This window comes from Variovorax boronicumulans (assembly GCF_040544675.1).
Taxonomy (GTDB): Bacteria; Pseudomonadota; Gammaproteobacteria; order Burkholderiales; family Burkholderiaceae_C; genus Variovorax; species Variovorax boronicumulans_D.
Genome location: NZ_JBEPKK010000011.1, coordinates 1 through 109,048 on the forward strand (window position 1 = coordinate 1; position 109,048 = coordinate 109,048).

The window sequence follows — 109,048 nt, forward strand, 5'->3', positions numbered from 1 at the left end:
AAGGTGGGGCGGGAGAAATCTCAAAACTGTCGGTCCGCTGCCGCGGCCGAATGCGAAACGAGTCCCTCCACCCCAGCGCCTCAACCATACAAGCGAAGCGAGTTCTGCGAGACCCCGCCCGTCGTGAGCAGCGCAGGGAAGCCGCGAAGCGGCCGGTGACGTCGGCCGCCCGAAGCCACAACCCCCATCACCGCCCCCGAACAACAAACAAAACACAACGAGTGCACGCAAAACAACAACGAATTGCAAAGCACATCCATCCACAAGATTCCTACGAATTTGAACGGGACCATGCGTCCAGCTGCTCGATGAAGGGCCGCTGAAAACCCGGAGAAAACTGAATGAAGAAAACCCTCACGGCACTCGCCGCGCTGGCCGTCGCCGGCCTGGCCTCTGCCCAATCGTCCGTCACCCTGTTCGGCGTCATCGATGCCGGCGTGAGCTACCAGAGCGCCACCTCGCGTGACCCGGTCACCGGCGCCACCAGCAAGCAGAGCCAATGGAGCCTTGCCAATTCCGGCTACAACTCCAGCCGCATCGGCTTTCGCGGTACCGAAGACCTGGGCGGCGGCCTGGCTGCCAGCTTCTGGCTCGAAGCGCCGATCACCAACGACGACGGTGCCACCGGCATTGCGAACTTCAATCGCCGCTCCACCGTCAGCCTCTCCGGCGGCTTCGGTGAACTGCGCTTGGGACGCGACTACACGGCCACCTTCTGGAACGACACCGTGTTCGATCCGTTCGGCACCAACGGCTCGGGCTCCAGCGTGATCAACACGGTGAGCGGCAGCTCCGCCATCGGCAACTCGAACTACGCGCGCGCCAGCAACATGGTCGGCTACTTCCTGCCGCCGAACCTCGGCGGTTTCTACGGCCAGGTGCAGTACAGCCTGAACGAGAACACCAAGACCAGCGCCACCGACACCACCGCTGCAACCAGCAGCAGTGCCGGACGCTATGTGGGCGGCCGTTTCGGCTACGCGAACGGACCGCTCGACGTGGCGCTGTCGATGGGCCAGAGCGTCGCCGTCGACACCACCACGCTCACGCGCAAGGTGCAGACCATCAACCTCGGTGCGTCGTACGACTTCGGTCCGGTCAAGCTGTTCGGCGAACTCTCGAACGTGCAGAACAAGTTTGCCCTCGACGTGGGCAACAGCCACGACAGCTACAACGGCTACCTCTTCGGCGCCAGCATGCCGGTGGGCGCGGGCGTGATCCGCGCGTCCTACTCCACCGTTCGCTACAACGAGGGCGCGGTCGGCATCACCGGCGAAGACCCGCGCGCGAACAAGCTGGCCATCGGCTATGTGCACAACCTGTCCAAGCGCACCGCGCTCTACGCCACCGTCGCGCGCGTGAACAACCGCAACGACGCGGCCTATACCGGCGGCCTCACCGCCGCGAGCACCACGGGCTACGGCAGCACCGGCGCGGGCTACACCAGCCTGCCGCGTTCGTCGACCGGCTACGACTTCGGCATCCGTCACGCGTTCTGACGCGGGACACGGGCGGTGCGGCAGGGCACAGGCTTTGCCGCATCGCGCGCGTGGCTTCTCAAGGAAAAAAATGATCCGAAAAACCCATCTACTCGCAGGCGTGCTGGCAGCCACGGGCCTGTCGGGTTGCATCGTGCTGCCGCCGCCCATCTTCGTAGGCCTGCCCCCGGGTTCCAGCGGGGGACCGCCACCTTCGGCCATGCCCTTCGAACATCGCAGCCCGTCGATGGCGGCGTGGGACTTGTGCGACGGGCAGGCGGAAGGTGCCCATCCCTCGCTCCCCGGTCCGCGTGCGGATGCCTTGTCGGGCACCTGCGAGCGCGGCGACTCGGGTGCCCTGGAGTTTCGTGCGCCCAAGCGGCGGTAAGCACGGAGGCACTGCATGTATTCCAATCATCTGGGCCTGGTCATCGCAGTCGCCATCGGGTTCGGGCTGGCCGGTGTGCTCGCGATGATGGGCAGCCTGCTCGTCCACAACATCAAAGCCGGCGCTCGGGCGCGCGGCATCGCGGCGCTGGTCATGAACGAGGCGCGGCAGAAGGCGCTGGCCAGCGATGTTCACGACCTGCGGCCGCTGCTGGGCGCCACCCCCGGTTCGGCCGGCATCCGGTTGGACATCCAGCTTCCGCAGGAAGCGGTGCCCGTCTTTGCCGTCAAGGCAGAGCTGTGCGAGTTGCTGTCCCAGGTCGCCGCGCATGCGGCGAGCGTGATGTCCGCCGGTGCGACGCTGCAGGTGCGCGCGCATGTGGAAGGCACGCAGGCGGTGGTCCATTGGCGCGACCTCGATGCCGTGGATGTGCGGCCGCCGCTGGCCCGGCTTTTCGATGCGCTCGATGCCGCCTCGCTGGCCAGCGCGCGGGTGTGCGAGCGCATTGCCGGCCGGCATGGCGGGCGCATCTATTCCGCGCCGGACAACGGCGGCGTGCTGGGCCTCACGTTGCGCCTGCCGCTGTGCGATAGCCACGCAGGGGCCTGATGAACGAAGGCGGGGATGGGCGAATGGGGGCGGCTGGACGGGCGGAACTCCACGGCATACTCGCGGTCCCACGCTGCCGCCGTTCTCTTCTCCAGGCCTTCTTTCCCGATGCCCCTCGTGCGATTCCTTGCCCTCCCGATCCTTCTTCGTGCGCTTGCCGCAGGCGCCGTCTTCGCCACCGGCGCAGTCCATGCGCAGGCCTTGCCGCCCGGTGTGCGGCTGGGCATGACGGTCGATGAACTGCAGGCCGCTTTGCCGGCGGCGCAGCGCGTGCAGCGGCCGCAACGGCTGGCGGGCGGCCTGCTGGGCAGCTGGCGCGCGGCGCCGGTCGAGATGGCGGGGCTGGTGTTCGAGCCCACTTTCTTCTTCGCGGCTGCACAGCTGCGGCGCGTCGAGTACCTGGCGGCCGCAGAGGCCTCGCCCGACAGCGGCGCTTCGGCCTTCGGACAGCTGGTGCAATGGGGCCGCGGCGCGTTCGGCAACGAGATCGCATCGCGCGATCTGGGCAGCGCCTATGCCGCATGGACCAGCGGCGATGCCGATGTCTATGTGCAGCAGGTCAGCGATCCGCACCGCGCAAGCGTGCGGCTGGTCTACAAGGCGCGGCAGCTGCGGGACGGCAGCGAACTCTGAGCGTGGTGCCGATCGGCCCTGTCAGGCCTCGGTGAGCATGCCGCGCTGCTCGATGAAGGCCACCACCTCGGCCACGCCGGTGTGGGTCTTGAGGTTCGTCATCACATAGGGGCGCTGGCGGCGCATGCGCTGCGTGTCCTGTTCCATCACCTCGAGGCTGGCGCCCACGTACGGCGCGAGGTCGATCTTGTTGATCACGAACAGGTCGCTCTTGGTGATGCCGGGGCCGCCCTTGCGCGGGATCTTCTCGCCGGCGGCCACGTCGATCACGTAGATCGTCAGGTCCGACAGCTCGGGGCTGAAGGTGGCCGCGAGGTTGTCGCCGCCCGATTCGACGAACACGATGTCGGCATCCGGAAAGTCTTCGAGCATGCGGTCGATGGCTTCGAGGTTGATCGACGCGTCTTCGCGGATCGCGGTGTGCGGGCAGCCGCCTGTTTCCACGCCCATGATGCGTTCGGCCGGCAGCGCGCCGGCCACCGTGAGCAGGCGCTGGTCTTCCTTGGTGTAGATGTCGTTGGTGATGGCGACCAGGTCGTACTTGTCGCGCATTGCCTTGCAGAGCATTTCGAGCAGCGTGGTCTTGCCGGAGCCTACCGGGCCGCCGATGCCCACGCGCAGCGGGGGCAGTCTCTTGGTGCGGTGGGGGATGTGGTGCAGGGCGGAGGTCATGGGCGTTGTCCGGTTCGGTCAGCTTCGAAAGAGGCGGGAATATTGTGTTTCATGGCGGGCCGACAGCACGGCCAGCAGGGGCGCGAAAGCCTGGCGCTCGTCGTCGCCCAGCTTCATCGCACGGTCGACGGCCGCGGGGATTTCGTTCGCGAGCCGCGCAAGGATGCGCTGGCCCGCGCTCTGGCCCAGCGGCACGGCCTTGACGGCAGCGGCCACCATGTTCTCGGCCCAGCCGAAGGCGAAGGCGAGGCACCCGTCGTGCACCGAGGCGCCGCTGCGGCTGAGCGCAAAGGCGAATGCCACGGGGTAGCTCGCGGGCAGGTCCGCGAAGACCTCGGCCGTGTCCGCGTGGTGCAGCTTGAGCCACTCGACGAAGGAGCGGCCCATCTGTTCGGTCTGCAAGAAGAACTCGGCCGATTCGCGGGTGGCCATGACCCATCGATTGAGTTCGCGGATGCGCGCGGCATCGTTTGCGCGCCATGCGGGGATGGCTTGTGCGACCAGTGCAAGGTCGCCTCGCGCGAAGCTCAGGTGCAACTGGTCGGCGAGCCACTCGGCGGCCTTGGGCTCGGAATCGATGCCGGCCCATTCGACCGCCGCCTCGACGCCTTCGGAGTACGAGAAGCCGCCCACGGGCAAGGCCGGGGAGGCGAGCCAGATGAGCTGCAGCAAGCTGTGGGCGCTGACAGGTTCGGGCATGTCAGCTTTCCGCCGTCCGCGCCGAATCAGGCATGGCCATGGTCGTCGAGCAATTCGGGGGCGAGCACGAGCGGCTTCGGGCCCTTCGCGTGCGAATGGCCGTGGTCGTGGTCATGACTGTGATGGTCATGGCTGCCGTGGCTGTGCTCGTGCGATCCGTACGCGCCGCCCTCGGGCTCGAAGGCTTGCTCGACCGCGACGACGATCAGGTGCATCGAACGCAGCATGTCGGCCAGCACATGGTCGGGCTCGATCTTCAGATGGTCGGGCTTCAGTTCGATCGGCACATGCCGGTTGCCCAGGTGGTAGGCCGCGCGCGTCAGGTCGAAGGCCGTGCCGTGGGCCGTGCAGTGCGTGATGCGCAGCACCGGCTGCGGCGCCGCGATGACGCGGATCAGCGAGCCGTCTTCAGCCACCAGCACGTCGCCGCCGCGCACGGCGGTGCCGCGGGGCAGGAAGATGCCGATCTGACGGCCTTGCGAATCGGTGGCGTCGAAGCGGCTTTTCTGGCGGACGTCCCAGTCGAGTTCGATGGTGGCGGCGCGCTTGAGCAGAACGGGCGCGAGGCCGCGGCCCTGGGGCATGAGTTTGTTGGCGGTGAGCATGGTGGCTTGCGTTCAGCGGGAAGACGTCGATAATATAACGTCTGTTATAACTTTGGAGCCCTTCATGGCAGCACTCAAATTGACCCAGATCGGAAACTCCGTCGGGGTGATTCTTCCCAAGGAAGTGCTGGCGCGGCTCAAGGTGGAAAAGGGCGACACGCTGTTCCTGTCCGAAGCCGCCAACGGCGTCACCCTGACGCCATACGACCCCGAGATCGAAGAACAGCTGAAGCTGGGCCGCGAATTCATGCGCGAATTCCGCGACACCTTCCACCAGCTCGCCAAATGAGCACCTGGCGCTGGATCGACAGGCGCACCTTGATCCTGTTGCATGACGAAAGCCTCGCCGAGCATGGCGGCGCCTCGGGACTGCGCGACGAAACAATGCTGCAGTCCGCGCTGGCGCGTCCGCTCAACCTCGTGAGCTATGGGTCGCCCGACGTGGCCGACCTTGCGGCCGCCTACGGGTTGGGGCTGGCCAAGAATCATCCCTTCATCGACGGCAACAAGCGCGCGGCATTCCTGTCCGTCGGCCTGTTCCTTGCGCTGAACGGCCAGCGGTTGGTGGCAACCCAAGCCGAGGCCACGCTGGTGATGCTCGATGTGGCCGCCAGTGCCATGGACGAGAGCAGTTTCGCCAGCTGGATCCGCGGCCACATGGCGCCGCGTTCGCCCTGAGGCACGCAGCATCTAGAACAGAAAATACCGCTGCGCCATCGGCAGCAGCTTCGCCGGCTCGCAGGTCAGCAGGTGCCCGTCGGCGCGCACCGCGTAGGTCTGCGCATCGATCTCCATCTTCGGCGCGTAGCCGTTGTGGATCAGGTCTTTCTTGCGCACATTGCGGATGTTCTTCACCGCGCTGAGGTTCTTGGCCAAACCGTAGCGCTCCTTGATGCCCGAAGCGAGACCCGCTTGCGACACGAAGGTCAGCGAGCTCCTCGCGAGCGAGCCGCCATACGCACCGAACATCGGGCGAAAGTGCACCGGCTGCGGCGTGGGAATCGATGCGCTCGGGTCGCCCATCGCCGCCATCGCGATGGTGCCGCCCTTGAGGATGGTGAAGGGCTTCACGCCGAAGAAGGCGGGCTTCCAGATCACGATGTCGGCCCACTTGCCGATTTCGAGCGAACCCACTTCGTGCGCGATGCCGTGCGCGATCGCCGGGTTGATCGTGTACTTGGCGATGTAGCGTTTCGCGCGGAAGTTGTCGTTGCGTTCGCTGTCTTCGGGGAGCGTGCCGCGCTGCACCTTCATCTTGTGCGCGGTCTGCCAGGTGCGGATGATCACCTCGCCGACACGGCCCATGGCCTGGCTGTCGGAGCTGAACATGCTGATCGCGCCCAGGTCGTGCAGCACGTCTTCGGCGGCGATGGTTTCCTTGCGGATGCGCGACTCGGCAAAGGCCAGGTCTTCGGCGATGCCGGCATCGAGGTGATGGCACACCATGAGCATGTCGACGTGTTCGTCGAGCGTGTTCACGGTGTAGGGCATCGTGGGGTTGGTGGAAGAGGGCAGAAAGTTGGCCTCGCCCACCACGCGCAGGATGTCGGGCGCATGGCCGCCGCCCGCACCTTCGGTGTGGAAGGCGCAGATCGCGCGGCCGCCCACGGCCGCGATGGTGTTCTCTACAAAGCCCGATTCGTTGAGCGTGTCGCTGTGAATGGCCACCTGCGTGTCGGTGGCGTCGGCGACGTCCAGGCAGTTGCTGATGGCCGCCGGCGTTGTGCCCCAGTCTTCATGCAGCTTGAGGCCGATGACGCCGGCGTCGATCTGTTCGTGCAGCGCATCGGGCAGGCTTGCGTTGCCCTTGCCGAGGAAGCCCAGGTTCATCGGGAACGCGTCGGCCGCCTGCAGCATGCGCTCGATGTGCCAGGGGCCGGGCGTGGCCGTGGTCGCGAAGGTGCCGGTCGCGGGACCGGTGCCGCCGCCGAGCATGGTGGTCACGCCCGAAGACAGCGCCTCCTCGATCTGCTGCGGGCAGATGAAGTGGATGTGGCTGTCGATGCCGCCCGCGGTGACGATGTTGCCCTCGCAGCTGATGATCTCGGTACCGGGGCCGATGACGATGTCCACGCCCGGTTGCACGTCGGGGTTGCCGGCCTTGCCGATGGCGGCGATGCGGCCGTCCTTCAGGCCGATGTCGGCCTTGACGATGCCCCAGTGGTCGAGGATGAGCGCGTTGGTGAGCACGGTGTCGACCGCGCCACCGGCCGCAGGGCCGCTGCCTTTGCCATCGCGGGTGCGCTGCGATTGCGCCATGCCGTCGCGGATGGTCTTGCCGCCGCCGAACTTCACCTCTTCGCCGTAGCCGCCGGCACGCAGCGTGTAGTCGGCCTCGACCTCGATCAGCAGTTCGGTGTCTGCCAGGCGGACCCGGTCACCGACGGTGGGGCCGAAGATTTCTGCGTAGGCGCGTCGCCCGATGGTGGCCATGCTTAGAGCTTTCCTTGAACGAGGCCGCGAAAGCCGTAGACGATGCGATCGCCCGAGTAATCGACCAGTTCGACCGTGCGCTGCTGCCCCGGCTCGAAGCGCACCGCGGCGCCCGAAGCGATGTTCAGCCGCATGCCGCGCGCGGCTTCGCGGTCGAAACCGAGGGCGCCGTTGGTCTCGGCGAAGTGATAGTGCGAGCCGACCTGGATCGGCCGGTCGGCGGTGTTCTGCACCACCAGCGTGAGGGTGCGGCGACCGGGGTTGAGCGTGTGGTCGCCGTCGTCGATGAGGAGTTCGCCGGGGGTCATGGCGGGCTCAGATCGCCTGTGCAAGCAGCGTTGCGCCCAGTGCGACAACCGCGGCACCGGCCACGCGCGGCAGCCAGGCGTTGGCGTGGCGCAAGGCCCAGCCCATTGCGATGCCCGCCAGATGCAGCAGCACGGTCGCGCTGACCATGCCGGCCAGCGTGAGCGCGGCGCCTTGCTCGCTTGCGAGTTCGTAGCCATGGGCCACGCCATGGAAGACGGCGAACACGCCGACAACAGCCATTGCCACAACAGCCGGCAGCTGAACGCGCGTGACCACCAGCAGCCCCAGCACCAGCAGCGAGGCCGCGATCATCGGTTCGACGGCCGGCAGCTGCACGCCGACCAGGCCCATCAGCGCACCCACGAGCAGCATGCCGGCGAAGGCCAGCGGCGCCCACAGCAGGTCGGGCCAGGCGCGGCGCGCGGCCAGGGCGCTCCAGAGGCCGACCGCGACCATGGCCGCGAGGTGATCGGCACCGGTCAACGGGTGCAGGAAGCCGGTGGTGAAACCGTGGTGCAGGCCGCCGTCGACGCCGGTATGGGCGCTCGCCGCAAGCGGCAGCAGAAAGGCGAACAAGGCAAGGGTCTTGGAAATGGTGTGGCGCATGACGGTTCTTGTGTGTGGCGGGTCAGACGATGGGCTGGTGGACGGTGACCAGCTTGGTCCCGTCCGGGAAGGTGGCTTCGACCTGGATGTCCGGGATCATCTCGGCGATGCCGTCCATCACGTCGGCGCGGGTGAGCACCGAGCGGCCCTCGCTCATGAGTTCGGCGACGCTCTTGCCGTCGCGGGCGCCTTCCATCACGGCGGCGGAGATCAGGGCGATGGCTTCGGGGTAGTTGAGCTTCAGGCCGCGGGCCTTGCGCCGTTCGGCGAGCAGCGCCGCGGTGAAGATCAGCAGCTTGTCTTTTTCGCGCGGGGTCAGTTCCATGGGAGCGGCATCGGGTGGCTGGGAGAAGAGTCGGCCATTATGGGCAAGCCTTCTTCTTTGCAACAGTCGTGCCCTGTTCGCCAAAAGTCGTACGGATGGCATGAAAGATGCACCGAAACGGTGTGAATTCAGACGCCACGACCACGACCCCCGACGACGCCCCCCAGCGCATCGTCAAGGTCCGGCGCGACTACAACAGCTGGGTCGCGAGCGAAACGCTTGAAGACTACGCCCTGCGCTACACGCCGCAGCGCTTTCGCAAATGGTCCGAATGGCGCGTCGCCAACACGGCCTTCGGGGCGGCGTCGTTCCTCATCCTGGAGGCGGTAGGCGCCACGCTGCTGGTGCAGTACGGCTTTGCCAACGCCTTCTGGGCAATCCTGGTCACAGGACTCATCATTTTCCTGGCGGGGCTGCCGATCAGCGTGTACGCGGCGCGCTACGCCATCGACATGGACCTGCTCACCCGCGGCGCGGGCTTCGGCTACATCGGCTCGACCCTCACCTCGCTGATTTACGCCTCCTTCACTTTCATCTTCTTTGCGCTCGAAGCGGCGGTGATGGCCTATGCGCTGGAGCTGGCGCTGGGCATTCCGCCGGTCTGGGGCTATCTGGTGTGCGCGCTGGTGGTGATCCCGCTGGTCACGCACGGGGTGTCGGCCATCAGCCGGCTGCAGCTGTGGACGCAGCCGCTCTGGCTGGTGATGCTGGTGGTGCCATTCGTCTTCGTGATCGTGCGCGATCCTGGTGCATTTGCGGGGATCACGCACTACAACGGGGTCAAGACCGGCACCAAGGGTTTTGATCTGCACCTCTTTGGCGCTGCGCTCACGGTCGGCATCGCGTTGATCACCCAGATGGGCGAGCAGGCCGACTACCTGCGCTTCATGCCCGCGCGCACCGCCACCACGCGCGGGCGCTGGTGGGCCGGCGTGCTGGCCGGCGGGCCGGGCTGGGTGGTGCTGGGCGTGCTGAAGATGCTGGGCGGGGCGCTGCTGGCCTATCTGGCGATCACGCACATGGTGCCGGTGGAGCGCGCGGTCGATCCGAACCAGATGTACCTCGCGGCCTACGAGTACGTGTTTCCCAACTACGGCTGGGCGGTGGCGGCGACGGCGCTGTTCGTGGTGATCTCGCAGCTCAAGATCAACGTCACCAACGCCTATGCGGGCTCGCTGGCCTGGAGCAATTTCTTCTCGCGCGTGGCGCACAGCCATCCGGGGCGGGTGGTGTGGGTGGTTTTCAACGCGCTCATCGCCTTCATGCTGATGGAGATGAATGTGTTCGAGGCGCTGGGCGACGTGCTCGGGCTGTTCGCCAACATCGCCATCGCCTGGATGATGACGGTGGTGGCCGACCTGGTCATCAACAAGCCGCTGGGCCTCTCGCCGCCCGGCATCGAGTTCAAGCGCGCGCACCTGTGGGACATCAACCCCGTGGGCGTGGGCGCGATGGCGCTGGCCTCGGTGCTGTCGATCACCGCGCACCTGGGCGTGTTCGGGCCGCTGGCGCAGGCGTTCTCGGCGCTGATCGCGCTGGGCACCGCGCTCATCGCCTCGCCGCTGCTGGCGTGGGCGACCGGCGGCAAGTACTACCTGGCGCGCGCGTCCGATGCGACCGGCGCCGTGCCGTTTTCGCCAGCGGCGGGCGGGCGCGCGGTGCGCTGGGCGAAGGTCGAATCGGACGAAAGCGGCAGCTACCAACGCCTGAAGGTGCAGCACTGCGTGATCTGCGAGCGCGAATACGAAGGGCCCGACATGGCGCATTGCCCCGCCTACCAGGGCGCGATCTGCTCGCTGTGCTGCACGCTGGACGCGCGCTGCGGCGACCTGTGCAAACCGCATGCGAGCCTGTCTGCGCAATGGTCGGGCGTGCTGCGCTGGCTGCTGCCGCGCCGCAGCTGGCGCTACCTGGACACGGGCCTGGGGCACTTCCTGCTGCTGATGCTGATCATCGTGCCGCTGCTGGCCGTGGTGTTCGGCGTGCTCTACCAGCAGGAGCTGCGCGCGCTCGCCGAAAGCGCAGTCGCGTTCGCGGCGCAGGCCGACGTGGCGCAAGCCTGGTCCGGCGTGCAGCAGTCGGCGCTGCGCTCGGGTTTTCTCAAGGCCTACATGGCGCTGCTGGTCATCGCGGGCATCGTGGCCTGGTGGCTGGTGCTCGCACACCAGAGCCGCAAGGTTGCGCAGGAAGAATCGAACCGCCAAACGCACCTGCTGGTGCGCGAAATCGAGCTGCACCGCGAGACCGACCGCGCCCTGCAGGCCGCCAAGCAGACCGCCGAAGAGGCCAGGGAGGTCGCCGAGCAGGCCAAGCTCGCGGCCGAGCAGGCCCAGCGCGCCGCCGACCAGGCCAACCAGGCCAAGAGCCGCTACATCAGCGCCATCAGCCACGAACTGCGCACGCCGCTCAACAGCATCCTGGGCTACGCGCAGCTCATGGGCGAAGACAACTCGGTGCCGCCGCACCGCCAGCAGGCGGTGGCGGTGATCAAGCGCGGCGGCGAGCATCTGCTCTCGCTCATCGAAGGCACGCTGGCCATTGCGCACATCGAGGCCGGCAAGCTCACGCTGCATGCGCGGCCGATGCGCTTTGCCGACACCGTGCGAGAGCTGGCCGACATGTTCGAGCTGCAGGCGGCCGAGAAGGGCCTGCAGTTCCGCTTCGAGGCGGCAGGCGCCTTGCCCGAGGTGGTGCGTGCCGACGAGAAGCGCGTGGGCCAGATCCTCATCAACCTGCTGGGCAACGCCATCAAGTTCACAGCGGCGGGACAGGTCACGCTGCGGCTGGCCTATGCGCGCGAGTTCGCGGCCATCGAGATCGAGGACACCGGCCCAGGCATGACGGCCGAGGACATCGAACGCATCTTCGAGCCCTTTGCGCGCGGCAACGCGGTCGCGTCGTCGGCACCGGGCGCGGGCCTGGGGTTGACCATCGCCAAGATGCTCACCGACCTGATGGGCGGCGAGATGAAGGTGCAGAGCACGCCGGGCGTGGGGTCGCTGTTCTGCGTGCGGCTCTTCCTGCCGCGCGTGCACGACGCCGCGGCGGGCGTGAGCCGCACGGCGCCGGTGGCGCGCACGCGGCGCGGCTACGAAGGCCCGCGCCGGCGCCTGCTGGTGGTCGACAACGAGGAGGCCGACCGCGACCTGCTCGACCATGTGCTCGCGCCGCTGGGTTTCGAGCTGCGCACCGCGGCCAGCGGGCACGATGCGCTGGACCTGATCGCCGCCGGCTACAGGCCCGATGCGATGTTCGTCGACCTCGCGATGCCCGGCATCGACGGCTGGGAGACGATCCGCCGCGCGCGCAGGCTCGGCCTCGTCGATGCGTCCGTTGCCATCGTTTCGGCCAACGCCTTCGACAAGGGACTGGACAACGACGTGGGCGTCGCGCCCGAAGATTTCTTCGTGAAGCCCGTGCGCCACACCGAACTGCTCGACTGGCTGGAGCGCCGGCTCGGCCTGAAATGGACCGACACCGCCGCCGCCTTGCCGGCAGCCGTCGCGCCCAAGCTCATGCAGGCCCCTTCGCGCGACCGCCTGCGTGCGCTCGACGAAGCCGTGAGCCTGGGCTACTTTCGCGGCATCATGAACCAGCTCGACGACATCGACACCGAACAGCCCGAGTGCATGGCCTGGACCGAGGCGCAGCGCGTGCTGGCGCGCCAGTTCCAGTTCGAGGCCATGAGCCGGGCGCTGGCCGAAGCAGCGAGCGCACCATGACCTCGAACCCATCTCCCCCCATGCAGCCGTCGCCCCTCGCCCGGGCGCTGCGCGACGAAGGCGTCAACAGCGACCTGGTGCTGATCGTGGACGACGTGCCCGACAACCTCGCGGTGCTGCACGACGCGCTCGACGAATCGGGCTACACCGTGCTCATCGCCACCAACGGCGAGCAGGCGCTGCAGCGCGCCGCGCAGGCCCGGCCCGACATCGTGCTGCTCGACGCGATGATGCCGGGCATCGACGGCTTCGAGGTGGCGCGCCGGCTCAAGGCCGATGCCGCCACAGCGCACATTCCCATCGTGTTCATGACCGGCCTGACCGAAACCGAGCACCTGGTGGCCGCGCTCGAGGCAGGCGGCGTCGACTACGTCACCAAACCCATCAAGCCCAAGGAAGTGCTGGCGCGCATGAACGTGCATCTGCAGGGCGCGCGCCGCGCCCGGCAGGACGCGCGGCAGGCCGGGCAGGCGCGCAACGCGCTGGACGCCTTCGGCTACGCGAGCATCACCGTGCGGCTGCCCGAAGGCCGGCTGATCTGGCAGACGGCGCTGGCGCGCGACCTGCTGCATCGTTACTGCGAAACACGCGCGCCTGAAACCCCGCCCGCGGTGCTCGAATGGCTGCTGCGCCACACGCCCGATGCGCGGCAGCGCGGCATCGAGCCGCCCGCGCTTTCCATCGCCCGGGGCGCCAACAGCCTCACGCTGCGGCTGCACCAGCAGACCGGGCAGGACGACGACGGCGACGAGTGGATGATCATCATGCGCGAGGTGTCTGACACCGGCGTGATCGAGGCGATGAGCCTGAGCCTGAAGCTCACCGCGCGCGAGGCCGAGGTGCTGTATTGGGTGGTCAAGGGCAAGACCAACAAGGACATCGGCGAAATCCTCGGCAGCAGCCCGGCCACGGCCAAGAAACACCTGGAGCGGGTGTACGTGAAGCTGGGCGTCGAGACGCGAACCGCGGCCGCGGGCGTGGCGATCAAGCGCATCCGCGAGCTGCAGCCGCAGTTCGAGATCTGAACTCGCCCACGGCCGCCATCGCGCAGGGCGTGGCGGGTCACCGCCCCGACTTTCCGCCTTCCTAGAATCGCTCGACGACCCTGGATGCGCGCGATGAAGAACAGACAACACACAACGATCCGGCCACCGCGCTTCGGCTGGCTGCTGGCGGGTTCCTGCATGCTGGCCGGCACGGCCGCGCAGGCCGCGGGCCACTTCGACGTGGACGACGCCGGCACGCTGGACCCCGGCCAGTGCCAGTACGAAACCTGGTGGGGCCGCACAGGCGTGGAGCCGGTCACCGGGTTTCACATCGGGCCGTCGTGCCGGGTGGGGCCCGTCGAGGTGGGCCTGAACCTCGACCGGCTCTCGGCGCAGGGTCTGCACGGGGTCACCGGCGGGTTGCAGCTCAAGTGGAATTTCTTCGGGCAGGCGGGCGATGCGCCATGGAGCGCGGCCGTGGCGATGGGCACGGTGTCCGACCTGAAGCACGGCGGCCGCACGGGCGGGCAACTGGTGGTGCCGCTGACCTGGCGCCCGACCGACAGCCTGCAGCTTCACGCCAACCTGGGCGCCGACTGGGCACCCGGCACCGGCGTGCGCACACCGCGCGGCGGCGCCGCCGTCGAATGGGCGCTGAACGACACCGTCTCGCTGATCGCCGAACGCCATCGCGCCGCGGGCGTCTGGACCTCGCGCGTGGGCGGCCGTTTCAGCCTCACGCCGCTGATCAGCGTGGACCTGAGCACATCCCGCACCCGGCCACCGGGCGAGCGGCGCGTGAAGGGCTTCGTGGTCGGGCTGAACCACGAATTCAGCTGGAAGTGAAGCTCGCGCGAGGCCAGCAAGGCCCGGAGCCTGCTCAACGCAGGTGGCGCTGCATCAGCTTCTCGTCCTCCGCCAGCTGAAGGCGCATGAGCGAGAGAAAGTCGCGCGCCGTCGCCGAGAGCACCTTGCCGGCCGGCAGCGCCAGGATGCAGGTGAAGTGCACGTCGATGGAGAACCGGCGCACCACCAGCCCGCGTTCGGCGTAGTCGAGCGCGGTGATCGGGTTGACCAGCCCCACGCCCAGGCCGCGCAGCGCCATCTCGCACACGCTGGCCGCATAGGAGGTCTGCACCAGCGTGCGCAGCGCCACGCCGTAGGGCGCGAGCGCGGCCTCCAGCCGCTGGTGCGTGGGGTCTTCGGGGTTGAGCGAGAGAAAGGGCGCCTCCGCCAGCTGCTCCGGCTTGATGGTCTTGAAGCGCGCGAGCGCATGGCCTTCGGGCATCACGACCACGCCGGGAAAGCGCGCAAACGTCGAGTGGTCGATGCCTTCGAGCGAGAGTTCGTCGGCCATCAGGCCGAAGTCGGAAATGCCCATGGCCACCCGGTCGCGCACATCCTTGGAGCTGAGCACCTGCAGCGACACCTGCGGCCAGGGGCTCGCACCGCGGTGCGCCTTCAGCCGGGCGAGGGCGCGCGGCATGAAGCCCAAGCCGTAGGCCGGAAAGCAGCTGAGCTCCAGCTGGGTGACGCCGAAGTCGCGCAGGCTCTTCACCCGGTGCTCGATGGCGTCCATGCCGATGAAGACGCGTTCCACCTCGACCCACAGCGCGCGTGCTTCGGGCGTGGGCACCAGCCGGCCGCCGGTGCGCTGGAACAGCAGCATGCCCGCCTGCGCCTCCAGCCGCTTGAGCGACTGGCTGATGGCGGGCTGCGTCACATGCAGCAGGGCCGCAGCCTTGCGGGTGGAGCTGCCGCGCATGAGCGCGCGGAAGGTCTCGATTTCGGCGAATCGCATTGTGGCGGGCTGATAAGTTTGCTTATCGCTTGAGTACTTTCAGGGGTGTAATTTTATTTCCGAATGCATAAGATTTAGGCAACAACATAAAGACAACCCAAGGGACAACACGTGACGCCATCGCCAGTTCTGGACTTCAAGTTCGCCGACATGCCGGCGCCCGCCCCGGCCGCTCCCTCCGCAAGTCCGCTCCCCAGCACGCTGGCCCGAACGTTCAAGCCGGTGCGCAATCCCCGCCTTCGCGGCCTGCAGTGCCTGCGCTGCGATGCGCTCTACCCGGTCACGTTGACGCACGACGGCTGCCCCGCCTGCAAGCGCGCGGGCTTTCATGTCGCCTTGCGCGCGAGCTACATGCAGGACGCAGGCGAAGGCCCCGATGCGGTGCCGATGCCTTATGCGCCCGGTTTCACGCTCGGCGAAGGCCGCACGCCGATGCAGGACATGCCGGCGCTGGCGCATCACCTGGGCGTCGCGCGGCTGGGCCTGAAGGACGAGTCGAGCAACCCTACCGGCTCGCACAAGGACCGGATGACGGCGGTGGGCGTGGCCCAGGCGCTGGATTTCGGCGCTCACACGCTGGTGCTCGCTTCGTCGGGCAATGCCGCGGTGTCGGCGGCGCACTATGCGTGGGCGGCCGGGCTGCGATGCGAGATCGCCACCTACGAAGGCATGCCGGCCACCTACACGCGGCAGCTCGATGCGCTGGGCGCGCGGCGCTATGTGTTCGCCGACAACGCCGGCCGCTGGGCCTTCGTGCGGGAGCGCGCGCAGTACCCCGGCTACTTCGCGCTGACCAACTACCGCCTGCCCGCGCTCGGCAGCGCGCCGCTGGCGATCGAGGGCTACAAGCCCATCGCGATCGAATGCGTGGCCGACGGCGGCGTGCCGGACCACATCGTGATTCCCACCGCGCGGGGCGACCTGGCCTGGGGCATCTACGCGGGCTTTCGCGATCTGCTCGCGGCGGGGCGCATCGCGCGCCTGCCCAAGCTGTGGCTGGTGGAGCCTTTTCCGCGTCTATCGCGTGTGCTCGCGGGCGGGGCGCTCAACGGCAGCTACCCCGGCCACACGGCACAGTTCTCGACGGCGGGCGCGACGGTGACCTACCTGCAGTGGCAGGCCGCCACCGCCACCGGCGGCGGTGCGGTGGTGGTGAGCGACGACGAAGCGCGCGCGGCGCGGCGTCTTCTCACCGCGGCCGGCGTGAGCGCCGAGCTGTGCGCGGCCAGCGGCCTGGCCGCGCTGCGGCAACTGCGCGAGAGCCATGCCGTCGCCTGCGATGCGCATGTGGTGCTGATGCTCACGGCCAATGCATCGGGCGATCCGAGCTGGCCCGACCCGGCCGTCTGACACGGGCAGGCGGCCATCATCTGCCGCGCGGCTACTTCGCGTCGCTGTACACGGTGGCGCGCGACACACCCATGTGCGCCGCGGCGATTTCCGCCCCGCGGCGGATTTCCAGGAAGCCTGCCTTCTTGAGTTCCTGCACGAGCAGCTTGCGGTCCGCCGGCTTCAGCGAACGCGAGGTGGTGGCGCGCGCGGCCGCGAATTCGTCGATGCGCGAATGGATGCGCACCGCGTGGTTGGCGCCGGTGTCCAGGTGCTCGTGCACCTCCTTGTCGTCGATGCGCGTGAATTGCGAGATCGCGCCCTGGAAGCTCTGGAACAGCGTCAGGTCGACGTTGAGGCACAGCGCCGCCACGTACTCGCCGCTCTCGTCCTTCACGCCGATGGAGGTGCTCTTGACCTTGCGCCCGTCGGAAAAGGTGTTGGCGTAGTTGGAGATCACCGCCGGGTACTCGGGGTCGCGGATGCGCGCCAGCCCGAGCTCGGTGACCGACTGCCCCACCTGCCGGCCGCTCAGGTTGTTCTCGATCGCGTAGATCGCGTTCTTCGGATTGCTCAGGTCGTGCACCACGACTTCGCAGAAGGGCGAGAAGGTTTCGCCCAGCCCTTCGGCCATGTTGCGCAGCATCTCCAGGAGCTGTTTGTTCGACTTCTTTTTCATGCCCGGAATGTATCCAGGTCTGGACGAACAATCCAAATTGTACAAAAAGTACATTATTGGATATATCATCCAGAATAGAAAAAACCGGAGAACCGCGCATGCCAACCAACGAACCTGCCCGCTACATTGACCCCCGCACCGGCAAGTACCACGCGCTGTCCGAACGCCGCTGGCGCTCCGACGACGGCAACCCGATGCTGGTGACGCCCTTGCCCGGCATCACGCGAGACGACATCGATGCGCGCGAGCGCTCGGTGTGGCGCTACCGCGCGGCGTTGCCGGTGGCGATCGAAAAACCGGTGAGCCTGGGCGAAGGCTGCACGCCGCTGCTGCAAAAGCGCTGGGGCGGGCTCGATCCGTATTTCAAGCTCGAGTGGTTCAACCCGACCTGCAGCTTCAAGGACCGCGGCGCGGCCGTGATGATCTCCTTCCTGCGGCAATTGGGCGTCGACGCGGTGCTGGAAGACAGCTCGGGCAACGGCGGCGCGGCCATCGCGGCATCGGGCGCGGCGGCGGGCATGCGGGTGAAGGTGCTCGCGCCCAGCTACACGCCGGCGCCCAAGGTGGCGCAGATCCGGGCCTTCGGTGCGGAGGTTCAACTGGTGCCCGGGCCGCGAGAGGCGTCCGAGCACGAGGCGGTTCGCCAGTCTGAATCGATCTTCTATGCAAGCCACAACTGGCATCCGTTCTTCCTGCAGGGCACGAAGACGCTGGCCTATGAACTGTGGGAAGACCTGGGCTTCGCCGTGCCCGACAACGTGGTGATTCCGGCCGGGGCGGGCAGCAATGTGCTCGGGTGCTGGATCGGCTTCAAGGAGTTGATGGCCGCTGGGCAGATCGCGAAGCTGCCGCGTCTTTTCGTCGCGCAACCGCTCAATTGCTCGCCGGTCGATGCGAGCTTTGCCGCCGGTGCAGACACGCCGGTGGACCGCGTCGTGAAGCCGACCATCGCCGAAGGCACGGCCATCAAGCGGCCGGTGCGCTTGCAGGAAATTCTTCAGGCGCTGCGGGAGACGAACGGCAGGACGGTGGCGCTGACGGAAGAGCAGATCATGGCGGCGGTGCGCCGGCTGGCTTCCACCGGCCTCTATGCCGAACCCACATCCGCAACGGCCGCTGCGGCCATCGAGGTGTTGGCGCAGCGGGGCGACATCAAGGCCGGCGAAACCACGGTCGTGCTGCTGACCGGCACGGGACTGAAGTCGACGCAGTTCATGACCGAACTGTTCGGCGGCACCGCAGCCGCCTGAACGGCTACCAGGGCCAGGCGATGCGCGTGCCTGTGCCCGTGGCGTTCGCGCGCGCGTGGAGCAGGCGCGCCACGGTCAGGTCCTGCAGGGCGAGGCCGGTCATGTCGAAGACGGTGATGTCGCCAGGCGCGCGGACGAACGAGGTCTTGCCGCTCAGCAGATCGCCCAGTTCGGTGGCCGGCGCGTCGGGCGCCCATTGGGTTTCGCCGATCTGCTGCGCCTGCGCGCCGTCGTCCACGAAAAGGCGGACGCGTGTCAGCAGGCCTGGCGGAAGTTCGCGCTTGCCGCGCGTGTCGGCGCCTACGCAGGTCAGATGCGTGCCGGGTTGCACCGCCTCCAGATCGAACAGCGCGCCGGCGCCCGGCGTTGCGGTGATCACCACATCGCTGTGGGCGACGGCCGCGTTGCGGTCGGCGGCGGGTGCGATGTCGCAGCGGCCGGCGAAGTGCGCCTCGAAGGCCGCGTTGCGCTGGGTGCCGGTGCCCACGTAGCGCACCTCGTGCAGGGAAGGCAGCAGGCGCAGCGCAAAGTCGAGCTGGACGCGCGCCTGCACGCCGGTGCCGAAGAGGCACAGCCGCGTGCTGTCGGGCCGCGCGAGTTGCTGCAGGCCGAGCGCGCCCGCGGCGCCGGTTCGCATGGTCGTGACCGCGTTGCCGTCGATGAGGCACAGCGGCCGGCCGGTGCCGGGATCGATCAGCACGATGGTCGCCTGATGCGGCTCGCCGCCGCGCTGCCGGTTGGCGGGCCAGAAGCCGGCCGCCTTGAAGCCGAGCAGGCCCTGCGCCTGCACGTCACCCGACTTGATGCCGAACACACCGCCCGTGGCGAGGGGCTCGCGCACGACCGGGAACACGCGCCCCTCGCGGTCGCTGTGAAGAACGAAGGCCTCGCGCGTGGCTTCGAGGGCGTCGCCGGGGGTGAGGAGGGTGTCGACCTGGTGCTTGTCGAGCAGCAGGAGAAGGGCGTCGGCCGGGGCCGTGGAAGGTGTCATCTGGAAATATTATCCAGTACAAGACAAAAAATCAAACCAACGTGTCAGCGCCCGGTGTGCACCTTGATCCGGATCGTCGCCACGTCCCAGCCCCGGTTCTTCAGGCGGGTCACCAGCATCGGCGACAGCTGGCGCAGCTTGGCGGCCGCGGCGCTGCCCTTGACCAGCAGGCACCAGACGTCGCCCTCGGCCGGCCCGGCCTGCACCGCACCGCGCATGGCCGGCGGGATCAGGCCTTCCACGGCCTTGAGCCGCTCGGAGGCATCGCGCGCGCGCGCCATCAGGCTGCCCAGCGTGGGCGAGCCTTCTGCAGCCTGGTGCAGGCTGATGGCGGGGGCGAGGCGGCGATGCATGGGTAATCCGGTAGGTGGAACAAGACAGCTAAAATGCCCGGTTTGCCGGCGTTCGCGCTGGAAAAAAGGCCGCTGGCTTCTTGACTCGTCTGGAACTCGTTCCCGAACTTGATTTCGAAGAGAGCGCGCCCCAACTGCTTTCACCATATCTTAGGGAATCCGGTCGCAGTGCCTGTCGTTCGTGTCAGGCGCACGCCCATCTCCACCCAATGGCAACCAACTTCCTGACCCAGATCTTCGGCAGTCGCAACGACCGGCTCCTCAAGCAGTATCGCAAGACGGTGGAACGCATCAATGCGCTCGAACCCGAGTTCGAGAAGCTCAGCGACGACGCGCTGCGCGCCAAGACGCAGGAGTTCAAGGACCGCGTGGCCAAGGGCGAATCGCTCGACGCCCTGCTGCCCGAGGCTTTTGCCACGGTGCGCGAGGGCTCCAAGCGTTCGATGAAGATGCGCCACTTTGACGTCCAGCTGCTCGGCGGCATGGCGCTGCACAACGGCAAGATCTCCGAAATGCGCACCGGCGAAGGCAAGACGCTGACCGCCACGCTGCCGGTGTACCTGAATGCGCTGTCGGGCAAGGGTGTGCACGTGGTCACGGTGAACGACTACCTCGCCAGCCGCGACGCCAAGTGGATGGGCCGGCTCTACAACTTCCTGGGGCTGTCGGTGGGCATCAACCTGCCCCAGATGCCGCGCGAAGAGAAGCAGGAAGCCTACCGAAGCGACATCACCTACGGCACCAACAACGAGTACGGCTTCGACTACCTGCGCGACAACATGGTGTACGAGCCGGGCGACCGGGTGCAGCGCCAGCTGAACTTCGCGATCGTCGACGAAGTCGACTCGATCCTGATCGACGAGGCCCGCACGCCGCTGATCATCAGCGGCCAGGCCGAAGACCATACCGACCTCTACCTGGCCATCAACAAGGTGGTGCCGCTGCTCAAGAAGCAGGAAGGCGAAGCCGACCCGCGCACCGGCGAAGGCGTCACGGTGCCGGGCGACTTCACGGTCGACGAGAAGACCCACCAGGTGTTCCTGACCGAAGACGGCCACGAGAACGCCGAGCGCATCCTGGGCGAGTTCAAGCTGCTGCCCGAAGGCGCATCGCTCTACGACCCGGCCAACATCACGCTGATGCACCACCTGACGGCGGCGCTGCGCGCCCGCCACCTGTACCACCGCGACCAGCACTACGTGGTCCAGGAGGGCGAAGTGGTCATCGTCGACGAGTTCACCGGCCGCCTCATGACAGGCCGCCGCTGGAGCGACGGCCTGCACCAGGCGGTGGAAGCCAAGGAAGGCGTCGAGATCCAGGCCGAGAACCAGACGATGGCCTCGATCACCTTCCAGAACTACTTCCGCCTCTACAACAAGCTGGCCGGCATGACCGGCACGGCCGACACCGAAGCCTACGAGTTCCAGGAGATCTACGGTCTGGAGACCATGATCATTCCGCCGAACCGCATCAGCAAGCGCGAAGACCAGCTGGACCGCGTCTACAAGACGACGCGCGAGAAGTACCAGGCGGCCATCCAGGACATCCGCGAGTGCTACGAGCGCGGCCAGCCGGTGCTGGTGGGCACCTCGTCCATCGAGAACTCCGAAATCATCGACGGCCTGCTCACCGAGGCCGGCCTGCCGCACCAGGTGCTCAACGCCAAGCAGCACGCCCGCGAAGCCGACATCGTGGCGCAGGCCGGCCGCACGAAGATGATCACCATCGCGACCAACATGGCTGGCCGCGGCACCGACATCGTGCTGGGCGGCAACATCGAGAAGATGATCGAGGCCATCGAGAACGACGAGGGCCGCGACGAAGCGACCAAGCAGGCCGACATCGCGCATGTGCGCGCCGAATGGACCAAGGACCACGAATTCGTCAAGTCGCTGGGCGGCCTGCGCATCATTGCCACCGAGCGCCATGAATCGCGCCGCATCGACAACCAGCTGCGCGGCCGTTCGGGCCGCCAGGGCGACCCGGGCTCCTCGCGCTTCTACCTGAGCCTGGACGATCCGCTGATGCGCATCTTCGCGGGCGACCGCGTCAAGGCGATCATGGACCGCCTGAAGATGCCCGACGGCGAAGCCATCGAGGCGGGCATCGTCACCCGCAGCATCGAGAGCGCGCAGCGCAAGGTCGAGGCGCGCAACTTCGACATCCGCAAGCAGTTGCTCGAGTACGACGACGTGTCGAACGACCAGCGCAAGGTGATCTACCAGCAGCGCAACGACATCCTCGATGCGACCGATCTCAACGCGCAGATCGCCGCGCTGCGCGAAGGCTGCTTCATGGACCTGGTGCGCCAGTACGTGCCCGCCGAATCGGTCGAGGAGCAGTGGGACCTGGAAGGCCTGGAGAAAACGCTCTTCACCGAGTGGGGCCTGGACATGCCGCTCAAGAAGGAGGTCGAGGCCTCCGACGCCATCTCCGACGAGGACGTGCTCGAGAAGGTGGTCAAGGCCGCCAACGAAACCTTCGACGCCAAGCTGGCGCTGATCGGCCAGGAGAACTTCACCCAGTTCGAACGCATGGTGCTGCTGCAGAGCATCGACACCCACTGGCGCGAACACCTGGCCTCGCTCGACTACCTGCGCCAGGGCATCCATCTGCGCGGCTACGCGCAAAAGCAGCCCAAGCAGGAGTACAAGCGCGAAGCCTTCGAGCTCTTCGGCCAGTTGCTCGACTCGGTGAAGAACGAAGTCACGCGCCAGCTGATGACGGTGCGCGTGCAGTCCGGCGAGCAGCTCGAGCAAGCCGCCGAAGCCATGGAAAGCCGCGGCGAGAACGTTGCCAACATCACCTACACCGCGCCCACGGAAACGGGCGAGGTCGAAGTGCGCGTGGACGAGGAAAGCCAGCGCCGGATCGCGGCTGCCGGTCTGGGTGCCCTGAGCGCCGAGGCTGCCGCCTTTGCCCGCGTCGGCCGCAACGACCCGTGCCCGTGCGGCAGCGGCAAGAAGTACAAGCAATGCCACGGCAAGCTGAGCTGAAGTCCCGAACTTTTCATTGAGAGCAATTCCATGCCCGTGAACCTGTCCGCCCCTGATCCCGCCGCCTTGTTCGCGGTGCCCGGCGTCCGCATCGGCGTGGCCGAAGCGGGCGTGCGCAAGGCCAACCGCAAGGACCTGACCGTCGTGCTGATCGACGAAGGCTCGGCGGTCGGCGGCGTGTTCACCCAGAACCGTTTCTGCGCGGCGCCGGTGCAGGTCTGCCGCGACCACCTGGCGGCCAACTACGGCATCCGCGCGATGGTGATCAACACCGGCAACGCCAACGCCGGCACCGGCGAAGACGGCCTGATGCGTACGCGCTCCACCTGCATCGCGCTTGCGCGCAAGCTGGAGATTGCGCCCGAGCAGATCCTGCCGTTTTCGACCGGCGTGATCATGGAGCCGCTGCCCGTGGACCGCATCGAAGCCGGCCTGCCCGCCGCGCTGGCCGACGCTTCGGAAAACCACTGGGCCCGTGCCGCCGAAGGCATCATGACCACCGACACGATCCCCAAGGCGTTCAGCCAGAAGGTCCAGATCGGCGGCGCCACTGTCACCATCACCGGCATCAGCAAGGGCGCCGGCATGATCCGCCCGAACATGGCCACCATGCTGGGCTTCATGGCGACCGACGCGAAGATCGATCCGTCGCTGATCCAGCCGCTGGCCAGGCTGCTGGCCGACGCCTCGTTCAACCGCGTGACCATCGATGGCGACACCTCGACCAACGATTCGTTCGTGGTCATCGCCACGCAAAAGGCGGCGCACGCCACGATCACCTCGCTGGAATCGGCCGACGGCCAGGCGCTGGTGGCCGCGATGCAGAACGTGGCGCGCCTGCTGGCGCAGGCCATCGTGCGCGACGGCGAAGGCGCGACCAAGTTCATCACCATCCAGGTCGAAGGCGGGCGCGATGCCGCCGAGTGCAAGCAGGTGGCTTACGCCATCGCGCATTCGCCGCTGGTCAAGACCGCGTTCTACGCCAGCGACCCGAACCTGGGCCGCATCCTGGCGGCCGTCGGCTATGCAGGCATTGCCGACCTCGACCAGACCGGCATCGACCTGTTCCTGGACGACGTGCATGTGGCGGTCAAGGGCGGGCGCAACCCGGCGTACCGCGAGGAAGACGGCCAGCGCGTGATGAAGCAGAGCGAGATCACGGTGCGCGTCGGCCTCGGCCGCGGCAATGCCAGCGAAACCGTCTGGACCTGCGACTTCAGCCATGAATACGTGACCATCAACGCCGACTACAGGTCATGAACGAGCAGTTCCAGAAGCTGATCGAGCGCGCCGAACAGCTGATTGGCCGCATCGAATCGATCCTGCCGCAGCCGCTGTCCGCACCCGCCGACTGGAACGCCTCCATCGCCTGGCGCTACCGCCGCCGCAACTCCGGCCACGGCGTGCTGGAGCCGGTGAAGCACGTGGCCACGATGGCGCTCGATTCGCTCAAGGAAATCGACGTCCAGAAGGAAAAGATCGAGCGCAACACGCGCCAGTTCGTCGAAGGCAAGCCGGCCAACAACGTGCTGCTGACGGGCGCGCGCGGCACGGGCAAGTCCTCGCTGATTCGGGCCTGCCTGCAGGCCTATGCGCCGCAGGGGCTGCGCCTCATCGAGGTCGACAAGGCCGAGCTGGTCGACCTGCCCGACATCGTCGAGGTGGTGTCGCAGCGCCCCGAGAAGTTCATCGTCTTCAGCGACGACTTGAGCTTCGATGAAGGCGAGCCGGGGTACAAGGCGCTCAAGTCGATCCTGGACGGGTCGATTGCGGCATCGACGCCCAATGTGCTGATCTACGCGACCAGCAACCGGCGCCACCTGCTGCCCGAGTACATGAAGGACAACCTCAGCTACACCCACACCGAGGACGGCGAAGTCCATCCGGGCGAGGTGATCGAGGAAAAGATTTCGCTGTCCGAGCGTTTCGGCCTCTGGGTGAGCTTCTATCCCTTCAGCCAGAACGAGTACCTGACGATCGTGGGGCAGTGGCTCTCGTCGTTCGGCGTCGATGCGGCCGCCATCGCGGCGGCGCGGCCCGAGGCGCTGGTCTGGGCGCTGGAGCGAGGTTCGCGCAGCGGCCGTGTGGCCTACCAGTTCGCCCGCGACTATGCGGGGCGGAGCAACGCATGAGCGCGCAAGAGCAAGACAGCGGCGCGCGCAAGCACACCGAGGTGGCGGTCGGCGTGCTGATCCGCCTGACCGACGACGCGCTGCTGCTCTCGACCCGGCCTGAAGGCAAGGCCTATGCGGGCTACTGGGAGTTTCCGGGCGGCAAGATCGAAGCCGGCGAAACGGTCGAAGAAGCCCTGCGCCGCGAACTGCACGAAGAGCTGGGCATCACCATCGAAGGTGCTTCGGTCTGGAAGGTCACGGAGCACGACTATCCGCATGCGCTGGTGCGCCTGCACTGGTGCAAGGTGACGGCTTGGACCGGCGAGTTCGAGATGCGCGAAGGCCAGGCCATGGCGTGGCAACAACTGCCGCTGGACGTGGCGCCGGTGCTGCCGGGCGCGCTGCCGGTGCTCGAATGGCTGGTGCAGGAGCGGGGCCTGCCTGCTTCGGCGGCACTGGCCGTCTCGACCCTGGCCTGATGGAGACGGCGGGCCGGTACATCGGCCGCGCAGCGTCGCAGGCCTGAACCCGAAGAATGCACCCGAAGTACCGCCCCGACATCGACGGCCTGCGCGCCGTCGCCGTGGCATCGGTGCTGGCCTTTCATGCGTTTCCCGATGCGCTGCCGGGCGGCTTCATCGGGGTCGACATCTTCTTCGTGATCTCGGGCTTCCTGATCACGACGATCATCATGCAGAGCCACGCGGCGGGCGACTTCAGCTACCGCGACTTCTATGCGCGGCGCATCCGGCGGATCTTTCCGGCGCTGATGCTGGTGCTGGCGGCCACGCTGGCCTTCGGCTGGTATGCGCTGTTGCCCAGGGAGTTTGCCGAGCTCGGCAAGCAGGCGGCGGGCGGCGCGGCCTTCGTGGCCAACTTCATCTTCTGGGGCGAATCGGGCTACTTCGATACCGCGGCCGAGACCAAGCCGTTGCTGCACCTGTGGTCGCTCGGGATCGAGGAGCAGTTCTATATTTTCTGGCCGATCCTGCTGGGCGTGGCATGGCGCCGGCGCTGGCCGGTGGTGCGGGTGCTGTGGGCGTTGGCGGTGGTGTCGTTCCTGGTCAACGTGACGACGGTGCATCCGTTTCGCGAGGCGGCTTTCTATTCGCCGCTGTCGCGCTTCTGGGAACTGATGGTGGGCGGCATCCTGGCGTGCATGCGCCTCAAGCCGGTGGCGCCGAGCGTGTGGCGAAGCCACATCCAGTCGGTGCTGGGCGTGGGGCTGATCGTGCTGGGGCTCGTGATGACGCGCAGCGACAAGGCGTTTCCGGGCTGGTGGGCGCTGCTGCCGACGCTGGGCGCGGTGAGCTGCATCGCGGCCGGGCCGGGCGGGGTGCTGAACAGGTACCTGTTGTCGAACCGGGTCATGGTGTGGATCGGGCTCATCAGCTACCCGCTCTACCTCTGGCACTGGCCGCTGCTGGTCTACGCGCGGATCGTGGAAGAGGGCACGCCTTCTGCCTGGGTGCGCGCCGGCGCCGTAGCGGCGACCGTGGTGCTGGCGTGGGGCACGTACCGCTTTCTGGAGCGGGCTACGCGGGCGCGCACCGGCGTCGGCATGCTGCGCGCGCTCGCGGGTTCCGGCGTGGCTGTGGCCCTGGTCGGCGTGGTGGCGCTGGGCGGCATGCCGCCGCGCAACGGCAGCGACCTGTTGCGCAAGGTGACCGACGCGACGGTGGACGACAACTACTACGACGGCTTCAAGCAGGAAAAGCTGGGGCAGCACAAGGTCGAGCGCATCGGCGACGGGGTGCGCAAGGTGCTGCTGATCGGGGACAGCCACGTCCAGCAATACGCCCCGCGTGCGCGTGAGCTGGCGCGCAGTTCGCCCGAGCGGATGGCCACGGCCTACTTCGCCACCTATGGCGCCTGCCCGCCGGTGCCCGGCGTGCTGTCCGATGGCAACCCCGGCTGCGACAAGGCGCGCACCGGCATGCTCGAGCTGGCGCTGGATCCGCAGATCGACACGGTCGTGGTCGGCGGATGCTGGAACTGCTACTTCACCGGAAATTTCCCGCTGGCCTTTTACTTCCAGGACGGCACCGGGGCCTATCCGGTCAACAACGGCGGACCCGGTCTCGCGCGCTCGCTCGATGCGCTCGAAAAGCTGCTGGCCGAACTGGTCCGGCACAAGAAGAAGGTGTACCTGCTGCTGGACAACGCGCGCAGCGTGGAGTTCGAACCCCGTCGCCTGATCGAGGGCAGCCGCATGGGAGAGATGCGGGCACTGACCAGCACCCCCACCGGCCCGCTGCCGGACGAGCAGGCGCAGCTCAATGTGCGGCTTCAGCGCATCGCCGCGGCCAGCGGGGCGGAAGCCATCGACGTGCTGGCTCAGCTTTGCAAGGCCGGTGAATGCGTGCGGGCCATGCCAGACGGCACGCCGGTCTACAAGGACCGGGAGCACCTGCGGCCCTTCTACGTGCGGGAGCACGCGGGCTATCTCGACCCGGTGTTTCTGGGTTCAGGCGGTCGCTAGAAAGCGCCGCTTCGGTTACTGGATCTTGGGGTCGCCGAAGGGGTCGTCGTCAGGCGGGGCTTCGGCCGGCATCCGGAATTCTTCGCTGGCCCAGGCGCCCAGGTCGATGCCTTTGCAACGGGCGCTGCAGAAAGGGCGGTAAGGGTTGGAGGGCGCGTAGATGCTGTCGCCGCCGCACGCCGGGCAACGGACGATCCGCTCGCCTTGGTCGTTCACCTTGCCTGTCATTCGATGGCCTCCGAGTTGCGCGCTGCGGTATTCGCCTTGGGAGTGGCCCGGCGGCTCATGCGCAGAGCGTCAGTTCGAAGGGCGCGTCTTCCGTGCTCTGGTGCAGGCGGTCGTCGGCCTCGTGCCGCATGAGCCTCACCGACACCATGAGGCGGTTGCCGCTGATCTCAGGGATCAGCCCCAGCCGGGGATCGATGCGCAGACGCAGCAGCTGGAAGCTGCGGCCCTGCGGCAGGTTCTGCTGGAACTGGCCGTGCGTGGCGATGACCTTGTAGGGCACATCGGCGTCGCGCAGCAGCTTGAGCAGCAGATAGATGGAAGAGGCCAGCGGCGAGAGCGTGTTCGACCAGCGCTCCAGATCGGCGCGTCGGCTGGCCGGCGGTCGGTGCTGCCAGGCGTAGTAGGCGGGCAGGTCGAATTCGCAGGTGCCGCCCGGGATGCCGGCGCGGCTGCGGATGCTCATGAGCCACTCGTTCTCGGTCAGCGACTGGCCGGCCTTGCCCGCCACGCCGTTGAGGGCGGCGAAGTTGCCTTCGAGCTGGCCGACCACTTGGTCCAGCACGGTTTCAGCAATCGCCGGATTGCCCCGGTAGCTGTTGAAGACGTTCTTGTGCTTGTCCAGGTCGCGCAGCACGTCGGCCTTGAGGTCGGCGCGCGCCGCCACATCCATGATCTCGAAGATCGTGATGAGGGCGTAGTGATGGGACAGCGGCGATTCCGAAGGCACCAGTTCTCCGAGGCGACGGAACAGGTGTTCCAGCCTCAGGTAGGTGCGGATGCGCTCGTTGAAGGGGTACTCGTAAAGGATCACGCGTGTTTATCGGTTTCCTGTCGCGGGATCATAACTTCAGGGTGATTTGGAAGGGGGCGTCGGAAGCACCTCGCGCACGGCCGCAAGCATGCGGTCGCCGAGCAGGAGCTGTCCGTGCATCGACATGTGAGTGTCGTTCGAGAAATAGAAGTCGCGCACCTGGGTGTGCTTTTCGCGTGCAAAGGCAAAAAGGTCGGGACCTGTCAATCCGGATTCGCGGAAGCCGGCTTCGAAATCCTTCGAGTAGTCGGGCTTCAGGTAAACGGTCGTCTTGTTGGGGATCACCATCCACATGATCGGGATGGCGCTGTGCGTCTTGGTGAAATCCTTCATCCACTGGAGGTGGGCGACGGTCAGCGGGCCATTGTCTTCGTCTTCCGCGAAGAAGGGCATCTTCTCGCACAAGCGATGGGAGAAGAACTTGCAGCCGTCCGGCACCGGGCGCACCCAGGTGTTCCAGTCGAAGTAGGTGTCGGTTGCAGACTTTTTCGCTTTCCAGGTGTTGTAGTAGGTGGTCACGCCGGTCATGAACTGGACGTTCCAGTTGGGCGACGAACTGGGCACGGTCTCGTCGGGCTTGACCAGCGGATGCGGCATGGCGTCGTAGGGCATGCGCATCTTCTGGCACTTGGCGCTGTCCTTGGTGCGGTCGCCCAGCAGGCGCTCGACGCTCTCGATGATGATCAGCTTGCCCTTGAAGCCCGAGCGCTGGATCCATTGGTCGAAGTCGCCGCACATCGCATTTTCGTACTGGCCCCAGTAGGTGGTCGAGACGCGGTAGCCGGCCGCAACGAGCTTGGACTGCCAGCGGAAGGTCATGGAGAAGCTGTCGCCGATGACCATGATGTCGGCCTGATCGACCGGCGTGCCCTTCAGCAATGCCGGGTCGACCTTCGGCGGCGGCGCCGTCCAGCCGAATTCACGCTCGGACAGCCGGCCGATCCGCGTGAGGTCGCCATAGGGAATGGGGCTGGTCAGCGAAACGATCCACAGCCCCATCAGCACGATGTAGCCGATGAGGAAGAACCGCAGCCAGACTTTCGCGGGCATCGTCATGTCGAATCAGAATTGGAAGTAGAGGAACGGGCTGTAGTTGCCCAGCTTCGAGACGCACCAGGCGAACAGCGCGAAGGTGCCGACGGCCAGCACCGCCGTGGAGAGCCAGGCCATGACAGGCCGGCCGGCAACGGCCTTCGGATGCGGAATCCAGCGCTCGAGCGTGATGGTGGGCGGCAGCGCCAGGCAGATGATGATGCCGACCAGCATGGTCTGGAAGAACTCCGGCTTGCGATAGGGCACCGGGCCCAGTTCGCTGAACGCCGAGGCCGGCGCGCCGTGCAGGCCGAGCATGCCCTTGTAGACGGCCATGGCCGCTTGCATGCTTTCGGCGCGGAAGACGACCCAGGCCACCACCACGCACAGGAAGGTCAGCAGCCAGCCCAGCACATGGGCGATGCGGCCGGGCGTGACGTTGCGCCGCACCTTGGAATTCCACAGGTGGTTGATCATGAGGAAGGCGCCGTGCAGTGCACCCCAGATCACGAAGGTCCAGGCGGCGCCATGCCACAGGCCACCCAGCAGCATCGTGAGGAACAGGTTCAGGTAGCGCCGCGCCGGCCCCTTGCGGTTGCCGCCCAGCGGCACGTACAGATAGTCGCGCAGGAAGGTCGACAGCGAGATGTGCCAGCGGCGCCAGAACTCGATGATGTTGGTCGACTTGTAGGGCGAGCGGAAGTTGAGCGGCAGCCGCACGCCCAGGCACAGCGAGAGGCCCACGGCCATGTCCGAGTAGCCCGAGAAGTCGAAATAGATCTGCAGCGTGTAGGCCAGCGCACCGAACCATGCGGTGTAGAGCGTGGGCTCGATGCCCTTGTGCACGCCGTTGAACATCATGTCGGCGTACTGGCCCATGGGGTCGGCGATGAGCAGTTTCTTGGCCAGGCCGAAGGTGAAGATCGCGATGCCGATCGCCACCTTGTTGGCATCGACACGGTAAGTCGCTGCATTGGCGAACTGCGGCATCATCTGCGCGTGATGCAGCACGGGGCCCGCGATCAGGTGCGGGAAGTAGGTCACGAACAGCAGGTAATGGACGAAGCTGCGCTCATGTACCTTGCCCTGCCAGCAGTCGACCAGGAAGGCGATCTGCGTGAAGGTATAGAACGAGATGCCGATCGGCAGCACGATGTGCACCAGTTCGATGGGCGTGAGGCCCGCCGCGATCAGTCCGGCGTCGACGTTCTGCAGGAAGAAGTTGGCGTACTTGAAGACGGCAAGCACGCCCAGGTTGACCACCAGCGCGGCGATCAGCAGCGTCTTGCGCTTGCGATCGTCGCGGCCCGGCGCGGGCGACAGGTGCAGTCCGAACCAATAGTTGACGCAGATCGAGCCCAGCAGCAGCGGCAGGGCCTCGATGCTCCACCAGGCGTAGAAGAAGAGCGAGGCCAGTGCGAGAAAGCCGGCGGCGGCGCGTGTGTTGCGCTTGCCGATCAGGAAGAACCCGATCAGGACCAACGGGAAAAAGACAAAAATGAAAGGATACGAGTTGAAAAGCATCTCGGGGAGGGCACTGCGGCGAGCGCCTTTTTGTCGTAATCGTTATGCCGCCGCGGGAGCGGCCGGTCTCGGATTATCGCGTGGTGGCCGCGGCCCACAGCTTCCAGAGACCCTGCACTTCGGTTTCGAGTTCCAGGAGGGTGAGCGACTCGTTGAAAACCACCGCATCGGCGGCGGCCCGGCGCACGGCGCGAGGGGCTTGTTGCGCAATGACGGCGCGGACGGCATCGGGCGTCCAGCCCGAGCGCGCGACCACGCGCTTCAACTGCGTGGCCTCCGTGGCATCGACCACCAGCACCCGGTCCACGAGGGCCCGCCAGCGTCCGGATTCCACGAGCAGCGGCACGTCGAACACCACGACGGCGTCCTCGCCCGCGGCCGCAGCCTGCCGCTGGGTCTCGGTGCCGATCAGGGGATGCAGGATGGATTCGAGCCGGCGCTTGGCGCCCGCGTCGGCGAACACGATCTGCCGCATGGCGGCCCGGTCGAGGCCGCCGTCCGGCGCAATGACGCCGCGGCCGAATTCGGCCTCGAGGGCGGGCATGGCGATGCCGCCGGGCTGGGCGATGCTGCGGGCGATGGCGTCGGTGTCGACCAGCACGGCGCCACGGGCCACCAGCATCGTGGCAACGGTGCTCTTGCCGCTGCCGATGCCCCCCGTCAGTCCGATGCGCCGCACCATGGCGTGCGTCAGCGCAGCAACGTGCCGAGCGGGAACGCGAAGGGAACCCACTGCCTCACCAGTTCAGGACCGATGACGAGGCACACAAGCCCTGCGCCGGCCAGGAAGGGGCCGAACGCGATGGGAATGTCCTTGTGGGCGAGCTTGCCGGCAAAACGCAGCGTCAGGCCGATCACGGCGCCCACCAGCGAAGAGACAAGGATGATGGCGATGAGGTAGTCGGCCCCGAGCCATGCGCCCAGCGCAGCGAGCAGTTTGAAGTCGCCATAGCCCATGCCTTCCTTGCCCGTGATCAGGCGGTAGCCATGGTACACAAGCCAGAGGCTCAGATAGCCGAACACGGCGCCCCAGACGGCCGAGCTCAACGTCACGCCAGTCCAGCCCATGGCCGCGCCGACCAGGCCCAGCCAGAGCAGCATGTAGTTCAGCGGATCGGGCAGGAACTGGGTGTCGAAATCGATGAGGAACTGGCAGATCAGCAACGCGGCGAAGGCAGCCCACAACGCGCCGGTGGGGGTGAGGCCGAAACGCCAGCCGCAAAGGGCAAACAGGGCGCCGGTGATCGCCTCGACCAGCGGGTAGCGCGGGCTGATCGACGTCTTGCACGACGCGCAGCGGCCGCGCAGGAAGATGTAGCTCAACACGGGGATGTTCTCGTGCAGGCGGATCTTGTGTCCGCAGGCGCCGCAGCGCGATGCCGGGAGGGCCAGGTCGAAGCGGGGCAGGTTCTCGATGGCCGGGGCGGCCTTGTCGGCCGCGGCCTCGAGTTCCTTCGGTGCCTTCGACTTCGGGCCGAAAACCAGCGACCAGAGCGAAGGCTGGTCCTTGGACGACATCAGGTTGGCGACGGCGTCGGTCAGCCAGTCCCGGTACATCATCACCGGCATGCGGTAGATCACCACGTTCAGGAAGCTGCCGACCAATAGCCCCAGCACGCCGGCCAGCGCGGCGTCGAACCCTTGCGAAACCGACATCAAACGACTTGGCCGAGCTTGAAGATGGGCAGGTACATGGCCACCACGATGCCGCCGATGATGGTGCCCAGGAACACGATGATGATGGGCTCCATCAGGCTGGAGAGGCCCGCGACCATGTCGTCCACTTCGGATTCGTAGAAGTCGGCCGCCTTGCCCAGCATGTGGTCGATGGAGCCGGATTCTTCGCCGATGGAAGTCATCTGGATCACCATCGAGGGGAACAGGTTGGCGTTGGTCATGGCCGTGGTGAGGCTGGTGCCGGTCGAGACTTCCTGCTGGATCTTGGCGGTGGCATCGCCATAGACGGTGTTGCCTGAGGCTCCTCCAACGGAATCGAGCGCTTCGACGAGGGGAACGCCGGCTGCGAACATGGTCGCCAAAGTCCGGGTCCAGCGCGCAATGCAGGATTTCTCGATCAGCGTGCCGAAGATGGGAATGCGCAGCAAAAGGCGGTCCATGACCTTCTGCACGCGCTCGTTGCGCTTCCAGGCCTGCAGGAAGAAGTAGATGCCGCCGCCGAGCCCGCCGAAGATGAGCCACCAGTACGCGACGAAGAATTCACTCATACCGATCACGATGAGCGTCGGCGCCGGCAGGTCGGCGCCGAAAGAACTGAACACCTGCTTGAACGCCGGAATCACGAAGATCATGATGATCGCGATCACCACGAAGGCAACGACGACCACCGAGATCGGATACATCAGCGCCGACTTGATCTTGGACTTGATCGCCTCCGTCTTTTCCATGTAGGTGGCAAGACGGTCCAGCAGTTCTTCCAGGATACCGGCGGCCTCCCCGGCCTCGACCAGGTTGCAGTACAGGTTGTCGAAGTACTTCGGAAACTTGCGAAAGGCCGCCGACAGCGAGGTACCGGTTTCCACATCGCTTCGAATGTCATTGAGAAGCTTCGACACGCTCGCATTCGCGTTGCCGCGGCCGACGATGTCGAAGGACTGCATCAACGGCACGCCGGCCTTCATCATCGTCGCCAGTTGCCGCGTGAAGATGGCGATGTCCTTGGGCTTGATGGCCTTGCCCGAGCGCATGCGCCGCTTCTTGATCTTGGAGGCCAGCACGCCCTGGCGGCGCAACGCCGCCTGCACCTGGTTTTCGCCGGCGGCCCGGAGTTCGCCGCGCACCAGCTTGCCGTTGCGGTCCTTGCCTTCCCATTCGAAGACAAATTCCTTGTGCGTGACTTGGGCGCGGGAGGATGCCACTGTTGCCATTCGATCTCCGGTATTCAGTGTTCGTTATTCATTGGTGCAGGCCACCACTTCTTCGAGCGAAGTGAGGCCCTGCTTGACTTTTCCGAGGCCCGACTGGCGCAATGAGCGCACGCCTTCGCGCTCGGATTGCTGGGCGATGTCCAGTGCGCTGCCATCGCGCAGGATGATTTCCTGGATCGCTTCGGTGATCGGCATCACCTGGTAGATACCGACCCGGCCCTTGTAGCCGCCGCTGCATGCCGAACAGCCTACGGGGCGATAAGGCTTCCAAGAGCCGTCCAGGTCTTCTTCCTTGAAGCCTGCTTCGAGCAATGCCTCGCGCGGAATGTCGGCCGGCACGCGGCATACCGTGCAAAGCCTGCGTGTCAGGCGCTGCGCGGTGATGAGAATCACGCTGGACGCTATGTTGAAGGGCGCAATGCCCATGTTGCGCATCCGCGTGAGAGTGGTCGGCGCGTCGTTGGTGTGCAGCGTCGAGAGCACCAGGTGGCCCGTTTGCGCCGCCTTGATCGAAATATCGGCGGTTTCGAGGTCGCGGATTTCGCCGACCATGATGATGTCCGGATCCTGGCGCAGGAACGCGCGCAACGCGGTGGCGAAGGTCAGGCCGGCTCGCTCGTTGACATTGACCTGGTTGACGCCCGGCAGGTTGATTTCGGACGGATCTTCCGCCGTCGCGATGTTCACGCCCGGCTGGTTCAAGAGATTCAGGCAGGTGTAGAGCGACACCGTCTTGCCCGAGCCCGTGGGGCCGGTGACGAGCACCATGCCGTAGGGACGGCCAATTGCCTGGAGGAGTCGTTCCTTTTCGACGGCGTCGTAGCCGAGCGCATCGATGCCCAGGCGGGCGCTGCTCGGGTCAAGAATACGTACGACGATCTTTTCGCCGAACAGCGTGGGCAGCGTGCTCACGCGAAAGTCGATCACGCGGTCGGGCCCGATCTTGAGCTTCATCCGGCCGTCCTGCGGCACGCGCTTCTCGGAGATGTCCAGCCGTGAGATGACCTTGATGCGGGAGGCGAGCTTGTCCTTGATCACGGTCGGCGGGCTGGCGATCTCGCGCAGTTCGCCGTCGACCCGAAAGCGCACGCGGTAGTGGTGCTCGTAGGGCTCGAAGTGGATGTCCGAGGCGCGCATGCTGACCGCGTCGAGCAGCATCTTGTGAAGAAAGCGCACGACCGGCGCATCTTCGACCTCGGCGACGGCCTGCTCGCTGGCTTCGTTCGAGGCCTCGCTCGATGCGTCGTCGAACTCGAACTCGGAGCCGACGATGCTGTTGATCGTTTCTGCCGCGCTCACGGCGGCGGCTTCGATCATTCGCGAGAGCTTGTCGTACTCGGCGATGACCCAGTCGACGCCCAACTGGGAGGCAAACTTGATCTTTTCCGCTGCCTGCTGGTCCGAAGGGTCGGCTGTTGCAACAATGAGACGATTGTTGCGCTTGCTGAGGACGACGATGCGGTATGCGTGGCACAGCTTCGGGTCGAGCAGATCCTTGGGAAGGCGCTGGTGATCGATCGCATCGAGGTCGAGCAGCGGCGCGCCGAAGGCCGTGGAAAGGGTGTGTGCCAGGTCGGCGGCCGACACGGCGCCGGTCCCGGTCAGCTCCGCAATGAAGCTGGTACGGCCGCTCAAGGACTTCTGATAGATGTCCTCCGCAATTTTCGCGGGCAGCTTGCCGGCCGAAACCAGGGCACGCGCCAAGCCCGGGAGGGCTACTTGCGTAGGTTCTTTAACTGGAAGTTCGGCAGCGGCCATTCAGCGAATGCAAAAGATGTGAGAAAGTGCTTCACGATCATCGCTCATCGCTCCTGTGCTGTAAATCGCTACACAGCAACAGGCATGGCCATTATTTATGCCAGCCAAAGGCTGGTCGGGGTGAGAGGATTCGAACCTCCGGCCTCTACGTCCCGAACGTAGCGCTCTACCAGGCTAAGCTACACCCCGATTGGTTGCAAAAAAGTCGTCCTAGATGCCAACTCTTGTGAGGTGTTCAGGCACGTCGCTCAAGCAACTGAGCCGCCAATTGTAGCAAACCAGACGCGTGCGAATTGGAAGGAAAGTCGCGCAATGCATCGATTGCGCGTCTCGCTTCGGCGGCTGCAGCAGCGCGCGATGCGTCCAGTGCGCCGGTTTCGCGAACAATTTCGACGATCGTGCCCAATTGGGCGGTGTCGCCGGCTTCGATGGCGGCCCGCACCAGCGCGCTTTGCTCGGAAGTGCCGCGCTGCATGGCAAAAATCAAAGGCAGGGTAGTTTTGCCTTCGCGAAGGTCGTCTCCGATGTTCTTGCCGGTTTCGTGGGCATCGCCCGCATAGTCCAGAACGTCGTCGATGACCTGAAAGGCGGTGCCCAGGGCCTGTCCGTAGGTGGCGCAGGCTTCTTCGACTTCCGGTGTCGTGCCGGCGAGTACCGCCGCCAGCCGGGTGCTCGCCTCGAAGAGCTTGGCCGTCTTGGAACGGATCACGCGCAGGTAAGCCGCCTCGTCGAGTGAAGCGTCGTGCATGTTCATGAGCTGAAGCACCTCGCCTTCAGCGATGACGTTGGTTGCTTCGGCCAGGATCTGCATGATGCGCATGTTGTTGGCGTCCAACATCATCTGGAATGCGCGCGAATAGAGAAAGTCGCCCACCAGCACGCTGGCCGGATTCCCGAACGATTCGTTGGCCGTCGCGCGTCCGCGTCGTAAAGTCGATTCGTCGACCACGTCGTCATGCAGCAAAGTGGCTGTGTGGATGAATTCGACGACGGCAGCCAGATTGAAGCGCTGCTCGCCCGTGTAGCCCAATGCGCCGGACATCAGCAGCAGCAGCGCGGGCCGCAGGCGTTTGCCGCCGGCGGAGATGATGTATTTGGAGACTTGGCTCACCAGCGGCACGCCCGTGTCGAGGCGGCGGGCGATGACGCGATCGACTTCGACCATGTCGCCGGCAATCAGGTCCAGCACGGTGGCGGTGGGGGAGGTGTCGGCGGCGGGGACTGGCAAGGCGGATGCGCAAGGCGCTGCTGAAGGGAGGGCGGCCTGGAAGAGGCCGGGAGGCGCAAATTATAGGGAGCGGCGCCTGCGTGCAGGGGCGTTGCCGACGGAGGGCGTGTTAGCGGGCGCAAACCGCGCTATAATCTTGGGCTCTGCGGAATTCGCTGCGGAGACTCATTTCTAAGAGGTTTACATGTACGCGGTCATAAAAACCGGCGGCAAGCAGTATCGCGTTGCTTCCGGCGAAAAAATTAAAGTAGAACAGATTGCTGCGGACGTAGGCCAGGAAATCGTGATCGACCAGGTTCTGGCCGTCGGAAACGGCGCTGAAATCAAGGTTGGCACGCCCCTGGTGTCCGGCGCAACTGTGACAGTCACGGTACTGTCGCACGGCAAGCACGACAAGGTCGGCATCTTCAAGATGCGCCGTCGCAAGCACTATCAGAAACGTCAAGGCCATCGCCAGCAGTTCACCGAACTGCAAATCGGCGCGATCGCCGGCTAAGGAGCACATTCCATGGCACAGAAAAAAGGCGGCGGCTCAACGCGAAACGGGCGCGATTCCAAGCCCAAGATGCTCGGCGTGAAAGCGTTCGGCGGCGAACTGATCAGCGCAGGCTCGATCATCGTGCGTCAGCGCGGCACCCAGTTCCACCCCGGCGTGAATGTCGGCGTGGGCAAGGACCACACGTTGTTCGCCCTGGTCGACGGCCACGTGTCGTTCGGTCACAAGGGTGCGCTCAACAAGCACATGGTCAACGTGACCCCCGCGGTCTAAAAAACCCGGTCACCGAGTCACCACTCGACCTGCTCGGAGCCCCGCTTTGCCGGGGCTTCTTCATTTGTAAACTGGACATCCCATGAAGTTCGTAGACGAAGCCTTCATCGACATCGCTGCCGGCGATGGCGGCAACGGCTGCGTGTCGTTCCGTCATGAGAAGTACAAGGAATTCGGCGGCCCCAACGGCGGCGACGGCGGCCGCGGCGGCCACGTCTTCGCGGTGGCCGATTCCAACCTCAACACACTCGTCGATTTCCGCTATGCGCGCCGGCACGAAGCCAAGCGCGGCGAGCACGGCATGGGCTCCGACATGTTCGGCGCTGCGGGCGACGACATCACGCTCAAGGTGCCGGTCGGCACCATCATCAGTGATGCCGAAACGGGCGAAGTGCTCTACGAATTGCTGACCGAAGGCGAGGTCATCACCATCGCCAAGGGCGGCGACGGCGGCTTCGGCAACATGCGCTTCAAGAGCGCCATCAACCGCGCCCCCCGCCAGAAAACGCCTGGCTGGCCGGGCGAAAAGAAGAGCCTGAAGCTCGAACTCAAGGTGCTGGCCGATGTGGGCCTGCTGGGCATGCCGAACGCGGGCAAGTCGACCTTGATCAGCGCCGTCTCGAACGCGCGGCCTCGCATCGCCGACTATCCCTTCACCACGCTGCACCCGAATCTGGGTGTGGTGCGCGTCGGTCCCGAACAGAGCTTCGTGGTGGCCGACCTGCCCGGACTGATCGAAGGCGCCTCCGAAGGCGCGGGCCTGGGCCATCTGTTCCTGCGCCACCTGCAGCGCACCCGTCTGTTGCTGCATGTGATCGACATGGCCCCGTTCGACGATGCCGTCGATCCGGTCGCTCAGGCCAAGGCCATCGTGGGCGAGTTGAAGAAGTACGACGCCGCGCTCTACGAGAAGCCGCGCTGGCTGGTGCTGAACAAGCTCGACATGGTGCCCGTGGATGAGCGTGCGGCCCTCGTCAAGGACGTCGTCAAGCGTCTGCGTTTCAAGGGCCCGGTGTTCGAGATCTCCGCTCTCACGCGCGAAGGCTGTGAACACCTGGTGCAGGCCGTCTACCAGCAGGTGAAGGCGCAACAGGTTGCAGAGCAGGAGCCGGTCGAGATCGATCCGCGATTTGTTCCGCTGCCGCCCGATCCGGCCTGAGCGGGGCGTGGCATCGACCGCCGGTGCCGACATTGACAGACAGCCAAACACGCAGCATTCACGACCGCAACAGCCGCCAATGACCTCGAATTCCGGATCCACTGCCTTGCGGGATGCCCGCCGTATCGTCGTCAAGGTGGGCTCCAGCCTCGTGACCAACGAGGGGCGCGGCCTCGACGAGGCGGCCATCGGCGAATGGTGCCGGCAGCTCGCGGCGTTGGTGCGCGAAGGGCGCGAGGTCGTGATGGTGTCCAGCGGCGCCATTGCCGAAGGCATGAAGCGCCTCGGCTGGCGCACCCGGCCGCACGAAATCCACGAGCTCCAGGCCGCCGCGGCCGTCGGGCAGATGGGCCTGGCCCAGATGTACGAGACCAAGCTGCGTGAGAACGAAATCGGCAGCGCCCAGGTGCTGCTGACCCACGCCGACCTTGCCGACCGCGAGCGCTATCTCAATGCGCGCTCGACGCTGGTCACCTTGTTGCGCCTGGGCGTGGTGCCTGTCATCAACGAGAACGACACGGTCGTCAACGACGAGATCAAGTTCGGCGACAACGACACGCTCGGCGCGCTCGTGGCCAACCTGGTCGAAGCCGACGCGCTGATCATCCTGACGGACCAGAAGGGCCTCTACACGGCCGACCCGCGCAAGGACCCGGGCGCAACCTTCGTGCACGAAGCCGCCGCCGGCGACCCGGCGCTGGAAGCGATGGCGGGCGGCGCGGGCTCCAGCATCGGCCGCGGCGGGATGATCACCAAGATCCTGGCGGCCAAGCGCGCGGCGGGATCCGGCGCGTCCACGGTCATCGCCTGGGGCCGCGAGGCCGACGCCCTGTTGCGCCTCACGCAAGGCGAATCCATCGGCACGCTGCTGGTGGCGCAGACGGCCAAGCACCAGGCGCGCAAGCGCTGGATGGCCGACCACCTGCAACTGCGAGGCGCCGTCATCGTCGACGCGGGTGCCGCCGCCAAGGTGCGCACCGAGGGAAAGAGCCTGCTGCCGATCGGCATGACGAGCGTGTCGGGAGAGTTCTCGCGGGGCGACGTGATCGCGGTGCGCGATACCGAAGGCCTCGAACTCGCGCGCGGCCTTGCCAACTATTCGAGCGTGGAGGCTCGCCTGCTGTGCCGCAAACCGTCGGCGGAGTTCGAGCGTTTGCTGGGCTATGTCGCGGAACCCGAGATGGTCCACCGCGACAACATGGTGCTGATGCCCGGCTGACACCAAAAAAAACGGGGCGCAGGCCCCGTTGTTTCGTCTACTGCACTTCCCGTATCGGGTTGCGGATGTTCTGGACCATTTCCCCGACCGAGCGGCGCGGCGCGTTGCCGCGGCAGATGCCCTGGGCCGAGAGCGCCTTCGTGTAGCGCGAGTTCAGGTCGTCGATGCGCTTCCACTCCTGTTTCTTCGTCTCTTCCCAGGTGCCGTTGTTGTAGCGCGCATAGCTCTTCACTTCGTTGGTCGAACAGCGCACGCCTTCGTAGAAGGCATTGCTGGCGCCGCCGCTGCGGTTGTTGGCCACCACCACATAGCGCACGATGCCGTCGGGCGTGATCGTGATCGTTCCCGGGTCCACGCCGAACTTCAGGCTCATGTACGGAGGCATCTCGATCGGCAGCAAGCGGCTTTCGCTGAATGCCGGCGGGGGCGGGGCGGCGGTTTCTTCCCACTCCTTGTCCGTTTCCGCGCGCTTGGGCGGCGGCGGCATTCCGGCTTGCGCCCAGTCGGGGTTGTCGGTGTCGTACTTGCCCGTGCCGCAACCGGCGAGGATGCCGAAGCAGGCCAGGAGCAGGACGCGCTCAGCGTGGCGTCGGAAGGAAGGTCGCGTTGTCGTTGGAAGGAGGTTCATCGCTCGCAGAAGGAATGTCGGGATGCGGATCGAAACTGCCGCCGGGCGGCAGGTCGAGGCCCGCGGGGGCTCCGGCGTCCAGCGGATGGCGCTCGAATTCTCGGGCGCGCACGTTGCTGCGCAGGAAGCGGTTGCGGAAATCCTGCCGGGGCAGGTAGCGAGCAAGCTCGGTGAGCGCCATCTCGTAGACGCCGCGCTTGAACTCGACGACCACGTCGAGCGGCACCCAGTAGTCGTGCCAGCGCCAGGCGTCGAATTCAGGATGGTCGGTGGCACGCAGGTTCAGATCCCAGTCGTGGCCGGTGAGTTGCAGCAAATACCAGATTTGCTTCTGGCCCTTGTAGTGGCCCCGTGCGTCACGGCGGATGAACCGATCCGGCACCTCGTAGCGCAACCAGTCACGGGTACGGGCCACGATGCGCACATGCTCCGGGTGGAGCCCCACCTCCTCATGCAGTTCCCGAAACATGGCTTGCTCGGGACTTTCGCCGCGGTCTATGCCGCCTTGCGGAAACTGCCAGGAGTGCGTGCGTATGCGCTTGCCCCAGAAAACCTGGTTTCTCTGGTTGAGCAGGATGATGCCGACGTTGGGCCTGAAGCCGTCCCGGTCGAGCATAATCAAACCCCAATTTTTGAACTGAGTCGATTATGCATGCCGGGTTGACCTCGGCAAGCGAGCGATGCCAGGCTCTCAGGGTCTCCCCGGGGGAGTTGTCCCCCACATCCCATTCCGAATCCAGCATGCGATCCCGATGAAAGCTTCCCGATTTTTTGTCTCCACCCTCAAGGAAGCGCCCGCTGACGCCGAGGTCGCAAGCCATCGGCTGATGATGCGGGCCGGCATGATCAAGAAGCTCGGTACGGGCATCTACACCTACATGCCGATGGGACTGCGCGTGATCCGCAAGGTCGAGGCGATCGTGCGGGAAGAAATGAACCGCGCCGGTGCCGTCGAGCTCGCCATGCCGGTGGTCCAGCCGGCCGAGTTCTGGCAGGAGACCGGCCGCTTCGAGAAGATGGGCCCCGAGCTGCTGCGCATCAGGGACCGGCACGACCGCGACTTCGTGATCCAGCCGACCAGCGAAGAAGTTGTCACCGACATCGCACGCCAGGAAATCCGCAGCTACAAGCAGTTGCCGAAGAATTTTTACCAGATCCAGACCAAGTTCCGTGACGAGCGCCGTCCGCGCTTCGGCCTGATGCGCGGGCGCGAATTCATCATGAAGGACGCCTACAGCTTCGACCGCGACCTGGATGCGGCCAAGGCCAGCTACCAGGTCATGGCACAGGCGTACCGCAACATCTTCGATCGCTTCGGCCTGCGCTACCGCGCCGTCGCAGCCGACAGCGGCGCCATCGGCGGCGACCTGAGCGAAGAGTTCCAGGTGATCGCCGCGACTGGTGAAGACGCCATCGTCTACTGCCCCGAGAGCGATTACGCCGCCAACATGGAAAAGGCCGAGGCACTGGCTCCAGCCGGACCGCGCCCCGCGGCTGCCAAGTCGCTCGAGAAGACGCCGACCCCCGGCAAGAGCACCTGCGCCGATGTGGCCGAGCTGCTCGGTGTGCCGCTCTCGACCACGATCAAATCGCTGGTGCTGGCCACCGACATCCTCGACGAAGCCGGCAACCCCAAGGGCTCGCAGGTCTGGCTGCTGCTGCTGCGCGGCGACCATGACATGAACGAGATCAAGGTCAGCAAGGTGCCCGGCCTGGACAAGGGTTTCCGCTTTGCCACGCTCGCCGAAATCGACGAGCACTTCGGTTGCAAGCCCGGCTACCTCGGCCCGCTGAACCTGAAGAAGCCCGTCAGGCTCGTGGCGGACCGCGAAGCGGCGGTGCTGGCCGACTGGATCACCGGCGCCAACGAAGTCGATTTCCACATGACCGGCGTCAACTGGGGCCGCGACTTGCCCGAACCGGAAATCGTGGCCGACCTGCGCAACGTCGTGGCCGGCGACCCCTCGCCCGACGGCAAGGGCCTGCTGGCCATCGAACGCGGCATCGAGGTCGGGCACGTCTTCGTGCTCGGCACCAAGTACAGCAAGGACATGAACGCGACCTACCTCGACGAGAGCGGCAAGCCGCAATTCCTCGAGATGGGCTGCTACGGCATCGGCATCACGCGCCTGCCCGCCGCTGCCATCGAACAGAACCACGACGAGCGCGGCATCATCTGGCCCGACGCCCTGGCGCCCTTCACGGTGGTGGTCTGCCCGATCGGCATGGACCGCAGCCCCGAGGTCAAGGTCGCAGCCGAGGCGCTCTACGAACAGCTGCTTGCAGCCGGCGTCGACGTGCTGCTCGACGACCGCGGCGAGCGCCCCGGCGCAATGTTCGCCGACTGGGAACTCATCGGCGTGCCGCACCGCGTGGTCATCTCCGACCGCGGCCTCAAAGAGGGCCAGCTCGAATACCAGCACCGCCGCGACACGGCCGCCACCAAGGTGCCGTCGGCCGGCATCGCCGACTTCATCGCCGGCAAGCTCGCTGCATGAATATCCCCGGCCGTTTCGACGACCCGGCTCCAAAGGCCACGGAGGCCGGCATTTCCCGGCGCCAATGCCTTGCGGGCGCCGCGACCGCCGGTGTGCTGTCGATGCTCGCGATACCGCGAGCGGCCTTTGCCGGTGCCCAGATCGAAGAGCCCTTGATCGACTCGGTGCGCACCGCGCTGAGTTCGGCCATCAGCAACAGGGCGCCGCCGGTGCCCGAGTTCACGAGCACCGAAGCGCGCCTGGCTTACTTGCGCTGGCTCGGCGAAATGAGCCAGCGGCTCAAGAAAAAAATTGCCGATTGGCCGTCGCGCAAGGAGTTCTTGCAGACCGTCTGGTACGAGTCCAAGCGATCCGGGCTCGACGTGAGCCTGGTGCTGGGGCTGGTGCAGGTCGAGAGCAATTTCCGCAAGTTCGCGGTTTCCAGCGCGGGTGCGCGCGGCTACATGCAGGTCATGCCGTTCTGGACCCGTGTGATCGGCGACAGCGACTCCGCCAAGCTGTTCCACATGCAGACCAACCTGCGTTTCGGCTGCGTGATCCTGCGCCACTACCTCGACCGTGAAAAAGGCGACCTGTACATGACGCTCGGCCGCTACAACGGCAGCCGGGGCAAGTCGCCGTACCCCAACGCGGTGTTCGCCAACCAGCGGCTCTGGGCCTACGACGACAAGGCCCGCGAGCGAGAACGGGATCGCGCTGCAGCGGCCTGAAAAGCCTTCACAAGGGGCTGCCGCCGATCAACCGACCGGCGCCTTGGCCGTTGCCGAGCCCTTGGTCACCATCACCTGGTCGATGCGGTAGCTGTCGACGTCCATCACCTCGAAGGTGTAGCCGCCCCAGGTCACGCTGTCCGTGCGCTTGGGCACGCGGCGCAGCATCACCATCAGGAAGCCCGCCAGGGTTTCGTACTCCTCCGAATGCGGCAGCTCGTCGATGTGCAGCGCGCGCTGCACGTCCTGGATGGGCGTGACACCGTCGATCAGCCATGAGTTCTCGTCGCGCTTGACGATCTGCTCTTCGTCGGGCATCGACACCAGGTCGCCCATCACCGTGCTCATCACGTCGTTGAGCGTGATCACGCCCACCACCAGGCTGTACTCGTTGACGATGATCGCGAAGTCTTCATGCGCCTGCTGGAACTGCTCCAGCACCTCGGTGAGCGAGAGCCGGTCGGGAATCACCAGCGCCTTGTGCAAGGGCAGGCCCTGGTCGAAGGCCAGCGGCTGGCCGCTGAGCACGCGCTGGAACATGTCCTTGGCATCGACATAGCCCAGCACATGGTCGATGTCGCCGTCGCACACCGGGTAGGCCGAGAACGGCTCGGCCACGATGCGCGCGCGCAGCACCGACTCGGGGTCGTCGTGCAGGAACCAGGCGATGCTTTCGCGCGCCGTCATCACACTGCTCACCAGGCGCGTCTCCAACTCGAACACATTGGCGATCACCTGTTGCTCCCGCACCGCGAGCACGCCCGCGCGGGCGCCGGCCTCGGTCATGGCCAGGATGTCGGCCGAGGTGATCTTGTCGTCGCGCGCCATCGGCATGCCCAGCACCTTGAACAGCAGGTCGGTACAGCGCGTGAAGAACCACACCAGCGGCTTGAAGGTGGTGATCAGCAGCAGCATCGGCCCGACCATGCGCACCGCGATGCGCTCGGGGTCGCTCATGCCCAGGCGCTTGGGGAACAGGTCGGCGAACACCAGGAACACCGCGATCACGATCACGAACGAGCACAGGAAGGCCACGTTCGCCGAGGCGTCCACGCTCAGCCAGTTCTCGAAGAAGCGCGCGAAGTACGGGCTGAGCGAGCCCTCGCCGACGACACCGCCGAGGATCGCCACGGCATTGAGGCCGATCTGCACCACGGTGAAGTAATGGCCGGGCTGCTCCTGCACGCGCAGCACGCGCTCGGCGCGGGGATCGCCCTCGTCGGCCATCTGGCGCAGGCGCAGGCGGCGCGAAGCGGCCAGGGTGATTTCGGCAAGGGAGAAAAATGCGCTCATCGCGATCAGCGCGACGATGATGAGCAGGCTTTGGGTGAGGTTCATGGTGGCACGGCGAAGGGTGCCATGGTGCCATGACTGGCCCGGCGAAAAAACCCAACCTCAGACGCCGCCGTGCGGATGGGTCGGGTCGACCCAGAGAACGGATTCGGGTTTTTCCACGGGCTCGATGTCCAGGTTGACGGCCACGGCCTCGCCGTCGCTGCGGCACAGCACGCATTCGAGCGGCTCGGTCGCGCTGGCGTTGATTTCCTGGTGCGGCACAAATGGCGGCACGTAGATGAAGTCGCCCGGTCCGGCCTCGGCCGTGAACTCGAGCTTTTCACCCCATCGCATGCGGGCCCGGCCGCGCACCACGTAGATCACCGATTCGAGGTGCCCGTGGTGATGGGCGCCGGTCTTGGCATCGGCATGGATGGTCACCGTGCCGGCCCAAAGCTTTTGCGCCCCCACGCGGGCGAAGTTGATGGCAGCCGCCCGGTTCATGCCGGGCGTCTGCGCCGTGTTGGCGTCGAGCTGGTTCGCCGCGACCACGCGCACGCCGTCGTGCTTCCAGGCGGGGCCTTCCTCACCGTCATGCGAGTGGCCGTGGTCCGCGTGATCGTGGCTCATGCCAAGCCGTGTGGAATCAGGCCGGATTGCCGTTGAGTACCTGCTGCAATTCGCCCGACTCGTACATCTCCATCATGATGTCCGAGCCGCCGACGAATTCGCCCTTCACGTAGAGCTGGGGAATCGTGGGCCAGTTGCTGTATTCCTTGATGCCCTGGCGGATGCCGTCGTCTTCGAGCACGTTGACGGTCTTGAGCGTCTTGGTGTCGACGCCGACGGCCTTGAGGATCTGGATCGCGCGGCCGGAGAAGCCGCACATCGGGAAGCTGGCGTTGCCCTTCATGAAGAGCACGAGTTCGTTGGTTTTGACGAGGTCGTCGATGCGTTGTTGGGCGTCGGACATGGGAACTCCTGAAAAGTGGGCTGAGGGGATTATTTCACCGCACGCCAGATTCCGCCCGAGCAGCGCTGGATGCCTGCCAGGTCGTCCCGGCTTTGGACTTCGGCGAAGCCGCGGGTTTCGAGCAGCTGGCGCACGGCGGCGGCCTGGTCATGGCCGTGTTCGAGCAGCAGCCAGCCGCCCTGTGCGAGGTGATCGGGGGCGTCCTGGACGATCTGACGGATGTCGGCCAGGCCGTCCGCGCCCGCGACCAGCGCGGCGGAGGGCTCGTGCTGCAGCGCGGGCAGATGCGGGTCGCCGGCGGCGATGTACGGCGGATTGCTCGCGATCACCGCGTAGCCGTCGGCGGCGCCGTCGAGCCAGTGGGCCAGGGCAAAGCGCACCGGCAGCCCGAGGCGCCGGGCGTTGGATCGGGCGACCTCGAGCGCGTCGGCGCTGGCATCGACGGCATCGACCTGTGCATCGGGGCGCGCATGCTGCAGCGCCAGGGCGATCGCGCCGCTGCCCGTGCCCAAGTCGAGCACGCGCGGGGCGTTGCGGCCTTCGAGGCACTGCAGGGCCCAGTCGACCAGCGTTTCGGTGTCGGCGCGCGGCACCAGCACGCGGGCGTCGACCTGCAGGCTGAGGCCGTGAAACTCCTTCTCGCCCAGCAGATACGCCACCGGTTCGCCCGCCAGCCGGCGCGACAGCTGCGAAGCGAGCGCCGTCCAGGCGGCATCGGACAGCGCATCGGTGTCGTGCGCGAGCAGCCAGGCCCGGTCATGCGGCGCGCGTCCCAGCGCATGAAGCATGAGCAACTGGGCATCGAGGCGGTCGATGCCCAGCGCGGCGGCGGCTGCGAGCGCCTGTGCAACGGTGGACGGCGTGGTGACTCCGGTCATCGCTTTCAAGCCGGCAGGCTGGCTTCCAGCTCGGCCAGCTGCTCGGCCTCGCGGGCTGCGCGCAGGGCTTCCAGCACGTCGCCCAGGTCGCCTTCCATGATCGCCAGCAGCTTGTAGAGCGTGAGGTTGATCCGGTGGTCGGTGAGCCGCCCCTGCGGGAAGTTGTAGGTGCGGATGCGGTCCGAGCGGTCGCCGCTGCCGATCAGGCCCTTGCGCATGGCCGCGTCCTTGGCGGCACGCTCGCTGCGGTCCTTTTCCTGGATGCGCGCCGACAACACCTGCAGCGCCTTGGCCTTGTTCCGGTGCTGGCTGCGGTCGTCCTGGCACTCGGCCACGATGCCGGTCGGGATGTGCGTGATGCGCACGGCCGAGTCGGTCTTGTTGATGTGCTGCCCGCCGGCGCCGCTCGCGCGGTAGGTGTCGATGCGCAGGTCCGCCGGGTTGATCTGCACCGCCACGGTTTCGTCGGGCTCGGCCAGCACGGCGACCGTGCAGGCGCTGGTGTGGATGCGTCCCTGCGTTTCGGTGGCCGGCACGCGCTGCACGCGGTGGCCGCCCGATTCGAAGCGCAGCTTGCCGAAGACGTCGTCGCCGACGATGCGGATCACCACTTCCTTGTAGCCGCCGAGCTCGCTCGCGCTCTCGCTCACGATCTCGCAGCGCAGGCCGGCGCGCTCGCAATAGCGCGTGTACATGCGCAGCAGGTCGCCGGCGAACAGGGCCGATTCGTCGCCGCCGGTGCCGGCGCGGATTTCCATGAAGGCGTTGCGCGCGTCGTCGGGGTCCTTGGGCAGCAGCAGGCGCTGCAGTTCTTCCTCGATCTGGACCAGCTCGGCCTCGGCGCCCGCGATTTCGTCGCGCGCCATCTCGGCCATGTCCGGGTCGTCGAGCATCTCCTGCGCGTCGGCGATGTCGGCCTCGCGCTGCCTGTAGCGCTCGTAGCGGCCGGCGATCTGCGTGACTTCGGCGTGCTCGCGCGAAATGGTGCGGTACTGCGCCATGTCGCTCATGATGTCTTCGCGCGAGAGCAGGAAGTCGAGTTCGCCCAGGCGCTGGACGTAGCGTTCGAGTTGATGGCGCAGAAAGGATTTCACGGCGGAAAGGGCTCGACAAGATGGGGGAGGGCGCCGCCCTGAAGCGGCATGGCGCATGGAAACCGCGGCCCGCGAGGGCCATGGCGACGACGGGCGCCGCTAACGCTCTTTGCGCAGGAACAGCCGCGAGATCGCCTGCGCGGTCTGCTCGCGCGATGCGGCATCGCCGGCATGCAGCTCGGCCATGGCGCCGTGCATCATCTTCTGCGTGAGCCCGCGCGACATCGCCTCGAGCACCGCATCCACCGATTCCCCCTTGGCCAGCAGCTTGCGCGCCCGCGCCATCTCGGCGGCGCGCCACTCGTCGGCCTGCGCATTGAGTTGCTGGATCAGCGGCACCGTGCCGCGCTGGCCCAGCCAGTGCATGAAGCTTTGCACGCCGGCATCGATGATCACTTCGGCCTGCGCCACGGCGGCCTGCCGGTTGGCCTGGCCTTGCTGCACCACCTGCGCGAGGTCGTCCACGGTGTAGAGGTAGATGTCTTCCAGCGCCTTCACTTCAGGCTCGATGTCGCGCGGCACCGCCAGGTCGACCATGAACATCGGGCGGTGCTTGCGCGCCTTGAGCGCGCGCTCCACGGCGCCCAGGCCGATGATCGGCAGCGTGCTGGCGGTGCAACTCACGACGATGTCGAACTCGGCCAGCCGTGCCGGGAGGTCGGCCAGCCGCATGGCTTCGCCGCCGAAGCGCGAGGCCAGCTTTTCGCCGCGTTCGAGGGTGCGGTTCGCAATGGCGATGGACTTGGGCTCCTTGGCCGCGAAGTGCGTGGCCGCGAGGTCGATCATTTCGCCGGCGCCCACGAACAGCACGCGCGTCGTGCGCAGGTCTTCGAAGAGTTGCCCGGCCAGACGCACCGCGGCGGCCGCCATGCTGATGGAATGCGCGCCGATCTCCGTGGCGGTGCGCACTTCCTTGGCGACCGCGAACGATCGCTGGAACAACTGGTTGAGCGTGCTGCCGAGTGCGCCCACCGTTTCGGCCGCGCGCACCGCGTCTTTCATCTGCCCGAGGATCTGGGCTTCGCCAAGCACCATCGAGTCGAGCCCGCTGGCCACGCGGAAGGCATGGCGCGCGACTTCGTCGTTGTGCAGGGTGTAGGCATGCGAGCGCAGCAGGGCAGGAGCCACGCCGCCGCTTTCGGCCAGCCAGCCGACCGTGTGGTCCAGGGCGATGTTCTCGGAGGCGCAGTAGATCTCGGTGCGGTTGCAGGTCGAGATGATCGCGGCCTCGACCTGGGGGTGGCGGCCGGTGGCGAAAGAGCTGCGCAGGCTCTGCAAGGTGGGGGCCAATTGATCGAGCGCGAACGCGAAACGACCGCGCAGATCGAGGGGCGCGGTCGTGTGGTTCAACCCAAGGGCCCAGACAGACATGGGCGTGATTATAAAATCAGCAGCCGCACAAGGCTTGCGCTGGGACAAATTGCTTTCCCTATGGCAGCCATAACCTTCGCCGCATACCGGCATTCCCCCTGATGGACCTGCTGGCCCTCTTCAATCACCTGCTTAATTTTGTGGCACCCGCGGCCTTCATCGCCCTGATCCTGGTGCTGGCGGGGCGTTTCCTGGGCGGCAAGCGCGCGGGTGTCCAGCGCTGGTGGGTGCAGTGGGCCGTCACCTTCGGGGCGGGCGTTCTGGTCCTGGTCGCCGGGCTGGTGGTGTCGGGGCGCGACGGGACGATGGTCACCTATGCCGCGCTCGTCGTGGTGTGCGGCACCGTGCAATGGCTGGCGATGCGCGGCTGGCGCCGCTGACGCCAGTACTGCTGTTCCAGGCTTTCCGGCCCACGCTGCCGCCGGCAGCGCCGGGCTCACGTGGGCATGCCGGGGATCGGCGAGTTGGCCGTGGCGGGTGCCGGCGCGACCGCGGCCGGCTCATTGGGCGCCATCATGAAGGTGGTCGGCGTTGCCATCGGCAGTGAAGCCTTCTTGAGTTCATCCAGGATCGCGAACAGCAGGTCGCTGCGCACGCCGCCCGCCAGGCGCGGGCTCGCCACATAGGCAATGGCCTGGAAGATCAGCAGCCCGTTCTCGATGCCCTCCAGCGTGAGCGAAGGCGCGGGCGTCTCCAGCACTCCTTCGTGCGCACGGCAGGCGTCCAGAATCAGGTCGCGCACACGCTGTGCGTCGGTCGTCAGCGGCATCGGCAGGCGGATCAGCACGCGGCCCTCGGCGTTGGACAGCGTCATGTTGCGCACGGTCTTGGTGATGAACTCCGAGTTCGGCACGATCAGCGTCGAGCGGTCGCCCAGCACGATCTCGGTGGCGCGCACGTTGATGCGCCGCACGTCGCCCTCGGCCGTGCCCAGCACCACCCAGTCGCCCACCTTCACCGGCTGCTCGGCCAACAGGATCAGCCCCGAGATGAAGTTCTGCACGATCGCCTGCAGGCCGAAACCGATGCCCACCGACAGCGCGCTCGCCACCCACGCGATGCGCTCGATGCCGATGCCCATGGCCGAGAGGGCGAACGCGACCACCATGATGCCGCCCACATAGCCCAGCAGCGTGGTGAGCGAGCTCTGCATGCCCGGCTCCAGCTTCGTGTTGGGCAGGTAGCTGCGCTCCAGCCAGCGCTTGAACACCCGCAGCACGATGAAGCCGACCACCGCCACCGCGATGGCGCTGAAGATCGCGCCCGGCACCAGCTGGAACTCGCCCACCTTCACGCCCGAGCCGAACTTGCCGCTGCGCTGGAACACCTCGCCCGGGCCGGTGCCCAGCGGCGCGGCCAGCGCGATCAGCATGTAGAAGAAGAGCGCGACCCGGCTGATGCCCGAGAGCACCGTGGCCGTCTGGTCCAGCGTCTGTGGCGCGAGGCCGAAGCTTTTCTGCAACTGCTGGCCGAGGGTGCTGCGCGACGACAGCAGCGCCATGAACACGTCGTCGGCGAACTTGAACAGCACATAGAAGGCCGCGGCCACGATGCCGCTCCAGGTGAGCTGCGAGGCCAGGAAGCTCCCAAGCGCCACATAGCCCACCGCCACCAGCACCCAGATGCCGATCATCAGCACGCCGATCAGCGCGACCAGCAGCCCGACCCACATCGGCCGCTCGGGCAGGCCTGCGTCGGGCGCGTCGGCGCGCAGCGGCTTCACCAGGTAGAGCACCGCGCCCACCAGCGCGGTGAGCACCAGCGCCGTGAGCACGTGGGTGGCGACCACGGCCGCGAAGCTGGCGTCGATCAGCGCGTTGACTTCGGCCGGGGTCCAGGCGAGCGCCGCGACCAGCGCGACCAGCCAGGGCAGGGCCGCCAGGCGCGTGGCCATCGCATCGGGAATGGGCGGCAGGCGCCACGAAGGCCGGCGGGTGGCGAGCAGGCCGCGTCCGAGCCCGATCACGAAGGCAATGAACACCAGCGACTGCGCCCCCGACTGCAGCGCCTTGCGTGCCTGCGGCTCCCAGGTGGCGTATTCCTTGAGCACCGCGACAAACCCGTGCGCCGCCAGCGCGACCAGCAGCACATGGCTTCCCACGATGCCGATCACCAGCACCGAGCGCCGCAGGCGCCCGGTCGGCAGCCAGCGCGCGGCCAGGCGGGTGAGCACATGTTCGGCGACCCAGACGCCGAACACCGCGAGCAGCAGCGCGGCGACCAGGGCCGCGACGACCGGCGTGCGGGAGGGAGGGGCGAGCGCGGTCAGCAGGCCGTCGTTCAGGCCGGCCACCATCGTCTTCAGGCGCTCCACGTCGTCGGGCCAGGCCTCGCGCAGGTCCTTCCAGAACTCGCCGCTCAACGGCGAGGCCGCGCGCTCGGTGAGCTGCGCCTCGAACAGGGCGCGGCGCTGGGTGACCAGGTCGGTGCCGCGCTGGCGCACGTCCACGGACAGCAGGCGAGCGAGCCGGATGTCGGCGTCGAGTGTGTTGCGCTCCTTGGTCAGGCGCGCGCGCTGGCGGGTGATGTCGGGGTCTTCGGTGGCGCCGGCGGCCGGCGCGTTGCCCAGTTCCCCGAGCCGAGCGTTCAGGTCGGCCAGCTCGCCGGTGCGGTCGGCGACGAACTTGTCTGCTTGCGCGCCGATGTCGTTGATCTGCGTGAGCAGCTTGCGCGCGTCTTCATCGGTGCTCGCGGTCTCGGTGATCTTGGTGAACCGGTCGCGCAGCTCGGACACCGTCGGGGCCGGCACAGGCAGCGACGTGGCGCTGCCGCCGAGGTCGGGCTGCGCCATCGCGCTGCCGCACATCAGCAGGGCGGCAAGCAAAAAGGTCGCCAGGCGAGGGATCCAGGTCATGGCTGCATCATAGAAGCGGCCATGCCGTAAGAGCCGGTAACCGATGTGAGGCTCAGCCGCCGGGGCTGAACAGGTCGACACGGTCCGTGATGATGCCGTCCGTGCCCAGGTCGATGAGCCGCTGTGCGGCCCAGTCGTCGTTGACGGTGTAGCTCAGCGAACGCATGCCCGCGCCATGCACCTGCGCGACCGTGGCGGCGTCCCACAGCGCGTGGTTGCAGACGACGGCCTGGCAACCCAGGTCCAGCGCGGTGGCCAGCCAGCCGTCCCGCAGCGTGTCCAGCAGCAGGCCGCGCGGCAGTTCGGGTTGCGCGGCGGCGGCGCCCTCGAGCGATTCGACCTGGAACGAGGTGAGCAGCGGCGCAACGGCTGCGCCCTGCCAAAGGCGCGCCGCTTCCCGTGCCACGACCTCGCCGGTCTCGCGCTCGGTGCCGGGCGTGGGCTTGATCTCGATGTTGAGCAGGTAGCCGTTCGCCAGGCAGAAGCGGGCCAGGTTTTCGAGCGTGGGCAGCGGCTCGCCCGCGAAGGCGCGCGAATGCCAACCGCCTGCATCCAGCTGCGACAGCGCGCTCCATGCCTGCTGGCCGCCGACGCCGTGGCCGTTGGTGGTGCGCTCCAGCGTGGCGTCGTGCATGAGGAACGGCACGCCGTCGGCGCTGAGCTTGGCATCGCACTCGAACATGCGGTAGCCGTGCGAAGCGCCCAGGCGGAAAGCCGCGAGCGTGTTTTCAGGTGCCAGCTTGCCGGCGCCGCGGTGCGCGACCCAGCGGGGGTAGGGCCAGAGGGTCATGAGCAAGTCCTGAGTTGAGGTTCGCCTTCGCGAGACACCGCGGAACCGGCTTCGCCGGGCCGCAGGTGTCGCCCCCGGTAGGGGGTAGGAGAAGCGACACGAAGTGCGCGGAGCCTGGGGGCGAGCATCACTCCGCGCGTTTGCCCGATCCGGCGTCGAACCAGTGCAGCTTGTCTTCGCGCGCGGCGATCTTCACCGTGTCGCCCGCGACCGGCGGGTGATCGCCTTCGTCGGTGCGCATGATGATCTGTTCGTCGCCGATGCGGCCGTACACCAGGCGCTCCGCGCCCAGCAGTTCGACCTGCTCGACCTGTACCGTCCAGCCGCTCTCGTCGAGCTTCATGTGCTCGGGGCGAATGCCCAGGATCTGGCCCGGGCGCACGCCCGGCGCGTGCCGCAGCAGGTTCATCGGCGGCGAGCCGATGAAGCTCGCGACGAAGGTGGTGGCCGGACGCGAATACACCTCTTCGGGCGTCGCGAACTGGTCCATCACGCCGCCGTTCATCACGATGATGCGTTGCGCCAGCGTCATCGCCTCGACCTGATCGTGCGTGACGAAGAGCGAGGTGATGCCCAGTTCGCGGTGCAGCTTCTGGATTTCGAGGCGGGTCTGCGCGCGCAGCTTGGCGTCCAGGTTCGACAGCGGTTCGTCGAACAAAAACACCTGCGGCTGGCGCACGATGGCCCGGCCCATGGCCACGCGCTGGCGCTGCCCGCCCGAGAGCTCGCGGGGCTTGCGCTCGAGCAGGTGGCCCAGTTCGAGGATCTTGGCGGCCTTGTCCACCCGCACCTTGATTTCGGGCACCGGCACCTTGGCGATCTTCAGGCCGTAGGCCATGTTCGCGAACACGCTCATGTGCGGATAGAGCGCGTAGTTCTGGAACACCATGGCGATGTCGCGCTCGGAGGGCTCGAGGTCGTTCACCACGCGCCCGCCGATGAAGATTTCGCCGGCCGAGATTTCCTCGAGGCCAGCCACCATGCGCAGCAGCGTCGATTTGCCGCAGCCCGAAGGCCCGACGATCACGACGAATTCATGGTCGGCGATCTCGGCGCTCACGCCGTGGATGACCTGGTTGGCTTTCGGCCCGTGGCCGTAGCGCTTGATGACGTTGCGTAAGGAAAGTGCAGCCATGTTCTTCTCGATTGCGGCCTCTGTTGCGAGGCACTGTTATTTCCAGAACCACCGCGGAACCGGCTTTGCCGGGCTGCTGGTGGTGCCCCCGGTAGGGGGTTGGCGAAGCGACACGAAGTGCGCGCAGCCTGGGGGCGAGCCTATTTCTCAGTGTCCACGAGGCCCTTGACGAACCACTTTTGCATCAGCACCACCACCAGCGCGGGCGGCAGCATCGCGAGGATGGCAGTGGCCATCACGACGTTCCATTCGTTCTGCCCGTCGCCGCCGGCAATCATTCGCTTGATGCCGACCACCACGGGGTACATGTCTTCGCTCGTGGTTGCCAGCAGCGGCCACAGGTACTGGTTCCAGCCGTAGATGAACTGGATCACGAACAGCGCCGCGATCGAGGTCTTGGACAGCGGCAGCAGCACGTCGAAGAAAAAGCGCATGGGGCTCGCGCCGTCCATGCGCGAGGCCTCGGTCAGCTCGTCCGGCACCGTGAGGAAGAACTGGCGGAACAGGAAGGTCGCCGTGGCCGACGCGATCAGCGGCACCGTGAGGCCCGCGTAGGTGTTCAGCATGTTCAGGTCCGACAGCACCTTGTAGGTGGGCAGGATGCGCACCTCCACCGGCAGCATCAGCGTCACGAAGATGGCCCAGAAGCAGATCTTCTTGAACGGAAAGCGGAAGTAGACGATGGCAAAGGCGGACAGCAGCGAGATGGAGATCTTGCCGATGGCGATGACCATCGCCGTCACGAAGCTCACCCACATCATGTGCGCCACCGGGGCGTTGGAGCCCGCGCTGTTCTCGCGCCCGAAGAGCGCGCCCTTGTAGCTGTCGATCATGTTCGAGCCGGGCAGCAGCGGCATCGGCGCCTGCACGATCTCCTGGGCGGTGTGCGTGGAGGCCACGAACGCCAGGTAGAGCGGGAAGGCGACGATGAAGACGCCCAGGATCATGATGACGTGGGCCAGGATGCCCTGTGTTCCGCGCCGCTCAACCATGGTGCGCTCCGCCGGTCGTGTGGTTGTGTGAGGTGGTCATGTTCAGTACTGCACTTTCTTCTCGACGTAGCGGAACTGGATGACGGTCAGCGCCACCACGATCACCATCAGCACCACCGACTGCGCGGCCGAGCCGCCCAGGTCCAGGCTCTTGAAGCCGTCGTGGTAGACCTTGTAGACCAGGATGGTGGTGTCCTGCCCCGGGCCGCCCTGGGTGGCCGCATCGACGATCGCGAAGGTGTCGAAGAAGGCGTACACCACGTTGATCACCAGAAGGAAGAAGGTGGTGGGCGACAGCAGCGGGAACTGCACCGTCCAGAAGCGGCGCCACGGGCGCGCGCCGTCGATGGCCGCGGCCTCGATCAGCGACTTCGGAATGGACTGCAGCCCCGCCAGGAAGAACAGGAAGTTGTAGGAGATCTGCTTCCACACCGAGGCCATCACGATCAGCGTCATGGCGTGGCCCGAGTCGAGCAGGTGGTTCCAGTTGATGCCGATCTTGCCCAGCGCATAGGCCACCACGCCCAGCGAGGGCGAGAACATGAAGACCCACAGCACGGCCGCCACGGCGGGCGCTACGGCGTACGGCACGATGAGCATGGTCTTATAGAAGGTGCCGCCGCGCGTGATGCGGTCGGCGAACACGGCGAGCACCAGCGACAGGCTGATGCCGATGCTGGCCACCAGCACCGAGAACACGGCCGTGGTCTTGAACGACGCGGCGTAGCTCGAGTCGCCCCACAGATGCCTGAAGTTGTCGAGGCCGACGAATTCGACCGAGGTGCCGAACGCGTCCTGCTGCTGCAGCGACTGCAGCAGGGCCTGTGCCGCCGGCCAGAAGAAAAACACGAGGATCACCGCCATCTGCGGCGTCAACAGCAGCCAGGGCAACCAGCCCGAGCGAAAGAAAACGCGTTTTTCCATGATCCCTCTGAATAAAAAATCCCGCCCGTTCCGCCCTTGTGCAAGAGCGGATGGGGCGGGCGATATTAGCCGGACACGCAGGCCCGGCCGTCAAACGTTAGCTTTTGTTGGCTTTCTGGAAGCGTTCCAGCTGTTCGTTGCCGCGCGTGACGATGGCGTCCAGGGCTTCCTTGGCGGTCTTCTTGCCGTTCCAGACCTGTTCGAGCTCTTCGTCCTCGATGGCGCGGATCTGCACGTAGTTGCCCAGGCGGATGCCGCGGCTCTTGTCGGTGACCTTGCGGATCATCTGCGTCACGGCCACGTCGGTGCCGGGGTTCTGCTTGTAGAAGCCCGAGTCTTCGGTGAGCTTGTACGAGGCGGTGGTCACCGGCAGGTAGCCGGTGCGCTTGTGGCTGGCGGACTGCACTTCAGGCGTCGAGATGAAGCTGAAGAACTTGGCCACGCCCTTGTACTCGGCCGGCTTCTTGCCCGACATGACCCAGAGGCTCGCGCCGCCGATCACGGTGTTCTGCGGTGCGCCCGGCACGTCCGGGTAGTAGGGCAGGGGCGCCAGGCCGTAGGCGAACTTGGCGTTCTTGGCCACGTTGCCGTAGAAGCCCGAAGACGTGTTGATCATGGCGCACTCGCCCGAGACGAACGAAGCCTCGGGCACGTTGCCGCGGCCCTTGTAGATGAAGAGGCCCTGCTTGGCCATGCTCGCGAGGTTCTCCACATGGCGCTGGTGCAGCGGCGAGTTGACCTTCAGGCGCGTGTCCAGGCCCTGCAGGCCGTTGGACTTGGTCGCGAACTCCACGTTGTGCCAGGCCGAGAAGCTCTCGAGCTGTGTCCAGTTCTGCCAGGCGGTGGTGAAGGGGCACTTGTGGCCGCTCGCCTTGAGCTTGGCCGCCGCCGCGACCACTTCGGGCCAGGTCGACGGTGCCTTGTCGGTGGGGAGGCCCGCAGCCTTGAAGGCGTCCTTGTTGAAATAGAAGACCGTGGTCGAGCTGTTGAACGGGAAGCTCAGCATCTGGCCGTTGGGCGCGGTGTAGTAACCGGCCACGGCGGGGATGTAGGCGGCCGGATCGAACTTCTCGCCCGCGTCCTTCATGACCTGGCCGACCGGAATGATCGCGCCCTTGCTGGCCATCATGGTGGCGGTGCCCACTTCGAACACCTGCAGGATGTGCGGTGCGTTGCCCGCGCGGAAGGCCGCGATGGAGGCCGTCATGGATTCGTCGTACGTGCCCTTGAAGGTGGGGACGATCTTGTATTCCTTCTGGCTCTCGTTGAATTGCTTGGACAGGTCGTTGACCCACTCGTTGTTGACGGCGGTCATCGAGTGCCACCACTGGATTTCGGTCTGGGCCTGGGCCACGTTGAACAGCGTGGTCGCGGCCAGCGCCGATGCCAGCGCGAGCGTCTTGAATCGCATGAAGACTCCTGAAGGGAAAATGAAAGCGCGAATGCTAGGGCATGTGGATGACACAGCCGCGTCACATTGGCGCACGGACCGCCGTCATCTTCCAATCGGGGAAACCCTTTTGGCGCCAAGCCCGGCGCGGGGTGCGGGCCTGCATGCTGCGCCGCACCATGCTAGCATCGCCCTCCCTTTTTTGGCCTAGCTCGTTGCCATGGCCGGGGCCTTCCGCGAGACCGCCATGAGCAGCAAAACATCCCTCGACAAAAGCAGGATCAAGTTCCTCTTGCTCGAAGGCATTCACCCCTCGGCCGTGGAGGTGCTGCGCGCCGCCGGCTACACCAACATCGAGTCGCTGCCGGGTGCTTTGCCCGACGCCGAACTCAAGGCAAAGATCGCCGACGTTCACTTCCTGGGCATCCGTTCGCGCACGCAACTGACGGCCGATGTGTTTGCTGCGGCCCACAAGCTGGTGGCGGCAGGGTGTTTCTGCATCGGCACCAACCAGGTCGACCTGGAAGCCGCCCGCGAGCACGGCGTGGCGGTGTTCAACGCTCCCTATTCCAATACGCGCTCGGTGGCCGAGCTGGTGCTGGCCGAAGCGATCCTCCTGCTGCGCGGCGTGCCCGAGAAGAGCGCGGTGGCGCACCGCGGCGGCTGGCTCAAGTCGGCCGACAACGCTTTTGAGATCCGCGGCAAGACGCTGGGCATCGTGGGCTACGGCTCGATCGGCGCGCAGCTGTCGGTGCTGGCCGAGGCGCTGGGCATGCATGTGGCTTTCTTCGATGTGGTCACCAAGCTGCCGCTGGGCAATGCCCGCCAGGTGCGCGACCTGCACCAGCTGCTGGGGCAGAGCGACATCGTCACGCTGCACGTGCCCGAAACGCAGGCCACGCAATGGATGATCGGCGCGGCTGAGATCGCGGCAATGAAGCCGGGTTCGATCCTCATCAATGCCTCGCGCGGCACCGTGGTCGAGATCGATGCGCTGGCCGAGGCGCTGAAAGAGAAGAAGCTCCTGGGCGCCGCGATCGACGTGTTCCCGGTGGAGCCGCGCAGCAACAAGGACGAGTTCCTGTCGCCGTTGCGCGGGCTGGACAACGTGATCCTCACGCCGCACATCGGCGGTTCGACCATGGAGGCGCAGGCCAACATCGGGCTCGAAGTGGCCGAGAAGCTGGTGAAGTACAGCGACAACGGCACCTCGACTTCGTCCGTCAACTTTCCCGAGGTGGCGCTGCCTGCGCATCCTGGGAAGCACCGGCTGTTGCACATTCACCGGAACGTGCCGGGTGTCTTGTCGGAGATCAACAAGATCTTTTCGGACAACAACATCAACATCTCTTCCCAGTTTCTTCAGACGAACGAGAAGGTCGGCTATGTCGTGATCGATATCGACGCTGCTTCTTCGGACCTGGCGCTGGAAAAGCTGGCTAAGGTGAACGGGACTATTCGGAGTCGCGTGCTGTTCTGAGGTTTTTTCAGGGTTTGCGGCGATGGGTGCTGTGCCCTTGGGCGGCCGACGTCACCGGCCCTTCGGGCTTCCCTGCGCTGCTCGCGACGGGCGGGGTCTCGCAGAACTCGCCTGCGGCTCAAACAGCTGCGAGCCCTGATCCGCCCGTCACTGCGCTGCTCGGCGGTGCCTCAACGGCCGCCCAAGGGCACAGCACCCATCGCCGCCGTCAGCGCGGTTGTCGATCACTCCCTCTTGGAGCCCGCTTTCGGTTTTACTCCCTCTTCCTCTGGGAGAGGGCTGGGGTGAGGGCAGACGGCCTCCACCTCACAGCAGCGCCCGGCCTGCGGTACAGCCCCATCAGCCCCTCTGTGCCGCCGAGGAGCACAGCGTTTCGCGGACAAGGGCTTGCAGCTGTCTGAGCCGAAGGCGAGTTCTGCAAGACCCCGCGAAATGCGAGCACCGCAGGGGAGCCGCAAAGCGGCCGGCACAGTGGGGCTGATGGGGCTGTACCGCAGGCCGGGTGCCCTCCCCAAGGGGTACACCGCCACAACAAGGCAGACACCCCAAGCCCTGCCCTAAAATCCATCCCCCGGCTACATGGGCGCGCAGCGCCTGGCCAAGGGCCCCACCCGATGAATGCTCCGACCGCGTTGAATACGCTATTGGCACAGGCCGCAGAGCCTGTCCGACTGCGCGAGATCCCGTACAACTACACCAGCTTCTCCGATCGCGAGATCGTGATTCGCCTGCTGGGCGAACGCGGCTGGGAACTGCTGCAGACCCTGCGCGCCGAGCGCCGCACTGGTCGATCGGCGCGCATGCTCTACGAGGTGCTGGGCGATATCTGGGTGGTGCAGCGCAACCCCTACCTGGTCGACGACCTGCTGGACAACCCGCGCCGCCGCGGCCAGCTGGTCGAGGCCCTCAAGCACCGCCTGGCCGAAGTCCAGAAGCGCCGCACCCCCGACAGCGACATGCCGCGCGACCAGTTGGTCGGCGAGCTCACGGGCCTGGTCGGCAGCGCGGTCGCTGATTTCGACACCAAGTTCCGCGACGTCGCCGCCCTCCGCCGCAAGGCCACCCGCGTGCTGGGCCGGCTCACCGCCAAGGACAACATCAAGTTCGACGGCCTCTCGCGCGTGTCGCACGTGACCGATGCGACCGACTGGCGCGTGGAGTACCCCTTCGTCGTGCTGTGCCCCGACACCGAGGCCGAGATGGCGCTGCTGGTCAAGGGCTGCATCGAGCTGGGCCTGACGATCATTCCGCGCGGAGGCGGCACCGGCTACACCGGCGGCGCGATTCCACTGACCTGGAACAGCGTCGTCATCAACACCGAGAAGCTCGAGGCGATGACCGAGGTGGAGCACATGCCGCTGCCCGGCCTTGCCGACCCCGTGCCCACCATCTGGACCGAAGCCGGCGTCGTCACGCAGCGCGTGGCTGATGCGGCCGAGCGCGCGGGCTTCGTGTTCGCGGTCGATCCCACTTCCGCCGAAGCCTCGTGCGTGGGCGGCAACGTCGCGATGAACGCGGGTGGCAAGAAGGCCGTGCTCTGGGGCACGGCGCTGGACAACCTCGCCTCCTGGCGCATGGTCACGCCGCAGGCTGAATGGCTCGAAGTCACGCGCATCGGGCACAACCTGGGCAAGATCCATGATGCCGAGAGCGCTGTTTTCGAGCTGCAGTACTACGCGGCCGACGGCAAGACCAAGCTGCGCACAGAGCGCCTCGACATTCCCGGTCGCAGCTTCCGCAAGGAGGGCCTGGGCAAGGACGTGACCGACAAGTTCCTTTCGGGCCTGCCGGGTATCCAGAAAGAAGGCTGTGACGGGCTCATCACCAGCTGCCGCTGGGTGGTGCACAAGATGCCTTCGCATACCCGCACCGTGTGCCTCGAATTCTTCGGCAACGCCAAGGACGCGGTGCCCAGCATCGTCGAGATCAAGGACTTCATGTTCGCCGAGCAGAAGCGCTCGGGCGTGCTGCTGGCCGGCCTCGAACACCTGGACGACCGGTATCTGAAGGCTGTCGGCTACGCCACGAAATCGAAGAAACACGGCGGGCTGCCGAAGATGGTGCTGTTCGGCGACATCGCGGGCGACGACGCCGATGCGGTGGCGCGCGTTACCTCCGAGGTGGTGCGCATCGCGAACTCGCGCAGCGGCGAAGGCTTCATTGCCATCAGCCCCGAGGCGCGCAAGAAATTCTGGCTGGACCGCAAGCGCACGGCCGCCATCAGCAAGCACACCAACGCCTTCAAGATCAACGAAGACGTGGTGATTCCGCTGCCGCGCATGGCCGAGTACAGCGACGGCATAGAGCGCATCAACATCGAGCTGTCGCTGCAGAACAAGCTTGCGCTTACCGACGAACTCGAAACCTTCCTCACGCGCGGCAACCTGCCGCTGGGCAAGACCGACGATGCGCACGAGATTCCGGCGGCCGAGCTGCTCGAAGACCGCGTGGCGCAAGCCGTGGCGCTGGTGCACGAGGTGCGCGCACTCTGGGCCGGCTGGCTGCAGAACGTCGATGCGCTGTTCCCGCAGCTGCAGGACCACACGCTGCGCGCGAGCTGGAAGACCCAGCTGCGCCAGCCGCTGCAGGAGATTTTTTCGGGCGCCGAGTTCGCGCCGATCCTGGCCGAGTGCACCGCCATCCACAAGCAGGTGCTCAAGGGCCGCGTGTGGGTTGCGCTGCACATGCACGCGGGCGACGGCAACGTGCACACCAACATCCCCGTGAACAGCGACAACTACGACATGCTGCAGACCGCGCATGCCGCAGTGGTGCGCATCATGGCGCTGGCGCGCAGCCTGGACGGCGTGATCTCGGGCGAGCACGGCATCGGCATCACCAAGCTCGAATTCCTGAGCGACGAAGAGCTGCGCCCCTTCACTGAATACAAGGCCCGTGTAGACCCCGAGGGTCGCTTCAACAAGGGCAAGCTCCTGCGCGCGCCGGCCGGTGAAGCCATCACGCTGCATGCCGACCTGACCAACGCCTACACGCCGAGCTTCGGCCTCATGGGGCACGAGTCGCTGATCATGCAGCAGAGCGACATCGGCGCGATTGCCGACAGCGTGAAAGACTGCCTGCGCTGCGGCAAGTGCAAGCCGGTGTGCGCCACCCACGTGCCGCGCGCCAACCTGCTCTACAGCCCGCGCAACAAGATCCTCGCGACGTCGTTGCTGGTGGAAGCCTTTCTCTATGAAGAGCAGACCCGGCGCGGCATCAGCATCAAGCACTGGGAAGAGTTCGAGGACGTCGCCGATCACTGCACTGTGTGCCACAAGTGCCTGACGCCCTGCCCGGTGAAGATCGACTTCGGCGACGTGTCGATGAACATGCGCAACCTGCTGCGCAAGATGGGCCAGAAGAGCTTCCGCCCCGGCAACGCGGCCGCGATGTTCTTCCTGAACGCGACCAACCCGCAGACCATCAAGGCGGTGCGCGCGGGCATGGTGGGCATCGGCTTCAAGGCGCAGCGCCTGGCCAACGACCTGCTGCGTGGCCTGGCGAAGAAGCAGACCGCGGCGCCGCCGGCCACGCTGGGGCCGGCGCCGATCAAGGAGCAGGTGATCCACTTCATCAACAAGAAGATGCCGGGCAACCTGCCGAAGAAGACGGCGCGCGCGCTGCTGGACATCGAGGATGCGGACTATGTGCCGATCATTCGCGACCCGAAGGCGACCACGTCGGAGACCGAGGCGGTCTTCTACTTCCCGGGCTGCGGCTCGGAGCGGCTGTTCTCGCAAGTGGGCCTGGCCACGCAGGCGATGCTCTGGCATGCGGGTGTGCAGACGGTGCTGCCGCCGGGATACCTGTGTTGCGGCTATCCGCAGCGCGGCAGCGGCCAGTTCGACAAGGCCGAGAAGATGATCACCGACAACCGCGTGCTCTTCCACCGCGTGGCCAACACGCTCAACTACCTGGACATCAAGACGGTGGTGGTGAGCTGCGGCACCTGCTACGACCAGCTGCAGGGCTACCAGTTCGACAAGATCTTCCCGGGTTGCCGGATCATCGACATCCACGAGTACCTGCTGGAGAAGGGCATCACGCTCGCCGGTGCCGGCGGTGGCGGCTACCTGTACCACGACCCCTGCCACTCGCCGATGAAGCTGCAGGACCCGATGAAGACGGTGAAGGCGCTGGTCGGCGACAACGTGCTCAAGAACGACCGCTGCTGCGGCGAATCGGGCACGCTGGGCGTGTCGCGGCCGGACATCTCCACGCAGATCCGCTTCCGCAAGGAGGAGGAGCTCAAGAAGGGCGAGGCCGCATTGCGCGATGCCGGCCAGGTCGGCGCGAAGGACAACGTGAAGATCCTCACCAGCTGCCCGAGCTGCCTGCAGGGCCTCTCGCGCTACGGCAACGACCTGAACAACGGCCTGCTCGAAGCCGACTACATCGTGGTCGAGATGGCCAACAAGATCCTCGGCGACGACTGGATGCCAAAGTACGTGGCCGCCGCCAACCACGGCGGCATCGAACGGGTGCTGGTGTGACGGTGCGTCCAGGGTGCCCTTTTTGCGAAGGCCCGGGCGGCCGCGTGGTGTTCGAGGGCGCAAAGCTGCGCGTGATCCACGCGGAAGAGGCGGGCTTTCCGGCTTTCTACCGTGTGATCTGGCGCGAGCATGCGCCGGAGTTTTCCGACCTGGGCGCCTCGGACCGCGTGCTGTGCATGGAAGCGGTCACCGTGGTCGAGCAGTGCCTGCGTGAGCAGCTCGCGCCCGCCAAGATCAACCTTGCCGCGCTCGGCAACATGGTGCCGCACCTGCATTGGCATGTGATCGCGCGCTTTGCATGGGACAGCCACTTTCCCTCGCCGTTCTGGGCGGCTGCGCAGCGTGCGGCGCCAGCCGATCGCGTGGCGGCCGTGCAGGCGCTGCTGCCGAAGGCGGAGGCCGAAATGGTCCGCCGGCTGGCGCCGTTTCAGGGCTGACTTCAGGCCTCTACTCCAGGCCGATTCCGCTCAGCGAGCGGACGCCGTGCGGGCCGTCGCGGCTGCCTTTCGGCTCGCGCAGGCTTCCTTGAACTCCAGGGTCGCGCGCGTTTCGCTGGAGAAACGCTTCGATGGCACGCTGCCATCACGGCAGACGCGCTCGAGTTCGGCCTGCGCCTGGCGATTGCCTGCATGCGAGGCATGCGCCAGCACGCGCAGTGCATGAAGAGGCAAGGTGCCTGGCGCGTTCGCCGATGGGTGGGTCGCTTCCGCCGCAGGCCTGGACGTGGCCGGCGGGCTGGTGTCGGCCACCGGCAGCGTGCGGCCCGTGCCTGCCGACGTGGGGAGGCGCTCTACCGCGGTGAAGTCGCCGCTCTTGCCTGCACGCGCGACCATCTGGCGGTAGCTGTCCATCATGTGCGCGGTGTCCTTGGGCGTCAGGTCTTTCGCCGGCTTGGCCAGATATGCGGCCACTTCGGGTGGGAGCGCCGCGTTCACGGCGCTGAACTCGGGGGCGGCGCCCGTGGCCCGGGTTCCGAACTGGGCCGCATGCGCCGCATCGTCCGTGAGCGCTGCGGCGCCCTTGCCCACGACGCCGGTCGCGCTCTCCGCCGCGACGGCACCCGCTCCGACGGCCGCCCCCTTGCCCGCGGTGCCGGCCGTCTTGCCTACCGTGGCCGCCTTGCCTGCTGCTTTGCCGAGCAGCCCCCAGAAGGCATGCGCCGGCATGGTGGCGCCGGCCGAGAGCGCGGCGCAAAGGGCAAGGGCGGCCCAGTTCGGGCGCAGTGGGCGAGGGTGAAGGCGTGTCTGTGTCTGCATGCATCGATGCTAAGTGCTGCCCGGTGTGCTCGGTGTTCGCCCGGCATCGGTCGCCCCGCGCGAAGGCATCGGCTGCGCGGCATACTGCGCGATTGCGAAATTTTCCGAATGGGATCCCCAATGGCAGGCTTGAAATCTGGCGCTCCGACGCCGCAATCGATCACCGTGCACGGCCAGTCGCGCGTGCTCGAAGTGGGCTTCTCCGACGGCGCAAGCTTCCGCATTCCCTTCGAGCTGATGCGCATCTACTCGCCCTCGGCCGAGGTGCAGGGGCATGGTCCGGGCCAGGAAATCCTGCAGACCGGCAAGCGCGACGTGGAACTGTCGAACCTCGAGCCGGTCGGCAACTACGCCGTGCAGCCGACCTTCAGCGACGGCCACAGCTCAGGCATCTACTCCTGGGACCTGCTCTACGAACTCGGTGCGAACGAGGCCGATCTGTGGTCGCAGTACGAGCGCCGTCTGGCCGAGGCGGGCGTGGATCGCGACGCGCCCATGATCGACAAGGGCGGCTCCGCCTGCAGCAGCCACTGAGGCCCGAGCGCCGTGGTGCTATTGAAAAGATAGCTCTGAAGGCAACATGGGCGGGCGCTGCGGCGCCTCTTCATTCGAAGAAAAGCAACAAATGCCCCCGTAGGTGCGGGGTCGTCCGCTTGATGTGAAGGCTTACGGCCTAACATCGGTTGCATGAGTACCACCCACTTCGGCTTCGAAAAAGTCGACGAAAGCGAAAAGGCGCAACGTGTCCGCGGCGTCTTCGATTCGGTAGCCTCGCGCTACGACGTCATGAACGACCTGATGTCGGTGGGCCTGCACCGCGCCTGGAAGGCCTACACGGTCATGGTGGCGAACGTGGGCGAAGGCTCGCGTGTGCTCGACATCGCGGGCGGCACCGGCGATCTGGCGCTTGCCTTCTCCAAGAAGGTCGGCGCCACCGGCCAGGTGGTCCACACCGACATCAACGAAGCCATGCTGAGCACCGGCCGCGACCGCCTGCTCGATGCCGGCGTCTCGCTGCCCACGCTGGTGTGCGACGCCGAGAAGCTGCCGTTTCCCGATGACCATTTCGATGTCGTGACCGTGGCCTTTGGCCTCCGCAACATGACGCACAAGGACATCGCGCTCAAGGAAATGAACCGCGTGCTCAAGCCGCGCGGCAAGCTCCTGGTGCTCGAGTTCTCCAAGATCGCCAAGCCGCTCACCAAGGCCTACGACTGGTATTCCTTCAACGTGCTGCCGCGTCTTGGCAAGCTCGTGGCTGGCGACGACGCGAGCTATCGCTACCTGGCCGAATCCATCCGCATGCATCCCTCGCAAGAGGAGCTCAAGACCCTCATGAAAGAGGGCGGTTTCGGACATGTGGACTATCACAACATGACCGGGGGCATCGCTGCCCTGCATGTTGGAATCAAATGTTGATGAGGCGAATTTTCGCTCTAGAGGAGACGACATGAAGAGTTTGAGTTCTTTGTTTTTGGCGGCTGCGTTGGTGCTTGTGAGCGTGCAGGCCGACGCCGCCCGTGTGGGCGGCGGCAAGTCCTTTGGGCGCCAGTCGTCCAACGTGACGCAGCGCCAGTCCACGCCGCCTGCAGCGCCCGCGCAGCAGAACGCGACCAACTCGGCAGCCAAGCCGGCAACCGCCGCGCCTGCGGCCGCCGCACCGAAGCGTCCGTGGGGCGCCATGCTGGGCGGCTTGGCCGCCGGCCTTGGCCTCGCATGGCTTGCAAGTTCGCTGGGGCTGGGCGCAGGCTTCGCCAACATCCTGCTGATCGGTCTCCTGGTGTTCGCTGCCCTCGCGGTGTGGCGCATCTTCAAGGCGCGCTCGGCAGCCTCGGGCGGCAATCGCCAGGGCGGCTTTGCGTTCCAGGGCGCCGGCGGCAGCCCCGCCAACGCCAGCGCACCGGCACAGTACAGCCCCGCCAATGTGGGCAACGATGCCTCGGCACGCCCTTGGGAGCGTTCGGCCACCGCCTTCGACGCCACGCCGGCTGACGGCGACCGCCATGGCAGCAGCCTTTCTGCAGCAGGTGCTGCGGCTGGCGGCAGCATGATCGGTTCGGCACTCGGCGGTTCGCAATCCTGGGGCATTCCCGCCGGATTCGATGTCGACGGCTTCCTCGGCGCCGCCAAGCGCAATTTCGTGACGCTGCAAGATGCCTGGGACCGTGCCGACGTGTCGATGCTGCGCTCGATGATGACCGACGAGATGGTCGAGGAAATCCGCACGCAGCTGGCCGACCGTGCCAGCCACACCGGCGGTTCCTCGAACAAGACCGAAGTCGTGATGCTCGACGCCAAGCTGCTCGGCATCGAAGAGCTGCCCGACGCCTACATGGCGAGCGTGGAGTTCTCCGGAATGATCCGCGAAGACGCTTCGGCCGGCCCGGGTCCGTTCCGCGAAGTCTGGAACATGACCAAGCCGACCGGCGGCAGCGGCGGCTGGCTTGTTGCCGGCGTGCAAGCGCTGCAGTAAACGACAGATGTTCGCGGCCGCCGGGCCGCGTACAGAAACGATAATGGGGACATGGCCACACCATCGTCCCCATTTTCTTTTCTCGGCGACCTCTTCAACCGCATCGGCGAGCGCCTGCAGCCGCCGGACTGGGCAGTCCACGAGATCCAGCATCGCGCGGTCCTGTTCCTGAACCACGTGCTGCAGCAGGAGCCCGAGGCCCAGCAGCGGTTGCTGCGCCAGCAGGGCAGGGTGGTGCGCTTCCAATGGCGCTTCGTGACCATGGAGCTGGTGGCCACGCCGGCTGGCCTGCTCGACCTGGCGCCGCCCGGCTCCACGCCTGAACTCACCCTTGTCGTCACCGACGAATCCCCCTTCGAGATCGCCCGCGCCACGCTGCGCGGCGACAAGCCTTCGGTGCAGATCGTGGGCGACGTGCAGTTGGCCGCCGAGGTCAACTGGCTGGTCGACCATGTGCGCTGGGACGTCGAGGACGACCTCGCTCGCGTGATCGGCGACGTGCCCGCGCACACCCTGGGCAACGGCGTGCGGCGCGTGGCGACGGCGCTGCGCCAGTTCGTCGGCGACCGCACGGCACGCGCCGGCGGTACCGCGGGCGGCGCCGAATGAGGCGCTTCTACCGCGGCGTATTCATCGTCTGGATCGCGCTGCGCTACGGCCTGGACGAGCTCGTGCTCACGAGCTTCCAGAAGCCTTGGCTGCGCGTGGTGGCCCGCGTCGTCTCCATCGGCCGCAATCTCGATGCGCCGCGCGGCCAGCGGCTGCGCGAGGCGCTGGAGCGACTGGGGCCCATCTTCGTGAAGTTCGGCCAGGTGCTGTCGACGCGGCGCGACCTGCTGCCGCCCGACATCGCCGACGAGCTCGCCTTCCTGCAGGACCGCGTGCCGCCGTTCCCCTCGGCCGTGGCCGTGGCGACCATCGAGCGCGCATTCCGCCGGCCGGTGGGCGACGTGTTCGTGCAGTTCGACGAGACGCCGATCGCCAGCGCCTCGATCGCGCAGGTGCACTTCGCGACCATCCGCACCAACCAGGGCGAGTTGCGCGACGTGGCGGTCAAGGTGCTGCGCCCCAGCATGCGCGGTGTGATCGAGAAAGACCTGGCGCTCATGGCCATGATGGCCGGCTGGGTCGAAAAGCTCTCTCCCGACGGCAAGCGCCTGAAGCCGCGCGAGGTGGTCGGCGAGTTCGACAAGTACCTGCACGACGAGCTCGACCTGGTGCGCGAGGCCGCCAACGCCGCCCAGTTGCGCCGCAACATGGCTTCGCTCGATCTGGTCCTGATTCCCGAAATGTTCTGGGACTTCTGCCACCCCGAGGTGATCGTGATGGAGCGCATGAACGGCGTGCCCATTGCCCAGCTCGACCGCCTGCGCGCGGCCGGCGTCGACATTCCCAAACTCGCGCGCGACGGCGTCACCATCTTCTTCACGCAGGTGTTCCGCGACGGCTTCTTCCACGCCGACATGCACCCCGGCAACATCCAGGTGAGCCTGGCGCCCGAGACCTTCGGGCGCTACATCTCGCTGGACTTCGGGATCATCGGCACGCTCACCGAGTCGGACAAGGAATACCTCGCGCAGAACTTCGTGGCCTTCTTCCGGCGCGACTACAAGCGCGTGGCCGAGCTGCACCTGGAAAGCGGCTGGGTGCCCGAAGGCACGCGCATCGACGAGCTGGAGGCGGCGATCCGCACCGTCTGCGAGCCATACTTCGACCGGCCGCTGAAGGAAATCTCACTCGGCATGGTGCTCATGCGCCTCTTCCAGACCTCGCGCCGCTTCCACGTCGAGATCCAGCCGCAGCTGGTGCTGCTGCAGAAGACGCTGCTCAACATCGAGGGCCTGGGCCGCCAGCTCGACCCCGAACTCGACCTCTGGCACACCGCCAAGCCCTTCCTCGAGAAGTGGATGGTCGACCAGATCGGGCCGAAGAAGCTGCTGCAGCAGCTCAAGGCCGAGGCGCCGCGCTATGCAAAATTGCTGCCGCAATTGCCTCGATTGCTTCACGATTTCCTGGAAAATCGGCCGCCCGATCACCGCCGAGAGCTGCTGGAGCTGTTGGCCGCGCAAAAACGCACCAACAGGTTGCTCCAGACCATCATCTACGGTGGCATAGGTTTTGTATTGGGGTTGCTCGCCATGCAATTGCTGGTGCGTGTGAAGTTGTTCTAGAGGAGATTCCCCGTGCTGCTGACGTTGGTTGTCGTCTATCTGCTGGTCACCATCGCCATCGGGCTCTATGCCGCCAGGCGGGTGAAGAACACCACCGACTTCGCCATTGCGGGGCGGCATCTGCCGCTCTTCATGATCGTGACGACCACCTTCGCGACCTGGTTCGGGTCCGAAACGGTGCTCGGCATCCCGGCCAAGTTCATCGAAAGCGGTTTGAACGGCGTGGTCGAAGACCCCTTCGGCGCGGGCACCTGCCTGATCCTGGTGGGCCTGTTCTTCGCGGGCAAGCTCTACCGCATGACGCTGCTGACCATCAGCGACTACTACCGCGAGCGCTACGGCCGCAGCGTCGAGGTGGCCTGCACGCTCATCATCATGCTGAGCTACCTGGGCTGGGTCTCGGCGCAGGTCACGGCGCTGGGGCTGGTGTTCAACGTGCTGTCGGCCGGCGCCATCAGCATTCCGATGGGCATGGTGATCGGGGTGCTTTCGATCCTGGCCTACACGCTCTTCGGCGGCATGTGGTCGGTGGCGGTGACCGATTTCATCCAGATGATCATCCTGGTCGGCGGCCTCGCGGTGATCGCGGTGTTCGCCGGCAACATGGCCGGCGGCGCGGACAAGGTGGTGGCCTTCGCGGTCAGCAAGGACCTCTTCAAGTTCTGGCCCGAGCCCAACTGGCACGACATGGTGTTCTTCTTCGCGGCGGCGATCACCATGATGCTTGGCTCCATTCCGCAGCAGGACGTGTTCCAGCGCGTGATGTCGGCCAACAGCGTGAAGTCCGCCACCCGCGGCCCGGTGATCGGCGGCGCGGCCTACATCCTGTTCGCGTTCGTGCCGATGTTCCTGGTGGCCAGCGCGCTGCTGATCATGCCGGCGGAGACGGCCGTGCTGCTCAAGGAAGATCCGCAGAAGGTGCTGCCCACATTGGTGCTCCAGAAGATGCCGTTCGTGATGCAGGTGCTGTTCTTTGGGGCGCTGCTGTCGGCCATCAAGTCGACCGCGTCGGCCACGCTGCTGGCGCCCAGCGTCACCTTCACCGAAAACATCTGGCGCCAGTTCCGTCCCGCGGGCACCGACCGCGAAAACCTCCTGACGATGCGCATCACGGTGCTGGTGTTCAGTGCCGCCGTGCTGGCCTATGCCATCCGGATGCAGGGCACGCCGATCTACGAACTGGTTTCCGGGGCCTACCAGGTGCCGTTGGTGGGGGCCTTCGTGCCGCTGGTGTGCGGCTTGTACTGGCGCCGCGCCACCACGCAGGGCGCGACCGCGTCCATCCTGCTGGGCATCGGCACCTGGCTGCTGTTCCTGGCGATGCCGTGGGGAGAGGCATTTCCGGCGCAGCTGGCGGGTGTGCTGGCCTCGTTCGCGGGCATGGTGGCCGGTTCGCTGCTGCCGCAGTGGCTGGCGAATACGCAAACCCCGCACCGGCCGCTGGCAACCGAGCCGGCTTGACGTCACCGCGGCGACGGGGTAGGCCCTTATAATCGAGGGCTTTGCGAGCGGCAGCTGCGCCGCTTTTTGGACCCCAATTTCCCCATGCCCATCTACGCCTACAAGTGCAGCGCCTGCGGCTTTGCCAAAGACGCTTTGCAGAAGATGTCCGACGCGCCGCTCACGGTGTGTCCGGCGTGCGGCGCGAGCGCGTTCGAAAAACAGGTCACCGCCGCCGGTTTCCAGCTCAAGGGCTCGGGCTGGTACGTGACCGATTTCCGCGAGGGCAGCGGCAAGAAGGCCGAGCCCGCCACGGCGCCCGCCGCGAGCGAAGGCGCCAAGCCCGCCGAGTCGTCTTCGCCCGCCGCCGCACCCAGCGCCGCGCCGGCCCCGGTGGCACCCGCTCCCGCGCCAGCCCCCGCCGCCAAGAGCGGCGACTGAGACCCCGCCATGCTCGCCCTGCGCAAATGGTTGTTCTCCGGCTTGCTGGTGATCGTTCCGCTGTTCATCACCCTGGCGGTGCTGAAGTGGATCATCGACACGCTCGACCAGACGCTGTGGGTGCTGCCGGTCATGTGGCAGAAATGGCTGTTCGAAAACAACATCCGCGGGCTCGGCGTGCTGCTCACGCTGGCCATCCTGCTGGTGGTCGGCGCCATCGCGAGCAATTTCGTCGGCAAGCGCCTGCTGGGCTGGGGCGACGCCGTGGTGCGCCGCATCCCGGTGGTGCGCTCGATCTACTCGAGCGTCAAGCAGGTGTCGGACACGCTGTTCTCCGAGAACGGCAATGCCTTTCGCACGGCGGTGCTGATCCAGTGGCCGCGCGAAAACGTGTGGACCATCGCCTTCGTGACCGGTGCGCCGGGCAACGAGGTGGCCGGTCACCTGGGCTCCGGGGAATTCCTCAGCGTCTATGTGCCGACCACGCCCAACCCCACGGGCGGCTATTTCGTGATGCTCAAGCGCAGCGACTGCATCGAACTGAAGATGAGCGTGGACGAAGCGCTCAAGTACATCGTCTCGATGGGGGTGGTCGTTCCGGGCGCCCCCGCCACGGTGGCGATCAAGCCACCCAACTCATAAAAACAAACGCGCCACGACGGCGCCGGAAGTCATCCCTATGGCCATGCGTACTCACTATTGCGGTCTTGTGACCGAAGCCCTGTTGGGCCAGACCGTCACCCTGTGCGGTTGGGTCAACCGTCGCCGCGACCACGGCGGCGTGATCTTCATCGACGTGCGTGACCGCGAAGGTTATGTGCAGGTCGTGTGCGATCCCGATCGCGCCTCCACCTTCGCCGTGGCCGAAAACCTGCGCAACGAGTTCTGCGTGCAGATCACCGGCCTCGTGCGTTCGCGCCCCGAAGGCACGACCAACGACAGCCTGAAGAGCGGCAAGATCGAAGTGCTGTGCCACGAGCTCAAGGTGCTCAACCCCTCGGTCACGCCTCCGTTCCTGTTGGACGACGACAACCTGTCGGAAACCACCCGCCTCACGCACCGCGTGCTCGACCTGCGCCGTCCGGCCATGCAGCGCAACATGATGCTGCGCTACAAGGTGACGATGGAAACGCGCAAGTTCCTCGACGCCAACGGCTTCATCGATATCGAGACGCCGATGCTGGGCAAGTCCACGCCCGAAGGCGCGCGCGATTACCTGGTGCCCAGTCGCGTGCACGACGGCAGCTTCTTCGCGCTGCCGCAGTCGCCCCAGCTCTTCAAGCAATTGCTGATGGTGGCCGGCTACGACCGCTACTACCAGATCGTGAAGTGCTTCCGCGACGAAGACCTGCGCGCCGACCGCCAGCCTGAATTCACCCAGATCGACATCGAGACCTCGTTCCTCGCCGAAGAGGAAATCCGCGAGATGTTCGAAGGGATGATCCGCAACGTCTTCCGCAACGCCGCGGGCATCGACCTGCCGGTGTTCCCGACGATGACGTACGGCGACGCAATGTTCAAGTACGGCTCGGACAAGCCCGACCTGCGCGTGAAGCTCGAGTTCACCGAACTCACCGAGCTGATGAAGCGCGTGGAATTCAAGGTGTTCTCGAACGCCGCCACCATGGTGGGCGGCCGCGTCGTGGCGCTGCGCGTGCCTGGGGGCGGTGCCGAAGGCGGCATGTCGCGCGGTGAAATCGACGCGTACCAGGAGTTCGTCAAGATCTACGGCGCCAAGGGCCTGGCCTACATCAAGGTCAACGACGCAGCCGCCGGCCGTGAAGGCCTGCAAAGCCCGATCGTGAAGAACCTGGACGACAACACGCTGGCCGAGATCATCGCCCGCACGGGTGCGCGCAACGGCGACATCCTGTTCTTCGGCGCCGACAAGGAAAAGGTCGTCAACGACGCCATCGGCGCGCTGCGCGTGAAGATCGGCCACAGCCCCTTCGGCAAGAAGAACGGCCTGTTCGACGACCGCTGGGCACCGCTCTGGGTGGTCGACTTCCCGATGTTCGAGTTCGACGAAGACGGCCAGCGCTGGTCGGCCGTGCACCACCCGTTCACCGCACCGAAGGACGGCCATGAAGACCTCATGGACACCGCGCCCGAGAAGTGCATCGCCAAGGCCTACGACATGGTGCTCAACGGCATCGAGATGGGCGGCGGTTCGGTGCGTATCCACCGCGAGGAAGTGCAGAGCAAGGTGTTCCGCGCGCTGAAGATCAGCGCCGAGGACGCACAGCTCAAGTTCGGCTTCCTGCTGGACGCGCTGCAGTACGGTGCACCGCCGCACGGCGGCATCGCCATCGGCCTGGACCGCCTGGTCATGCTGATGACCGGCGCCGAGTCGATCCGCGACGTGATCGCCTTCCCCAAGACCCAGCGCGCGCAAGACCTGCTGACGCAGGCGCCGAGCCCGGTCGACGAGAAGCAGCTGCGCGAACTGCACATCAAGCTGCGCAACACGCCCCAGGCGGCCTGATCCGCGCATGACGACCGGCACCCGGCCCTGGAAGATCCCGGAGTCGGTGCTGGTCGTGATCCACACGCCCGCGCTCGACGTGCTGCTGATCCGGCGCGCCGATGCCAACGAGTTCTGGCAATCGGTCACCGGCAGCAAGGATGTGGCCGACGAGCCCCTGGCGTTCACCGCTGCGCGCGAGGTGGCCGAGGAAACCGGCATCCAGTGCGGCAAGGGCACAGCGCTGGCTTCGCAGCTGGTCGACTGGCAGCTGAGCAACATCTACGAGATCTACCCCGGCTGGCGCGCCCGCTACGAGCCCGGCATCACGCACAACACCGAGCACCTGTTCGGCCTGTGCGTGCCCGGGCGCCTGACCCCCACCTTGGCTCCGCGCGAGCACACCGACTGGCAATGGCTGCCGTACCAGGAGGCGGCCGACGCCTGCTTTTCCCCGTCGAATGCCGAAGCCATTCTGTTGCTGCCAGAATTTGTGCGATGAACCAGCCGGTAGAAGCAACACACAACCTCCGGGTCGCGACCTACAACATCCACAAGGGTGTGCAGGGCATCGGGCCCGCCCGGCGTCTGGAAATCCACAACCTCGGCCACGCCATCGAACAGCTCGATGCCGACATCATCTGCCTGCAAGAAGTGCGCAAGATGAACCGGCAGGCCGCCGCCCGCTTCGCGCGCTGGCCTGAGCTGCCGCAGGCCGACTTTCTTGCGCCCGAGGGCTATACCGCCGTCTACGAAACCAACGCCGTCACGCGCCATGGCGAACACGGCAATGCGCTGCTCACGCGCTGGCCGGTCATCCGCACCGGCCACCAGGACATCTCGGACCACCGCTTCGAACAACGCGGGCTGCTGCACGTGGTGATGGAGGTGGAGGGGCGGCCGGTGCATGCCATCGTGGTGCACCTGGGTCTCATCAAGGGCAGCCGCGTGCGGCAGGTCGCCCGGCTGCGCGAGTTCATCGACCGCGAGGTACCGGCCGACGAAGCCGTGATCGTGGCCGGCGATTTCAACGACTGGGGCGCGCGCATGCGCTACGCCATGAATGCCATGGGCCTGCGCGATGCCAGCGACCTGCGCGGCCCGCGCACGCTCACCTATCCCTCGCGGCTGCCGGTGGCGCAGCTCGATTTCGTCTACGGCCGCAAGCTGGAGCCTCTGGCCTGCACCGTGCCGCGCGGCCCGATCTGGGCCCGGATGTCCGATCACCTGCCGCTGGTAGCCGATTTCGCGCTGGGCTGAGCTCGCCCCCAGGCTTCGCGCACTGCGTGTCGCTTTTCCCACCCCCTGCCGGGGGCAACACCTGCAGCCCGGCAAAGCCGGTTCCGCGGTGTTTCCCTCAGGGGACGCTGAAAAAAGATCGCTGCTACCATGCGCGGATGCTGAGGAAAACCGACGTCGAACCGCTCCCCGATCGCAAAGATGACGACGAGGGCACCCCCGTCTCCATCAAGATCCGCGAGCGACTGAATGCGGCGCGAAAGCGCTTCAACGCCAACGACAACATCGCCGAGTTCATCGAACCGGGCGAGCTGGAGGCGCTGCTCGACGAGGTCGAGGTCAAGATGAAGGCCGTGCTCGAGAGCCTGGTCATCGACGTGGCGAACGACCACAACACCGACAACACCGCACGCCGCGTCGCCAAGATGTATCTCAACGAGGTGTTCCGCGGCCGCTATGTGCCGCCGCCCGCGCTCACCGAGTTTCCCAACGCCGAGCACCTGAACGAGCTGATGATCGTCGGCCCGATCACCGTGCGCAGCGCCTGCTCTCACCACTTCTGCCCCATCATCGGCAAGCTCTGGGTCGGCGTGATGCCCAACGAGCACACCAACGTGATCGGCCTTTCCAAGTACGCGCGCCTGGCCGAATGGGTGATGGGCCGTCCGCAGATTCAGGAAGAGGCGATCGTGCAGCTGGCCGACCTGATCCAGGAAAAGACCCGGCCCGACGGTCTGGCGCTCGTGATGGAAGCCGAGCATTTCTGCATGGCCTGGCGCGGGGTGAAGGAAATGGACAGCAAGATGATCAATTCCGTCATGCGCGGCGTGTTCCTGAAGGACCCCAGCCTGCGCCGCGAATTCCTTTCCCTGCTCCCACGAAAGAGCTGACCATGCTTGTCCGCCTTCTCTACGCCAGCCGTGCAGTCGACACCAGCCCCGCGGCCATCGAGGCGATCCTGACGAAATCGCGCACGCACAACCCGGCGTGCGGCATCACCGGCATCCTCTGCTACGGCGCCGGCACCTTCCTGCAGGCCATCGAGGGTGGGCGCGATGCCATCAGCGACCTCTACGGCCACATCCAGCGCGATGTGCGCCACAAGGACGTGGTGCTGCTGCACTACGAAGAAATTTCCGAGCGCCGTTTCGGCGGCTGGACCATGGGGCAGGTCAACCTCTCGAAGCTCAATGCCTCGACGCTGCTCAAGTATTCCGAGAAGCCCGAGCTCGACCCGTACAAGGTCTCGGGCAAGGTCTCGCTGGCGCTGCTGGAAGAGCTGATGGCCACCGCCGCCATCGTCGGCCGCCACTGAGTACGTGGCCCCCACGCTCGGCACTTCGTGTCCTCGCTGCCCCCCAAGGGGGCCGCTCGCGCCTTGGGGCGGCCCGGCGGCGCTCGGTCACGCCTAGTTCGAGGTGCCGCTTTCCGCCTTCGCGCTGATCCTGCTCGCCGGGGTCATTCATGCCACATGGAACATCGCCGCCAAGAAGGCGAATGGCGATGCGCGCTTCGCTTTCCAGAGTGGCGCGTTCATGGCCGTGGTGTGGGCGCCCGTGGGCATCACGCTGGGCTGGAGCGTGCTGCCGACCTGGGGCGCGAAGGAGTGGGGCTTCGTCGTGCTGAGCGGCGTGCTGCACGTCTTCTACTACGTGGTCCTGCTGCGCGGCTACCGCAAGTCGGACCTCACCGTGGTGTACCCGCTCGCGCGCGGCTCGGGGCCGCTGCTGTCGTCGCTGGTGGCGATCCTCTTCCTTGGCGAGAAGATCAGCCTGGTCGGCGTGGCCGGCATTTTCGGTGTGGTGCTGGGTGTGTTCCTGGTGGCCGGCGGCCCGCGCCTTTTTCACAAGAAGCACGACCCGGCCCAGCGCGAGCGGGTGCAAAAGGGCATCCGCTACGGCGTGCTCACCGGCGCCTTCATCGCGGCCTACACGGTGACCGACAGCTACGCGGTCAAGTTCCTCGCGATGTCGCCGATCCTGCTGGACTACATGAGCAACTTCGTGCGCCTGGTGCTGCTGCTCCCGGCCGCGCTGCACGATCGCAAGACGACTGCGCGGATGTGGCGCGAGCAATGGAAGTACGCGCTGCTGGTGGCGGCGATCAGCCCGGTGTCCTATGTGCTCGTGCTCTATGCGGTGCAGCAGGCGCCGATCTCGCACGTCGCGCCGGCGCGCGAGGTGTCGATGCTGTTCGCGGCGCTGATCGGCGGGCATCTGCTGCGCGAGGGCGACCGGATGCTGCGGCTGCTGGGTGCGCTCTTCATTGCTGCGGGCGTCGTGGCGCTCGCGCTGGGCTGATCGAAGGCAGGCCATGCTCTTCGGCTGCGATTTTTCGAGTGCGCCGACCCCCCGCAAGCCGATCGTGGTGGCCGTGGGCGAATTGGCCGGCACGGACGCCGTCAGGCTGAGCGGCCTGCAGCGTTTTTCAACGCTCGATGCCTGGGGCCAGTGGCTGATTGCCCATCCCGCATGGGTCGGCGGTTTCGACTTTCCGTTCAGCCTGCCGCGCGAACTGGTCGAACATCTGCAATGGCCGCTGCAATTCGATGCGCTGATCGCGCACTACGCGCGATTGACCCGTGCCGAGATCCGCGACACCTTCGCCGCCTTCTGCGCCGCGCGGCCCGTGGGCGGCAAGTTCGCGCACCGGGCCACCGATGCGCCCGCGGGGTCGAGCCCGTCGATGAAGTGGGTCAATCCGCCGGTCGCCTTCATGCTGCATGCCGGCGTGCCGCGGCTGCTGGCGGCCGGTGCCAGTTTGCCGGGCCTGTATGCGGGCACCCACAAGGAACGCATCGCGCTGGAGGCCTATCCCGGCCTGTTGGCGCGCGAACTCGTGGGGCGCCGCAGCTACAAGAGCGACGACCTCGCGAAACAGACGCCGGAGCGCCTCGCAGCCCGCACCGACCTGCTTGCCGCGCTGGAAGCCGGCAGCGCGCGGCTGGGCCTGCGGCTTCGGCTCACCGCCGGCCAGCGTGCCGAACTGCTGGCCGATGCCCGCGGCGACCACATCGACGCGGTGCTGTGCCTGGTGCAGGCCGCCTGGGGCCTGCAGCGCGCCGAAAGCCCTGGACCGGGCTACGGCTTGCCCGCCCAACTCGACCCCATTGAAGGATGGATCGTCACGGCTTGAGCCTTCTTGTCCTACACCGCTTCGGGTTTCCGGCGACGTTCGCGCCCTTCGCGTGCGGACTAGATTGAAAGCAGTGGGTCATACCGGCCCACGCATTTCACCTACGCAGGAAGGAAAGCGACATGAACAAGGACCAAGTGGCAGGACGCGTCGAGGAAGCCAAGGGCAAGCTCAAGGAAGTGACCGGCAAGGTCGTCGGCAATGAGAAGCTCGAAGGCGAAGGCGTTGCAGACCAGGCCGCCGGCAAGGTGCAGAAGACCTACGGCGATGTGAAGGAAAAGGCCAAGGACGCCATCAAGTCCGGTGCCGACAAACTGTGACAGACCCCGGCTGTGTCCCGTCGGACACAGCTGCTTTTGCCGCTCCCGGTGAGCGGCTGACTGGAGGATTCCAATGAACAAGACCCAACAACCCACCGCCATGCCCCATTCGCGCGCATGGCTGGCCGTGCTCGTGGCCGGCGCTGCATTGACGCTGGCCGCCTGCGACAAGGCGGACAACCGGACGGCCGGCGAAAAGCTCGACAGTGCCGTCGCCAAGACCGAGCAGGCTGCCGAAAACGCGGCTGCCAAGACCGGCGAGGCCGTCAAGGATGCCAAGGCTTCGGTCGAGTCATCCGGCACCACCGGCGAAGTGAAGGAAGGCATGGCCAACGCCAAGGAAGCCGTCAAGGACGCCGGTGCCGCAGTGAGCGCGACGGTGGACGATGCAGCGATCACCGCATCGGTTTCCGCAGGCTTGGCCAAGGACCCGGATCTGAGCGCCATCAAGATCGACGTCGACACCAAGGGTGGCGCCGTGAGCCTGAAGGGACCTGCGCCCACGGCAGCTGCCAAGGCGCGCGCTGAAGAGATCGCCAAGGCCGTGCAAGGCGTGACCTCGGTGACCAACCTGCTCGAAGTGAAGAGCTGATCGCTTTTCTCTTCCGACAGCAAAAAGCCCGGTTTATCCGGGCTTTTTGCTGGGCGGGCCTTCAGGCCCGGAACACACCAGTCGCTTCAGTGGCCAAGCCAGTCCTTCAATTCGTCGGCATGCTCTTCCTCGTCGGAAAGAATGTCTTCCAGCATGCGGCGGGTGGTCGGGTCCTTGTCGCCGATCAAGGCGATCATCTGGCGGTATGACTCCACTGCAATGCGCTCGGCCACGAGGTTGGCGCGCACCATGGCCTGCAGGTCGGTCGATTCGTCGTAGCCCGCATGGCTGCGGTCCAGCAGATGGTTGGGCGCGAAATCGGGTTGGCCGCCCAGCTGCACGATGCGTTCGGCAATGCGGTCGGCGTGGCCGGATTCCTCGTTCGCGTGCACCAGGAATTCTTCAGCGATCTTGGGCGATTCGACGCCGTTGGCGGTGAAGTAGTGGCGCTTGTAGCGCAGCACGCACACCAGCTCGGTGGCCAGTGCGTCGTTCAGCAGCTTGACGACGTCGTCGCGCCAGGGGCCGTAGCTGGGCGTGTCGGCGCCTTCGTCGACGCTCTTGCCGGCGGCGTCGATCGCGCCCTGGTCGAGCACCATGGGCGTGTAGGGCGCGGTTGCCTTGCGGGGGGATGAAACATCGGCTGTCATGACGGGTCCTTTCGTGGGGAGCTTTGGTTCTTCTGCATCAACGTGTTGACAACGTCAGCCACGTCGGATGTCTTGAGCACCGCTGCCAGCACGGCAGTCACCGACAGCAGGCGCCACGGCCTGGCCAGCACAAGCACAGCCCCGGTGGCCGCGGCCACCGCCATGAGCTTGGCGGGCTGCTTGCGCGCATAGTGGTCGAGCAGCGGACGGGCCAACTGGCCCATGGCATGTGCGGGATGGCGTCGCCACCACCGTTGGGCGACCCCGCGGGCCATCGACGCCCACACATTGCGACTGCGCCGTGACGAAGGCTGCGACGGAACATCGTCGGCGCCCATCGTCATCGGGTCTTGGTGCGCATATTCCAGATCGTCTTCGGGCTCGCGCCGTTCGTCGCGGAAGGCGAGTTCGTCTTTTCCGCCGTTGAGCTGACGCACCAGCGCCCGGCGCGAAAGCGCCAGTCGCTGCTGCGGGGTCAGGGGCGCGGTGCGATCAACGCTGACCATGGCGTGCTCCGGCATCGTGCAGGGCCTGCAGGTCGGCATCGAGTTGCGCGCGGAGGTCGTCGAAGCCATGGCCGGGGCTCGGCCGGGCGGCAATGTAGGCGCAGATGGCCGCGATCACGAGGGCCACGGCCGGCACGATCACCAACACCCAGTGGAAGCTGCCGTGCAGCACGCCCATCATCACCGCCACGCCGATCAGCCCCAGCGCCAGCATGGCGCTGGCGGCTGCCAGCACGCCGGCGATGAGGCGAGCCATGAGCCCGCGTCCCGCCGCGGCGCTTTCCTGCCGGACCAGGGCTGCGTAGTTGGCGACGTGGTCGGCGACGAGTTCCGGATGCCCGAGCACCGTGGAGAAAATCGGATGAAGCATGGTGCGGGGATGCCGGAAAACGGTGGGACGCTGTGAAACGAAAACTCAGGCGATCGACTTCAAGCGATCAATAGTCGTCCCGGCTGCGGCGGCTGGCCAGCACGATGAGTGCCGTGATGGCGGCGCCGGCGGCGGCTGCGATGAGCACCGAGCGCACCGGCTGGTCGGAGATGTAGCGGCCGGTCACGTCGGCAGCCTGCTCCAGGCGTCGCTGTGCGCGTGCGCTGGTCGTCGATGCGGCATCAAGGCCGCGCTGCACGGCCTGCTGCACGCGGGCTGCCAGTTGCTCGACGGCCGGCTCCGCATCGCGGCGCAGTTCGCGGACCTTTTCCCCGGCTGCATTCACCGCGTTCTGAGCGTAGGCGCGGGTGGAGTCGACTGCATCACTGGCGGTCTGGCGTGCGTCGTCGGCGAGTTGCGAGGGGGTCTTGGTCGTGTTCATGTGAAAGTCCTTTCGGGGAAGATGAAATGCAGGGAGCCTGTGAATCGTAACTACGCTACTTGCGTCGTAGCAAGCCGGCAAGGAAGCTGGCAATTGCGAGTACGGCGAAGATCACGAAAAGAATCTTGGCGATCCCGACGGCGCTGGCGGCAATGCCGCCAAAACCGAACAGGGCTGCGATCAGTGCGATGACCAGAAACACCACGGCGTAATGCAACATGCGGAACTCCTTCGAGGCTTCCCTCGTTGTTTTTGAATATCGACATCGGCTTTTTCCGCGCATTGCTGGAGCACTGGAGGGAAGCAAATGTCAGTGGAGCTACCTTAATTGGGGGCCTGCTGCGACCCTGTCAGCGACCGGGGGCGCGGAGCGTAGGAGACGACCGAGTCCGCCTTGCCGCCTGTGTGAAGGAATGCCGCGCGCCGCAAAAACCGCCCGCGCCGCTATGCCGCTCAGGCCTGCTTGATCACCGGCAGCATCGCGCTCACGCGCGCACCCTGGCCGGGCACGGAGGTGATCGTGAGCTTGCCCCGTGCCGCCTCCACCCGGTGCCGCATGCCCGCCAAGCCGTGCGTCGAGGGCCGCACGTGCTGCGTGTCGAAGCCCTTGCCGTTGTCGGCGACTTCCACGATGACGTGGTTCTCGTAGTTCTTCAGCACGATGGTGGCCTCGGTGGCCTCGGCGTACTTGCCGATGTTGGTGAGGCTCTCCTGCACCATGCGGTAGATCGTGAGCTGGCGCGATTCGTCCATGGTCACCGGCTCCAGCGCCATCTCGATCTGCAGGCCCGAGCGCTCGGCGAACTCGCGCCCCAGGATCTCCAGCGACGCCACCAGTCCGAGGTTGGAGAGCGACGAAGGCCGCAGGTCTTCGATGATGCGGCGCTTGAGCGCGATGCCGCTGTTGAGCAGTTCGGTCAGATGCTGCAGCCGCTGGATCGCGTCGGGCGAATCCGCCAGCCGGGACTTCAGGCGCGCCACGTCAAGCTTGGCGGCGGTGAGCAGCGAGCCCAGCTCGTCGTGCAGCTCGCGGGCGAGGTAGCCGCGCTCGGTTTCGCGCACATCCTGCAGGTGCGTGGCCAGCTCGGCCAGCGAGGCGGTGCGCTCCCTCACCTCGTCTTCCAGGGCATTGCGTTCGCGTTGCAGCACTTCCTGCTGGCGCTCGCCGATGGAACGAAGAATGTGCGCCTGCCGCAGGTAAAGAAAGAATGCGAGCAGCGCGGCCAGGGCCACGATGGCCGTGCCTACGCGCGCAAGCCCCAGCGACTTCATCACCTGCACCTGGCTCTGGTGCAGGGTCTGGTTGCTCAGGACCAGCAGTTCACCGGCCGCGACGCGGATGGCGTCCATTTCTTCTCGCCCCACGTCGGTGGTGATGACGAACTTCCAGGCGTCTTCCTTGCCGTCCTGCCGCAGCCGCACGCTCATGTCCATTTCGGCCACCTTGCGCAGCACGTGCTTGGACAAGTCGGCCAGCTTGCCGAGTTCGGCCGGCCGTTGGGCGTAAAGCTGGCGCAGGGCCGCTAGATTGCCGTCGACCTCCTTGACCGCCATGTCGTAGGGCTGCCGGTAGCTCGGCTCGCCCGTCAGCAGGTAGCCCCGTTGGCCGGTTTCGGCGTCCAGCATGTGCCGCAGGAGCTGGTTGACCATTCCGCGGCCTTTCTGGGCCTCGTCGATGTCCGCCAGGGCGCGGGTCGACTGGTGATAGCCGGCCTCGTTGATGCCGACCATGGCCAGCGCAGCCAGTGCTGCGAGCAACAGGCTCACGGCCATTCTTGGGGGGGCTAACCAGTGCATGAAACTTTCAAAGCCGAGTTCAGCAGAACTTCGTGAATAATTGACAACATTCAGGGACCGGCATGTTGCGGCCTAGAAGAGCGCAACACAACGACGAAAGTAACAGATGATCAGAATTGGAATTGTGGACGACCACGCCATCGTGCGATCGGGGCTCCGCCAGTTCTTCTCCGAACACGTGGACCTGCGCGTGGCGGGCGAGGCGGCCAGCGGGCGCGAGGCCATCGAGCTCGTGCGAACCACCGAGCTGGATGTGCTGGTGATGGACCTTTCGATGCCGGGGCAGAGCGGCATCGACGCCCTGGCCATGATCCGCGCCAAGGCGCCGGACGTGGGCATCCTGATCCTGAGCGGCTACCCCGAGGAGCACTACGCGATGAACCTGATCCGTCAGGGCGCGAGCGGCTACCTCAACAAGGAATGCGACCCGATCGAGATCGTCAACGCCATCCGTACGATCTCGCTGGGCCGGCGCTACATCACGCCCGCCGTGGCCGAACTGCTGGCCCGCCAGCTCGACCGCAAGGACGACGCGGCGCCGCACGAGCAGCTCTCCGAGCGCGAATTCCAGGTGTTCCTGAAGCTGGCCAAGGGTGAAACCGCGGGTGACATCGCCAAGACGCTGTCGCTGTCGGTCAAGACGGTGAGCACCTACCGCACCCGCCTGATGGAGAAGATGAACCTCTCCTCCAACAGCGACCTGACCTACTACGCGCTGAAAAACAAGCTCATCGATTGAGCCTTCAGGCCCCGGGCGAAGTGCGCAATGCCTTCGCCTGCAGGGTGCAGAAATCGACCAGCGCGTCGATCTCGTTCGATTTGTCGAACACCGCGTCGACCCCGAATTCGGCGCAGCGCCGCCGGATGTCGGGCGTTGCATAGTTGCTGAGCACCACCACCTTCTGGGTCGGCTTGCGTGTCTGGCAGGCCTGCAGAATGCCAAGCCCGCTTCCCTGCTTGAGAAAAAGATCGACGATGGCCAGGTGCCAGACGTTGGAGGCGTCCAGCAGCCATGTGCGTGCGTGCGCTTCGGTCTCGGCGAAGCCGGCCACCGTGGTGGGCGTGAGTTCTTCCAGCGTGCCAATGAGGTTTTCACGGATCGTGAGGTTGTCTTCGACGACGTAGGTCTGCAATCTGAATTCCATGCGGAACCGCGCTTCCTCTCGAATGGCGGGGTCGTTCGAATCTGTCCCTCCGCTGGGGAACGCATATGCTCCTGACACTGAGGCTTCAAGGGTGCGCATGATGCAGGGTTCATGCACTGGGCGCTGTAGGTGCGTTCCGACTCACGCGACTGCAGCGCGTTTCACGGGCTGATCGCAGGCCCCGTAGGCCATACCGCACGGGCGTTGCGGTCCGTTGCCGACCCGGCATCGGCCCCAGAAAGGTTATCCAAACAGTCATGGCATCGAACATTTTTAGCGTTCGCCCGCTGTGGCAAAAATTGCTGGGCTCGCTCGTGCTGCTGTTCGCCGTGCTGCTGATCGGCCTGATGTTCTTTCCCTGGGACATGCTGCGCGAACCGATCAACCGCTACGTCAGCGACAAAACCGGGCGCAAGTTCGAGATCACGCGGCGGCTCGATGTGGACCTCGGTTGGCGCGCCGCCACCGTCAAGTTCGACGGCATCGAATTCGCCAACCCCCCTTGGGCACGCGATCCCTATCTTGTGAAAGCGGACCGTGCCGAGTTCGACATCCGGATCTGGCCGCTTGTCACCAGCAAGATCGTCATTCCGCGGCTCGCGCTGTTCTCGCCCACCCTCGGGCTGCAGATGGAGCAGGACGGCCGGCGCACCTGGGCAATGGGCAAGGACACCTCGGACTCGGGCACGGTGCCCAGCATCGGCCTCATGCAGATCGACAGCGGCGCCATCGACTTCCTCGCAAAGCATCTGGGTGTCGACCTGCACGCCGACGTCAACTACGACACCAGCCGGGGCGATTTGCCACTCGATTTCCGCATCAAGGGCCGCTACAAGGGCCAGCCGCTGACCGCCGTGGGGCGCACGGGCAACGTGCTGCAGATCAACGCCACGGGCGCACCGCCGTTCCCCTTGGAAATCAATGCCGCCGCGGGCCAGACCCGGCTGAAAGCCTCCGGCACGGTGGCCGAACTGGCGGGGCTGGACGGCATCGACGCTAAATTCCGGTTGAGCGGCCAGACGCTGGGTGCGCTGTTTCCGCTGCTCGGCATCGCATTGCCTGAAACCTCGCCCTACGCGCTCAGCGGCGACCTGAGCAAGCGCGGCACGCTGTGGCAGGTGGCCGGGCTCAATGGCAAGCTGGGACTTTCCGACATTGCAGGCGACATGCGCTTCGACCAGGCCGGGCAGACGCCGCAACTGGCCGGCGAGCTGCGCTCCAAGGTGATGGACATGGACGACCTCGGGCCGCTGATCGGCCTGCCGCCGACGGCGCGGTCGGCCAATGCCGTCGAAGACGTGGCGCCGCCGCCCAGCATCACCCAGGTCAAGCGCCCCGCGGGCGGCAAGGTGCTGCCGACGGCGCCGCTGGATTTCGAGCGCCTGCGCGCCATGAACGCTGACGTGAAGTACACCGCCGACCGCATCAAGAATGTGCGCGAGATCCCGCTCGACCGCGGCAACGTACAGGTCAAGCTCAACAACGGCGTGCTGTCGCTCGACCCGCTGGACCTGGGCGTGGGCGGCGGCAAGCTGGCAGGTGCCATCCGCATCGACGCCTCGAAGAATCCGGCGGACATCCGCGCATCGCTCGACCTGCGCGGCATGCAGCTCGCCCGTCTGTTCCCCAAGTTGGAAACCACCGGCAACAGCGTGGGGCGGCTCGACGGGCGGCTCAACCTGTCGGGGTCGGGCAACTCCGTGGCCACCTGGCTGGGAGGTTCTTCGGGCGACGTGGCGGTGTTGGCGGGCCGTGGCCAGTTCGGCAACCTGCTGCCCGTGTTTGCCACGCTGGTGGGGGGCGACATCATCAAGTTCCTGCTGCGCGGTGACCGCAATGTCGAATTGCGCTGTGCGGCGGTTGCCTTCGATGTCGACAAGGGCCTGATGACGGGACGCACGCTGGTGGTCGACACCACCAATGCCGTGTTCATCGCCACCGGCAAGGCCAACCTGGCGAACGAGACGCTCGACTTCGTGGTTCGTCCGGAGCCCAAGTCCAAGAGCATCCTGTCGCTGCGCACGCCGCTGGTCGTCGGCGGCACCTTCGGGGCTCCGACGGGTGGCGTCGAGATCGGGCCCTTGGCCGGGCGCGGACTGGCTGCGCTGGCGCTGGGCGCCGTCAACCCGCTGTTGGCGCTGGCCGCGACCATCGAGACCGGGCCGGGCGAGGATGCCGATTGCAAGGACGTGGTCGCTGGCGCCAACAAACCCAGCGCCGGCGCTGCCGCCAATGGGGCGGCGAGGGCCAAGGGCGCGAAGCAGCCTTGAATGAAAAAGCCTTAGGAAGTGCCGGGCGCCACGGCGCGCTGTGCGCAAACGCCACAGTGCGGATCGCGGGCCACGCGCAAAGTGTCGAAGGTGGTGCTGTGCCCATCGAACATCAGCAGCTTGCCCGCCAGAGACGGTCCAATGCCCGCGAGCAGCTTCAGGGCCTCGCTGGCCTGCAGCGTGCCGATGGTGCCGACCACGGGGCCGAACACGCCCAGCACGGCGCACCGCGTTTCCTCGAAGGACGCGTCGGGCGGGAACAGGCAGGCGTAGCAGGGAGACGCGGCATCGCGCGTGTCGTAGACGCTGAGCTGGCCGTCGAATCGGATCGCCGCACCCGCCACCAGCGGCTTGCCGTGCGCCACGCAGGCCCGGTTCACCGCTTGGCGGGTGGCGAAGTTGTCGCAGCAGTCCACGACCACGTCGGCCGCCGCAACCCACTGCGCGAGCAAGGCTTCGTCGGCGCGCAGGGCATGCGTTTCGATGACGATGTCGGGGTTGATGTCGCGCATCGCTTGCGCGGCGGATTCGACCTTGGAGTGGCCTACGCGCGCCTGGGTATGGGCGATCTGGCGCTGCAGGTTGGTGAGATCGACCTGATCGTCGTCCACCAGCACGATGTGGCCTACACCGGCGGCGGCAAGGTACAGCGCAACCGGAGAACCCAACCCGCCGGCGCCGATGACCAAAGCGCGACCGGCACTGACGCGCGCCTGGCCGTCGATGCCGAATTCTTCAAGCAGGATATGGCGCGAATAGCGCAGCAGGTCGTTGTCGTCCATGCGCGCCTGGGTTTTCTTCGCGAATGCAGAAGAAACTGCCGCCGGCGAGAGCCGCACGCGGCGTGCGGCCCGTTCACCGGCTTCAGTTTTCCTTCTTCTCGTCCTTGTTCTCGACGATGACCTGCGTCTTGCTCACGAGCACAGGCTGGCCCTTGAGGCGATTGAGCGCCTGCATCAGGGGGAAGTCCTTGTCGCTGCCAAATTCAGGCGTCTTGCGGTCCTGCGGCGGCTTCTTGGCTTCTTCCTCGAGGCGCTTGCGGGCTTCGTCGCGGGCCTTTTCGCGTTCCGGGTCCTTGGTTTCCGGACCCTGTCCGCTGGCCAGGTGCTTCTCGAGGTCGGCTTCGCGCATGCGCAGGGCGGCAAACGGGCTGCCCTCGGCGCTTTCGTCGACCAGCACGTTGGGCACGATGCCCTTGGCCTGGATCGAGGTGCCGCTCGGCGTGTAGTAGCGCGCCGTGGTGATCTTCAGGCCGGTGTCCGGGCCGAGCGGGCGCACCGTTTGCACCGAGCCCTTGCCGAAGGTCTGGCTGCCCATGACGACCGCGCGCTTGTGGTCCTGCAGCGCGCCCGCGACGATTTCGCTGGCCGAGGCCGAGCCTTCGTTCACCAGCACCACCAGCGGCACGTTCTTCAGGGCCGCCGGCAGGTTGCGCAGCGGGTCGCTGCCGGAGCGGCGCTGGTAGAACTCGGGCGCCGCCTTGTAGACCGACTTGCTTTCCGGGAGCTGGCCGTCGGTGGTGACCACCGTGACGTTTTCGGGCAGGAAGGCCGAGGACACCGCCACCGCCGCGTCGAGCAGGCCGCCCGGGTCGTTGCGAAGGTCGAGCACCAGGCCCTTGAGGTTCGGGTCTTCCTTGTAAAGATCTTCGACCTTTTTCACGAAGTCGTCGACGGTGCGTTCCTGGAACTGCGACAGGCGGATCCAGCCGTAGCCCGGCTCCAGCATCTTGCCGCGCACCGACTGCGTGCGAATTTCTTCGCGCGTGATCGTGACCGGGAAGGTGCGGCTCTCGTCCTTGCGGAAGATGGTGAGCAGCACCTTGGTGTTGGCTTCGCCGCGCATGCGCTTGACCGCTTCGTTCAGCGAGAGGCCGCGCACGGCCGTGTCGTCGATCTTGGTGATCAGGTCATTGGGCTTGAGGCCGGCGCGGAAGGCCGGGGAGCCTTCGATCGGGGAGACGACCTTGATGAGGCCGTCTTCCTGGGAGATTTCGATACCGACGCCGACGAAGCGGCCCGTCGTGCCTTCCCTGAATTCCTTGAAGGACTTCTTGTCGAAGTACTGGGAATGCGGATCGAGCCCGGCGACCATGCCGGAAATGGCATCGGAGATGAGCTTTTTCTCGTCGACCGGTTCGACATAGTCGCTCTTGACCATGCCGAAGACGGCGGCGAGCTGCTGCAGTTCCTCGAGCGGGAGCGGCGCAAGCGATCCGCGTGCGACCGTTTGCAGCGAGACGGTGGTCAGGACGCCCGCTACGGCGCCAGCGGCGACCCAGCCGGTGATCTTCAGTTTCTGGCCCATCATGAGTAGTTGTCCTTGTCGGCGGCTGTCGAACCAATATACACAGCTTGGAAGCAATTTGTTTGCCGTGGTTCCACGGGGGAGCGGCAAGCGGGGGTAATCTTTCAGCCCTTGCCCTGCGAGGCCACGGCGGCGGCGGCTTTTTCGGCGGCTGCGGCATCGCCGAGGTAATAGTGGCGCAGGGGCTTCAAGTCGTCGTCGAGCTCGTAGACCAGCGGAATGCCGTTCGGGATGTTCAGGCCGACAATGGCGTCGTCCGAGATGCCGTCGAGGTACTTCACCAGCGCGCGGATCGAGTTGCCGTGGGCCGCCACGACCAGGCGGCGCCCGGTGCGGATGGCGGGCGCCATGGACTCGTTCCAGAACGGCATCACGCGCGCAACCGTGTCCTTCAGGCATTCGGTCAGCGGAATCTGTTCGGGCGAGAGCTTGGCGTAGCGCAGGTCGCTGCGTTCGCTGCGCGGGTCGTTGGCTTCCAGCGGCGGCGGCGGGGTGCTGTAGCTGCGGCGCCAGACCAGCACCTGCTCGTCGCCGTATTTCTTGGCGGTTTCGGCCTTGTTCAGGCCCTGCAGGCCACCGTAGTGGCGCTCGTTCAGGCGCCAGGAGTGCACCACCGGCAGCCAGGTGCGGTCGAGTTCGTCCAGCGTGTGCCAGAGCGTGCGGGTGGCGCGCTTCAGGACGCTGGTGTAGGCGACATCGAAATCGTAGCCCTCGGCCTTGAGCAGCCGGCCGGCCTGCTTGGCCTGTTCCACGCCGGTTTCGGTCAGGTCGACATCGGTCCAGCCGGTGAAGCGGTTTTCGAGGTTCCAGGTCGATTCGCCATGGCGGATCAGTACCAGTTTGTGCATGTGGGAGGCCTTTGGGAGCGCTTGGGAAAACCAGCATTCTAAAATCCCACGTTTGCCATCCAAGGAACCCCCGTGAAATTGATCGAATTCGTCACCGCGAACTGGATGCTGATCCTGATCGCACTCAGCTCGGGCGGCATGCTGGCCTGGCCGCTGGTCCGGGGCGCGGGCGGCGGAACGCTCACGGCCCAGGGCGCCGTGCAGCTCATCAACCGCGAGCGCGCCGTGCTGGTCGACGTCCGCGAACCCGAAGAATTCGCCACCGGCCACATGATCGGCGCCAGGAACGTCCCGCTGAACCAGCTCGACGAGAAGCTGGCCAGCACGGTCAAGAACAAGAATGTGCCGCTTTTGCTGGTGTGCGCCACCGGCGCCCGCGCCCAGCGCGCCGTGGCCATGGCCAAGAAGCTCGGCTACGAGCAGGCCCAGGCGGTCGCCGGCGGGCTCAAGGCCTGGAAAGAGGCCAATCTGCCGGTTGAAAAGGCCTGAAGCCTCCACCAGATACAGCGTATGCAAGCAGTCAAGATGTACACCACCGCCGTTTGCCCTTATTGCACGCGTGCGAAGCAAATCCTCAAGTCAAAGGGCGTCGAGCAGATCGAAGAGATCCGCATCGACACCGACCCGCAGGCCCGCAACACCATGATGGAGATCACCCAGCGCCGCACGGTGCCGCAGATCTTCATCGGCGACACCCATGTGGGCGGTTGCGACGACCTCATGGCGCTCGACAGCCGCGGCGGACTGGTTCCGTTGCTGCAGGGCGCCTGAAACACAAAGCAGCCGGGCCCGTCTTGCGAGCGGGCGATAATCGTCTGCTCTTCCATCTGCAGCCCGCTGCGGGAACCTCTCCCCGGCGGGCATTGTTTTGATCCTCGAAAGTTCAGCCATGGCCGACCAGCAAGCCCAAGATCCCATCTTCCAGATCCAGCGCGTCTACCTCAAGGACCTGTCGCTCGAGCAACCCAATTCGCCCGCGATCCTGCTGGAGCAGGAACAACCCACCGTCGACATCCAGCTCGGCGTGGACGCCCAGCCCGTGGCCGAAGGCATCTTCGAGATCACCGTGTCGGCCACCGTGCAGACCAAGATCCAGGACAAGACCGTGTTCCTGGTCGAAGCCAAGCAAGCCGGCATCTTCGAGATCCGCAACCTGCCCGAAGACCAGATGGGTGCGATCCTGGGCATCGCCTGCCCGCAGATCGTCTACCCGTACCTGCGCGGCAACGTGGCCGACGTGATCCAGCGCGGCGGCTTCCCGCCCGTGCACCTGGCTGAAATCAACTTCCAGGCGATGTACGAGCAGCAACAGGCGCAGGCTGCCGGCCAGCCTTCGTCGATCGTCACGCAGTAAACCGGCCACAGGCCCTGACGCCGATGAAGATCTGCGTTCATGGCGCCGGTGCCTGGGGCACGGCAGTGGCCGTCAACGCGGCTGCCCGCCACGAGGTCACGCTCTGGGCGCGCGATGCCGCCCAGGCCGAAGCCATCTCGAAGGCGCGCGAAAACACCCGCTATCTGCCGGGGCTGGCGCTGCCGGCCTCGCTCGCCGTGCGGGCCGGCGACATCGGCCAGGCGCATGCCGGCGCCGACCTCGTCATCGTGGCCACGCCCATGTCCGCCCTGCGCGAACAACTCATCGCGCTGCGCAGCTGTACTGCGCCGGTGGCATGGCTGTGCAAGGGCGTCGAGCCCGCGCTCGATGCCACATCCTTCGGCCTGCTCGCCCACGAAATATGGGCGCAGGTCGCTCCCGATTTGATGGCCGGCGTGCTCAGCGGCCCCAGCTTTGCGCAAGAGGTGGCCGAAGGCCGCCCGACCGCCTTGGTCGCCGCCAGCCCGCATGCGGCGGTGCGCGATGCGCTGGTCGATGCCTTCCACGGACCGGCGCTGCGCGTCTATGCCAACGAGGACATCGTCGGCGTCGAGGTCGGCGGGGCGGTCAAGAACGTGCTCGCCATCGCCACCGGCCTGTGCGACGGCCTCGCGCTCGGGCTCAACGCCCGCGCGGCGCTCATCACACGGGGCCTCGCTGAAATGACCCGCTTCGGCCTCGCGCTCGGCGCCCGCGCCGAGACCTTCATGGGCCTGTCGGGCCTCGGCGATCTCGTGCTCACTTCCACCGGCGACCTGTCGCGCAACCGCAAGGTCGGCCTGCTGCTGGCCCAGGGCCGCACGCTGGCGCAGGCGGTCGATTCGCTGGGCCACGTCGCCGAAGGCGTGTACTGCGCGCGCACCGTGGTGCAGCGCGCCGGCGGCCTGGGGATAGAGATGCCGATTGCCGAAGGCGTGGTCGCATTGCTCGACGGCCGCGTGAGCCCCCAGGACGCCGTCGTTGCCCTGACCGGCCGTGACCCGGTGCCCGAATCGGTTACGTCCGGCACTGCGGCTTCCCCCCGTCAATCCTCTTAAAAAAAACGCAGAGACAAAGAAAGCGCCATGAGCCTTCGCTTCGATTTTTCAGCGTCGGCCGTGGCCGCGCTGGCCCTCTTCGATGCCATCCGCGCATTGCAGGAAGACGTCGCCGACGGCGACCTGACCGCTTCACTGGTCGATCCGACTCGCAAGGCCCGCGCCCGCGTGCTGGCGCGCGAATCCGCCGTGGTGTGCGGCGCGCCGTGGGTCGAAGCGACGCTGCGCCAGCTCGATCCGCAAGCGCGCATCACCTGGCTCTGCGCCGAAGGCGAACGCTGCGCGGCCGACCAGACCGTGCTGGAGATCGAAGGCACCGCCCGCGCGCTGCTGACGGCCGAGCGCACGGCGCTCAATTTCCTGCAACTGCTCAGTGCGGTCGCCACCAAGACCGCGCTGTATGCCGAAGCCGTCCAAGGCACGCGCGCCCGCATCGTGGACACCCGCAAGACTTTGCCGGGCCTGCGCCTCGCGCAGAAATACGCGGTGCGCACCGGCGGGGGCCTCAACCACCGCATCGGCCTCTACGACGCGGTGCTCATCAAGGAAAACCACATCGCCGCGGCCGGCGGTGTCGCCGCCGCCCTGCGCGCCGTGGCGCCGGTGGCCTCGCAGGCGGCCTTCGTCGAGGTCGAGGTCGAAACGCTGGCCCAGCTGCAGGAGGCGCTGGACGCCGGCGCGCGCATGGTGCTGCTCGACAACATGGGCCTTCCCACGCTGCGCGAGGCGGTGCGCATCAACGACGCGGCCGGCGAGCGCAAGGCGATCCTCGAAATTTCCGGCGGTGTGACGCTCGACGGCCTGCGCGCGCTGGCTGAAACCGGTGTGGACCGCATCTCGGTCGGCGCGCTGACCAAGGACGTGAAGGCCATCGACTATTCGATGCGCTTCCAGGCCGACCACTGAGCTTTCGCCCATGACGACCGTTTCCGTCATCGATGTCGACTACGAACAGCCCGCCGCGGAGGGCGCCGCCTGCGACACCCGCCATGCCTGGGCACGCGTGCCCGCCGAGCCGTCGCCCGACCAGCGCATTGCGCTGAAAGACCGCATCCGGCGCCTGCTGCGCGAGCGCAATGCAGTGATGGTGTCGCACTTCTACGTGCATCCCGACCTGCAGGACCTGGCCGAGGAAACCGGCGGCATCGTGAGCGATTCGCTGGAGATGGCGCGCTTCGGCCGCGACCACGCCGCCACCACGCTGGTGGTGTCGGGCGTGCGCTTCATGGGCGAAACCTCCAAGATCCTCTCGCCCGAAAAGCGCGTGCTGATGCCCGACCTGGATGCGAACTGCTCGCTGGACCTGGGCTGCCCGATCGATGAATTCAGCGCCTTCTGCGACGCGCATCCCGACCGCACCGTGGTCGTCTACGCCAACACCAGCGCGGCCGTGAAGGCGCGCGCCGACTGGCTGGTCACCTCGAGCTGCGCGCTCGACGTGGTGAATGCGCTGCACGCGGCGGGCCAGAAGATTCTCTGGGGCCCCGACCGCCATCTGGGCGACTACATCCAGCGCCAGACCGGCGCGGACATGGTCAGCTGGAACGGCGCCTGCATCGTGCATGACGAGTTCAAGGCGCTCGAACTTGAACTGCTCATGAAGGAACATCCGTCTGCGAAGGTGCTGGTGCACCCGGAGTCGCCGGCCGATGTGATCGCGCTGGCCGATGCGGTCGGTTCGACCTCGGCGATCCTGAACGCGGCGCAGCGCCTGGACGCGAAGGAGTTCATCGTTGCGACCGACACCGGCATGCTGCACAAGCTGCGCACGCTGAACCCGGGCAAGACTTTCATCGAGGCGCCGACGGCCGGCAACGGCGGCACCTGCAAGAGCTGCGCGCACTGCCCGTGGATGGCGATGAATGGGCTGGTGGAGCTGGCGAATGCGCTGGAAACGGGGGCGGGCGAAATCCACGTCGATCCCCCGTTGGGCCTGCGGGCGCGGGTGCCGATCGACCGGATGCTGGCGTTCACTGCGGGCCTGAAGAACGGGCAAGCGCCCGGTAGTCTGGTCGCCGGCATCGGCGCGGCCTGAGGCGTTGTCCCCTCTCCCCTTGGGGAGAGGGCAGGGTGAGGGTGGGGCCTTACAACATCGCGCGGCGTTGATTGCCGTTGACCCTCACCCCAACCCTCTCCCCAAGGGGAGAGGGAGTAAAGGCTAGAACTCCAGCGTGCAGCTGTCGCCCAGTGCCTCGCGCCAGACGCGCACCCGCGCGAGCGAGGCGCGGAACTCCGGCAGCGCCTCCGCAATGAACACGCACAGGTTCTCCAGCGTCGGCGGATGCAGTCCCGCCACGTCATCCAGCAGGTGATGGTCCAGCAGCTCGCGCACATCTTCGAGCCGTCGCCGCAGCAACCCAAGGTCGATCACCATCCCGGTGACCGGATCGCGCTCCCCCGCAAGCCAGACTTCGGCGTGGTACGTGTGGCCGTGGATACGGCGGCTGCCTTCCACTTCGATCTCCCGCTTGAGCGTGTGAGCGGCATCGAAGAAAAAGCGTTGGCTGATGGTGAAGCGCATAACAGGCGAGCGGCTATCTGATGCCAGTGATCTTGTGGGTCTGCACGCTGAGGCGCCACGCCGGCTGGCGCATGCATTCGGCGATGCAGAGTTCGGTGTTGGCCACGCGGTCGGGTCCGTCCATGGGTTGCAGGAAGCGGTGGGTGAATTCACCCGTGCGGGCCATCGTGTCGAGGTCGAATTCGGTCTGCGGCCACACCAGTTTCAGCTCTTGCCCGCGCTGCTGCACCCACGGCGCGCCGGCCTTGGGGCTGATGCAGAGCCAGTCGATGCCCTCGGGCGCGACGACGGTGCCGTTGCTTTCCACCGCGATGCGAAAGTGCCGCGCATGCAGCGCATCGACCAGCGCGGCATCCACCTGCAAGAGCGGCTCGCCGCCCGTCAGTACCACCAGCCGATGCTCGGCATCGTTCGCGGGCCATTGCGCGGCGATGGTGTCGGCGAGCAGGTCGGCGGTCTTGAACTTGCCGCCCAGCGTGCCGTCGGTGCCCACGAAATCGGTGTCGCAGAAACGGCAGACGGCATTGGCGCGGTCTTCCTCGCGGCCCGTCCAGAGGTTGCAGCCCGCGAAGCGGCAGAACACGGCCGGCATGCCTGCCTGGCCGCCTTCGCCCTGCAGGGTGTAGAAGATTTCCTTGACGCTGTAGCTCATGAAGAAGGCGTGCCGATTTCCAGGTTGTCGATGAGCCGGGTGCTGCCCAGCTTGGCCGCTGCCAGGGCCACGAGCGGTTCGCCAGGCAGGTTGAAGCTGGGCGCCTGCAGGTCGGCGCGGCGCCGCAGCACGAGGTAGTCCGGTTGCCAGCCGCGCTCCGTCAGCGTCTGCATGGCGCGCGCCTCGATCGCGGCCAGATCGCGTTCGCCCGACTGCACGGCCGCGGCCATCGACTTCAGCGCCTTCGAGAGTTGCACCGCCTCCGCGCGCTCTGTCTCGCTCAGGTAACCATTGCGCGACGACAGCGCGAGCCCGTCGTCGGCGCGGAAGGTTTCACTGCCGACGATGTCGATGGGCAGCGCAAACTGCCGCACCATGTGGCGGATCATCATCAGCTGCTGGTAGTCCTTCTTGCCGAAGACCGCCACGCGCGGCTGCACGCAGGTGAAGAGCTTCATCACCACGGTGCACACGCCGATGAAGAAGCCGGGGCGAAAGTGGCCTTCGAGAATGTCCGCCAGCGCCGGATCGGGGTGCACCTTGCAGGTCTGCGGCTCGGGGTAGAGCGCTTTCTCGTCGGGCGCGAACAGCACGTCGCAACCGGCCGCGCGCAGCTTGTCGCAGTCGCTGTCCCAGGTGCGTGGATAGGTGTCGAAGTCCTCGTGCGGCAAGAACTGCAGGCGGTTGACGAAGATGCTCGCCACCGTCACGTCGCCGAGCGGCCTGGCCTGTGTGATCAGCGCGATGTGGCCGTCGTGCAGGTTGCCCATGGTGGGGACGAAAGCGGGGCGCTTGTAGGCGGCCAGATGGTCGCGCAGCTCGGCGATGGTGTGTGCGATGTACATGGTCGGTTCCTTACCAGGCGTGGAGTTGATCGTCGGGGAAGCTGCCGTCCTTCACCGCGCGCACATAGGCCGCGAGGGCCTCGGCGATGCTGGAAGAATCGGCCATGAAGTTGCGCACGAACTTCGGCATCTTCCCGAGGTTGATGCCCAGCATGTCGTGCAACACCAGCACCTGGCCGGCGGTGGCCTTGCCCGCGCCGATGCCGATGGTGGCGCAGTGCTTCAGTTCGGCGGTGAGCTCGGCGGCCAGCGCGGCCGGCACCATCTCCAGCACCAGCATCGTGGCGCCTGCGTCCTGCAGCGCATGCGCGTGCTGCTTGAGCAGCGCGCCGGCATCGCCCTTGCCCTGCACCCGGTAGCCGCCCAGCGCATGCACGGTCTGCGGCGTCAGGCCCAGGTGCGCGCACACCGGAATGCCGCGCTCGACCAGGAAGCGCACCGTCTCGGTGGTCCAGCCGCCGCCTTCGAGCTTGACCATGTGTGCGCCCGCCTGCATCAGCACCGTGGCGCTGCGCAGCGCCTGCTCGCGCGATTCCTGGTAGCTGCCGAAGGGCAGGTCGGCGATCAGCCAGGCCGTGCCCTGCACCCGGCGCAGGCCGCGCGAGACGCTGTCGGTGTGATAGCGCATGGTCTCCAGGCTCACGCCCACGGTGCTGGCGAGGCCCTGGCAGACCATGCCGAGCGAATCGCCCACCAGCAGGCAATCGACGCCCGCTGCATCGGCCATGGCAGCGAAGGTGGCGTCGTAGGCGGTGAGCATCGAGATCCTTTCGCCGCGCGCATGCATGTCGGCCAGGCGCGGCAGGCTCACGGGCTTGCGCGAGGCGGGCGTGGAGGCGGGCGGCAGCGTGCCGTAGGGCGACGCGGGCATGGTCTCTGGCGGCGGGGTGATGGTGGTGTTCGACATGGTTGGGTTTCTCCCTGCGGGCGTCGGTGGCCGGGCATCCTTGAGTGAAGAAAAACGCGAACTGGGTGGTTCGTCAGTCCGGCCGCGGCACCAGCACGGTGGGCGCCGTCGGTTCGGCGAGCGAAGGATAGTCGCGGCTGAAATGCAGCCCGCGGCTTTCGTGGCGGGCCTGTGCCGAGCGCACGATCAGCTCGGCCACCTGGACCAGGTTGCGCAACTCCAGGAGGTCGCGCGTGACGTGGAAGTTCGCATAGAACTCCTGGATCTCGGCCTGCAGCAGCGCGATGCGGTGGCTCGCGCGCTCCAGTCGCTTGTTGGTGCGGACTATGCCGACGTAGTCCCACATGAAGCGGCGCAGCTCGTCCCAGTTGTGCGAGATGACCACCGCCTCGTCGGCATCGGTGACGCGGCTCGCGTCCCATGCGGGGAGGTCGACGCGGCCGTGCGCTGGGGCTGCGGCAATCGCCGTTGCAGCGGCGCGCGCGAACACCATGCACTCGACCAGCGAATTGCTGGCCAGGCGATTGGCGCCGTGCAGGCCCGTGCAGGCGGTCTCGCCGATGGCGTAGAGGCCGGGCACGTCGGTGCGGCCGGCAAGGTCGCTGAGCACGCCGCCGCAGGTGTAGTGCGCGGCCGGCACCACGGGAATGGGCTCGCGCGTGATGTCGATGCCCAACTCGGCGCAGCGCGCGAGGATGTTGGGAAAGTGCTCTTGCAGGAACGCGGCGGGCTGGTGCGAGATATCGAGGTGCACGCAGTCCAGGCCGTGCTTCTTCATCTCGAAGTCGATGGCGCGGGCCACCACGTCGCGCGGTGCGAGTTCGGCGCGCTCGTCGTGCTTTGGCATGAAGCGCGTGCCTCCTGCCGATTCGGGCAGCTTGAGCAGGCCGCCTTCGCCGCGCACCGCTTCGCTGATCAGGAACGACTTGGCGTGCGGGTGATAAAGACAGGTGGGGTGGAACTGGATGAACTCCATGTTCGACACCCGGCAGCCCGCGCGCCAGGCCGCGGCGATGCCATCGCCGGTGGCCGTGTCGGGGTTGGTCGTGTAGAGGTAGACCTTGCCCGCGCCGCCCGTCGCCAGGATGGTGTGCGGCGCGCGGAAGCTCAGCACCTCGCTGGTGGCGTCGTTCAGCGCGTAGAGGCCTACGCAAGCCGGGTCGTGCAGCCCGAGCTTGGTGCCGGTCATCAGGTCGACCAGCGTGTGGTGCTCGAAGAGCGTGATGTTCGGCGTGCGGCGCACCCGCTCGATCAGCACCTGCTGCACGGCCGCGCCGGTGGCGTCGGTCACATGCACGATGCGGCGCTGGCTGTGGCCCCCCTCGCGCGTCAGGTGAAGTCCGCCGCCTTCCTCGGAAAACGGCACACCCAGTTCGCGCAGCCAGCCGATGGCCTCGGGCGCGTGCTCCACGACGAAGCGCGTGGCCTCAGGGTCGCAGAGGCCCGCGCCGGCAACGAGCGTGTCTTCCACATGCGCGTCGAAGCTGTCGCCCGCGGCCAGCACCGCAGCGATGCCGCCCTGTGCCCAGGCGCTGGAGCCGTCGCTCAGCGCGCGCTTGGTGAGCACCGCCACGCGGTGCGTGGGCGCCAGGTGCAGCGCGGCCGAGAGGCCGGCGAGACCGCTGCCGACGATGAGGACGTCGAAATCGTGCACGGCGGAATCCTCGGTCGTGGAGTCAGGCGGGGGAATACGCCAGCCGCACGTAGATCGGCGCGAAGGCTTCCGCCTGCGTGATGTCGATCAGCGTTTCCTTCGCGAGTTCGAGCATCGCGATGAAGGTGACGATCAGCACGGGCGCGCCGCGCGAGACGTCGAAGAGTTTTTCGAATTCCACGAAGCGCTGCCCCTGCAGGTGGCGCAGCACGATGCTCATGTGCTCGCGCACGTTGAGTTCTTCGCGCGAAATCTTGTGGTGCTGCACGAGCTTGGCGCGCTTCATGATGTCGGCCCACGCATCGCGCAGGTCGATCACGTTCACGTCGGGAAAGCGCGGCTTGAGCGACTGCTCGATGTAGACCTGCCCCTTCCAGAAATCGCGCCCGTAGGTCGGCAGCGCGTTGATGGCGGCGGCCTGCAGCTTGGTCTGCTCGTACTCCATCAGGCGGCGCACGAGTTCGGCGCGCGGGTCTTCGGCTTCTTCGCCGTCGGCCACCTTCTTGGGCGGCAGCAGCATGCGCGACTTGATCTCGATCAGCATCGCGGCCATCAGCAGATACTCGGCCGCGAGTTCGAGATTCGTCTGGCGAATCTCGTCGACGTAGCTCAGGTATTGCCGCGTGAGCCCCGCCATCGGGATGTCGAGGATGTTGAAGTTCTGCTTCCTGATCAGGTAGAGCAGCAGGTCCAGCGGCCCCTCGAAGGCCTCCAGGAACACCTGCAACGCCTCGGGCGGGATGTACAGGTCCTTCGGCATCGCGAACAGCGGCTCGCCGTAGAGCCTGGCGAGCGCGACCTGGTCGACCACCTCGGGCATCGCCATCACGGGCGTGTCGTTGTCCTCGTCGCGTCTCATGGGGCTGCCGCTATCGATTCAATAGCGACGGGCGCAAGCTGCACGGGCGAAGGATGCCGGGAAGGCACCATTTACTTGACTTGGGTCTGGTACACGTACGGCTGCTGCGGCACGCGCGCTTCGCTGTATTCCTCGAGCAGGCTGCGGTCGAGGTTCTTGTCCCAGAGAAGGGCGCGGCCGGCGCGCTGTTCGGCTTCCAGCGTCGGCTTCTTTTCTTTCATCTCCTCGATGAAATTGGTGATCTCGGAAGAGTAGTGGGGGCGGCGGAAGATGGACATAGACTGGACCTTTGTAGACGGAATTTTACCGGGGACGGCATGGGACATCGGCAACAGTGGCGGATCGGTATGGCAACGGCCTTGCTGGCGGCGGTGATCGGGCTGGCGGGTTGCGACAACCAGCGCATCGCCGAACTGGAAGAAGGCGTCGCGACCGAGGCCGATGTGCGCACCCGTTTCGGCGAGCCCGAGAACGTGTGGGAAGCCCCGAACGGCGGCCGCATCTTCGAATACAACCGCCAGCCCCAGGGCCAGAAGAACTACATGATCACCATCGGCCGCGACGGCAAGATGAGCGCGTTGCGCCAGGTGCTCACGCCCGAGAACTTCGCCAGGGTGCAGCCCGGGATGATGATGGAAGACCTGCGAAAGCTGCTCGGCAAACCCGCCAGGGTCACCCCCTACGCGCTCAAGCGCGAGACCGAATGGGAGTGGCGCTGGGTGCAGCCGCCGAATTCGCCGATGGTGTTCACCGCCACGCTGAACGACGACCAGCGCGTGGTGCGCAGCGGCTCGTCGCCCGACCGGGCGACCGAAGCGAACTAGCCTTCGGCCGCGTGCGGCCTTCCGGCCGCCAACTCTTCCGCAAAGCCCGAGCGCTCGATCACCTCGCGCGGCTGGGGCTGCAGCGATTCCAGCCGCAGCAGCCCGTCGCGCGCCAGCACCGCGCGGTGCAACTGGCGCAGCGCGTCGACGCCTGTGGCGTCCAGGTAGATCAGGTGCGTGGCGTCGAGCACCACCGTCATGCCGCGCGGCGCGCGTTCGGCCGCGTTCACCGCTTCATCGAGCTTGGCCGCCGCGCCGAAGAACAGCGCGCCATAGATCCGGTAGACCAGCACCGGCGGCTGCAGCGTCTCCAACTCGACGCTGAAAAGCCCGCTCATGCGCCGGATGAAAAGGGCGCACGCCAGCACCATGCCCGCCTGCACCGCCACCGTCAGGTCGAAAACCACAGTAAGGAAGAACGTGCCGAGCATCAGCAGCCGGTAGTGCCGGCTGAAGTGCCGCAACTGCGTGGGCGTGAACTCGCGCCACTCGCCCATGTTCAGGCCCACGAACACCAGGATGCCCGCCAGCACCGCGAGCGGCACATGGCGCGCGAGCGGCGCAGCGAGCAGCACCACCACCGCGAGCGTCACCGCATGCACGATGCCCGCAATCGGCGAGCTGCCGCCCGAGCGGATGTTGGTGACGGTGCGCGCGATGGTGCCGGTGGCCGGCATGCCGCCGAAGAAGGGCGTGACGATGTTGGCGATGCCCTGCGCCATCAGCTCCTGGTTCGGATCGTGGCGCGGCTGGCCGCTGATCTGGTCCGCCACGCGAGCGCACAGCAGCGATTCGATGGCGCCGAGCAGCGCGATGGTGAGCGTGGGCGCGACCAACTGCTTGACCGTTTCCCAGGAAAAATCGGGCAACGCGAAGGCCGGCACGCCCTCGGGAATGCCGCCGAAGCGGGTGCCGATGGTTTCCACCGGCAGCGCGAAGCCCCATGACACCAGCGTGAGCGTGACCAGCGCGACGATGGGCCCCGGGATGCGCGCGGCCAGCTGCACCGCGCGTGCCCGCGCCAACCGGCCCGCCAGCCGGTGCACCGCTTGCCCCACCTTCGATTCCTCGCGCAGCAGCAGCGGCCACAGCAGCAACCCGGCCACGCAGGTCAGCCCGAGCGCGAAGGCATACGGGTTGAAGGTGCCGATCTGCAGCGCCATCGCATGCAGCTGCGAGAACACGTCGGCCGGCATTTTTTCGACCGAGAGCCCGAGCAGGTCCTTCAGCTGCGACAGCAGGATCAGCACCGCGATGCCGTTGGTGAAGCCCACCACGATCGACAGCGGCACGAAGCGCACCAGCCGCCCCAGCCCGAAGAGCCCTGCCGCGAACAGCAGCACGCCGGCGCAGGCGGTGGAAATCAGCAGGTTCGCCACGCCGTAGCGCTCGACGATGCCGTAGACGATCACGATGAAGGCGCCGGCCGGCCCGCCGATCTGCACCGCCGAGCCGCCCAGGAGCGATATCAGGAAGCCCGCGATGATCGCGGTCCAGATGCCGGCCTCGGGCTTGAGCCCCGAGGCGATGGCAAAGGCCATGGCCAGCGGCAGCGCCACGATGCCGACCGTGGCGCCCGCACCCAGGTCCTTGAAGAAGCGCGCCCTGTCGTAGTCCGCCATCGCGTCCATCAGGCGGGGGCGGAAGCGGGTGAGGTTCAGGAGCGATTGCATGGGTGGCTCATTGTGGCTTGCGGCTCACAGGCCTGGCCGACAGGTGGCACCTGCAGCGCGGCTGCGTACTTTCGATCAACTTATCCAAATGAAGGGTTGCAGATACAGTTTTCACATTAATTGACATTTTGAAACCAAAATTACCGAGGGCCGGCCCGATGCACATCCTGCTTGTCGCGAGCGCGTTCAACAGCCTGACACAAAGGGTTCTGGTCGAGCTCCAGGATCGCGGCCACACGGTCGGCGTGGAGCTGGCCCTCGGTGACGACGAGGCGCTGCGCGACGCGGTGCGCGTGCATGCGCCCCAGCTCATCGTGGCGCCGATGCTGACCACCGCGATCCCCGAGGACATCTGGACCGCCCACACCTGCCTGATCGTCCATCCCGGCCCGCCGGGCGACCGCGGGCCGTCCTCGCTCGACTGGACGCTGCAGGGCGGCACCGAGAGCTGGGGCGTCACCGTGCTCGCGGCCGTGGCCGAGATGGATGCGGGCGATGTCTGGGCCTGGTCGCCGCTCAAGGTGCCGCCGCTGGCCGGCAAGAGCGATCTCTACCGCGGCGAGGTGGCCGATGCCGCCATCGACGCGGTGCTGCTCGCGGTCGAGCGATTCGCCTCGGGCACGTACAAGCCCAAGCGGCAGAAGGCGGCCGACCTCGCGGCCGGCTGGCGGCCCTTCATGAAGCAGGCGGAGCGTCGCATCGACTGGGCCACGGCCTCGACCGACGCGGTGCTGCGCCAGCTGCGTGCGGCCGATTCGCAACCCGGCGTGCTCGACGACCTGCTCGGTGCGCAGTGGTACCTGCACGGCGCATGCCCCGAAGACGAACTGCGCGGCGCACCCGGCGAGCTGATCGCCACGCGCGCCGGCGCCGTCTGCCGCGCCACGACGGACGGCGCGGTGTGGATCGCCCAGCTGCGCCCCTGGCGCGCCCCAGGCTCGGGGCTGGCCAGCGTCAAGCTCCCCGCCGTCGACGCGCTCGGCGGCCTGCTGCCCGCCGGCCTGCCCGGAGTGCCCGCACCGCTGCAACTGCCCGCCGCGCGCCGCACCTGGACGGACATGCGCTACAGCGAGAGCGGAGCGGTCGGCGTGCTGAATTTCTCGTTCCCCGGCGGCGCGATGAACACGGTGCAATGTCGACGTCTGCTGGCGGCCTATCGCTTCGCCTGCACGCGGCCCACGTCGGTGCTGGTGCTGGGCGGACTGCGCGATTTTTTCTCGAACGGCATCCACCTCAACGTGATCGAGGCTGCGGCGGACCCGGCCGAGGAATCGTGGGCCAATATCCACGCAATGAACGACCTGGTCGAGGCGGTGCTCACCACCACCGACCGGCTCACGGTATCGGCATTGGGTGGCAATGCCGCAGCGGGCGGCGTGATGCTCGCGCTGGCGGCGGACGAGGTGTGGTGCAGGGACGGCGCCATCCTCAACCCGCATTACACGCTCATGGGCCTCTACGGCTCCGAATACTGGACCTACACCCTGCCGCGCCGCGTGGGCGAGAGTCAGGCGCAGCGGCTCACGCAATCGGCGCTGCCGGTCAGCGCCCGGCGCGCGGTCGAACTCGGCATGGCGGAACGCGTGTTGCAGGCGGCGCCCGAAGAGCTGGGCGATGAAGTGATGCGGCTGGCCACGCAGCTCGCGGCGTCGCCCGACCTGGCCGCACGCATCGGAAAGAAGCAGGCCCAGCGCGCAGAAGACGAATCGGTGAAGCCCCTGCAGCGCTACCGCGACGAAGAGCTGACCCACATGCGCCGCAATTTCTTCGACCCCGGCGAGCCGCACGCGGCCTTGCGCTCGGCGTTCGTCCGCAAGGAAAAGGCCCGGCACACGCCCGCGCATATCGCACAACTGGGCCTGCCGCGCTGAGGCGCGCTTCAGGCCCTTGTTTTCAGTCGCTGTCGGGAATCACCGCGTCGGCGGCCGCACCCACGGCCTTGCCGGTGATGCGCGCGGTGCCGATGGCCGCATCGGCTGCCAGGCCGACCGCGCTGGCGCCCACGCTCACCGCGGTGCCGGCGACCGTGACCACCGCGCAGCCGCTCAACGCGGCGGCAAGCGACAACAGGACAAGCGCGCGCAGCAGCATGGGGTGGTCTCCTCGATCGGTCAGGTCAGCGGACCCGCATGCCCGGCGTCGCGCCCGGCCAGGGTTCGAGCACGTGGATGCCCGGGTTGGCCTTTTCGTCGCCGTGGCTCGCGGCCAGCACCATGCCTTCGCTGATGCCGAACTTCATCTTGCGCGGAGCGAGGTTGGCGACCAGCACGGTGAGCTTGCCCACGAGCTGCTCGGGCTGGTAGGCCGAGGCGATGCCGCTGAACACGTTGCGGGTCTTGCCTTCGCCCGCATCGAGCGTCAGGCGCAGCAGCTTGGTCGAGCCTTCGACCTTCTCGCAATTCACGATCTTTGCGATGCGCAGGTCGATCTTCACGAAGTCGTCGATGGTGATGGTCGGGGCGATGGCTTCGCCGCCCGGCAGCGCATCCGTCGCGGCTTCCACGGCGGCAGCGGCCACCGGTTCGGGTGCGTCGAACAGCTTGTCGACCATCTTGGCGTCGGCGCGCTGCATCAGGTGCTTGTAGTCGCCGATGGCGTGGCCCGACGGCAGCGCCTGCGCGGCATCGGACCAGACCAGCGGCGAGATCTTGAGGAAGGCCTCGACATTCACGGCGAGGGCCGGCAGCACCGGCTTCAGGTACAGCGTGAGCAGACGGAAGGCCTCGATGCACACGGTGCACACGTCGTGCAGGCGCGCCTCGGCGCCTTCCTTCTTGGCCAGTTCCCAGGGCTTGTTCTGGTCGACGTATTCGTTCACCTTGTCGGCCAGCGCCATCACTTCGCGCAGCGCGCGTGCGTAGTCTCGGCCATCGTAGAGCGACTGCACCTGGGGCGCGGCCGCACGCAGCGCCGACAGCAGCGTTTCGCCATCGCCCGACACCTCGCCCAGCTGGCCGCCGAAGCGCTTGCCGATGAAGCCCGCCGCGCGGCTCGCGATGTTGATGTACTTGCCCACGAGGTCGCTGTTGACGCGCGCGACGAAGTCCTCGGGGTTGAAGTCGATGTCTTCGTTGCGGCCGTTGAGCTTGGCCGCGATGTAGTAGCGCAGCCATTCGGGGTCCAGGCCGATCGACAGGTACTTGAGCGGGTCGATGCCGGTGCCGCGGCTCTTGCTCATCTTCTCGCCGCTCACCGTGAGGTGGCCGTGCACGTACACCGCGTCGGGCGCCTTGCGGCCGCTGAAGTGCAGCATCGCGGGCCAGAACAGCGTGTGGAAGGTGATGATGTCCTTGCCGATGAAGTGCACCTGCTCCAGGTCGGGGTCGGCCATGTACTCGGTGTACGAGATGCCGTCGCCGCCCAGTTCGATGCAGCGCTTGTCCAGCAGGTTCTTGAGCGACGCCAGGTAGCCCACAGGCGCGTCGAGCCACACGTAGAAGTACTTGCCCGGCGCGTCGGGAATCTCGATGCCGAAGTAGGGCGCGTCGCGGCTGATGTCCCAGTCGCCCAGGCCGCCCTTGCCTTCATCGTCCTTGTAGAGCCACTCGCGGATCTTGTTCTGCACTTCGGACTGCACATGGCCGGGGGCGGCGGTCCATTCCTTCAGGTAGGCCTCGCAGCGCGGGTCCGACAGCTTGAAGAAGAAGTGGTCCGAGCTGCGCAGCTCAGGCTTGGCGCCCGACAGTGCCGAGTAGGGGTTGATCAGTTCGGTGGGCGCGTACACGGCGCCGCACACCTCGCAGTTGTCGCCGTACTGGTCCTTCGAATGGCAGTTGGGGCACTCGCCCTTGATGAAACGGTCGGCCAGGAACATGCCCTTTTCAGGGTCGTAGAACTGTTCGACGCTCTTGGTTTCGATGAGGCCGGCGGTGCGCAGGTCGCGGTAGATGTCCTGCGCGAGCTGGTGATTTTCGGGCGCGTCGGTCGAGTGCCAGTTGTCGAAGGAGATGTAGTAGCCGTCGAGATACGGCTTGCGGCCCGCAGCGATCTCGGCCACGAAGGCCTGCGGCGTCACGCCGGCCTTGTCGGCCGCGATGGTGATGGCCGCGCCGTGCGCGTCGTCGGCGCACACGAAGTTGACCTCGGCACCGTTCATTCGCTGGTTCCGCACCCAGATGTCGGCCTGGATGTATTCCATCATGTGGCCGATGTGGAACTTGCCGTTGGCGTACGGCAGGGCGGTGGTGACGAAGAGCTTGCGCGGGGCGGACATCGGGGAGGGCGCTTTCGGGAGTGGCGGGCGGACGGAACCGGGCATTTTAGGGCTGCGGGATGTTCGGTGCGATCGCCTTGCCGGGCGGGCGGCTCGGGCCGCGCGAGGCGGATGGACGCCGCATTGCTCAGCGGATACAGTCCCGCCCACTCAAAACAGGGAGGAAGGGAGCCATGTCCGACGATCGTTTCGCACCGCCTGGCGCGGAAGTGCTGCTGCCCGTGGTGGCACCCGAAGTGCCCGCCGCGATCCTCAAGAAGATCCGCAACGCCTGGATCCTCGGCTTGGCCTCTGCGACGCTCACACTCATCTTTGTCGGGGTTGCGCTGGCGGGCACCAGTGTGCTCGGCATCGGCTTGTACCAACTGATTGACGTCGTGTTCATTGCCGCGATGGCCTTCGGCATCTACAAGAAGAGCCGTGTCTGCGCGGTGCTCATGTTCCTTTATTTCCTCTACTCGAGGTTTTGGATGTACCGGATGGGCATCTTCAACGCTGGCACCGCAGTCTCGACACTGGTCTTTGCCTACTACTACGGGCAGGGCGTCATCGGCACCTTCGCCTACCGCAAACACCTGAGGCAGCAAGTGCCTTGAGCAGGGTTCATCGGCACTGTCTCGCGCGCGACGTATGCTCCAGCCCCCGATACAGCAAAGCGAGATCTGCCGATGACCACCCCCATTCCCGCAACCCTCATCCCCGGCGATGGCATCGGCCCCGAAATCGTCGACGCCACCCTGGCCGCGCTCGATGCGCTGAAGGCGCCCTTCGCCTGGGACACCCAGATCGCCGGCCTGGGCGGCGTCAAGACTTCGGGCGATCCGCTGCCGCAGGCCACGCTGGACAGCATCCGCACCACCCGCCTCGCCCTGAAGGGCCCGCTGGAGACGCCTTCGGGCGGCGGCTACCGCTCGTCGAACGTGCGGCTGCGCGAAGAATTCCAGCTGTACGCCAACCTGCGCCCGGCGCGCACCATCATTCCGGGCGGCCGCTTCGAGAAGATCGACCTGATGATCGTGCGCGAGAACCTCGAGGGCCTCTACATCGGCCACGAGCACTACGTGCGCATCGACAACGACCCGCATGCCGTGGGCATGGCCACCGGCATCAACACGCGGCAGGGCTGCCGCCGGGTGCTCGAATACGCGTTCGAGACCGCCATTGCCACCGGCCGCAAGAAGGTCACGCTGGTGCACAAGGCCAACATCATGAAGGTGCTCACGGGCCTCTTCCTGGAAACCGGCCTGCAGCTCTACGAGGAAAAGTACAAGGGCAAGTTCGAGCTCGACTCGATCATCGTGGACGCCTGCGCGATGAAGCTGGTGCTCAACCCCTGGCAGTTCGACATGCTGGTGACCACCAACCTGTTCGGCGACATCCTGTCCGACCTGGTGGCCGGGCTGGTCGGCGGGCTGGGCATGGCGCCGGGCGCGAACATCGGCACCGATGCGGCGATCTTCGAGGCCGTGCACGGCTCGGCGCCCGACATCGCCGGCAAGGGCATCGCCAACCCCACCGCGCTGCTGCTGGCGGCCGCGATGATGCTGGACCACACCAAGATGCCCGAGCTGGCCGCGCGCCTGCGCACGGCCATCGACCAGACGCTGAACATCGACAACGTGCGCACCGGCGACCTGGGCGGCACGGCGAACACCGCCGCCTTCACCAAGGCACTGGTCAGCCGCATCCACGGCGGTTGACCGGAGGGGCGGCATGAGAAGGCTGCTGCCTCTGCTGACCGTCTTTCTGGCCGTCTTCCTCGCGAGCTGCGCAACCGTTGCGGCCGATGCCGCCGATGCGACGAACGCGCGCTACACGGTGGTCAAGGTCGACCTTCGCACCGAAAAGCTCGAGCTGTTCCTCAACGACGACACGGGCCTGGCCTTCAAGCGCTTCGACCGCCTGGAAGCCTGGCTGAAGGCGCACGACCGGCAGCTCGTCTTCGCGGTCAACGCCGGCATGTACCACGCCGACTTTTCGCCGGTCGGCCTGGTCGTGCGCAACGGCCGCGAAGAAGCGCCGCTCAACCTGGCGAGCGGTGCGGGCAACTTCTTCCTGAAGCCGAACGGGGTGTTCCTGGTTTCCGATGCCGGACCGCGGGTGATCGAGTCGTCCGAGTACCCGGCATTGGCAAAGAAAAGCGGTATCCAGCTGGCCACGCAATCCGGCCCGCTGCTGCTGCGCCACGGCGTGCTGCACCCGGCGTTCATTCCGAATTCCGACTCCCGCAAGATCCGCAACGGCGTGGGCGTGTCGGGCCACACGGCGATCTTCGTGATGAGCGAGACGCCGGTGAACTTTCACGATTTCGCGCTCTACTTTCGCGATGTGCTGCACTGCCGCGATGCCCTGTACCTCGACGGCACGGTGTCGGCGCTGTATTCGACCGCCTTGCGGCGCAGCGACTTCGTGCGCGACCTGGGGCCGATACTCGGTGTGGCGTTGCCATGAATCCGTCGTCGCCGCCTTGCGTTTTCACTTCCGAATCCTGTTGCTGAGCCATGTCCACACCGCTGCCCATCCTGTCCCTCCTCGAAACCCGCGTGCTCGGCGTGCTGGCCGAAAAGCAGCGCACCGTGCCCGACAGCTACCCGCTCACGCTCAATTCGCTGGTGTCGGGCTGCAACCAGAAGACCAGCCGCAACCCGGTGCTCGAACTCACCGAGGCGCAGATCCAGTCGGCCATCGACAGCCTGAAGGGCTACAGCCTCGTGGCGGAAAGCAGCGGCGGCCGCGCCTTCCGCTACGAACACAACATCGACCGCGTGCTGCGCATCCCCTCGCAGTCGGTCATCCTGCTCACCGTGCTGATGCTGCGCGGGCCGCAAACGGCCGGCGAACTGCGCATTGCCTGCGACCGCATGCACAACTTCGCGGACATCTCGTCGGTTGAGGGCTTTCTGGACGAGCTGTCCGAGCGGCCGGCCGGTGCGCTGGTGGTGAAGCTGGCGCGGCTGCCCGGCGCGCGCGAGAGCCGCTGGGCGCATCTGCTCAGCGGAGCGCCCGCGGAAGAGGTGGCCGGGCCGGCTGGCGCGTCGGGCGAGGGGGCTTATGCCTCGCACGA

General features: G+C 66.5%; 112 protein-coding genes and 1 tRNA gene (1 of these 113 cut by a window edge). 57 read left to right on the forward strand and 56 right to left on the reverse strand.

The genetic code is table 11. The features are described 5' to 3' along the window. The first annotated feature begins 341 nt into the window (after window positions 1-341). The 4 genes from ABIC90_RS18910 to ABIC90_RS18925 all read left to right on the forward strand — a co-directional run bounded on the left by ABIC90_RS18910 (window position 342) and on the right by ABIC90_RS18925 (window position 3,108). The gene (locus tag ABIC90_RS18910) at window positions 342-1,499 is read left to right on the forward strand and encodes a porin (protein ID WP_354356700.1); all 1,158 of its coding nucleotides are present in this window, start codon (window positions 342-344) and stop codon (window positions 1,497-1,499) included. Between the two features lie 70 nt (window positions 1,500-1,569). Further along, entirely contained in the window at window positions 1,570-1,866 is a 297-nt protein-coding gene (locus ABIC90_RS18915; RefSeq protein WP_354356702.1) for a hypothetical protein, read from the forward strand. A gap of 15 nt (window positions 1,867-1,881) precedes the next feature. Beyond that, window positions 1,882-2,475 carry an ATP-binding protein gene (locus tag ABIC90_RS18920; protein WP_354356704.1) on the forward strand — a complete coding sequence of 198 codons (594 nt, stop codon included), beginning with the start codon at window positions 1,882-1,884 and terminating at the stop codon, window positions 2,473-2,475. 108 nt (window positions 2,476-2,583) lie between these two features. Beyond that, window positions 2,584-3,108, forward strand: a complete 525-nt coding sequence (locus ABIC90_RS18925; protein WP_354356706.1) for a hypothetical protein — start codon at window positions 2,584-2,586, stop codon at window positions 3,106-3,108. Between the two features lie 21 nt (window positions 3,109-3,129). Here the strand turns inward: ABIC90_RS18925 and ureG are convergent, their stop codons facing one another. The 3 genes from ureG to ureE are packed head-to-tail and all read right to left on the reverse strand — an operon-like array spanning window position 3,130 to window position 5,084. Beyond that, window positions 3,130-3,780, reverse strand: a complete 651-nt coding sequence (ureG, locus tag ABIC90_RS18930; RefSeq protein WP_354356708.1) for an urease accessory protein UreG — start codon at window positions 3,778-3,780, stop codon at window positions 3,130-3,132. Window positions 3,781-3,798: 18 nt separating this feature from the next. Next, window positions 3,799-4,479: an urease accessory protein UreF gene (locus ABIC90_RS18935; protein ID WP_354356710.1), complete on the reverse strand. Its 681-nt coding sequence runs from the start codon at window positions 4,477-4,479 to the stop codon at window positions 3,799-3,801. 26 nt (window positions 4,480-4,505) lie between these two features. Continuing rightward, the gene (gene ureE, locus ABIC90_RS18940) at window positions 4,506-5,084 is read right to left on the reverse strand and encodes an urease accessory protein UreE (protein WP_354356712.1); all 579 of its coding nucleotides are present in this window, start codon (window positions 5,082-5,084) and stop codon (window positions 4,506-4,508) included. Between the two features lie 64 nt (window positions 5,085-5,148). Between ureE and ABIC90_RS18945 the strand changes: the two genes are divergently transcribed. Together ABIC90_RS18945 and ABIC90_RS18950 are read left to right on the forward strand one after the other, a co-directional pair. Then, window positions 5,149-5,373, forward strand: coding sequence for an AbrB/MazE/SpoVT family DNA-binding domain-containing protein (locus tag ABIC90_RS18945; protein ID WP_354356714.1), 225 nt, complete (start codon window positions 5,149-5,151; stop codon window positions 5,371-5,373). After that, complete coding sequence (locus ABIC90_RS18950) at window positions 5,370-5,762, forward strand: type II toxin-antitoxin system death-on-curing family toxin (RefSeq protein WP_280808314.1); 393 nt, start codon at window positions 5,370-5,372, stop codon at window positions 5,760-5,762. Before ABIC90_RS18945 ends, ABIC90_RS18950 begins: the two co-directional genes overlap by 4 nt. A gap of 12 nt (window positions 5,763-5,774) precedes the next feature. Here the strand turns inward: ABIC90_RS18950 and ureC are convergent, their stop codons facing one another. Genes ureC through ABIC90_RS18970 form a run of 4 tightly spaced genes read right to left on the reverse strand, consistent with a single transcriptional unit; the run spans window position 5,775 to window position 8,757 of the window. Continuing rightward, window positions 5,775-7,517 carry an urease subunit alpha gene (gene ureC / locus ABIC90_RS18955; protein ID WP_354356716.1) on the reverse strand — a complete coding sequence of 581 codons (1,743 nt, stop codon included), beginning with the start codon at window positions 7,515-7,517 and terminating at the stop codon, window positions 5,775-5,777. 2 nt (window positions 7,518-7,519) lie between these two features. Continuing rightward, window positions 7,520-7,825, reverse strand: coding sequence for an urease subunit beta (locus tag ABIC90_RS18960; RefSeq protein WP_280808316.1), 306 nt, complete (start codon window positions 7,823-7,825; stop codon window positions 7,520-7,522). Window positions 7,826-7,832: 7 nt separating this feature from the next. Then, a complete protein-coding gene (locus ABIC90_RS18965; protein WP_354356719.1) occupies window positions 7,833-8,432 on the reverse strand; it encodes a HupE/UreJ family protein in 600 nt (199 codons plus the stop codon). Between the two features lie 22 nt (window positions 8,433-8,454). After that, on the reverse strand, window positions 8,455-8,757 hold the full coding sequence (locus ABIC90_RS18970) for an urease subunit gamma (RefSeq protein ID WP_057591402.1): 303 nt from the start codon (window positions 8,755-8,757) through the stop codon (window positions 8,455-8,457). 107 nt (window positions 8,758-8,864) lie between these two features. On the opposite strand from ABIC90_RS18970, the gene ABIC90_RS18975 reads away from it, so the two are divergent. The 3 genes from ABIC90_RS18975 (at window position 8,865) to ABIC90_RS18985 (ending at window position 14,311) form a co-directional block, all read left to right on the forward strand. Next, complete coding sequence (locus ABIC90_RS18975) at window positions 8,865-12,479, forward strand: hybrid sensor histidine kinase/response regulator (protein ID WP_354356721.1); 3,615 nt, start codon at window positions 8,865-8,867, stop codon at window positions 12,477-12,479. A 20-nt stretch (window positions 12,480-12,499) separates the two neighbouring features. Then, window positions 12,500-13,504: a response regulator transcription factor gene (locus ABIC90_RS18980; RefSeq protein WP_354356723.1), complete on the forward strand. Its 1,005-nt coding sequence runs from the start codon at window positions 12,500-12,502 to the stop codon at window positions 13,502-13,504. A gap of 93 nt (window positions 13,505-13,597) precedes the next feature. After that, a complete protein-coding gene (locus ABIC90_RS18985; protein WP_354356725.1) occupies window positions 13,598-14,311 on the forward strand; it encodes a hypothetical protein in 714 nt (237 codons plus the stop codon). A 34-nt stretch (window positions 14,312-14,345) separates the two neighbouring features. Here the strand turns inward: ABIC90_RS18985 and ABIC90_RS18990 are convergent, their stop codons facing one another. Continuing rightward, window positions 14,346-15,266, reverse strand: a complete 921-nt coding sequence (locus ABIC90_RS18990; protein ID WP_354356727.1) for a LysR substrate-binding domain-containing protein — start codon at window positions 15,264-15,266, stop codon at window positions 14,346-14,348. A 111-nt stretch (window positions 15,267-15,377) separates the two neighbouring features. On the opposite strand from ABIC90_RS18990, the gene ABIC90_RS18995 reads away from it, so the two are divergent. Further along, entirely contained in the window at window positions 15,378-16,616 is a 1,239-nt protein-coding gene (locus ABIC90_RS18995) for a pyridoxal-phosphate dependent enzyme (RefSeq protein ID WP_354356729.1), read from the forward strand. Between the two features lie 31 nt (window positions 16,617-16,647). Here the strand turns inward: ABIC90_RS18995 and ABIC90_RS19000 are convergent, their stop codons facing one another. Beyond that, the gene (locus tag ABIC90_RS19000) at window positions 16,648-17,274 is read right to left on the reverse strand and encodes a helix-turn-helix transcriptional regulator (protein WP_354356731.1); all 627 of its coding nucleotides are present in this window, start codon (window positions 17,272-17,274) and stop codon (window positions 16,648-16,650) included. Window positions 17,275-17,372: 98 nt separating this feature from the next. Between ABIC90_RS19000 and ABIC90_RS19005 the strand changes: the two genes are divergently transcribed. Further along, window positions 17,373-18,524: a threonine synthase gene (locus ABIC90_RS19005; protein ID WP_354356733.1), complete on the forward strand. Its 1,152-nt coding sequence runs from the start codon at window positions 17,373-17,375 to the stop codon at window positions 18,522-18,524. Between the two features lie 4 nt (window positions 18,525-18,528). On the opposite strand, the gene ABIC90_RS19010 is transcribed toward ABIC90_RS19005, so the two are convergent. Both ABIC90_RS19010 and ABIC90_RS19015 read right to left on the reverse strand, forming a co-directional pair. Next, entirely contained in the window at window positions 18,529-19,515 is a 987-nt protein-coding gene (locus ABIC90_RS19010) for an ornithine cyclodeaminase family protein (RefSeq protein WP_354356735.1), read from the reverse strand. Between the two features lie 44 nt (window positions 19,516-19,559). Further along, on the reverse strand, window positions 19,560-19,868 hold the full coding sequence (locus tag ABIC90_RS19015; RefSeq protein WP_354356737.1) for a hypothetical protein: 309 nt from the start codon (window positions 19,866-19,868) through the stop codon (window positions 19,560-19,562). Between the two features lie 209 nt (window positions 19,869-20,077). On the opposite strand from ABIC90_RS19015, the gene secA reads away from it, so the two are divergent. From secA to ABIC90_RS19040, 5 genes are read left to right on the forward strand one after another with little or no spacing between them, the layout of a single operon-like run. After that, complete coding sequence (gene secA, locus ABIC90_RS19020) at window positions 20,078-22,864, forward strand: preprotein translocase subunit SecA (protein WP_354356739.1); 2,787 nt, start codon at window positions 20,078-20,080, stop codon at window positions 22,862-22,864. Between the two features lie 30 nt (window positions 22,865-22,894). Next, the gene (gene argJ / locus ABIC90_RS19025) at window positions 22,895-24,124 is read left to right on the forward strand and encodes a bifunctional glutamate N-acetyltransferase/amino-acid acetyltransferase ArgJ (RefSeq protein ID WP_354356741.1); all 1,230 of its coding nucleotides are present in this window, start codon (window positions 22,895-22,897) and stop codon (window positions 24,122-24,124) included. Continuing rightward, the gene (locus ABIC90_RS19030; RefSeq protein WP_354356743.1) at window positions 24,121-24,996 is read left to right on the forward strand and encodes an ATP-binding protein; all 876 of its coding nucleotides are present in this window, start codon (window positions 24,121-24,123) and stop codon (window positions 24,994-24,996) included. Before argJ ends, ABIC90_RS19030 begins: the two co-directional genes overlap by 4 nt. Beyond that, window positions 24,993-25,457: a (deoxy)nucleoside triphosphate pyrophosphohydrolase gene (locus ABIC90_RS19035; RefSeq protein ID WP_354356745.1), complete on the forward strand. Its 465-nt coding sequence runs from the start codon at window positions 24,993-24,995 to the stop codon at window positions 25,455-25,457. Before ABIC90_RS19030 ends, ABIC90_RS19035 begins: the two co-directional genes overlap by 4 nt. A gap of 56 nt (window positions 25,458-25,513) precedes the next feature. Next, entirely contained in the window at window positions 25,514-27,460 is a 1,947-nt protein-coding gene (locus tag ABIC90_RS19040; protein WP_354356747.1) for an acyltransferase family protein, read from the forward strand. Window positions 27,461-27,475: 15 nt separating this feature from the next. Here ABIC90_RS19040 and ABIC90_RS19045 read toward each other — a convergent pair whose 3' ends face one another. The 10 genes from ABIC90_RS19045 to ABIC90_RS19090 all read right to left on the reverse strand — a co-directional run bounded on the left by ABIC90_RS19045 (window position 27,476) and on the right by ABIC90_RS19090 (window position 36,926). Beyond that, the gene (locus ABIC90_RS19045; RefSeq protein WP_354356749.1) at window positions 27,476-27,688 is read right to left on the reverse strand and encodes a DNA gyrase inhibitor YacG; all 213 of its coding nucleotides are present in this window, start codon (window positions 27,686-27,688) and stop codon (window positions 27,476-27,478) included. Window positions 27,689-27,743: 55 nt separating this feature from the next. Then, the gene (gene zapD / locus ABIC90_RS19050) at window positions 27,744-28,499 is read right to left on the reverse strand and encodes a cell division protein ZapD (protein WP_354356751.1); all 756 of its coding nucleotides are present in this window, start codon (window positions 28,497-28,499) and stop codon (window positions 27,744-27,746) included. A gap of 36 nt (window positions 28,500-28,535) precedes the next feature. Continuing rightward, window positions 28,536-29,549 (reverse strand): hypothetical protein, encoded by a 1,014-nt coding sequence (locus tag ABIC90_RS19055; protein ID WP_354356753.1) that lies wholly within the window; start codon window positions 29,547-29,549, stop codon window positions 28,536-28,538. A 12-nt stretch (window positions 29,550-29,561) separates the two neighbouring features. Continuing rightward, on the reverse strand, window positions 29,562-31,055 hold the full coding sequence (locus ABIC90_RS19060; protein WP_436318225.1) for an MBOAT family O-acyltransferase: 1,494 nt from the start codon (window positions 31,053-31,055) through the stop codon (window positions 29,562-29,564). 73 nt (window positions 31,056-31,128) lie between these two features. Continuing rightward, window positions 31,129-31,737, reverse strand: a complete 609-nt coding sequence (gene coaE / locus ABIC90_RS19065; protein ID WP_354356757.1) for a dephospho-CoA kinase — start codon at window positions 31,735-31,737, stop codon at window positions 31,129-31,131. Between the two features lie 8 nt (window positions 31,738-31,745). Further along, window positions 31,746-32,711: a prepilin peptidase gene (locus ABIC90_RS19070; RefSeq protein ID WP_354356759.1), complete on the reverse strand. Its 966-nt coding sequence runs from the start codon at window positions 32,709-32,711 to the stop codon at window positions 31,746-31,748. Beyond that, a complete protein-coding gene (locus ABIC90_RS19075; RefSeq protein WP_354356761.1) occupies window positions 32,711-33,940 on the reverse strand; it encodes a type II secretion system F family protein in 1,230 nt (409 codons plus the stop codon). Before ABIC90_RS19075 ends, ABIC90_RS19070 begins: the two co-directional genes overlap by 1 nt. A gap of 24 nt (window positions 33,941-33,964) precedes the next feature. Next, on the reverse strand, window positions 33,965-35,698 hold the full coding sequence (gene pilB, locus ABIC90_RS19080; RefSeq protein WP_354356763.1) for a type IV-A pilus assembly ATPase PilB: 1,734 nt from the start codon (window positions 35,696-35,698) through the stop codon (window positions 33,965-33,967). 112 nt (window positions 35,699-35,810) lie between these two features. Continuing rightward, window positions 35,811-35,887: transfer RNA gene (locus ABIC90_RS19085), tRNA-Pro, on the reverse strand. 46 nt (window positions 35,888-35,933) lie between these two features. Continuing rightward, window positions 35,934-36,926, reverse strand: a complete 993-nt coding sequence (locus ABIC90_RS19090; protein WP_354356765.1) for a polyprenyl synthetase family protein — start codon at window positions 36,924-36,926, stop codon at window positions 35,934-35,936. Between the two features lie 184 nt (window positions 36,927-37,110). Here ABIC90_RS19090 and rplU point away from each other — a divergent pair, with 184 nt between their 5' ends. From rplU to proB, 4 genes are all read left to right on the forward strand, one after another. Next, window positions 37,111-37,422, forward strand: coding sequence for a 50S ribosomal protein L21 (rplU, locus tag ABIC90_RS19095; protein WP_042578903.1), 312 nt, complete (start codon window positions 37,111-37,113; stop codon window positions 37,420-37,422). 12 nt (window positions 37,423-37,434) lie between these two features. After that, window positions 37,435-37,695, forward strand: a complete 261-nt coding sequence (rpmA, locus tag ABIC90_RS19100) for a 50S ribosomal protein L27 (protein WP_354356767.1) — start codon at window positions 37,435-37,437, stop codon at window positions 37,693-37,695. Between the two features lie 82 nt (window positions 37,696-37,777). Continuing rightward, window positions 37,778-38,854 (forward strand): Obg family GTPase CgtA, encoded by a 1,077-nt coding sequence (gene cgtA, locus ABIC90_RS19105; RefSeq protein WP_354356769.1) that lies wholly within the window; start codon window positions 37,778-37,780, stop codon window positions 38,852-38,854. Between the two features lie 79 nt (window positions 38,855-38,933). Continuing rightward, window positions 38,934-40,073: a glutamate 5-kinase gene (proB, locus tag ABIC90_RS19110; protein ID WP_354356771.1), complete on the forward strand. Its 1,140-nt coding sequence runs from the start codon at window positions 38,934-38,936 to the stop codon at window positions 40,071-40,073. Between the two features lie 37 nt (window positions 40,074-40,110). On the opposite strand, the gene ABIC90_RS19115 is transcribed toward proB, so the two are convergent. After that, a complete protein-coding gene (locus tag ABIC90_RS19115) occupies window positions 40,111-40,701 on the reverse strand; it encodes a CNP1-like family protein (RefSeq protein WP_354356773.1) in 591 nt (196 codons plus the stop codon). Further along, the gene (locus tag ABIC90_RS19120) at window positions 40,652-41,317 is read right to left on the reverse strand and encodes an RNA pyrophosphohydrolase (protein ID WP_354357064.1); all 666 of its coding nucleotides are present in this window, start codon (window positions 41,315-41,317) and stop codon (window positions 40,652-40,654) included. Before ABIC90_RS19120 ends, ABIC90_RS19115 begins: the two co-directional genes overlap by 50 nt. A 136-nt stretch (window positions 41,318-41,453) precedes the next feature. Here ABIC90_RS19120 and ABIC90_RS19125 point away from each other — a divergent pair, with 136 nt between their 5' ends. Next, window positions 41,454-43,199 carry a proline--tRNA ligase gene (locus ABIC90_RS19125; protein WP_354356775.1) on the forward strand — a complete coding sequence of 582 codons (1,746 nt, stop codon included), beginning with the start codon at window positions 41,454-41,456 and terminating at the stop codon, window positions 43,197-43,199. Beyond that, a complete protein-coding gene (locus ABIC90_RS19130; protein WP_354356777.1) occupies window positions 43,196-43,909 on the forward strand; it encodes a lytic transglycosylase domain-containing protein in 714 nt (237 codons plus the stop codon). The genes ABIC90_RS19125 and ABIC90_RS19130 overlap by 4 nt, the downstream gene beginning before the upstream one ends. 27 nt (window positions 43,910-43,936) lie before the next feature. Here ABIC90_RS19130 and ABIC90_RS19135 read toward each other — a convergent pair whose 3' ends face one another. The 6 genes from ABIC90_RS19135 to hemA form a co-directional block, all read right to left on the reverse strand. Beyond that, window positions 43,937-45,247: a hemolysin family protein gene (locus tag ABIC90_RS19135; protein WP_354356779.1), complete on the reverse strand. Its 1,311-nt coding sequence runs from the start codon at window positions 45,245-45,247 to the stop codon at window positions 43,937-43,939. Window positions 45,248-45,304: 57 nt separating this feature from the next. Then, window positions 45,305-45,814, reverse strand: coding sequence for a cupin domain-containing protein (locus ABIC90_RS19140; RefSeq protein ID WP_354356781.1), 510 nt, complete (start codon window positions 45,812-45,814; stop codon window positions 45,305-45,307). Window positions 45,815-45,830: 16 nt separating this feature from the next. Then, window positions 45,831-46,157 carry a Grx4 family monothiol glutaredoxin gene (gene grxD / locus ABIC90_RS19145; RefSeq protein ID WP_013543189.1) on the reverse strand — a complete coding sequence of 109 codons (327 nt, stop codon included), beginning with the start codon at window positions 46,155-46,157 and terminating at the stop codon, window positions 45,831-45,833. A gap of 29 nt (window positions 46,158-46,186) precedes the next feature. Beyond that, window positions 46,187-47,035: a peptide chain release factor N(5)-glutamine methyltransferase gene (gene prmC, locus ABIC90_RS19150; protein ID WP_354356783.1), complete on the reverse strand. Its 849-nt coding sequence runs from the start codon at window positions 47,033-47,035 to the stop codon at window positions 46,187-46,189. 5 nt (window positions 47,036-47,040) lie between these two features. Continuing rightward, window positions 47,041-48,129, reverse strand: coding sequence for a peptide chain release factor 1 (gene prfA / locus ABIC90_RS19155; protein ID WP_354356785.1), 1,089 nt, complete (start codon window positions 48,127-48,129; stop codon window positions 47,041-47,043). 99 nt (window positions 48,130-48,228) lie between these two features. After that, on the reverse strand, window positions 48,229-49,500 hold the full coding sequence (gene hemA, locus ABIC90_RS19160) for a glutamyl-tRNA reductase (protein ID WP_354356787.1): 1,272 nt from the start codon (window positions 49,498-49,500) through the stop codon (window positions 48,229-48,231). Between the two features lie 101 nt (window positions 49,501-49,601). Between hemA and ABIC90_RS19165 the strand changes: the two genes are divergently transcribed. After that, window positions 49,602-49,880, forward strand: a complete 279-nt coding sequence (locus ABIC90_RS19165; protein ID WP_354356789.1) for a hypothetical protein — start codon at window positions 49,602-49,604, stop codon at window positions 49,878-49,880. A 56-nt stretch (window positions 49,881-49,936) separates the two neighbouring features. On the opposite strand, the gene ABIC90_RS19170 is transcribed toward ABIC90_RS19165, so the two are convergent. From ABIC90_RS19170 to ugpB, 6 genes are all read right to left on the reverse strand, one after another. Further along, window positions 49,937-52,354 carry a DUF3772 domain-containing protein gene (locus tag ABIC90_RS19170; protein ID WP_354356791.1) on the reverse strand — a complete coding sequence of 806 codons (2,418 nt, stop codon included), beginning with the start codon at window positions 52,352-52,354 and terminating at the stop codon, window positions 49,937-49,939. Window positions 52,355-52,406: 52 nt separating this feature from the next. Then, complete coding sequence (gene ugpQ / locus ABIC90_RS19175) at window positions 52,407-53,144, reverse strand: glycerophosphodiester phosphodiesterase (RefSeq protein WP_354356793.1); 738 nt, start codon at window positions 53,142-53,144, stop codon at window positions 52,407-52,409. Between the two features lie 127 nt (window positions 53,145-53,271). Further along, on the reverse strand, window positions 53,272-54,279 hold the full coding sequence (gene ugpC, locus ABIC90_RS19180) for a sn-glycerol-3-phosphate ABC transporter ATP-binding protein UgpC (RefSeq protein ID WP_354356795.1): 1,008 nt from the start codon (window positions 54,277-54,279) through the stop codon (window positions 53,272-53,274). A gap of 140 nt (window positions 54,280-54,419) precedes the next feature. Then, window positions 54,420-55,271 carry a sn-glycerol-3-phosphate ABC transporter permease UgpE gene (ugpE, locus tag ABIC90_RS19185; RefSeq protein ID WP_354356797.1) on the reverse strand — a complete coding sequence of 284 codons (852 nt, stop codon included), beginning with the start codon at window positions 55,269-55,271 and terminating at the stop codon, window positions 54,420-54,422. A 42-nt stretch (window positions 55,272-55,313) separates the two neighbouring features. Next, window positions 55,314-56,195, reverse strand: a complete 882-nt coding sequence (gene ugpA, locus ABIC90_RS19190) for a sn-glycerol-3-phosphate ABC transporter permease UgpA (protein ID WP_354356799.1) — start codon at window positions 56,193-56,195, stop codon at window positions 55,314-55,316. A 97-nt stretch (window positions 56,196-56,292) separates the two neighbouring features. Continuing rightward, complete coding sequence (gene ugpB, locus ABIC90_RS19195) at window positions 56,293-57,606, reverse strand: sn-glycerol-3-phosphate ABC transporter substrate-binding protein UgpB (RefSeq protein ID WP_354356801.1); 1,314 nt, start codon at window positions 57,604-57,606, stop codon at window positions 56,293-56,295. Between the two features lie 226 nt (window positions 57,607-57,832). Between ugpB and serA the strand changes: the two genes are divergently transcribed. The 3 genes from serA to ABIC90_RS19210 all read left to right on the forward strand — a co-directional run bounded on the left by serA (window position 57,833) and on the right by ABIC90_RS19210 (window position 63,995). Then, window positions 57,833-59,065, forward strand: coding sequence for a phosphoglycerate dehydrogenase (gene serA, locus ABIC90_RS19200; protein ID WP_354356803.1), 1,233 nt, complete (start codon window positions 57,833-57,835; stop codon window positions 59,063-59,065). Window positions 59,066-59,679: 614 nt separating this feature from the next. Next, window positions 59,680-63,558, forward strand: coding sequence for an FAD/FMN-binding oxidoreductase (locus tag ABIC90_RS19205; protein ID WP_354356805.1), 3,879 nt, complete (start codon window positions 59,680-59,682; stop codon window positions 63,556-63,558). Continuing rightward, complete coding sequence (locus ABIC90_RS19210; protein ID WP_354356807.1) at window positions 63,555-63,995, forward strand: HIT family protein; 441 nt, start codon at window positions 63,555-63,557, stop codon at window positions 63,993-63,995. The genes ABIC90_RS19205 and ABIC90_RS19210 overlap by 4 nt, the downstream gene beginning before the upstream one ends. A gap of 30 nt (window positions 63,996-64,025) precedes the next feature. Here the strand turns inward: ABIC90_RS19210 and ABIC90_RS19215 are convergent, their stop codons facing one another. Beyond that, entirely contained in the window at window positions 64,026-64,814 is a 789-nt protein-coding gene (locus tag ABIC90_RS19215) for a hypothetical protein (RefSeq protein WP_354356809.1), read from the reverse strand. 120 nt (window positions 64,815-64,934) lie between these two features. Here ABIC90_RS19215 and ABIC90_RS19220 point away from each other — a divergent pair, with 120 nt between their 5' ends. The 17 genes from ABIC90_RS19220 (at window position 64,935) to ABIC90_RS19300 (ending at window position 79,089) form a co-directional block, all read left to right on the forward strand. Further along, window positions 64,935-65,348: a DUF971 domain-containing protein gene (locus tag ABIC90_RS19220; protein WP_354356811.1), complete on the forward strand. Its 414-nt coding sequence runs from the start codon at window positions 64,935-64,937 to the stop codon at window positions 65,346-65,348. Window positions 65,349-65,501: 153 nt separating this feature from the next. Then, a complete protein-coding gene (gene ubiE, locus ABIC90_RS19225) occupies window positions 65,502-66,233 on the forward strand; it encodes a bifunctional demethylmenaquinone methyltransferase/2-methoxy-6-polyprenyl-1,4-benzoquinol methylase UbiE (RefSeq protein WP_354356813.1) in 732 nt (243 codons plus the stop codon). A 31-nt stretch (window positions 66,234-66,264) separates the two neighbouring features. Then, window positions 66,265-67,287: a Tim44 domain-containing protein gene (locus ABIC90_RS19230; protein ID WP_354356815.1), complete on the forward strand. Its 1,023-nt coding sequence runs from the start codon at window positions 66,265-66,267 to the stop codon at window positions 67,285-67,287. 51 nt (window positions 67,288-67,338) lie between these two features. Further along, window positions 67,339-67,896, forward strand: coding sequence for a hypothetical protein (locus tag ABIC90_RS19235; RefSeq protein WP_354356817.1), 558 nt, complete (start codon window positions 67,339-67,341; stop codon window positions 67,894-67,896). Beyond that, complete coding sequence (ubiB, locus tag ABIC90_RS19240) at window positions 67,893-69,458, forward strand: ubiquinone biosynthesis regulatory protein kinase UbiB (RefSeq protein ID WP_354356819.1); 1,566 nt, start codon at window positions 67,893-67,895, stop codon at window positions 69,456-69,458. The genes ABIC90_RS19235 and ubiB overlap by 4 nt, the downstream gene beginning before the upstream one ends. Before the next feature lie 12 nt (window positions 69,459-69,470). After that, entirely contained in the window at window positions 69,471-70,919 is a 1,449-nt protein-coding gene (locus ABIC90_RS19245) for a sodium:solute symporter family protein (RefSeq protein WP_354356821.1), read from the forward strand. Between the two features lie 84 nt (window positions 70,920-71,003). After that, window positions 71,004-71,339: an FmdB family zinc ribbon protein gene (locus ABIC90_RS19250; RefSeq protein ID WP_354356823.1), complete on the forward strand. Its 336-nt coding sequence runs from the start codon at window positions 71,004-71,006 to the stop codon at window positions 71,337-71,339. Window positions 71,340-71,348: 9 nt separating this feature from the next. Then, window positions 71,349-71,981 (forward strand): DUF502 domain-containing protein, encoded by a 633-nt coding sequence (locus ABIC90_RS19255; protein ID WP_354356825.1) that lies wholly within the window; start codon window positions 71,349-71,351, stop codon window positions 71,979-71,981. Between the two features lie 37 nt (window positions 71,982-72,018). Continuing rightward, window positions 72,019-73,824, forward strand: coding sequence for an aspartate--tRNA ligase (gene aspS, locus ABIC90_RS19260; RefSeq protein ID WP_354356827.1), 1,806 nt, complete (start codon window positions 72,019-72,021; stop codon window positions 73,822-73,824). Between the two features lie 7 nt (window positions 73,825-73,831). Then, window positions 73,832-74,305, forward strand: a complete 474-nt coding sequence (gene nudB, locus ABIC90_RS19265; RefSeq protein ID WP_354356829.1) for a dihydroneopterin triphosphate diphosphatase — start codon at window positions 73,832-73,834, stop codon at window positions 74,303-74,305. Next, window positions 74,302-75,063: an endonuclease/exonuclease/phosphatase family protein gene (locus ABIC90_RS19270; protein WP_354356831.1), complete on the forward strand. Its 762-nt coding sequence runs from the start codon at window positions 74,302-74,304 to the stop codon at window positions 75,061-75,063. Before nudB ends, ABIC90_RS19270 begins: the two co-directional genes overlap by 4 nt. Window positions 75,064-75,200: 137 nt before the next feature. Next, window positions 75,201-75,932, forward strand: coding sequence for a GTP cyclohydrolase I (gene folE, locus ABIC90_RS19275; protein ID WP_354356833.1), 732 nt, complete (start codon window positions 75,201-75,203; stop codon window positions 75,930-75,932). A 2-nt stretch (window positions 75,933-75,934) separates the two neighbouring features. Beyond that, window positions 75,935-76,357 carry a BLUF domain-containing protein gene (locus tag ABIC90_RS19280; protein ID WP_354356835.1) on the forward strand — a complete coding sequence of 141 codons (423 nt, stop codon included), beginning with the start codon at window positions 75,935-75,937 and terminating at the stop codon, window positions 76,355-76,357. A gap of 103 nt (window positions 76,358-76,460) precedes the next feature. Beyond that, complete coding sequence (locus tag ABIC90_RS19285; RefSeq protein WP_354356837.1) at window positions 76,461-77,342, forward strand: DMT family transporter; 882 nt, start codon at window positions 76,461-76,463, stop codon at window positions 77,340-77,342. Between the two features lie 13 nt (window positions 77,343-77,355). Further along, complete coding sequence (locus ABIC90_RS19290) at window positions 77,356-78,177, forward strand: DUF429 domain-containing protein (RefSeq protein WP_354356839.1); 822 nt, start codon at window positions 77,356-77,358, stop codon at window positions 78,175-78,177. A 122-nt stretch (window positions 78,178-78,299) separates the two neighbouring features. After that, a complete protein-coding gene (locus ABIC90_RS19295) occupies window positions 78,300-78,497 on the forward strand; it encodes a CsbD family protein (RefSeq protein ID WP_206175166.1) in 198 nt (65 codons plus the stop codon). Between the two features lie 73 nt (window positions 78,498-78,570). Then, window positions 78,571-79,089: a BON domain-containing protein gene (locus tag ABIC90_RS19300; protein ID WP_354356841.1), complete on the forward strand. Its 519-nt coding sequence runs from the start codon at window positions 78,571-78,573 to the stop codon at window positions 79,087-79,089. An 86-nt stretch (window positions 79,090-79,175) separates the two neighbouring features. Here the strand turns inward: ABIC90_RS19300 and ABIC90_RS19305 are convergent, their stop codons facing one another. The 6 genes from ABIC90_RS19305 to ABIC90_RS19330 all read right to left on the reverse strand — a co-directional run bounded on the left by ABIC90_RS19305 (window position 79,176) and on the right by ABIC90_RS19330 (window position 82,830). Continuing rightward, window positions 79,176-79,739 (reverse strand): ferritin-like domain-containing protein, encoded by a 564-nt coding sequence (locus ABIC90_RS19305; protein WP_354356843.1) that lies wholly within the window; start codon window positions 79,737-79,739, stop codon window positions 79,176-79,178. Next, complete coding sequence (locus ABIC90_RS19310) at window positions 79,736-80,245, reverse strand: hypothetical protein (RefSeq protein ID WP_354356845.1); 510 nt, start codon at window positions 80,243-80,245, stop codon at window positions 79,736-79,738. Before ABIC90_RS19310 ends, ABIC90_RS19305 begins: the two co-directional genes overlap by 4 nt. Beyond that, window positions 80,232-80,615 (reverse strand): phage holin family protein, encoded by a 384-nt coding sequence (locus tag ABIC90_RS19315; RefSeq protein WP_354356847.1) that lies wholly within the window; start codon window positions 80,613-80,615, stop codon window positions 80,232-80,234. Before ABIC90_RS19315 ends, ABIC90_RS19310 begins: the two co-directional genes overlap by 14 nt. Window positions 80,616-80,682: 67 nt before the next feature. Beyond that, window positions 80,683-81,057 (reverse strand): hypothetical protein, encoded by a 375-nt coding sequence (locus tag ABIC90_RS19320; protein ID WP_354356849.1) that lies wholly within the window; start codon window positions 81,055-81,057, stop codon window positions 80,683-80,685. A gap of 55 nt (window positions 81,058-81,112) precedes the next feature. Continuing rightward, window positions 81,113-81,277, reverse strand: a complete 165-nt coding sequence (locus ABIC90_RS19325) for a DUF1328 domain-containing protein (RefSeq protein ID WP_013543146.1) — start codon at window positions 81,275-81,277, stop codon at window positions 81,113-81,115. A 233-nt stretch (window positions 81,278-81,510) separates the two neighbouring features. Next, the gene (locus ABIC90_RS19330; protein WP_354356851.1) at window positions 81,511-82,830 is read right to left on the reverse strand and encodes a sensor histidine kinase; all 1,320 of its coding nucleotides are present in this window, start codon (window positions 82,828-82,830) and stop codon (window positions 81,511-81,513) included. A gap of 130 nt (window positions 82,831-82,960) precedes the next feature. On the opposite strand from ABIC90_RS19330, the gene ABIC90_RS19335 reads away from it, so the two are divergent. Beyond that, a complete protein-coding gene (locus ABIC90_RS19335) occupies window positions 82,961-83,593 on the forward strand; it encodes a response regulator transcription factor (RefSeq protein WP_354356853.1) in 633 nt (210 codons plus the stop codon). Between the two features lie 4 nt (window positions 83,594-83,597). Here ABIC90_RS19335 and ABIC90_RS19340 read toward each other — a convergent pair whose 3' ends face one another. Continuing rightward, window positions 83,598-83,999 (reverse strand): response regulator, encoded by a 402-nt coding sequence (locus ABIC90_RS19340; RefSeq protein WP_354356855.1) that lies wholly within the window; start codon window positions 83,997-83,999, stop codon window positions 83,598-83,600. Window positions 84,000-84,256: 257 nt separating this feature from the next. On the opposite strand from ABIC90_RS19340, the gene ABIC90_RS19345 reads away from it, so the two are divergent. Continuing rightward, window positions 84,257-86,269, forward strand: coding sequence for an AsmA family protein (locus ABIC90_RS19345; protein ID WP_354356857.1), 2,013 nt, complete (start codon window positions 84,257-84,259; stop codon window positions 86,267-86,269). Window positions 86,270-86,280: 11 nt separating this feature from the next. Here ABIC90_RS19345 and ABIC90_RS19350 read toward each other — a convergent pair whose 3' ends face one another. The 3 genes from ABIC90_RS19350 to gpmA all read right to left on the reverse strand — a co-directional run bounded on the left by ABIC90_RS19350 (window position 86,281) and on the right by gpmA (window position 89,424). Further along, the gene (locus ABIC90_RS19350) at window positions 86,281-87,051 is read right to left on the reverse strand and encodes a HesA/MoeB/ThiF family protein (protein WP_354356859.1); all 771 of its coding nucleotides are present in this window, start codon (window positions 87,049-87,051) and stop codon (window positions 86,281-86,283) included. Window positions 87,052-87,133: 82 nt separating this feature from the next. After that, window positions 87,134-88,576, reverse strand: coding sequence for a S41 family peptidase (locus ABIC90_RS19355; RefSeq protein WP_354357066.1), 1,443 nt, complete (start codon window positions 88,574-88,576; stop codon window positions 87,134-87,136). Between the two features lie 104 nt (window positions 88,577-88,680). Next, on the reverse strand, window positions 88,681-89,424 hold the full coding sequence (gpmA, locus tag ABIC90_RS19360; protein WP_354356861.1) for a 2,3-diphosphoglycerate-dependent phosphoglycerate mutase: 744 nt from the start codon (window positions 89,422-89,424) through the stop codon (window positions 88,681-88,683). A gap of 105 nt (window positions 89,425-89,529) precedes the next feature. Between gpmA and ABIC90_RS19365 the strand changes: the two genes are divergently transcribed. The 6 genes from ABIC90_RS19365 (at window position 89,530) to nadA (ending at window position 93,871) form a co-directional block, all read left to right on the forward strand. Further along, window positions 89,530-89,913, forward strand: a complete 384-nt coding sequence (locus ABIC90_RS19365) for a rhodanese-like domain-containing protein (RefSeq protein ID WP_436318227.1) — start codon at window positions 89,530-89,532, stop codon at window positions 89,911-89,913. Window positions 89,914-89,934: 21 nt separating this feature from the next. Further along, window positions 89,935-90,195 (forward strand): glutaredoxin 3, encoded by a 261-nt coding sequence (grxC, locus tag ABIC90_RS19370; RefSeq protein ID WP_106937051.1) that lies wholly within the window; start codon window positions 89,935-89,937, stop codon window positions 90,193-90,195. 118 nt (window positions 90,196-90,313) lie between these two features. After that, the gene (gene secB, locus ABIC90_RS19375; RefSeq protein ID WP_354356863.1) at window positions 90,314-90,778 is read left to right on the forward strand and encodes a protein-export chaperone SecB; all 465 of its coding nucleotides are present in this window, start codon (window positions 90,314-90,316) and stop codon (window positions 90,776-90,778) included. A 23-nt stretch (window positions 90,779-90,801) separates the two neighbouring features. Then, complete coding sequence (locus ABIC90_RS19380) at window positions 90,802-91,836, forward strand: NAD(P)H-dependent glycerol-3-phosphate dehydrogenase (RefSeq protein WP_354356865.1); 1,035 nt, start codon at window positions 90,802-90,804, stop codon at window positions 91,834-91,836. Between the two features lie 27 nt (window positions 91,837-91,863). After that, window positions 91,864-92,742: a carboxylating nicotinate-nucleotide diphosphorylase gene (nadC, locus tag ABIC90_RS19385; protein WP_354356867.1), complete on the forward strand. Its 879-nt coding sequence runs from the start codon at window positions 91,864-91,866 to the stop codon at window positions 92,740-92,742. Between the two features lie 10 nt (window positions 92,743-92,752). Beyond that, window positions 92,753-93,871, forward strand: a complete 1,119-nt coding sequence (gene nadA / locus ABIC90_RS19390; protein ID WP_354356869.1) for a quinolinate synthase NadA — start codon at window positions 92,753-92,755, stop codon at window positions 93,869-93,871. 123 nt (window positions 93,872-93,994) lie between these two features. Here the strand turns inward: nadA and ABIC90_RS19395 are convergent, their stop codons facing one another. The 7 genes from ABIC90_RS19395 to ABIC90_RS19425 form a co-directional block, all read right to left on the reverse strand. Continuing rightward, the gene (locus ABIC90_RS19395) at window positions 93,995-94,357 is read right to left on the reverse strand and encodes a 6-carboxytetrahydropterin synthase (protein ID WP_354356871.1); all 363 of its coding nucleotides are present in this window, start codon (window positions 94,355-94,357) and stop codon (window positions 93,995-93,997) included. A gap of 13 nt (window positions 94,358-94,370) precedes the next feature. Next, window positions 94,371-95,009: a 7-carboxy-7-deazaguanine synthase gene (queE, locus tag ABIC90_RS19400; protein WP_354356873.1), complete on the reverse strand. Its 639-nt coding sequence runs from the start codon at window positions 95,007-95,009 to the stop codon at window positions 94,371-94,373. After that, a complete protein-coding gene (gene panC / locus ABIC90_RS19405; protein WP_354356875.1) occupies window positions 95,006-95,854 on the reverse strand; it encodes a pantoate--beta-alanine ligase in 849 nt (282 codons plus the stop codon). Before panC ends, queE begins: the two co-directional genes overlap by 4 nt. 10 nt (window positions 95,855-95,864) lie before the next feature. After that, window positions 95,865-96,761, reverse strand: coding sequence for a 3-methyl-2-oxobutanoate hydroxymethyltransferase (gene panB / locus ABIC90_RS19410; RefSeq protein ID WP_354356877.1), 897 nt, complete (start codon window positions 96,759-96,761; stop codon window positions 95,865-95,867). Between the two features lie 73 nt (window positions 96,762-96,834). Next, a complete protein-coding gene (nadB, locus tag ABIC90_RS19415) occupies window positions 96,835-98,415 on the reverse strand; it encodes an L-aspartate oxidase (RefSeq protein WP_354356879.1) in 1,581 nt (526 codons plus the stop codon). A 22-nt stretch (window positions 98,416-98,437) separates the two neighbouring features. Next, complete coding sequence (locus ABIC90_RS19420; protein ID WP_354356881.1) at window positions 98,438-99,274, reverse strand: segregation and condensation protein A; 837 nt, start codon at window positions 99,272-99,274, stop codon at window positions 98,438-98,440. 71 nt (window positions 99,275-99,345) lie between these two features. Then, entirely contained in the window at window positions 99,346-99,552 is a 207-nt protein-coding gene (locus tag ABIC90_RS19425; protein WP_354356883.1) for a DUF3460 family protein, read from the reverse strand. A 69-nt stretch (window positions 99,553-99,621) separates the two neighbouring features. Here ABIC90_RS19425 and ABIC90_RS19430 point away from each other — a divergent pair, with 69 nt between their 5' ends. Then, window positions 99,622-100,098, forward strand: coding sequence for an outer membrane protein assembly factor BamE (locus ABIC90_RS19430; RefSeq protein ID WP_354356885.1), 477 nt, complete (start codon window positions 99,622-99,624; stop codon window positions 100,096-100,098). Here the strand turns inward: ABIC90_RS19430 and ABIC90_RS19435 are convergent. Beyond that, window positions 100,095-101,771, reverse strand: a complete 1,677-nt coding sequence (locus ABIC90_RS19435) for a SulP family inorganic anion transporter (protein WP_354356887.1) — start codon at window positions 101,769-101,771, stop codon at window positions 100,095-100,097. The two genes, ABIC90_RS19430 and ABIC90_RS19435, sit on opposite strands and share 4 nt — an antisense overlap. Window positions 101,772-101,929: 158 nt before the next feature. Here ABIC90_RS19435 and ABIC90_RS19440 point away from each other — a divergent pair, with 158 nt between their 5' ends. Continuing rightward, the gene (locus tag ABIC90_RS19440) at window positions 101,930-103,642 is read left to right on the forward strand and encodes a hydrogenase maturation protein (RefSeq protein ID WP_354356889.1); all 1,713 of its coding nucleotides are present in this window, start codon (window positions 101,930-101,932) and stop codon (window positions 103,640-103,642) included. A gap of 22 nt (window positions 103,643-103,664) precedes the next feature. Here ABIC90_RS19440 and ABIC90_RS19445 read toward each other — a convergent pair whose 3' ends face one another. Together ABIC90_RS19445 and metG are read right to left on the reverse strand one after the other, a co-directional pair. Beyond that, the gene (locus tag ABIC90_RS19445) at window positions 103,665-103,862 is read right to left on the reverse strand and encodes a hypothetical protein (protein WP_354356891.1); all 198 of its coding nucleotides are present in this window, start codon (window positions 103,860-103,862) and stop codon (window positions 103,665-103,667) included. 25 nt (window positions 103,863-103,887) lie between these two features. Next, window positions 103,888-105,984 (reverse strand): methionine--tRNA ligase, encoded by a 2,097-nt coding sequence (gene metG / locus ABIC90_RS19450; protein WP_354356894.1) that lies wholly within the window; start codon window positions 105,982-105,984, stop codon window positions 103,888-103,890. A gap of 173 nt (window positions 105,985-106,157) precedes the next feature. Here metG and ABIC90_RS19455 point away from each other — a divergent pair, with 173 nt between their 5' ends. The 4 genes from ABIC90_RS19455 to ABIC90_RS19470 form a co-directional block, all read left to right on the forward strand. Next, a complete protein-coding gene (locus tag ABIC90_RS19455; protein WP_354356896.1) occupies window positions 106,158-106,580 on the forward strand; it encodes a hypothetical protein in 423 nt (140 codons plus the stop codon). Window positions 106,581-106,652: 72 nt separating this feature from the next. After that, window positions 106,653-107,684: an isocitrate/isopropylmalate dehydrogenase family protein gene (locus tag ABIC90_RS19460; RefSeq protein WP_354356898.1), complete on the forward strand. Its 1,032-nt coding sequence runs from the start codon at window positions 106,653-106,655 to the stop codon at window positions 107,682-107,684. A 13-nt stretch (window positions 107,685-107,697) separates the two neighbouring features. Further along, a complete protein-coding gene (locus ABIC90_RS19465) occupies window positions 107,698-108,435 on the forward strand; it encodes a phosphodiester glycosidase family protein (RefSeq protein WP_354356900.1) in 738 nt (245 codons plus the stop codon). A 50-nt stretch (window positions 108,436-108,485) separates the two neighbouring features. Continuing rightward, window positions 108,486-109,048: the 5' portion of a YceH family protein gene (locus ABIC90_RS19470; protein ID WP_354356902.1), read on the forward strand. The gene runs 124 nt beyond the window's last position; only the first 563 of its 687 coding nucleotides appear in the window; the start codon lies at window positions 108,486-108,488; its stop codon lies off the right edge, out of view.

Bases quoted from the DNA above. Each gene is read 5' to 3' on its own strand.
- ABIC90_RS18910 (WP_354356700.1), top strand. From the start codon at position 342: ATGAAGAAAACCCTCACGGCACTCGCCGCGCTGGCCGTCGCCGGCCTG.
- ABIC90_RS18915 (WP_354356702.1), top strand. From the start codon at position 1,570: ATGATCCGAAAAACCCATCTACTCGCAGGCGTGCTGGCAGCCACGGGC.
- ABIC90_RS18920 (WP_354356704.1), top strand. From the start codon at position 1,882: ATGTATTCCAATCATCTGGGCCTGGTCATCGCAGTCGCCATCGGGTTC.
- ABIC90_RS18925 (WP_354356706.1), top strand. From the start codon at position 2,584: ATGCCCCTCGTGCGATTCCTTGCCCTCCCGATCCTTCTTCGTGCGCTT.
- ureG (WP_354356708.1), bottom strand. From the start codon at position 3,780: ATGACCTCCGCCCTGCACCACATCCCCCACCGCACCAAGAGACTGCCC.
- ABIC90_RS18935 (WP_354356710.1), bottom strand. From the start codon at position 4,479: ATGCCCGAACCTGTCAGCGCCCACAGCTTGCTGCAGCTCATCTGGCTC.
- ureE (WP_354356712.1), bottom strand. From the start codon at position 5,084: ATGCTCACCGCCAACAAACTCATGCCCCAGGGCCGCGGCCTCGCGCCC.
- ABIC90_RS18945 (WP_354356714.1), top strand. From the start codon at position 5,149: ATGGCAGCACTCAAATTGACCCAGATCGGAAACTCCGTCGGGGTGATT.
- ABIC90_RS18950 (WP_280808314.1), top strand. From the start codon at position 5,370: ATGAGCACCTGGCGCTGGATCGACAGGCGCACCTTGATCCTGTTGCAT.
- ureC (WP_354356716.1), bottom strand. From the start codon at position 7,517: ATGGCCACCATCGGGCGACGCGCCTACGCAGAAATCTTCGGCCCCACC.
- ABIC90_RS18960 (WP_280808316.1), bottom strand. From the start codon at position 7,825: ATGACCCCCGGCGAACTCCTCATCGACGACGGCGACCACACGCTCAAC.
- ABIC90_RS18965 (WP_354356719.1), bottom strand. From the start codon at position 8,432: ATGCGCCACACCATTTCCAAGACCCTTGCCTTGTTCGCCTTTCTGCTG.
- ABIC90_RS18970 (WP_057591402.1), bottom strand. From the start codon at position 8,757: ATGGAACTGACCCCGCGCGAAAAAGACAAGCTGCTGATCTTCACCGCG.
- ABIC90_RS18975 (WP_354356721.1), top strand. From the start codon at position 8,865: ATGCACCGAAACGGTGTGAATTCAGACGCCACGACCACGACCCCCGAC.
- ABIC90_RS18980 (WP_354356723.1), top strand. From the start codon at position 12,500: ATGCAGCCGTCGCCCCTCGCCCGGGCGCTGCGCGACGAAGGCGTCAAC.
- ABIC90_RS18985 (WP_354356725.1), top strand. From the start codon at position 13,598: ATGAAGAACAGACAACACACAACGATCCGGCCACCGCGCTTCGGCTGG.
- ABIC90_RS18990 (WP_354356727.1), bottom strand. From the start codon at position 15,266: ATGCGATTCGCCGAAATCGAGACCTTCCGCGCGCTCATGCGCGGCAGC.
- ABIC90_RS19000 (WP_354356731.1), bottom strand. From the start codon at position 17,274: ATGAAAAAGAAGTCGAACAAACAGCTCCTGGAGATGCTGCGCAACATG.
- ABIC90_RS19005 (WP_354356733.1), top strand. From the start codon at position 17,373: ATGCCAACCAACGAACCTGCCCGCTACATTGACCCCCGCACCGGCAAG.
- ABIC90_RS19010 (WP_354356735.1), bottom strand. From the start codon at position 19,515: ATGACACCTTCCACGGCCCCGGCCGACGCCCTTCTCCTGCTGCTCGAC.
- ABIC90_RS19015 (WP_354356737.1), bottom strand. From the start codon at position 19,868: ATGCATCGCCGCCTCGCCCCCGCCATCAGCCTGCACCAGGCTGCAGAA.
- secA (WP_354356739.1), top strand. From the start codon at position 20,078: ATGGCAACCAACTTCCTGACCCAGATCTTCGGCAGTCGCAACGACCGG.
- argJ (WP_354356741.1), top strand. From the start codon at position 22,895: ATGCCCGTGAACCTGTCCGCCCCTGATCCCGCCGCCTTGTTCGCGGTG.
- ABIC90_RS19030 (WP_354356743.1), top strand. From the start codon at position 24,121: ATGAACGAGCAGTTCCAGAAGCTGATCGAGCGCGCCGAACAGCTGATT.
- ABIC90_RS19035 (WP_354356745.1), top strand. From the start codon at position 24,993: ATGAGCGCGCAAGAGCAAGACAGCGGCGCGCGCAAGCACACCGAGGTG.
- ABIC90_RS19040 (WP_354356747.1), top strand. From the start codon at position 25,514: ATGCACCCGAAGTACCGCCCCGACATCGACGGCCTGCGCGCCGTCGCC.
- ABIC90_RS19045 (WP_354356749.1), bottom strand. From the start codon at position 27,688: ATGACAGGCAAGGTGAACGACCAAGGCGAGCGGATCGTCCGTTGCCCG.
- ABIC90_RS19055 (WP_354356753.1), bottom strand. From the start codon at position 29,549: ATGCCCGCGAAAGTCTGGCTGCGGTTCTTCCTCATCGGCTACATCGTG.
- ABIC90_RS19060 (WP_436318225.1), bottom strand. From the start codon at position 31,055: ATGCTTTTCAACTCGTATCCTTTCATTTTTGTCTTTTTCCCGTTGGTC.
- coaE (WP_354356757.1), bottom strand. From the start codon at position 31,737: ATGGTGCGGCGCATCGGACTGACGGGGGGCATCGGCAGCGGCAAGAGC.
- ABIC90_RS19070 (WP_354356759.1), bottom strand. From the start codon at position 32,711: ATGTCGGTTTCGCAAGGGTTCGACGCCGCGCTGGCCGGCGTGCTGGGG.
- ABIC90_RS19075 (WP_354356761.1), bottom strand. From the start codon at position 33,940: ATGGCAACAGTGGCATCCTCCCGCGCCCAAGTCACGCACAAGGAATTT.
- pilB (WP_354356763.1), bottom strand. From the start codon at position 35,698: ATGGCCGCTGCCGAACTTCCAGTTAAAGAACCTACGCAAGTAGCCCTC.
- rplU (WP_042578903.1), top strand. From the start codon at position 37,111: ATGTACGCGGTCATAAAAACCGGCGGCAAGCAGTATCGCGTTGCTTCC.
- rpmA (WP_354356767.1), top strand. From the start codon at position 37,435: ATGGCACAGAAAAAAGGCGGCGGCTCAACGCGAAACGGGCGCGATTCC.
- cgtA (WP_354356769.1), top strand. From the start codon at position 37,778: ATGAAGTTCGTAGACGAAGCCTTCATCGACATCGCTGCCGGCGATGGC.
- proB (WP_354356771.1), top strand. From the start codon at position 38,934: ATGACCTCGAATTCCGGATCCACTGCCTTGCGGGATGCCCGCCGTATC.
- ABIC90_RS19115 (WP_354356773.1), bottom strand. From the start codon at position 40,701: ATGAACCTCCTTCCAACGACAACGCGACCTTCCTTCCGACGCCACGCT.
- ABIC90_RS19120 (WP_354357064.1), bottom strand. From the start codon at position 41,317: ATGCTCGACCGGGACGGCTTCAGGCCCAACGTCGGCATCATCCTGCTC.
- ABIC90_RS19125 (WP_354356775.1), top strand. From the start codon at position 41,454: ATGAAAGCTTCCCGATTTTTTGTCTCCACCCTCAAGGAAGCGCCCGCT.
- ABIC90_RS19130 (WP_354356777.1), top strand. From the start codon at position 43,196: ATGAATATCCCCGGCCGTTTCGACGACCCGGCTCCAAAGGCCACGGAG.
- ABIC90_RS19135 (WP_354356779.1), bottom strand. From the start codon at position 45,247: ATGAACCTCACCCAAAGCCTGCTCATCATCGTCGCGCTGATCGCGATG.
- ABIC90_RS19140 (WP_354356781.1), bottom strand. From the start codon at position 45,814: ATGAGCCACGATCACGCGGACCACGGCCACTCGCATGACGGTGAGGAA.
- grxD (WP_013543189.1), bottom strand. From the start codon at position 46,157: ATGTCCGACGCCCAACAACGCATCGACGACCTCGTCAAAACCAACGAA.
- prmC (WP_354356783.1), bottom strand. From the start codon at position 47,035: ATGACCGGAGTCACCACGCCGTCCACCGTTGCACAGGCGCTCGCAGCC.
- hemA (WP_354356787.1), bottom strand. From the start codon at position 49,500: ATGTCTGTCTGGGCCCTTGGGTTGAACCACACGACCGCGCCCCTCGAT.
- ABIC90_RS19165 (WP_354356789.1), top strand. From the start codon at position 49,602: ATGGACCTGCTGGCCCTCTTCAATCACCTGCTTAATTTTGTGGCACCC.
- ABIC90_RS19170 (WP_354356791.1), bottom strand. From the start codon at position 52,354: ATGACCTGGATCCCTCGCCTGGCGACCTTTTTGCTTGCCGCCCTGCTG.
- ugpQ (WP_354356793.1), bottom strand. From the start codon at position 53,144: ATGACCCTCTGGCCCTACCCCCGCTGGGTCGCGCACCGCGGCGCCGGC.
- ugpC (WP_354356795.1), bottom strand. From the start codon at position 54,279: ATGGCTGCACTTTCCTTACGCAACGTCATCAAGCGCTACGGCCACGGG.
- ugpE (WP_354356797.1), bottom strand. From the start codon at position 55,271: ATGGTTGAGCGGCGCGGAACACAGGGCATCCTGGCCCACGTCATCATG.
- ugpA (WP_354356799.1), bottom strand. From the start codon at position 56,195: ATGGAAAAACGCGTTTTCTTTCGCTCGGGCTGGTTGCCCTGGCTGCTG.
- ugpB (WP_354356801.1), bottom strand. From the start codon at position 57,606: ATGCGATTCAAGACGCTCGCGCTGGCATCGGCGCTGGCCGCGACCACG.
- serA (WP_354356803.1), top strand. From the start codon at position 57,833: ATGAGCAGCAAAACATCCCTCGACAAAAGCAGGATCAAGTTCCTCTTG.
- ABIC90_RS19205 (WP_354356805.1), top strand. From the start codon at position 59,680: ATGAATGCTCCGACCGCGTTGAATACGCTATTGGCACAGGCCGCAGAG.
- ABIC90_RS19215 (WP_354356809.1), bottom strand. From the start codon at position 64,814: ATGCAGACACAGACACGCCTTCACCCTCGCCCACTGCGCCCGAACTGG.
- ABIC90_RS19220 (WP_354356811.1), top strand. From the start codon at position 64,935: ATGGCAGGCTTGAAATCTGGCGCTCCGACGCCGCAATCGATCACCGTG.
- ubiE (WP_354356813.1), top strand. From the start codon at position 65,502: ATGAGTACCACCCACTTCGGCTTCGAAAAAGTCGACGAAAGCGAAAAG.
- ABIC90_RS19230 (WP_354356815.1), top strand. From the start codon at position 66,265: ATGAAGAGTTTGAGTTCTTTGTTTTTGGCGGCTGCGTTGGTGCTTGTG.
- ABIC90_RS19235 (WP_354356817.1), top strand. From the start codon at position 67,339: ATGGCCACACCATCGTCCCCATTTTCTTTTCTCGGCGACCTCTTCAAC.
- ubiB (WP_354356819.1), top strand. From the start codon at position 67,893: ATGAGGCGCTTCTACCGCGGCGTATTCATCGTCTGGATCGCGCTGCGC.
- ABIC90_RS19250 (WP_354356823.1), top strand. From the start codon at position 71,004: ATGCCCATCTACGCCTACAAGTGCAGCGCCTGCGGCTTTGCCAAAGAC.
- ABIC90_RS19255 (WP_354356825.1), top strand. From the start codon at position 71,349: ATGCTCGCCCTGCGCAAATGGTTGTTCTCCGGCTTGCTGGTGATCGTT.
- aspS (WP_354356827.1), top strand. From the start codon at position 72,019: ATGGCCATGCGTACTCACTATTGCGGTCTTGTGACCGAAGCCCTGTTG.
- nudB (WP_354356829.1), top strand. From the start codon at position 73,832: ATGACGACCGGCACCCGGCCCTGGAAGATCCCGGAGTCGGTGCTGGTC.
- ABIC90_RS19270 (WP_354356831.1), top strand. From the start codon at position 74,302: ATGAACCAGCCGGTAGAAGCAACACACAACCTCCGGGTCGCGACCTAC.
- folE (WP_354356833.1), top strand. From the start codon at position 75,201: ATGCTGAGGAAAACCGACGTCGAACCGCTCCCCGATCGCAAAGATGAC.
- ABIC90_RS19280 (WP_354356835.1), top strand. From the start codon at position 75,935: ATGCTTGTCCGCCTTCTCTACGCCAGCCGTGCAGTCGACACCAGCCCC.
- ABIC90_RS19290 (WP_354356839.1), top strand. From the start codon at position 77,356: ATGCTCTTCGGCTGCGATTTTTCGAGTGCGCCGACCCCCCGCAAGCCG.
- ABIC90_RS19295 (WP_206175166.1), top strand. From the start codon at position 78,300: ATGAACAAGGACCAAGTGGCAGGACGCGTCGAGGAAGCCAAGGGCAAG.
- ABIC90_RS19300 (WP_354356841.1), top strand. From the start codon at position 78,571: ATGAACAAGACCCAACAACCCACCGCCATGCCCCATTCGCGCGCATGG.
- ABIC90_RS19305 (WP_354356843.1), bottom strand. From the start codon at position 79,739: ATGACAGCCGATGTTTCATCCCCCCGCAAGGCAACCGCGCCCTACACG.
- ABIC90_RS19310 (WP_354356845.1), bottom strand. From the start codon at position 80,245: ATGGTCAGCGTTGATCGCACCGCGCCCCTGACCCCGCAGCAGCGACTG.
- ABIC90_RS19315 (WP_354356847.1), bottom strand. From the start codon at position 80,615: ATGCTTCATCCGATTTTCTCCACGGTGCTCGGGCATCCGGAACTCGTC.
- ABIC90_RS19320 (WP_354356849.1), bottom strand. From the start codon at position 81,057: ATGAACACGACCAAGACCCCCTCGCAACTCGCCGACGACGCACGCCAG.
- ABIC90_RS19325 (WP_013543146.1), bottom strand. From the start codon at position 81,277: ATGTTGCATTACGCCGTGGTGTTTCTGGTCATCGCACTGATCGCAGCC.
- ABIC90_RS19330 (WP_354356851.1), bottom strand. From the start codon at position 82,830: ATGGCCGTGAGCCTGTTGCTCGCAGCACTGGCTGCGCTGGCCATGGTC.
- ABIC90_RS19335 (WP_354356853.1), top strand. From the start codon at position 82,961: ATGATCAGAATTGGAATTGTGGACGACCACGCCATCGTGCGATCGGGG.
- ABIC90_RS19340 (WP_354356855.1), bottom strand. From the start codon at position 83,999: ATGGAATTCAGATTGCAGACCTACGTCGTCGAAGACAACCTCACGATC.
- ABIC90_RS19345 (WP_354356857.1), top strand. From the start codon at position 84,257: ATGGCATCGAACATTTTTAGCGTTCGCCCGCTGTGGCAAAAATTGCTG.
- ABIC90_RS19350 (WP_354356859.1), bottom strand. From the start codon at position 87,051: ATGGACGACAACGACCTGCTGCGCTATTCGCGCCATATCCTGCTTGAA.
- ABIC90_RS19355 (WP_354357066.1), bottom strand. From the start codon at position 88,576: ATGGGCCAGAAACTGAAGATCACCGGCTGGGTCGCCGCTGGCGCCGTA.
- gpmA (WP_354356861.1), bottom strand. From the start codon at position 89,424: ATGCACAAACTGGTACTGATCCGCCATGGCGAATCGACCTGGAACCTC.
- ABIC90_RS19365 (WP_436318227.1), top strand. From the start codon at position 89,530: ATGCTGATCCTGATCGCACTCAGCTCGGGCGGCATGCTGGCCTGGCCG.
- grxC (WP_106937051.1), top strand. From the start codon at position 89,935: ATGCAAGCAGTCAAGATGTACACCACCGCCGTTTGCCCTTATTGCACG.
- secB (WP_354356863.1), top strand. From the start codon at position 90,314: ATGGCCGACCAGCAAGCCCAAGATCCCATCTTCCAGATCCAGCGCGTC.
- ABIC90_RS19380 (WP_354356865.1), top strand. From the start codon at position 90,802: ATGAAGATCTGCGTTCATGGCGCCGGTGCCTGGGGCACGGCAGTGGCC.
- nadC (WP_354356867.1), top strand. From the start codon at position 91,864: ATGAGCCTTCGCTTCGATTTTTCAGCGTCGGCCGTGGCCGCGCTGGCC.
- nadA (WP_354356869.1), top strand. From the start codon at position 92,753: ATGACGACCGTTTCCGTCATCGATGTCGACTACGAACAGCCCGCCGCG.
- ABIC90_RS19395 (WP_354356871.1), bottom strand. From the start codon at position 94,357: ATGCGCTTCACCATCAGCCAACGCTTTTTCTTCGATGCCGCTCACACG.
- queE (WP_354356873.1), bottom strand. From the start codon at position 95,009: ATGAGCTACAGCGTCAAGGAAATCTTCTACACCCTGCAGGGCGAAGGC.
- panC (WP_354356875.1), bottom strand. From the start codon at position 95,854: ATGTACATCGCACACACCATCGCCGAGCTGCGCGACCATCTGGCCGCC.
- panB (WP_354356877.1), bottom strand. From the start codon at position 96,761: ATGTCGAACACCACCATCACCCCGCCGCCAGAGACCATGCCCGCGTCG.
- ABIC90_RS19420 (WP_354356881.1), bottom strand. From the start codon at position 99,274: ATGAGACGCGACGAGGACAACGACACGCCCGTGATGGCGATGCCCGAG.
- ABIC90_RS19425 (WP_354356883.1), bottom strand. From the start codon at position 99,552: ATGTCCATCTTCCGCCGCCCCCACTACTCTTCCGAGATCACCAATTTC.
- ABIC90_RS19430 (WP_354356885.1), top strand. From the start codon at position 99,622: ATGGCAACGGCCTTGCTGGCGGCGGTGATCGGGCTGGCGGGTTGCGAC.
- ABIC90_RS19435 (WP_354356887.1), bottom strand. From the start codon at position 101,771: ATGCAATCGCTCCTGAACCTCACCCGCTTCCGCCCCCGCCTGATGGAC.
- ABIC90_RS19440 (WP_354356889.1), top strand. From the start codon at position 101,930: ATGCACATCCTGCTTGTCGCGAGCGCGTTCAACAGCCTGACACAAAGG.
- ABIC90_RS19445 (WP_354356891.1), bottom strand. From the start codon at position 103,862: ATGCTGCTGCGCGCGCTTGTCCTGTTGTCGCTTGCCGCCGCGTTGAGC.
- metG (WP_354356894.1), bottom strand. From the start codon at position 105,984: ATGTCCGCCCCGCGCAAGCTCTTCGTCACCACCGCCCTGCCGTACGCC.
- ABIC90_RS19455 (WP_354356896.1), top strand. From the start codon at position 106,158: ATGTCCGACGATCGTTTCGCACCGCCTGGCGCGGAAGTGCTGCTGCCC.
- ABIC90_RS19460 (WP_354356898.1), top strand. From the start codon at position 106,653: ATGACCACCCCCATTCCCGCAACCCTCATCCCCGGCGATGGCATCGGC.
- ABIC90_RS19465 (WP_354356900.1), top strand. From the start codon at position 107,698: ATGAGAAGGCTGCTGCCTCTGCTGACCGTCTTTCTGGCCGTCTTCCTC.